Genomic DNA, 115343 nt, shown 5'->3' on the forward strand with positions numbered 1-115343 from the left:
GAAATTGCCATAGGCACGCGGGTGGGTGTCGCTCTGCAGGAAGATGCCTTCCGCCGCGGGCGCCTCGGCGTCGGAGCCGAAGCTCATGTAGGGCAGGGCGGTCTGACGGCGCACGTTTTCCTCGGACATCAGGAAAAAGGCCGCGCTGATCCCGCTGCCGTCTTCCAGCAGCAGGTCGATCACCGCATCCTCGACGCTGACGCCGCGCATCTGCGCCACTTCGGCCAGGGTCTTGCCGGTCAGGCCTTTCATGTCGGGGTTCGAAAAGCCGACCAGCAAGACGTTTTCGCCGCCGCCGGCAAGGCGCAGCAGGTTCTCCCACCCGGTATCGGATCGGCGCATCTCGGCCACGATGCGGGCGCGGGTCGCCGGATCGCGCAGCCGCGCAAGCAGCGCGTCATAGCCGCCGTCCTGCGCCCAGGGCGGCGTCACCGCGGCCAGGAAGGTGCCGCCCGCGGTATAGAGATACATGTCGGTGGTGATCTCCAGCCCCTCGGCCCGCGCGGCCTCGATCTGGGCGATCACTTCGGGCAGGCGGTCCCAGTTGTCCTTGCCCGCCAGCTTGAGGTGGTAGATCTCGGCCGGAACGTCGGCCTCGCGCGCGATGGTGACCAGCTCGTCGATGGCGGCGGCGATATTGTCGCCTTCCGATCGCATGTGGCTGATATACATCCCGCCGCATTGCCCGGCTTCCTGCAACAACGCGACCAGTTCGGGCGTCTCGGCGTAGTTTGCGGGCGCATAGATCAGCGAGGATCCGACCCCCAGCGCGCCTTCCTCCATCGCGGTGCGGACCAGCGCGCGCATGCGGGAAAGCTGCCGGGGCGTGGGATCGACATCGGCCTCGCCAAGCTCGTGCATGCGCACCGTGGTGGCGCCGACGAAGCTGGCGATGTTGGGCGACACGCCCTTGTCTTCCAGGAACTGCAGATATTCGCCCAGCGTGGTCCAGGTGATCGGATACTTGATGTCGCCCTGACGCGCGGTCGCCTCGTCCTTCATCGCCTGGGTATAGGGGCCCATCGACCAGCCTTCGCCAAAGACTTCCAGCGTGATCCCCTGTTTCAGGTCGGACATGCCGCGTCCGTCGACGATCAGCGATTCGTTCGCCCAGCTCAGCATGTTGATTAAGCCGGGGGAGACCGCCATGCCGCTGGCGTCGATCTCGGTCCTGCCGCGGCCTTCGACCGTGCCGACATCGGCGATGCGGTCGCCGTCGATGGCGACATCGCCGACGAAGGGCGCGCCGCCCGATCCGTCATAGACCGTGCCGCCGCGAATGACCGTGTCGTGCATGGCCGCCTGCGGGACCGACGCGCAGCCCGCAAGCAGCGCGGCGGTGGCGGTCGCTAGGGCGGTGAAACGTCCGGCTGCTCGCGTCATGGTGCCTCTCCCTGTTGGGCGCTGTCGCTAGCGACCGGCGTGAACAGCAGGTCGCGGTAGTCCCAGCTGGAATCGGCGACGGGCGAAACCGCCTTCATCGTGATCCGGTCCACCGCGCCTTCGGCGTCGAGCTGGAAGGTGACATAGGCAGGCTCGAACCCTTCCTCGTCATAGCGGGTGACGAAAGTGTCGTATTGCCAGTGCTCCAGCGTGGCGGTGACGCCCTGCCAGTGCGGGTAATCGACTTTCAGCGCGCCATCCTGCTCGGTGATGGCGATCGTGCCGAACCATGGGTCCTTGTAGCGTCCCGCATAGGCGGACAGCGGGCGCGAGGGGCCGACATCGGCGGGCCTGCTTTCTGGCGCGGCAAGCGCCCGAGCAGCATCGCTGAAATAATCGTCGATGAACTTGCCGAATTCGGCGGGCCAGTCGTTGCCCTCGATCCCCAGGTAATGGTCGATCAGCTCGAATTGCAGGCCGGTCAGCAGGCCCGCTTCCTCGCTGTTGGTGGCAAGGAAGATGCCGACATCCTGTTCGGGCAGCAGGATCAGCCGGGTGATCGATCCATAGACGCCGCCGCCATGCATGATCACGCGCGATCCCTGGTAATCGCGCACGTTCCAGCCCAGCGCATAGGTGTTGAACAGCGGCTCGGTTCGGTCGAGCGGGGCGGGGAAGCCGGGTTCGGGCATCAGCACGACGGGGGACCACATCTCGCGCGCCTGCTCCTCGCTGAACAGGCGGGCGTCCGCGGTGCCGGTGTCGGGAAGATCGCCAAGCGCAAGCTGCGCCTCGATCCAGCGGGCCATGTCGTTGGCGCTGGCGGCGATCCCGCCCGCGGGCGCGGCGACCTGCGATACGATCAATCTGTCGTCCAGCCGTTCCATCGTTCCCATGCCGCGGATCGGGCCGTCGATGCGCGCGTGCGGGTCAGCGATCAGCCTTTCGTCGCCGCGATCGTCGTTGCGGGTGGTGGCGCGGGCCATGCCGGCGGGGCGCAGGATGCGCTCGGTGGTGAACGCCTCCCAATCCTGCCCGCTGACCTTTTCGATCAGGCGGCCCGCGACCATGTAGAGGATGTTGTCATAGGCATAGCTGCCGCGAAAATCGTTCTCCAGCGGGATATGGCCCAGCCGTTCGACCACGTCGGCGCGGGTCAGGTCGCTGCGCGGCACGAACAGCAGGTCTCCCGCGCCCAGCCCCAGGCCGCTGCGATGGACCAGAAGGTCGCGCACCGTCATCTCGCGCGTGATCCAGGCGTCGGCCATGCGGAATTCGGGCATGTGGTCGATGACGGGATCGTCCCAGCCGATCTTCCCGTCGTCGACCAGTATGGCCAGCCCCGCGGCGGTGAAGGCCTTGGTCACCGAACCGATGGCGAAATTGGTGTCGGCGGTGACCGGCACGGGGTCCTCCAGGTCGGTGACGCCGAACCCGCGTGCGAAAGTGACTTCCCCGTCCTCCACGATGGCGACCGATGCGCCGGGCGCGCCGAAACTGTCGAGCAGCGCGTTCACCCGCGCCTCCAGATCGGCGGGCGGCGCGGCGGCGGCGGGCGCGGCGCACAGGCACAGGACAAGCGAGACGGGTGCCAGCAGGCGCGGCAATGTGCGGATCATGACGGTAAAGCCTCCGGAGCGCGTTTGACGATGCGATAGGTGCCGATGACCAGCAGCGGCAGGACAAAGAGAAACAGCATGACATACCCGAACAGGCCGTAGCCCTGCGCGATCAGGTCGATCAGGCCAAGCCGCGCGGCCAGCACGCCCGATCCGATGACGACCAGCGCGCCGATGCCGATGCGGGCCAGCGGCGGCAGTTCGTGCCCGCGCCGCCGGGCGGCGGTGGCGGCGCGTTCTTCCAGCGCGTTCACCATGCCGACGCCGGTTTCCAGCAGCGCGATGAAGATCATCCCCTGGAACAGGAACGCAAACCAATCCGCGCCCATCCGGTCCAGCAGGAAGTCGGATGGCAGGGCCGCATCGCCGATGGCGGGATAGAACGCGGTCATCGACAGGAACATGACCAGCGCGGGCAGCATGGCGAGCGGCCCGGCCAGCAGCCCCGCCACCACCGCGTCGCGCCGCGATGTCTGGTGCCGCAGGAAGGGCAGGATCAGCACCGCGCCAATGACGTTATAGCTGGCATAGGTGACGCCGCCCCCGATCCAGCCGGTGCCGACGGGCGCATCGTTCCAGTTGCCGCCGATGGCGCCCCCGAACGCGATCAGCGCCAGCACCAGGAACAGCCCATAGACCGCATAGATGGCAAGCGAGGAGAAGCGAAACATCCGCTCTGCCGCCGCGGTGCCCATGCCGGCGACCGCGATGGTCAGCGCCAGCAGCAGCGCGGTGCCCGCCCATGTCGGCCAGGCAAGCAGTGCCGCGCCGATCTCTCCCGCGGCGGCGGCCATCACCGCGATCACCAGCACCATGAACAGCACATAGGCGATCTCGAACAGGATCCAGCCGGGGCCCAGCAGGTGCTGGAAGAACATGCGGTAGTCGCCCGCCTGCACCTGCCGCGCGAAGACGAATGTCAGCGCGCAGACCACGCTCCAGATACACATGGCGAGCAGCATGCCGAGGAAACCGCCCATCGGCCCGCTGCCCAGGAAGAACTCGGCAATCTCGCGCCCGGTGGCATAGCCGCCGCCGATCACCACCGCCTTGAAGGCGAAACCCGGCAGGACGAGGCGCCGGAACCAGTCGTCTGGAAGCCCCGCGCTCACGATCCCAGGCAGCTGTCGAGCAGGCGGGCGAGCGGTGGTCCGCCGATCATCGGATCGGCCACCGGCAGGCCCAGCCGCGCCGCCTCGCGCTCCATCAGCGCATGCGCCTCGGCGCGGTCCATCCCGGCGGTGTTGAAGGCCGCGCCGCCGCAGCGGATCGCGGGATTGGTGCGCCTGCCCAGCATCGTGGTCAGCTCGATCACCTCCTCGATCGAAGGCAGCGCATAGGTTTCGTGGCCGAGAATATGCGTGCGCCCCGGCTGGTGGCAGACCACGAACACGTCGGGCTGGCTGCCGTGCAGCAGCGCAAGCGACACGCCCGCATAGGCGGGGTGGAACAGCGATCCCTGCCCCTCGATCACGTCCCAGTGATCGGCAGCGGCATCGGGAGACAGCGCCTCTGCCGCGCCCGCCGCGAAATCGACGACCACGCTGTCGAGCGCGATGCCCCCGCCCGAAATCATGATCCCGGTCTGGCCCGAGGCGCGGAAATCGGCATCGATCCCGCGATCCGCCATCGCCCGCTGCAGCGCGAGCGCGGTGTATTTCTTGCCCAGCGCGCAATCGGTGCCGACGGTCAGCAGACGCTTGCCAGCGCGCTTGCGGCCCGTGCCCACCTGCAGGCCCGCGGGCGGCGTGCGGATGTCGACCAGCCGCGCGCCCGAACGCTGCGCCGCGGCGCGCAGTTCGGGAATGTCGGCCAGCCGCGCATGCATCCCGCTGACGATGTCGAGCCCCGCGTCCAGCGCCTCTGCCAGCGAAGGGATCCACGCGGGCGCGATCTTGCCGCCCGAATTGGCGATGCCGATCACCAGCGAGCGCGCGCCCCTTGCCGCCGCCTCGCCCATCGTCAGCCGTTCCAGCCCCGCGCTGACGCTGGCCTGCGGCAGGGCGAATTCGCCGACGCACCGATCGCCCGCCCAGTCGCGCAGGCCGAAGGCGGTCTTGGCATAGCCAGGTTCGGTACAATCGCCCAGGAACAGCAGATAGGGCGGCGCGAAGCCGTGCCCGGCCGCTGCCGGTTCATCGGCGGACATCGCCCGCTCTCCCGCCTCCGCGATCAAAAGCCTGCCGCCAGCGAGAGCCCGATGGTGCGCGGACGGATCGGCGAGGCGGAGACCAGCGTACCCGGACGGGTGCCGAATTCGCCCACGTTGGACAGCCCCAGCGAATTGGTCAGGTTGCGCGCATAGGCGGTGACGCTGAACGCGCCGAAATCGACCCCGGCGCGCAGATCCACCTTTTCATAGCCGTCGAGGTCCAGCCGGCGGCCGAAGGTCGCGCGATAGGCCGGGTCGAACGCGGCGGACTGGTCGCTGATCAGCTGCACATCGCCGCCGACGAAGGCCAGCGCATCCCCGCCCAGCGCCCATTCGTAGTCGAGGCTGAGCGTGGTGCTGAGCTTGGGCGTATAGGGCAGTTCGTCCCCGTCGAGGCCGCCGGTGACCGGGGGCGTATCGTCGGTCAGCTTGGCATCGTTGTACGCGCCGTTGATCGCCAGCTGCAGGCCCGCGGTGGGGCGCAGCGTGGCGCTGACTTCCGCGCCATAGACGCGCGCGCCGCCGCCATTGTCGTTCGCACCGACCGGCCCGATGGCGCTGTCGAACGCGCCGAAAATCAAGATGTCGTTCCAGTCGAGGTAATAGACCGCCCCGTCGAAGGCGAAGCTGCGGTCCGCCGTCTCGCCCCGCAGGCCGATTTCATAGCTGATCAGCGTATCGGCGTCGTACTGCACGGGGAAATCCGGACCCGCGCCGGGCGGGATGACATTGGGGCCGCCCGGACGATACCCCTTGGCCACTCGCGCATAGACCGAGCTGAGATCGCCGAGTTCGTAGCGGGTCGATGCCGACCAGGTGAACACGTTCTCGCTCGATTCGCCGTCGGTGATGTTGGGCGAGGGGAGGCCCTGCAGCGGCTGGAACGCGCCCTGTTCGATCTGGACGACGTTCTGCTCGTTATGGCTGTAGCGGATGCCGCCGCCGACTTCCCAGCGCGGTGTGATGTGCAGCTCCGCATTGGCGAAACCGGCGATCTCCTCGTAATCGGAATTGAGGTCGAGCGTCAGCAGGTCGGCAAAGCCCAGCAGCGTGGGATCGAACAGCTCGCCGGTGTCCTGCACGAAGGGGATCAGCTCCTGGTGCAGTTCGACCTTCTCGTCGGTGTAATAGCCGCCGACCTGCCATTCGAACACTTCGGAATCCTGCGAGGAGAGGCGCACTTCCTGCGTGAATTTCTCCTGCTCGAGCGGCGCGGCAAGGATCGCGCCGATGGTGTCGGTGCGCCCGCCCAACGCCTGGTAGACGAAGGTGACGGTGGGGCCAAAGCCGATGGTGTTGTCGGTCGTCTGGTCCTGCTCCAGCGTGCCATAGCTGGTGACCGAGGTCAGCGTCGCGAAGCCCAGGTCGAAGTCCAGCGTGCCGTTGTAGAGCCGGTAGTCGACATCATTGTCGTCGGGAAAGAACTCCACGCGGCTCAGGCCGCTCAGCGCCTCGCCGGTGAAGGGATCGGTGGTGATGGGCTGCTTGGTGACGGGATCGGCTTCGTACGAGCTTGGCGATCCGGCGCGAATGTTCTGCGCGATCGCGGTCAGCCGCAGCGACAGCGCGTCGCTGGGCTGGAACAGCGCGGAGATACGGCCGCCATAGATGTCCGCCTCGTCCGCTTCCTTTTCGAAATCGCGGCCGATGATGTCGACGAAACCGGCCTGCCGGCGATAGAAGCCGCTGGCGCGAATGGCGATAGTGTCGCCCACCGGCACGTTGACCAGCGCATTGCCCGACCAGCCGGTGCCGCCGCCATCGACGAATTCGACGCCCGCCTGCGCGCGCATTTCATATTCGCCCAGCGCGGGCCGGTTGGTGACGAAGCGGATCACCCCGCCCAGCGAGTTGGATCCATAGAGCGTACCCTGCGGCCCGCGCAGCACTTCCACCCGCTGAAGGTCGAAGGTGTCGAAATCGCCCGCCAGCACCGCGGCATTGCCCAGGCTGGAACTGGACCCGAAGGGGGTGTCGTCGACATAGATCGCGACAGTGGAGCCGACCGATCCGGTGTTGATGCCGCGCAGGATCACGCGCGTCTCGCCCGGATTGCTCTGCGTGATGCTAAGGCTGGGGACCAGCTCGGCATAGTCGGAGAAGCTGCGGGCCTGCTGGCGCTCCAGCGTATCCTCGCCCACCACGCTGATCGACTGGGGGATCTCGGCCAGAAGCTCGGTCCGCTTCTGCGCGGTGACGACGATGTCGGCGGGGTTCTGCACGCGTTCGACCCGGACGGGTTCGTTCTGCGCCGCCCCGTCCTGCGCCGCCGTTTCAGCGGCGTCGGCTGCGGCGGCGACGGCCGGCATCGCCAGCGCCATGACGGCCGCGCCCGCATGCATTCCGGCACGCCGCATCGCCCGGTTCATCACCTGCCCCGATGTCGTGATCTGCACCATGTCCCTAAGTCCCCTATGCCCGCGCGTCGGCCGTTTTCGCCCGGCGCGCGATATTGATCCCAGAACCAGCATATTTCCAATCAGGACATTATTGTCCTGCTATGAGAATTGTCAAACCCTGATCGCCTCGCTGTCATTCGTGGCCGCAGCGACCGCCGCTTCCTGTTCGTCCAGCGCCGCGCGGGCGGCGAAGACCGCGCGCGCAGGCGTGTCGAGCGCGCGCAGGAACAGCGCCGCCGCCGCCGCGATCACAGCCAGCAGCGCGAAATAGGCGGGCACGGGCAGCACGCTCCACAAGCTGCCGACCAGCCCGCCCGCAAGGCTGCCGGTGAAGGTGGCGAAGAACCAGCTCGCCACCGTGCTCGCGCCCAGCCGCTGCGGGGCAAGCCGTGCGAAAATGCCTAGTCCGTTGGGCAGGATATAGAGCTCGCCCGTAGTCAGAACGACGAAGAAGGCGGCCAGCCACAGCCAGCTGGCGCGCGCACCGTCCTGCCAGCCCGCGACCACCGCCAGCAGGACATAGGCCCCGGCCACCACCAGCGCGCCGATCGCCATCTTGTGCAGCGGCGAATGTTCCGTGCCTGCCGCCGCCTGCCGCCGCCAGCGCGCCAGCAGGAAGGGGGTCATTAGGATCACCAGCAGCGGGTTCAATGACTGGAACCACGTCATCGGTATCTCGAACGATCCCGCGGCGCGGTCCACCCCGCTGTTGGCCCACAGCGCGACCGTATTGCCCACCTGCTCATAGGCGCTGCGGAACACGGTGACCGCCAGCAGCAGCCCGCCCAGCAGCATCAGTGTCGGGCGGTCGAAGCCGTCCCGGAAGCTGGCCTTGCCGCCTGCCAGGGTGACCGGTGTTCGGTCCTCCACCGGCAGATATTTGCCGCCCCAGACATAGATCGCGAGGCCCGCCGCCATGCCGATGCCCGCCGCGCCGAAGCCATAATGCCAGCCATAGAACTCGCCCAGGGTCCCGCAGATCAGCGGCGCGAGGAAGCCGCCGATGTTCACGCCGACGTAATAGATATTATAGGCCCACGGCCGGCGCGGGTCGTTCGCGCCGTACAGATCGTTGATCTGGCTGGGCAGGCTGGGAAGGAAGAACCCGTTGCCCAGCGCAATGGTGCCAAGCGCGATGTAGAACAATGGCTCGAATGTCATCATGAAATGGCCCAGCGCCATGATCGACCCGCCCAGGATCACCGCGCGGCGCTTGCCCAGCCAGCGGTCGGCGATGATGCCGCCGAAGATCGGCGTGAAATAGGCGAATGCGGTATAGGTGCCGTAGATGACCGAGGACATGCCCTGCTCGATCAGCAGTTCCAGCGTCATGTAATAGACGAGCAGCGCGCGCATGCCGTAGTAGGAGAACGTCTCCCACATGTTTGTCAGGATCAGGATCGTCAGCCCGCGCGGCTGGCCGAACCAGTTCTGTCCGGACGCGGGGGCGGCGGCGCTCATGCCGGGTCGGGCCCGCCCCAGACGTCGCCGCCTGCCCAGATCGTGCCGTGACTATAGGTGACCGACGGCTCGCGGTCCTGCGCGAGGAAGGTCGGCCCGTCGAGGTCGACGAAATCGCACAGCTGCGCCAGCACGAAGGCGGGGGCCATCGCAAGGCTGGTGCCGACCATGTTGCCGACCATCACCTGCAGGCCCGCCTCGCGGCTGGCATTCGCGATCTTCAGCGCCTCGGTCAGGCCGCCGCATTTGTCGAGCTTGATGTTGTTGACGGTAAAGCGCCCGGCCAGGCCCGGCACGTCGGCGCTGGTCAGCGCGCTTTCGTCCGCCGCGACCGGCATCGGGCTGGCGAAACCGTCCAGATCCGCCTCTCGCCCTCGCGCCAGGGGCTGTTCCAGCAGCAAGACGCGGCAGGCATCGAGCGCGGCGGCCAGATCGCCCAGCTCGCCAAGCGTGAAGCCCTGGTTGGCGTCGACCCCCAGCCACACATCGGGCCGCGCGGCGCGGATGGCCTGCACGCGCGCAATGTCGAGGTCGAGTTCGCCGGTCAGCTTGACCTTGATCGCGCGCGCATCGGCATAGGCGCTGGCGCCTGCCGCCATCTTTTCGGGACTGTCGGCACCCAGCGTGAAGGTCGTGACCACCGGCCTGGGTTCGGGCACGCCGGCCAGCTGCCAGACGGGCATGCCTTTCTGCTTAGCCTCAAGATCCCACAGCGCGCAATCGACCGCGTTGCGGCCCCCGCCCGCGGGCATCAGCGCCTGCAGCGCCGTGCGGTCGATACCGGCCTCGATCCGGCTGCGCGCGGCCTCTATGTCGGCCATCATGGTTTCGGCGTCGTCGTGCAGATAATAGACGCCGCCGCCTTCGCCGCGCCCGCGATGCGTGCCGTCCGACAGGGTGACGACCACCACCTCGGTCTCCTCGAACACATGGCCCGAGATGCGGAAGGGCGCGGCAAGGCGCAATGTCTCGCGCCTTGCGTCCAGTGTCAGCGCCATCAGTAGTTCGTCCCGATGCCGAACAGGTGGAAGGCCGCGGCCAGCCACACCATCACGATGCCTGCCAGCAGCAGCAGCACGCTCCAGACCTTGGCGGTCCAGCGGCGGCCCCCGGTCCAGACCTGCCACAGATACCAGGCGAATACCGCCAGCCCGCCGATGAAGATCACCAGAGTCAGCACCTGAAGCACGATGGTGATGGCATCGAACGCCCCGCCCAGATTGGTAAGGTCGTCGAACATCAGCGTGATGAGGACACCCCAGCCGACCAGCACCAGCACCATCAGCAGCGCGGCAAGGCGCGACAGGCGGTAGCCGAGCCGCCGGCGGCCTTCCAGTGGCAGCGGCGCGCCGTAATGGCGGCGCACCAGTGCGCGCACCGGCCACAGCAGCGCGGTCAGCAGCAGCACGACCAGCGCCGCATAGATCAGCGGCATCAGCAGCGCGGCATTCTTGTACCAGGGCGCGCGTTCGAACACGGTGAAGGCGGACATGATCGACAGGCTGAATCGCGTGACCTCGCCGTCCTCGACCCGCGCGGCAAGGCGGGTGTGGCTGTTGAGGTCCTGCCACACGAAGGGCTCGACCTCGACCCATTTGGCGGGGCGGCCGGTCAGGCCCATGCCGGGCGGCAGGATCAGCTCGCCGTCGGGGCCGACCGAGACGCTGGCCTGCCCGATCAGCTGGGTGATGTTGAGAAAGGTCGAATCCGCCCGGCGCGAAGCGATCCAGTTGCCCGCCAGCATCTGCGCGTGTCGTGCCGATTCCTCGGGCGGGACGCGGCTGGTGATCGGATCGCCGGGGAAGTACCGGTCGGCGAATTCGGTGAACAGGTTGATGCGCACGCCGTTCACCGCGCCTTCCTCGCCCCCGCTGTTGAACGAGGCGTAGAGGCCAACGTCCTGATCCATGAACAGATGGAGCGAGGTGTGGAAACCGCCCAGGTCGCCGAGATGCGCGATCACGCGCTCGCCGTTGATGTTGGTCTCGAAGAAACCCATCATCATGCGGTCCAGCGGCGGCAGCAGCGTGGTGGCGGTGGTGTGCATGTAGCGCGCGGTCTCGGGCTTCAGGATGCGATTGCCGTCAAGTTCGCCATTGTTCAGATGCGCGATCATGAAGCGCGCCATGTCCTCGCCGGTGGAGGACAGCGAACCGGCGGGCGCGGGGCCGACGATCTCGAAGGGCACGACCTCGCCCGACATCTTGTCATAGCCGGTCGCCATGTTCGGCTGCAGCCTTGCGGGCAGCGGCTGGCGGAAGCTGGAATCGTCCATGCCCAGCGGCTGGAAGATATGCCGCTCGACATAGTCGTCGAACGGCTCGCCCGACACGCGCTCGACGATATAGCCGGCCAGCGAGGTGCCATAGTTCGAATAGGCGGGCGTGGTGCCGGGGGCGAAGATGCGCTGCGGCACCCAGCGCTTCAGCAGCTCGTCATAGGGGGGGATGGCGTCGGGATCATCGCCGATCAGGTCCTTGACCTGCTCCTCGAACCCGGCGGTATGCGTCATCAGCTGGCGCATGGTCACCGGCTGCCCCTCGTAATCGGGGATGGTGAAATCGAGGTACTGGTTGATGTCGGCGTCGAGGTCGATCCTGCCCTGTTCGACTTGCTGCATCACCGCGGTCCAGGTGATCAGCTTGGACACCGAACCGGGACGGAACAGGGTCTTTTCGGGGTCGACCGGCGTGCGGCTCTCGACATCGGCATAGCCATAGCCGCGCTGGGTCAGAATCTCGCCGTCCTTGACAACCACCACCACGGCGCCGGCGATGTCGCCGTCGCCGATTGCATAGGGCAGATAACCGTCGAGCCAGGCGTCGAGATCGCTCTTGGTCAGCGCCTCGCCGCGATTGCCCGAATTGTCGGCAGGGGGCTGCGCCGCGGCTTCGCGCGGTTCGGGCGCGGCCTGCTGGGCGGTCAGCATCGTGCCTGTCGATGCCAGCAGCATGCAGATGGCGAACAGCATTGCGGCGGGTAATCTGGTTATGCGCATGGGACCCCCATTTCGACCCTTGTTGCCTCGGCCAGTTTTCGCGGCTAACCTTGAACGGATAGCTTTTGACCTAACCGGGACATAATGATCCTAATCAGAGAATTGTCAAATGGGGAAATCTGAACCCATATCCGCCGCACCGCAGCATCCCACGCTGGGCAGCCTGCTAAAGGGGCTGCGCGGGCGAAACGGCTGGACGCTCAAGGAGATGAGCGCCGAGACCGGCATCCCCGTCTCGACCCTGTCCAAGGTCGAGCATGACCGGCTGACGCTGACCTATGACAAGCTGATGCAATTGAGCCAGCGGCTGGGCATCCGCCTGTCCGAACTGTTCGCCGAACCGGAGGAGCGCGAGGAAGAGCGCAGCTTCACCGGACGGCGCAGCATCGGCAAGCCCGAGCGCGCGGTGCGGGTGACGACGCCCAATTACGATTATCACTACATGTGCCCCGAACTGCGGCAGAAGATGATGATCCCGATCGTCACCACGATCCGCGCCAGGACGGCGGAGGAATTCGGCAAGCTGGTACGCCATCCGGGCGAGGAATATATCCACGTGCTGGAAGGCAGCATCGTCGTGCTCACCGAATTCTACGACCCGGTGACGCTGCACAAGGGCGAGGGGATCTATATCGATTCCGACATGGGCCACGCCTATGTCGTCGCCGACGGCTGCGACGAGGCGCAGGTGCTGGGCGTCTGTTCCAGCCGCGAGCAGGATTTCGCGGATTCGCTGATGACCATCTACGGGCCGAAACGGGGCTGATTTCGGGTTGGGTTAGGCGGGGGCGGGGACGCTCCCGGTTTCGCTGACAGAGACGACGCCGATGCAGCCGCGCATCTTCTCGGCCGCGATGCGCGCCGACTGGGGCGACAGGCCGCGTAGCACCATCTCCACCCGCATTTCCGTGCCCCGCGTCGTGACCTTCAGGTCGGGCGCGGCAAGGTCGTGCTGCGCCAGCAGACCGATCAGGCGGCATAGCAGGCCCGCGCTGGACTGCGCGGTCAGGGTCAGGCGGACGGGCGGGGTCATGCCGCCGCACGCTTTCGCTCGCGCCCGGCGCGGGCGATGCGCTGGCGGGCCAGTCGATCGGCGGCCCGGTGAGGGGGCAGCGCATTGGCATCGGCAAGGTCCAGCACGGCGGCCAGGCGGCGGGGCGTGTCCTCCACCCGGCGCGCTGCTTCGGCGGCGGTCCAGCCCAGATGCTCTGCCGCGACATTGATGATGCCGCCTGCGTTCACGACATAGTCCGGCGCATAGAGCACGCCGCGCCGCGCCAGCAGATCGCCGTCATCGGGCGCGGCAAGGACATTGTTCGCCGCTCCGCAGACCAGTTTTGCGCGCAGCAGCGGCACGCTGCGACTGTCCAACACGCCGCCCAGCGCGCAAGGCGCGAAGATGTCAGCCTCTGCCGCGACGATGTCGCCGGGCTGGACGATGCGTGCACCGAACTCGCGAGCAGCCGCCTCGGCGCGGTCCGCATCGACGTCGGCCACGACCAGTTTCGCGCCCGCTTCGTGCAGATCGCGGCACAGATGCGCGCCGACATGGCCCAGCCCCTGCACCGCGACCGTCAGCCCGGCCAGATCGCTGCCCAGCCGCCGCGCGGCGAGCTGCATCGCCAGGAACACGCCCCGCGCGGTCCATGGCGAGGGATCGCCGCCGGGTTTTCCCTCCGCCGCGTCCAGCCCCGCGACATGGCGCGTCTCGCCCCGCACGATGGTCATGTCCGCGACCGATGTGCCGACGTCCTCCGCGGTCAGATAATCGCCGCCCAGCGCTTCGACGGCGCGGCCGAAGGCGCGCATCAGCGCGTCCCGGTTGAACGGGCCGGCGGGCATGGCGATCACCGACTTGCCGCCGCCGAGCGGCAGTTCCGCCAGCGCGTTCTTGTAGGCCATCCCCTCGGCCAGCCGCACCGCGTCTGCCATCATCGCCGCGTCGCTGTCATAGCGCCAGAACCGGCACCCGCCCGCCGCTGGGCCCAGGCGCGTCGAATGCAGCACGATCACGCCGCGCAGCCCGCTGGCGGGATCGGCGATGGGGATCACCGTCTCGGGCGGATGGGCGGGGGATGGATCGTTCATTTTTGCGTCTCCTGTCTGATGGGGCATGATCGCCCATGCGGCGGGGAAAGTCCGACCTCATTTGCGGCGAAGGGCGGATATACGGGTGGATTTCACCGACCCTGCGGTGATAAGCGAAATGGATGACCGACATGCTCGATCCCTTCGAACGAAAGATCCTGGCCGAATTGCAGCGCGATGCCAGTCTGACCACGGCAGAGCTGGCCAAGCGCGTGGGCCTGTCCGCCTCGCCCTGCTGGCGGCGGGTGGAGCGGCTGGAGAAGGAGGGCATCATCGCCCGCCGCGTGGCATTGGTCGACCGGCGCAAGATCGGCCTCAACACCCAGGTCTTTGCCCAGGTGAAGCTGAGCGCGCACGGCCACGCGCATCTGGACGAGTTCACCCGCGCCATCGCCGAGCTGCCCGAAGTGCTGGAAGCCTATGTGCTGATCGGCGTGTTCGATTTCATGCTGCGTATCGTGACCAGGGACATCGACGCCTATGAACGGCTGTTCTTCGACAGGCTATCGAAGATCCCCGGCGTGCAGGAAATCAACTCGACCGTGGCGCTGTCCGAGATCAAGTCGACCACCGCGCTGCCGGTTTAATGCACTGAGGGGGCGGGCTAGATCAGTCCGCGCCCGTCGAGCCGCACGACCGGGATCATGTCGCCATCACGCGCGGGCGGTATCGTCAGTTCCAGCGCATCCCCGCTGCGCCGGAACCGCACGTCGCGCCCGTCGTTCAGCCGCGCGCGTTCGATCCGCGCCGATGGTAGCTGCCCCTCGCCCAGAGCGGTAATGCGGACCGGGCTATCGGGCCATTCCAGCACCGCGACATGCAGCGCGCCGTCCTTCACCGTAAAGCGCACGTCCTGCGGCGTGAAGAAGGTGTCGCCCTCGGTATGCATGCCCGCCTGCACCTGCGTCGGGCCGTCGCCATAGATGCGCCACGGGCGCGAACCGTGGATCGACGCCTCTCCGTTCAGCGCCATCCATGCGGTGATGCCGTCGAGGATCTTCTCCTCCTCGGCATCGATGGTGCCGTCGCCGCGCATCGGGATGGACAGCAGCAGGTTGCCGTTCTTGGCCACCACGTCGCACAGGCGCTGGATCACCTGTTTCGCCGGAACATAGCTTTTGTTCAGGAACCGGCTGCGGTTGTAGTGCCAGTCGCCGATGCAGGTGCAGGTCTGCCAGGGCTGGTCGCGCAGCCGGTCGCTCCAGCCGCGCTCGACATCCTCGACCAGGGCCTCGCGCTGGAAGGCGGAGAGGACCTTGGCGGTCAGCACCACGTCGATGTCGCCCCCGCGTTCCAGCGCGCGCGAGTAGTAATGCGCCAGCGCCTCGACCCCGACGGGTCCGAAGGGCAGGCCGTAATCGTCCATGTAGATGATGTCGGGCCGGTATCTGTCGACGATCTCGTTCGAGCGCAGCAGCCATTTGGCTACGAAGGCAAGATTGCCGGGCGGTGCGAATTCCATCCAGCGGCCGCTATGCGTGTCGTGCCATGCGTTCATCGCCTCTATCGAGGTGATACCCGGCGGCGGGGCCATGGTCGCACCGGTGTAGAGTTCCTGCGGATCCAGCCCCTCCCACCAGGTGCCGCGCCCGTCTTCCTTGCGGAGCCGCCACGCATCGTAGCGAACGCCCGCCAGCGGCCCTTCGGGATCATAGCCATAGGCGGTCTGCCACCAGTGCCACGCATGGCTGATATGGTTGCTGACGCCAAAGCGCAGCCCTTCGCCCCGCACGATCCTTTCCCAGGTGCCGACGATGTCGCGTTTCGGCCCGACGCGCAGCGTGTTCCATGCATGATGCGAGCTGTCGAAGCAGTCGAGATTGTCGTGATGCGCGCCAAGGCTCATGAAATATCTGGCGCCCGCGGCCTTGTAGCGGCGGACCAGATATTCCGGGTCCCACGCCTCGGCCTTCCAGCGGTTCTCGATCTCCATGAAGCCGGTTTCGGACGGGTGCCCATAGGTCTTCACATGATGTTCGTACATCGGATGGCCCTGAAGATACATCAGCCGTCCGTACCAGTCGCCCTGTTCGGGCACGCATTGCGCGGACCAGTGCGCCCAGATGCCGAACTTGGCGTCGCGGAACCAGTCGGGCACGCGATAGGCCCCGGCCAGCGCCGACCAGTTGGAGGGGATCGCGCCGGCGCGGGCGACGCCGGGCAGGGTCGCGGCGGGAATGGCGGCCATTCCGGCCAGCGCCGAGCGGCGGGAGATCGGGAAGCCGCGCATCACGCCGCCTCTGCCGCGCAATGGGCGGCGATGAACTGGTCATGCGTGGGCATGGCTTCCACTCCGTTCTGCACCAGCTGCCGCATTCGGGTCAGTTGCGGCGCGATCTCTCCCTTCGGCATGGCGGCGGCGACCGGATCGGCGTTGCGCGGGCGCAGGCCCTGTCCCAGCATCACGGTCACCCAGCTGGTTTCGGTGAACAGCTCGTCCGGCTTGATGAAGACGCGTCCGTGGCTGGCGAACAGGTCCATGCGCCGGCGCAGGCTGCCGGGCACCTCCATCGTGCGCATGTCGTTCCAGAAGTCGGAATCGTCCCGGCGCGTCTGGTGGTAGTGCAGGATGATGAAGTCGCGCACCTTTTCGAACTCGTCCGCCATGGTGCGGTTGTATTCGTCGATGTCGGCCTGCGCGAAGCCGCGGTCGGGGAACAGCGACATCAACGTGACGACACCCTGCTGGATCAGATGGATGCTGGTCGATTCCAGCGGCTCCAGAAAGCCGGAGGCGAGGCCCAGCGCCACCACGTTGCGGTCCCACATCTTCTGCCGCCTGCCGGTGGTGAAGCGCAGCGGCCGGGGATCGCCCGATGCCGGGCTGTCCAGCCCGTCCAGCAATTGCGCCGCCGCCTCGTCGTCCGAGAGATGCGCGCTGCAATAGACGTGGCCGTTGCCGGTGCGGTGCTGCAGCGGGATGCGCCAGCGCCAGCCAGCCTTGCCCGCGGTCGAGCGGGTATAGGGCGTGCGCGGCGTGACCGCTTGCGACGGAACGGCCAGCGCGCGGTCCATCGGCAGCCAGCGTGACCAGTCGTCATATGCCGTGCCCAGCGCCTCGCCGATCAGCAGGCCGCGAAAGCCGGTGCAGTCGATGAAGAGATCGCCCTCGATCCGCCGATCCTGATCCAGCGCCAGCGCGGCGACATGGCCGCGATCGTCCAGTTCGACATGTTCGATGCGGCCCTGCACATGGCGCACGCCGCGCGCCGCCGCCTGTTCGCGCAGAAATTCGGCATAGAGCGCCGCGTCGAAATGGAGGGCGTAGCTGAGGCGCGAGTGAATATGCTTGGGATCGGCCGAGGGGCGGGTGAAGCGCCCCTCGCGCGCGGCCGCCACCGTCATCGAATAATCGCCCAGCGGGGCATCGCCATGCAGCAGCCAGTGCTGGTGGAAAGAGACGCCGCGCAGGTTGGCGCCATAATGGCCGAACGGGTGGATATATCGTTCGCCCAGACCGCCCCAGTCGCGAAACTCGATCCCCAGCTTGAAGGTCGCGCCGGTGCGGCGGACCAGCTCATCCTCGTCCAGGCCGAGCAGGCGGTTGAGCGTCAGGATGGGGGGAATCGTCGCTTCGCCCACGCCGACCGTGCCGATCGAGGGCGATTCGACCAGCGTGATCGAAAGGTCCTGTGCGCCAAATGTCTTCGACATCACCGCCGCCGCCATCCAGCCCGCGGTGCCCCCGCCCGCGATCACCACCCGGCGGATCCCTTGCGATTCCATGCTCAGCCTCTCCTGTCTTTCGCGTGTCGATACACGGATGAAACACGCTTGTCTTGTGCATATATGAAAGCTATGATCACCTGTGCATAATACGATCAATCGGACCGTTGGCAGTCAGGCCAGGGAAACGGTTCCGGAGAGGAGACTGTAATGAGGGGTACCGAGGGGGCGCTGTGCGGCGCGTCGAAGCTGGCCATCGTGCTGGCGGCCATGACGATGCCGGGCTTGGCCATTGCGCAGACGCAGCAGCCCGAAGCGGGGGACGATGCGGATTCGCCCGAAGAGGTCGCGAACCAGGATCTGATCGTCGTCACCGGGCTGCGCCAGTCGCTCGAGACCTCGCAGGAGATCAAGCGCAATTCCGACCAGTTCGTCGATTCGATCACCGCGCAGGACATCGGCCGTCTGCCTGACGTGAACGTGGCGGAAGCGCTGCAGCGCGTATCGGGCGTGCAAATCACCCGCAACCGGGGCGAAGGCAACGCCATCGCCGTGCGCGGCCTCACGCAGGTCCGGACCGAGTTGAACGGCCGCGACATTTTTCAGGCCAGCGGCGGACGCGGCCTGTCGTGGGACGAGGTCGGTTCCGAATTGCTGGCGGGCGTCGACGTCTACAAGAACCCCGCAGCCAACATGATCGAGGGCGGGCTTGCGGGCACCGTCAACCTGCGCACCCGCATGCCGTTCGATTCGCGCGACGAGATCATCGCCGCCACCGGCGCGGTCACCTATTACGACCTGATCGGCGAAAGCGGGCAGCAGGCATCGGGTCTCTACAGCAATCGCTGGGACACGGGCATCGGCGAGATCGGCTTTCTTGCCAATATCGGCTATCAGACCACCAGCTTCCGCGAGGACAACGTGGTGGTGGAGCCGTTCTACCAGCACGGCCCGGCGGCGCCCGGCGTCCAGGGGCCTGTTCCCGGCTATGAGGACCAGACCGTGCTGCTGCCGCATGGCGGCGGGTTCTCGGTGGCCTATGGCGACCGCGAGCGCATCAGCGGGCTTGTCGCGCTGCAGTGGCGTCCGACCGACACCATCGAGTTCTATGGCCAGTATTTCCAGGCCGACTACGAATTCAACGAAGCGGGCGTGTCGTTCTTCTCGTACGGCTCCGACGTCGGCCCTTCGCCCGACCGCGAATTCACGGTGGACGAGGACGGGATCGTCCGCACCGGCTATCTCGATAATCCGAACTCGGATTCGGCGACGCTGGGCACCAATCGCGATACCAGCACGTCCGAGATTTCGGGCGGGATGATCTGGGATCTGGCCCCGAACCTCAAGCTGCAGATCGATTACCAGCACATCGATTCGACGGTCGAGGCAAGGACGCTGAACCTGACGGCCAGCGCGATCAATCCGCGCACCGGGCTTGCCGGCATCGGCCAGGACTACGACTTCTTCTTCGACATCAACGGCGACGTGCCGGTCTTCCAGTCGACGACGCCCGGCTATTACGCCGATCTGTCGAATTATGCCGTGACCGCGATCCTGCCCTATGCCGAGGAAAACGACGCCAATGCCGATGCATTGCGCGCGGACCTGACGTGGGATTTCGATGAGGGCGGCTTCCTCGACGAGCTGCAGGTCGGCACCCGCTATACCGACAAGAGCGCGATCAACCGCAACACGACCTATGGCACATGGACCGGCGTGGGTTCCTGCGCCAACTGGTCGTCGCCGGAAAATTGCTATCGCCTGTCGGACTTCCCGCAATATGCCGAGCGCAACCGGTACCAGTCGGACCTGCTGCGCGGCGATGCGGCCGACACGGTGTTCGGGCCGGTGTGGCAATTCTCGGACGCGCTGTCGGCCAATCCGCAAGCCGCCTTCGATGCGTTCGAGGAGATCAGCGGGACCAGGTTCTCGTTCCGCCCCTATGATTCGCCCGACGCCTTTCTGGGCACCATCGACGAGAAGACCTACGCGGCCTATGCGCGGCTGGGCTTTGGGGGAGAGCTGGCGGCGCTGCCGTTCGACGGCAACGTCGGGCTGCGCTTCGTGCGGACCGAAACCGGGGCGCAGGGGCGGCGCGTGCTGACCTTCCGCGATCCGACCGATCCGACCACTTCGCTTACCCTGGACGAGGATTTCGGCGGCGGCCAGGACTACGACAAGTGGCTGCCCAGCGCGAACATGCGCGTCTATCTTACCGACGAGCTGATCCTGCGGGCGGCATTCTCGAAGAACTTCTCGCGCCCATCGTTCGACCAGCTGAATCCGCAGTTCAACCTGGGCGTCAGCTATGCCGACGGCAATTCGTCGATCCCGCAGCTGGTCGATCCCAACCAGCCCTATGATCCCGACACCAATCCCTATGTCGGCACGGGCACCGCGCGCGGCGATCCGAACCTGCTGCCAGAGGATTCGACCAGCTACGACCTCGCGCTCGAATGGTATTTCGATTCCTCGGGCTATGTCTATCTCACCGGCTTCAACAAGGACATCAAGAACCTGCTGGTGCTGCGTCCCTCGGCCCCGTTCCGCGAGGACGTGCCGGACGTGGGCGTGGTGCAGTTCAATGCCGAGCGGTGGATCAACGAGGCCAGCGGCTATGTGCGCGGCTTCGAGGTGGGCGGACAGGCGTTCGCCAGCTTCCTGCCGGCCCCTTTCGACGGGCTGGGCCTGCAGGCGAACTACACGTTTGCGGACAGCGACGCGGGCCAGACCGCTGCGGGCGACATCAACAGCGTCACGCAGATCTCGGTTCCGCTGAACAATCTGTCGAAGCACAGCTACAACCTTGTCGGCCTGTTCGACAAGGGACCGGTGGAAATCCGCGTCGCCTATAACTGGCGGGGCGAATATCTGCAGGGCACGGCGAACACCGGCACGCAGAACCTGCCGATCTTCGGCGACAGCTTCGGCATCCTGGATGCGTCCTTCACCCTCGACGTGACCGAGCGGTTCGCGATCACCGTGGATGCGCAGAACATCCTCGATACCGCGATCACGACCCATCAGGTCTTCGACGAGAGACCGCGCGACTACAAGATCAACGACCGGCGCTTCTCGATCAGGACGCGCGTTCTTTTCTAAAGGCTCTCCCCTGGCCGGGCCGCCCCTTGGGGCTGGCCCGGTCTTCTTTTTCGGCATAGTCAATGGAACGGCGCGCGTCTGCCGATCGGCTGACTGCGCGGTCGCCGCGTTGACAGGAGGGGAACTTGGGCCAGGACCAGACCGAGGACGAACAGGAGCGGCGCTACAAGGCGCCGGCGCTGGAGAAGGGGCTCGACATCCTCGAACTGCTGTCGAATACCGCCGAACCGTTGAGCCTGAGCGCCATCGTGGCGCGGCTGGGCCGCAGCCATGGCGAATTGTTCCGCATGGTTCAGGTGCTGCAATTCCGCGGCTATCTTCAACTGGACGAGGCGAACGAGGGCTATCGCCTGACCGACCGGCTGTTTTCGCTGGGCATGCAGCAACCGCGCACGCGGAACCTGGTCGAGACCGCGCTGCCGGTGATGCGCCGGCTGTCGCAGGAAGTCGGCCAGTCCTGCCACCTTGCATTGCATTCGCAGGGTGAGATCGTGGTCGTGGCGCGCATGGAATCGAGCGAGCAACTGGGCTTCACCGTGCGGGTCGGTTATCGCAAGCCGCTCCACCGGGCGGCGTCGGGCGCAGTGCTCTATGCCTTCCAGCCTGACGAGATACGCAGGAACTGGGATGTGCAGATGGACCCGGAGCTGACCGGCGATGAGCGGCGGGCCTTTCTGGACAGGGTCGCGAGCGTGCGCGAGCGCGGAATGGAAATCGTTGCCAGCAGCTATGTCGATGGGGTCACCGACCTGTCCGCGCCGCTGCTGCGGGGCGGTGTCGCGGCAGGGGCGCTGACAATGCCGTTCCTCAACAAGCGGGATCCGGCGGTCACGCAGGAAGACGCGGCGGTGAAAGTGGTCGAGGCGGCAGAGGAAATCTCGCACCAGCTGGTCGAGAACGACAGCAAGTCCTGAACCTCCGCGCGCTAGACGCCATAGATGCGGCGCGCGTTCGCACCCAGAACGGCGCTGCGTTCCGCTTGGGAAAGGCCTGACAGCGCATCGCGCGTCAGGGTCAGCCATCCAGCGTAATCGCCAGCCAGCGTCAGCACCGGCCAGTCGCTGCCCCAAAGCAGCCGGTGCGGGCCCCAGATGCCGATCAGCCGCCGGATCGTATCGTGCACCGCCGTGTCGCGGCCCTGTGCCGGCGCTTCGGTCAGCAGGCCGGAAAGCTTGCAGCTTACGTTCTGGTAACGGCTGAGGGCCAGCAGCGCCTGTTCCCAGCCGCGCATCGCATCGGGCTGGCCGATCGGCGGCTTGCCGCCATGGTCGAGCACGATGGCAAGACCGGGATGGCGCTCGGCAAGGCGGGCGATGGCCCCCAGACCTTCGGAGCGGACCAGCGCATCGAAGACCAGCCCCTCGGCCGCCAGCGCCTACAGTCCGGCATGGCGCGCGGGGGCGAGGATCCAGTCGGTATCGGCAATATCCTGCAGCATCGGACGAATACCGATAAGCCCGCGCGGCCGCCGTTGCCGCAGGCGTCCCGCCACGTCGGGCGCATCCAGGTCCAGCCAGCCGACGACCCCCAGCACGCCGGGGTCTTGTTCTGCCAGGTCCAGCAGCCAGTCGGTCTCGGCCATGGTGGGTGCGGCCTGCACCAGAATGGTCGCTTGGACGCCGGCGTCCGCCATCAGGGGGCGCAGGTCGTCCGGCGTCCAGCGGCGGTGCAGCGGGGATGTCCGCGCCAGCCAGCCGTAATCGCCGCGCGCGGGGTCCCAGTAATGGTGATGCGCGTCGACGATCATGCCGGAAGCGGGGCGTCTGCCGATACCAAGCCGTTATCCGCAAGATCGTGCCAGAGCGCGCTGGGGATCGCGACGTCCAGAAAGCCGATATTGGCCCGCACTTCGTCCGCGCTGCGCGCGCCGGGGACGGTGGTGGCAACCTGCGGATGGGCAAGGATGAATTGCAGCGCCGCCGCGGGGAGCGGCACGCCGTGATGGGTGCAGATCGCGTCCAGCCGCTTTGCCTTGTCGCGAATGGCCGCGGGCGGCGGGGCGTAATCGAAGCGCGGCGTACCCGCAAGCAGCCCCGAATTGAACGGACCGCCCACGATTATCGGAACCGACCGCGCCGCGGCTGCCGGAAACAGTCGTTCCAGCGCCTCCTGGTCCAGCAGGCTGTAGCGCCCCGCCAACAGGATCGCGTCGGGCCGGGCATGGTTCAGGATTTCAAGGCAGACCGCGATCTCGTTCACCCCAAGGCCCCATCCGGCGATGATGCCCTGCCGTTTCAGCATCGCCAGCGCGTCCAGCCCGCCGCCTTCGGTCAGTTCCGCCATTCGCCGCGCTGCCTCCGCGCCTTGGGTCGATGATCCGATGTCGTGGATCAGCAACAGGTCGATGCGGCCAAGGCCCAGCCGCTGCAGGCTGTCCTCGTGCGAGCGCAGGATGCCTTCTCGGGTATAATCGAAGCGCGGCTCGAAGGGCAGGGTCGTGACGAAACCGTGGCGTTCCACCATGCCAGGGGCCGACGAGAGAGGGTCGAGCAGGCGCCCCACCTTGGTCGAGATCACCGTCTCGCGCATTCGCAGCGCATCGCCGACACGGCGTTCGGCAAGGCCCATGCCGTAGAAGGGCGCGACATCGACGAAGTTCACGCCGCCCTCCAGCGCGGCCGCGACGGTCAGCCGCGCATCCTCGTCTTCCACGGGCGCATAGAGATTGCCGAGCGCGGCCCCGCCCAGCCCCAGTTCCGAAACCTCAAGCCCGGTATCGCCAAGCGCCCGCCTTGCGATCAAGATGGCTCCCCCCGCCAGTCGAAGATGCAATCCATCGGAACCCATTTCTGGCCATCCGCGGCATGGGGCAGGGGACGCTGAAAACGGGACATCTCCTCTTCCCATTGCAGCGTTCGCGGCGGCGGGGCGACCGGGCGGGGGTAGTCGTCGGAGACTTCGGCGATCATCACCAGCCTGTCGCCGGTGCGCCAGATCTGCATGTCGTGAAAGCCCTGTGCCTTCAGATGCGCGAGCACTTCGGTCCAGACGTTGCCGGGCGCATGACGCCGTTCATATTCCGCGATCAACCGCGGATCATCCTTCAGGTCGAGCGCGAAGCAGGCGCGTGGCATCGTTCCTCCCCTGCCGGACTGCCCGGCCAGCGTTCCGCAGCGCCCCATGCCCAATTCGCCTGGCAACAGCAAGCTCGGCCCCCAGGCAAGGGATTGCTTGTGTCGCGGATCGTTTGCACATATGAAAACGCTTCGCGCCAGCAAATAAGAATGACGGAACGGCTTCCCGCGTCGATGACAAGAATATTACGCCTGGAAGTAATGGATGTCCGGTTTCCGACTTCGGACACGCTCGACGGATCCGACGCGATGAATGCCGACCCCGACTATTCGGCGGCCTATTGCATCCTGCACACTGCCAACCCCGGCCTGATGGGCCACGGGCTGACTTTCACCATCGGTCGCGGCAACGATCTGTGCTGCGCGGCGATCCGCGCCCTGGCCCCGCTGGTGGAAGGTCTGGATCTGGACTGGATCGAGGAGGATGGCGGCCGGTTCTGGCGGCATGTGACCGGCGACAGCCAGCTGCGCTGGCTGGGTCCGGACAAGGGCGTGATGCATCTGGCGACGGCGGCGGTGGTGAATGCCGTGTGGGATTGCCTGGCGCGGCGTGCGGGCAAGCCGCTGTGGCGCTATGTCGCCGACATGAGCCCGGCGCAGATCGTGCGCGCGATCGATTTTCGCTACATGACCGACGCGATCACGCCCGACGGTGCGCTGGACCTGCTGACCGCCCGCGCACAGGGCAAGGCGGATCGGATCGCGCATGTCATGGCGCATGGCTATCCCTGCTATACCACTTCGGCTGGCTGGCTGGGCTATGACGATGCCAAGCTGCAGGCGCTCTGCCGCGAGGCGGTGGCGCAGGGTTTCGACCATATCAAGCTGAAGGTCGGCCGATCGCTGGAAAGCGACATCCGCCGGCTGGCTCTGGCGCGCGAAACGGTGGGGCCGGACGTGAAGCTGCTGATCGACGCGAACCAGATGTGGGAAGTCGGGCAGGCGATCGATTGGCTGAAACAGCTTGCCTTTGCAGACCCGTGGCTGATCGAGGAGCCGACCTCGCCCGACGATATCGAGGGGCACCGCGCGATCCGCCGCGCCGTCGCGCCCATCGGCGTCGCAACAGGCGAGATGTGCCAGAACCGCATCATGTTCAAGCAGTTCCTTGCCCGCCAGGCGCTGGACGTGGTGCAGCTCGACGCCTGCCGCCTGGGCGGCGTGAACGAGGTGCTGGCCGTCCTGCTGCTGGCGGCGCTGCATGACGTGGCAGTCTGTCCGCACGCGGGCGGGGTAGGGCTGTGCGAACAGGTGCAGCACCTCTCGATCATCGATTATCTGTGCTTTTCGGGCACGATGGAGGGGCGCGTGGCCGAGTTCGTCGACCATCTGCACGAACATTTCGTCGATCCCTGCAGGGTCGGGAACGGTGTCTATAGCGCGCCCCTGAACCCCGGCTATTCGGTCGAGATGCACCGCTCCTCGCTGGAGCGCTATTCCTTTCCGTGGAAGACCGGATCGCCATAGAGGATCCCGCGCCCGTTGGTGCCGACATACAGCCTGCCAAAGACCTTCGGATCACCCTCGATCACGCGATATTCATGACCCCACCGATGCGCGTCGTCGTCGATCCGCAGCCAGCCGCGATCGCCGTCGGCCTGCCGGAACAACCCGCGCTGGCCCTGGAATTCGCCCGCCACGAACAGGGTCGGTTCCTGCGATCCGGAAGCGGGTCTTCCCAGCGCGAACAGTTCGGCGCGGATGGCAGCGCCGATACGCGTCCAGCTGTCGCCCGCGTCGGTGCTGCGATAAAGGCGCTCACCCAGCTTGAGCCAGAGCGCGCCGCGCGCGCCGTGCCATGCGATCAGCGGATAGGGCGTTTCGCGGCTGCGCGGACGCGCGGCTGACAGATCGGCGGGCAGGCCGCGCGCGGTGGTGGGCGCGAAGCTGCGGCCGTGATCTTCGGACCGCAGGAACAGCCCGCGTTCGAAATCGAGTGCGTAGAACAGTCGCGGATCCTGCTTGTCCGCCACGGGCCGCCCGCGTTCGGGCAATCCCGCGATCGCCTGCCAGCTTTCGCCCCGGTCGCGGGAAAGGAGCGGGACCGGGGTACTGACCGCAAAGGTCCGACCGTCCGCCCCCGCCACGACATGCGCCTGTCCGTCGCGGTCCTGCTCCTCATGCGCCGGCAGCTTCGCCCGAAGCGGATTCCAGATCCGCCCCCCGTCTTCGGACCATGCCAGCGCTGCCGTGGGAACCTGGTCGCCGTGCCGGTTGCCCGACCGTACCAGCACATCCGGATGCAGCCCCGCATAGTCCAGATTGTTCGTATTGGTGAGATGCGGGTTCAGATGCATGCGCGGGGGCGACACCTGCAGGTCATCGTGCACGAAACCCGCGATATCGCCAAAGCCGGATACCAGCGGCGCCCCGCCGGGCGGGGAAAGCAGCGAGATGATCGCGGTCTGTTCGATCCCCGCCACCCAAGGCCGCCACCGGATATCGCCCTTCGCATCCAGTTCGTCGGTCCGATAGACGGTCGCACCGGTCGTATAGGCGGCCCTGCTGCCGTCGAAGGGATCGATCGCCAGCCCCGCCAGCCAGTGGCCCAGCTCGGCATGATCCTCGTCCTGCATCAGGAAGGGAGAGATGCCGACGTCGCGGGTGGAACGCGGGCCCAGATCCTCCCAGCTGTCGCCGCCGTCGCGCGTGTGCCAGATGGTATCGCCGGGACGCCAGCGGTCGATCGTGGTGACAAGCACGCGCCCCGGACGCGAGCGGTCAGCCGCGACGCCCATGTAGCCGCCCGCCGGCGCATCGGCGCGCTTGTCCGGCGTGATGTCGCTCCATCCGCCATCGGGGCGCAGCCGCCAGACCGCGCCGCGGGTGATGCCGCTTGGTCCAGCCTTGTCCGAACAGGTGACGTATAGCGTGCCTTGCCCGTCGATGGCGGCCTTGACCGGGATCAGGTCGGCGGGCGGCCCGCCTGCCAGGGCCGTCCAGCTCTCGCCGCCGTCGGCGGACATCGCGATGCGCGGCGCGCCGGTATCGGCAATGCCCGCGAATACGCGGCGCGATCCCGGCGCCGGATCGAAGATCACGAAGCTGATGCCGATGGCGACATCCTCGCCCCGCCGATCCGCCTGGCCGACACCGGACCATGGAAAGGCTTGGCAGCGTTGCCAGCTGGCGCCGTAATCGATGCTGCGCTGCAGCCCTTCCTCACGCGATCCGAACAGGAGATGGCCGCGCCGCTGCGGATCGACCGCCAGCCTTTCGCCTACGCTGCGGCCATAGGCGTTGCCCCCCATGCGGAAGGAGACGGGAAAGATTTCCCAGCTATCGCCCCTGTCCCGCGACCGCATCATGGCGGCCGGGCGGCCCAGATAGGTGCCCGCCGCCATGTAGAGGATGTCGGCAGCGACCGGATCGGGGGCAATGCTCTCGATCCCGAAAAGATTGCGCTGCGCCAGCTGGTCCTGCAAGGGAACCCACGTACCCGCATCCGCCTGCCAGCGGTAGGCACCGCCCATGTCGGTACGCAGATAGGCAAGCCCCGCCGCTGCCGTGCTGAACACGATGCCCGGCGCAAATCCGCCCGCGCCGACCACCGCATTGCGCCAGCGATAGGGCACGGAGCGAACGGGCGCGGCAACGGCCTGCCGGGCGAGACCGCCGATAGCTGCGGCGACGAGGGGTGATGTCAGGACGGTTCGGCGTCTGGGCAAGGCGATCTCTCCCGCGATGTGGTTTGCACCTGTGAAAATCATATTCACTGGAAAAAAGGCGCTTGCGCAATGCCCTTGTTGGCGGCACTGTTCGGCCAGAGCCGGAAACGGTCAACGAAGAGGGGACGATGAAGGCGATTTTCTTGTGTGGCGCGCTGGCCGGATCCATTGCCCTGACGCCGCTGGCGGCCTTCGCGCAGCAACCTCTTCCCCGGATCGAGAGTGCGAATGGCAAGCACCTGCTGATGGTGGATGGCGAGCCGTTCCTGATGCTGGGCGCGCAGGCCAATAATTCCAGCAACTACCCCGCCGTGCTGCCGCAGGTGTGGCCGATGATGGAACGGCTGCACGCCAATACGCTGGAAATCCCCATCGCCTGGGAACAGTTCGAGCCCGAGGAAGGGCGTTTCGACTATAGCTATCTCGAGGCGCTGGTCGAAGGCGCGCGCGAACGGAACAAGCGGCTGGTGCTGCTGTGGTTCGCGACGTGGAAGAACACCGGGCCGTCCTATGCGCCCCTGTGGGTGAAGACCGATATCGAACGCTTCCCGCGCATGCGCACGGCAGAAGGCAACGCGCATTATGCCCTGTCGCCGCACGCGCGCTCCACGCTTGAGGCGGACAAGCGCGCCTTTGTCGAATTGATGCGCTGGCTGCGCGACAATGACCCCCAGCGCACCGTCATCATGGTGCAGCCAGAGAACGAAGTCGGCGTCTATGGCCAGAAACGCGATCATTCGGCCGAAGCGGAAAAGCTGTTCGCAGGCCCGATTCCCGCCGGACTGGCGCGCCATACCGGCAAGTCGGGAAGCTGGCGCGAGGCGTTCGGACCGCTGGCCGACAGCGCGTTCAATTCCTGGTACACCGCGCGCTATATCGACGAGATTGCCGCCGCGGGGCAGGAGGTGCTTGACCTGCCGATGTATGCCAATGCGGCTTTGAGCGATCCGTTTTCGCCACCGGGCGAGGGCGGGGGCGCAAGCGGCGGGCCGGACATGCCGGTCATCGACATCTGGAAGGCGGCGGCCCCCCATATCGATTTCGTCGCTCCCGACATCTACATGCGCGACCAGCAGCAGGTGGCGGAGGTCATGCGCCTCTATGCCCGGCCCGACAATGCGCTGATGATTCCGGAAATCGGCAATGCTGCGGATTATGCGCGCTTCTGGTGGACCGCGCTGGGGCATGGCGCGATCGGCTTTGCGCCCTTCGGCATGGACGATACCGGCTATTCCAACTATCCGCTGGGCGCCAAGGAACTGGACGAGGACACGGTGGAGGCTTTCGCCGCCAAATATCGCCTGTTCGCGCCGATGGCGGGGGCCTGGGCGCGCGTTGCCGCGCGCAGCCCGACATGGGGCGCGGCCAAGCCATCCGACGGTTCCAGCCAGAGCCAGCGGATGGGCCGCTGGACCGCGCATGTCGAATATGGCGAATGGCAGTTCGGCGACCGCGATTCCCCGTGGCTCAAATCCGATCCGCACCCGACCGAGGGGCAGCCAGTGGGCGGCGCCGTGTTTGTCCAGACAGGGCCGGACGAATTTCTTGTCGCCGGTTCGAATGCCCGCGTCCATCTGGGCCTTGCCGAAGCCGCACCTGGCCAGAGCAGCGCGATGCTGCGGGTCGAGGAAGGCACACTCGCCGAGGACGGCAGCTTTGTCATGCGCCGCGTTTGGAACGGCGACCAGACCGATCACGGATTAAATTTCACCAGCCAGCCGGTGCTCCTGAAGGTCACCATGGGCAGCTATCAGTAAAAAGGCACGGCCAATGAAGACCCGTATTTCCGCGCTTGCCGCGCTTGCATTGTCGGCCAGCGCCCTTCCCGCCATCGCCGCGGAGGTGGAGCGGCTGGACCATGGCGTGATCGTCACGCCCGACAGCGGCCCTGCCGAGCAGCTGCGCGTGCTGGTCTATGGCGATGGCCGCTTCCGCGTCAGCGCGGTGCCGGACGAGGGCTTCGACCTGCCCGAGAGCCTGATGGTGACCGAACAGCCAGACGGCGATTTCACCCTGACCGAAAGCGGCGGGATGGTCACCATCGCGACCCCCACCGCCACCGCCGAAGTGCGGCTGGCCGATGGGCATGTGCGGTTCCTTGACTCTGCCGGCACGGTGCTGCTGGACGAGGCGGGGCGCGGCGCGTTCCGGCCCGTCACCATCGAGGGCGAGGATTTCGTCGCCATCAGCCAGCAGTTCAACCGCGGCACGGACGAGGGCATCTATGGCCTTGGCCAGCACCAGAACGGGCAGATGAACTATAATGGCGAGGACGTCGAACTCGCCCAGCACAACATGGACATCGCGGTGCCCTTCCTCGTCTCGACGCGGGGATACGGGCTGCTGTGGGACAACGAATCCATTACCCGCTTCGGCGATCCGCGTGCGCCGCAGCTTGTCGGCGCCGGATCGAAGGACGCAGGCCTGACCGTCACCACCGATGGCAAGCCCGGCTGGCAGGCGGAATATTACCTCGGCGACGATCTGGCGGTGCGGCAGGTCGAGCCCGCGATCAACTACCAGTTCATTCGCGACCAGGCGAAATGGCCCGAGGCGGCGAAGGCGGGTACCATCGCCACGCCCGAAAGCGGGCAGAATACCGCAGGTATCTCGGCGCAGAAGCAGAAGGTGGTCTGGACTGGCACCGTCCGGCCCGACGTGACCGGCACGCACAAGTTCCGGCTCTATTCGTCGAGCTATGTCAAGGTCTTCGCCAATGGCGAGGAGGTGCTGGATCGCTGGCGGCAGAACTGGAACCCCTGGTTCCACAATTTCGAACTGCCGATGACGGCGGGCCAGCCGGTCGAGCTGAAGATCGAGTGGGAACCGAACCAGGGCTATATCGCGCTATACGGCAGTGATCCCTTGCCCGAGGCGGATCGCCATTCGGTCTGGCTCTCGTCCGAAGTGGGCAAGGGCATCGATTATTACTTCGTCGCGGGCGTTGGCAGCATCGATGGGGCCATCGCGGGCTATCGCGCGCTGACCGGCAAGGCGGTCATGCTGCCCAAATGGGCCTATGGCTTCTGGCAGAGCCGCCAGCGCTACGACACGCAGGACCAGCTGCTGGACGTGCTGCGCACCTATCGCGAGCGGCGGATCCCGATCGACAATATCGTGCTCGACTGGCGTTACTGGGAAGATCCCAAGTGGGGCAGCCACGAATTCGACGCCTCGCGCTTTGCCGACCCCGACCGCATGGTGGACGAGGTGCACGCGCTGGACGGCAACATCATGATCTCGGTCTGGCCCAAGTTCTATCCCGACACGGAATACGGGAAGCAGCTGGACGAGCAGGGCTTCCTCTATCGCCGGCCGCTTGAGGCTGGGCAGAAGGACTGGGTCGGGCCGGGCTATGCCAACACGTTCTACAACCCCTATACCAAGGACGCGCGCGACCTGTATTTCAAGCAGATCGACGAGTCCCTGGTGTCGAAGGGTTTCGACGCATGGTGGCTGGATGCGGTGGAGCCGGACTGGCATTCCAACCTTTCGATCGAGGAGCGCAAGTACCAGATGGGCCCGACCGCGCGCGGCCCGGGCGCGGCAGTGTTCAATTCCTATCCGCTGATCCACGCGCTGGGCTTTGCCGAGAACCTGCGCGAGGCGCAGCCGGACAAGCGGCCTTTCATCCTCACCCGATCCGGCTTCGGCGGAATCCAGCGGGCGAGTTCGGCATTGTGGTCGGGCGATGTCGCGGCGCGCTGGGACGATCTGCGCGACCAGATCTCGGCGGGCGTGAACCTGTCGATGTCGGGCATTCCCAACTGGACGCATGACATCGGCGGCTTCTCGGTCGAGGATCGCTATACGCAGCAGGACCCGGCGCACCAGGACGAATGGCGCGAGCTGAACCTGCGCTGGTTCCAGTTCGGCCAGTGGACGCCGCTGTTCCGCAGCCACGGCGAATTCCCGTTCCGCGAGGTCTATGAACTCGCGCAGGACGACCGGCCGATGTACGACGCGATGATCGGCGCGCTCGAGGAGCGTTACCGGCTGATGCCCTACATCTACTCGGTCGCGGCGGACACATATTGGCGCGACGGGTCGATCATGCGCGGGCTGGCGATGGATTTTGCCGGTGACCGCCGCGTTTGGGACATCGACGACCAGTATCTGTTCGGCAAGGCGTTCCTGGTCGCTCCTGTCACCGAGTTCGAGGCGCGCGAGCGCGAGGTCTATCTGCCTGCGGGCGCCGACTGGTACGACTGGCGCAGCGGCGCATTTCATCGCGGCGGGCAGGCGATCACCGCCGCCGCCGCGCGGGAGAGCATACCGGTATTCGTGCGCGCAGGCTCCATCGTGCCGACCGGCCCTGCGATCCAGCACACCGGCGAACAGCCCGGCGGTCCCGTCGTCCTGCATGTCTTCACCGGCGCCGACGGCGCATTCAACTGGCACGAGGACGAGGGCACGACCCGCAGTTACGAGCAGGGCAAGCGGTCGGAAATCCCGCTGCAATGGGACGAGGCGAGCGGCACGCTGACCATCGGCGCGCGGCAGGGCGAATTCGATGGCATGGCCGCGAAACGCGCGGTATCGGTCCGCTTCCATGGACCGGGCCGGGCTGTCACGCCCGATTTCGGCGAGAACGACGAATACAGCCTTGTCTATGACGGATCGCCGCTGACAGTGCGGCGCAAGTGACGGCTGCGAAAAGGGATGCGGGGGTAATGGCACGACGGAAATTGACGGGCGCACGCAAGTTCGCGTTGCTGGCGGCGGCGATGACGCTGGCCGCGTGGCAGCCCGCGCAGGCGCAGGAAGCCGAACCGGCGAACTGGCCGCAGATCGCCAGCCCGGACGCGCTGACCGATGCCGAGACCGAGGCGATGATTACCCGCCTGATCGCGCGCATGAGCCTTGAAGAAAAGATCGGACAGATGATCCAGGCCGACATCGCCTCGATCGTGCCCGAGGATCTGCGCCGCTATCCGCTGGGTTCGGTGCTGGCTGGCGGCAGTTCGGCGCCGCTGGGCAAGCCCGACCGTTCGCCCGGCAGGGACTGGGCCGACACCGCGATGGCGTTCGAGCGGGTGGCGATGGAGCAGCGGCAAGGCCATGTCGCGATCCCGCTGCTGTTCGGCGTGGACGCGGTGCACGGCAACAACAATATCGTGGGCGCGACGCTGTTTCCGCATAACATCGGGCTGGGCGCGGCGCGCGACCCGGACCTGATCCGCCGCATCGGCCTTGCCACCGCGCGCGAGGCGGCGGCCGCGGGCGTCAACTGGACCTTCGCGCCCACCGTCGCGGTACCGCAGGACGACCGCTGGGGCCGCACCTATGAAGGCTATTCCGAGGATCCGGCCATCGTGCGCGCCTATGCGGGCGAGATGACGCGCGGCCTTCAGGGCGAGCCCGGCGAGGGCACGATCCAGGACGGCTATATCGCGGGCAGCGCCAAGCATTTCCTGGGCGACGGCGGAACCACCGGCGGCATCGACCAAGGCGACAATGCCGCGACCGAGCAGGAGCTGGTCGACATTCACGCCGCGGGCTATCCCCCCGCGATCGAGGCGGGGATCATGTCGATCATGGCCTCGTTCAATTCGTGGCGTGGCCGCAAGATGCACGGTAATGAATCGCTGCTGACCGATGTGCTGAAGGAGCGGATGGGCTTCGACGGTTTCGTCGTCGGCGACTGGAACGGCCATGCGCAGATCGAAGGCTGCACCGCCACCGATTGCCCCCAGACCTTTATCGCCGGGCTGGATATGGCGATGGCGCCGGACAGCTGGAAGGGGCTTTTCGACACCAACCTGGCCCATGCGCGCGCAGGCACGATCCCGATGGAGCGGGTGGACGACGCGGTCCGCCGCATCCTGCGCGTCAAGGCCGGGCTGGGCCTGTTCGACGCGGCCCGCCCGTGGACCAATCGCGATGGGGTAATCGGTTCGGCCGAGCACCGCGCGATTGCCCGCGAGGCGGTGCGCAAGTCGCTGGTGCTGCTGAAGAACGATGGCGTGCTGCCGCTGAAAGCCGATGCGAACCTGCTGGTCGCAGGGCCTGCGGCGGACGATATCGGTCTGCAATCGGGCGGCTGGACGCTGAGCTGGCAGGGCGATGGCAACACCAATGCCGATTTCCCCAATGGACAGTCGATCTTCTCGGGCATCCAGGAAGCTGTCAGCGCCGCGGGCGGCAGCGCCACGCTGAGCACCGACGGCAGCTTCACCCGGCGCCCCGACGCGGCCATCGTGGTATTCGGCGAGGAACCCTATGCCGAGATGCGCGGCGACGTTCGCACGCTGGAATTCCAGGCGGGCGACAAGCAGGCGCTGGCACTGCTGCAGACGCTGAAGGCGCAGGGAATTCCCACCGTCTCGGTCTTCCTGTCGGGCCGCCCGCTGTGGGTGAACCCCGAGCTTAACCGGTCCGACGCGTTTGTCGCGGCCTGGCTGCCGGGATCGGAAGGCGGCGGCATCGCCGATGTGCTGATCGCCGATGCGGAGGGCGCGCCGCGCCATGATTTCACCGGCCGCCTGTCGTTCAGCTGGCCGAAAACCGCGGGCCAGTTCACGCTGAACGCCGGGGACGCGGATTACGACCCGCTGTTCCCGCTGGGCTACGGCCTGTCCTATGCCAGCCCCGGCAGCGTGCCGCAGCTCGCCGAGGTTGCAGGCGTGGATGCCAGCCTTGCCAATACCAGCCTGTTCTTCGCGCGGGGCCGCGTGCCCGCGCCCTTCGCATGGGAGGAAGGCAGCGCCGCCGCGCGCAGCCCGGTTGACGGGCCGCAGACCCAGGAAGGCGCGGTGCGGCTGAGCTGGCCCGCAGGAACCGAAGCGACCGCGCGGATCGCCGGGCCGGACCTCGACCTGACGCGCGAGACCAATGCCAAGGTGCTGCTGCAGATCGAATATCGCGTCGCGCAGCCCGCCAGCGGTCCGGTCACCATGTCGCTGGGATCGGGTACCATCGATGCGAGCGCCCTGTTCGGTGCCGCCGGCGAATGGCGCACCGTGCGGGTGCCGCTGGAATGCTTCGCCGCCGCCGGGACCGATGTCGCCAGTGTCTCCAGCCCCTTTGCGCTGACCGCCAGCGGTCCGCTGATTGTCGACATTGCCGATTTGCGGCTCGCCACCGACCCTGAGGGCGCGTTCTGCCCGTTGGAGCCGTGATCATGACCCGTTCGATCATTCTTTCGCTGCTGGCCGCCACCACGCTTGCCGGTCCCGCTATTGCCCAGCCGGCCCCCGCCCAGCCAGTCATCGCCCAGCCAACCATCGCCCAATCCGGCGCCGCCGTGCAGGAAGCGCCGCACCAGCTCTCGCCGGAGAAGCTGGAGCGGATAACCGCTCTGCTGCAGGATTATGCGCGGCAGGGCCGCATCGCCGGGGCCGTGGGTCAAGATCCGGCAGGACGGGCGCGACGTCTATTCGCAGGCCGTCGGCTGGCGTGACCGCGAAGCGCGCGCCCCCATGCGCGAGGACACGATCTTCCGCATCGCATCGCAGAGCAAGGCGCTGACCAGCGTCGCTGTGATGATGCTGATGGAAGAGGGCAGGCTGCTGCTGAACGATCCGGTCGGCAAGTTCCTGCCCGAATGGCAGCAGACCAGTGTCGCGGTCCCCCGCGATGGCGGCGGCTATGACATCGTACCCGCCGACCGGGCGATCACGATCCGCGACCTGCTGACGCATACGGCGGGCATATCCTATGGCTATGGCCCGGCCGCCGATGCCTGGCGCGAGGCGGGGATCACCGACTGGTATTTCGCCGACCGTGACGAGCCGGTGTCCGCCGTGGTCGCCCGCATGGCGGCGCTGCCGATGGACCGCCAGCCGGGCGAGGCCTTCGTCTATGGCTATAACACCGACATCCTTGGCGTGGTGGTCGAAAAGATCAGCGGGCAGACGCTGGACGCGTTCCTGCGCGAACGGCTGATCGATCCGCTGGGGATGACCGACACCTCGTTCTATCTGCCGGACGACAAGGCGGACCGGCTGGCGGTTGTCTATGCGGATGAGGACGAGGGCATCAGCCGCGCTCCCGATGCGGGCGATGCGAGTGGGCGGCCCTATGGACAGGGGCACTATCTGAACGGCCCGCGCGCGGCCTTTTCGGGCGGGGCGGGGCTGCTGTCCACGGCGGCCGATTACAGCCGTTTCCTGGAAATGATGCGCCGCGGGGGCGAGCTTGACGGAAAGCGCTATCTAGGCCCCAAGACGGTGGAGCTGATGACGGTCAACCATCTTGCCGATGCGGTCGACTATACGCCGGGCATGGGCTTTGGCCTGGGCTTCGCGATCCGCGAGGACCTGGGCCTGGCTGGCGAGCCGGGATCGGAAGGCGAATTTGCCTGGGGCGGCGCCTACCACAGCACCTATTGGGTCGACCCGAAGGAGCGGATGACCGTGTCATACATGGTCCAGCTGATCCCCTCGGGCGACAATGACCTGCAGGGCAAGCTGCGCACACTGATCTATCAGGCGATGGAATAGGCGCGCAGCCTGCGGACCCTTCAGGCGTCGTGGGGCTCGGCCATGCGGCGATGCATCTGGGCCAGCACGGTATCGGGGATGATCCCCGCGAACGTGTCCTGCACCTTGTTCATGAAGCCGGCGACCGTGTGGTCGTCACCGGTCAGGATCGCCTTGTATCCTGCGCGCGCGACCATCGCCGGATCGTCCTTGTCGCTTTCGCCGACATTGGTGTTCTCCATGCCGGCGCGCTCGAAGAAATCGGTGTCGGTCGGGCCGGGCATCAGGCAGCTGATTACCACATCGGTCTCCTTCAGCTCGTTACGCAGGCCGAAGCAGAAATAGTCGATGTAGCTCTTGGTGCTGTTGTAGACGAGCTGGAACGCCCCCGGGATATGCCCCGCGACCGATCCGGTGACCAGGATGCGCCCCTTGTTCGCGGCACGCATCTTGCGCCCCACGTTATGCAGCAGCCATGTGGTGCCCGTCACATTGGTGTGGATGACATGCGCGATGTCGCTCCATTCCTGGTCCAGAAACGCGTCGCCAAGACCGTGGCCGGCATTGGCCATCAGCACGTCGGGCGTGCGGTCGCCGATGGCGGCGACCAGCGCCTGCAGTCCCTCGCGCCCCGCAAGGTCGGCCTCGACCGTCTTGACCGACGATGCGCCGCCTTCCCTGGCCGCCGCTTCGGCCGCCGCAAGATCGCGGTCGGCCGCCAGGATCAGTTCGCAGCCGTCGCGTGCCGCAAGCTTGACCAGTTCCAGGCCGATGCCTGCGGACGCTCCGGTGATGACGCACAAGCCCGATAGTTTGTCGATATGCTTGCTCATGTTCCGCTCTCCATTCCGGGCTTGAGGACGACTTTCGTCCACTCGTTCTGCTGTTCCTTGAAGTTCTTGTAGCCTTCCGACGCTTGTTCCAGCGGCAGGCGGTGACTGATCAGGAAGGTGGTATCGAGCGTCCCGTCCTCAATCTTGGCCAGCAGGTCCTTGGTGTATTTCTGGACGTGGGTCTGGCCGCCGCGCAGCTGCAGACCCTTTTCCATCATCGCGCCCAGCGGCCATTTGTCGGTCATCCCGCCATAGACGCCGGGGATAGACACCTTGCCGCCGAAGCGCACCGCCATGATCGCCTGCTTCAGCGCGCTGGCGCGGTCGGCGCCGATGCCGACTTTCTGCTTCACGATGTCGATCATGTTGTCGACCGCGAAGCCGTGCGATTCCATGCCGACCGCGTCGATCACGGCGTCGACCCCGATGCCGCCCGACATTTCCATCAACGCCTCGCGCACGTCGGTTTCGCGGAAGTCGATGATCTCGGCCCCCAGCTTCTTGGCCAGGGCAAGGCGGTTGGGATAATGATCGATGGCGATCACCTTCGATGCGCCCATCACGATGGCCGACTGGATCGCGAACAGGCCCACCGGACCGCAACCCCAGACCGCGACCGTGTCGTCGGGCTGGATGTCGGCGTTTTCCGCGCCCATCCAGCCGGTCGGCAGGATGTCGGACAGGAACAATACCTTGTCGTCGTCAAGATGGTCCGGCACCACGATCGGGCCGAAATCGGAATAGGGCACGCGGACATATTCCGCCTGCCCGCCCGAATAGCCGCCGGTCAGGTGGGAATAGCCGAACAGGCCCGCCATCGGCTGGCCATAGAGCGTGGCCGACATGTCCTGCTTTTCGGCGGGGTTGGAATTGTCGCAGGCGGAATATTGCTGTTGCTTGCAGTGAAAGCAGCCGCCGCAGCTGATGGTGAAGGGCACCACAACCCGCTGGCCTTTCTTCAGCGTGCTCTTGGCGCCGGTCTCGACCACTTCGCCCATGAATTCATGGCCGAGCACGTCGCCCGGCTTCACCGCTGGGATCACGCCGTCGTACAAATGCAGGTCCGACCCACAGATCGCGGTGCTGGTGACCTTGATGATCGCGTCGCGCGGATTGACGATCTCGGGATCGCTGACCGTGTCGACGCGGACGTCTTTCGCTCCATGCCAGGTAAGGGCGCGCATCATTCGTTCTCCTGCTTGGCGCGGCGGGTTTCCGCGCGCGTGCGGGCCGATGTCGAGATCTCGCCGGTCTCCATCAGCATCTTCAATCGCTTGAGGTCATGGCGGGCCTGGATATTGGGCTCGCGCAGGTACAGCTTGGCGATGGCCTGACCTACCGCGCCTGCGGGCGGGCTATAGGCCATCGTCAGGCTGACCCGCGTGCCGCGGTCGCCCGGCGCATCGGTGAAGCGCACTTCGCCATGCGTCTCGATGTCCGAACCGTCGACCGATCGCCAGGCGATATGCTCGTCCTGCTTCTCGCTGGCGATCTCGGTCTTGACGTCGACCGTGCGGCCGGCGGGGGCCCTGATGGTCCACACCAAAGTGCCGTCACCGGCCTTCGTCACCGAATCCAGGTTTTCCATGAAAGCGGAAAGGTTCGAAAAGTCGCGCCAATAGGCGAACAGCTCTGATCGCGGTTTGCGGATCGTGACCGTCCGGCCCACCTGGGCGAGATCGCCCTTGGGCTTCCTGCGGGCATAATCGGGCGCGTCGTCGTCGCCCCTGCGCTTGTGACGGTGCGAAAGATAGCTGCCGAACGCGATCGCGCCCACTGTTACAGCCAGTCCGGCTACGCCGCCGGCTAGTTCGTTTCTCCGATTCACTGGGTTTCTCCGTTGCCTCGACTATCGAAGCGAACGGAGCACCATAGTGTTCCGATTTAATCCGCTAATCCCCGCCCCAATGCGATAAACTGCATGTTAGCTCCGTTCGATCCGCACGGGGATGCCCTTGCTGGCGGGGGTGTGCGACAATTTGTCGTGATACCACAGCGGGACCAGCGGATTCAGTTCGGGGAAATAGCCCGCCACCGTGCCGGTAGGCAGGTCATAGGGCACCACTTTAAGCCCGGCCACGCGGCGCTGCGCCTCGGCCCGGCCGTCGGGCGCATCGCCCGCGTCGGTGACCAGCGCCACGAGGTCGCCTTCGGCCAAGGCTTGGGCGCGCATGTCCTCGGGCTTCATCAGCACGATCATCCGGCTGCCCGACAGGCCGCGCAGGCGGTCGTCATGGCCATAGATGGTGGTGTTGAACTGGTCGTTCGATCGCAGCGTGACAAGGTGGAAGCGCCCTTCGGCATCGCCGATGCCGCAGGCGTTCAGCGTGGTGGGGTCGGTGAACTCGGCCTTGCCGCTGTCGGTTTTCCACTGGCGTTCGCGCGCCGCATTGCCGCGATAGAAGCCGCCCGGCTTGTTCATGCGGGCGTTCATGTCGTGGAACTCGTCCGGATAGGTCGCGGCGATGCAGTCGCGGATGCGGGAATAATCGTCCTGCCAGTCGTCCCATGTCAGCTTCGGGTGATTGTCCTGCAGCGTTGCCCTCGCAAGGCCGCATACGATGGCGGTCTCGCTCTTCAGATGGGGGCTGGCGGGGGTGCGCGACGATCGGCTGCCATAGATGTGGCTGAAGCTGTCCTCCATGCTTACCCACTGGCTGCCGCCGGCCTGGATGTCCTCCTCCGCGCGGACCAGGCAGGGCAGGATCCAGCTGGACTTGCCCGGCATGCAGTGCGTGGTGTTGAGCTTGGTCGCGACATGCACGGTCAGCTCCATCTCGCGCCATGCCTCATGCACCCGCTCGTGATCGGGCACCGCCTTCGCCAGATTGCCGCCCAGCCCGATATAGCCCTTGTTCGATCCGTCCAGCAGCGCTTCCAGGAAGGTAACGGTGGTGTGTCCGTCTTCCTCCGGCGTTTCCAGGTCGAACAATTCGCGATATTTGTCGACCGGTGCCAGCTTGGTCTTTTCGGTGATGCCCACGGTGCGCTGGCCCTGCACGTTGGAATGGCCGCGAATGGGCGAGCAGCCCGCGCCCTTGCGACCGATATTGCCGCGCAGCAGCAGCAGATTGACCAGCATGCCGATCGATTGCGATCCGTGGACATGCTGGGTCAGTCCCATGCCATAGATGCCCATCACATTACCCGCATTGGCATACAGGTCGCCCGCCGCTTCCATCTCGGCGCGGGTCAGGCCGCTGGCGCGTTCGATCTCGTCCCAATCGGTGGCGTGGACCTTGGCGATGAAGGCGTCGAAGCCGGCGGTGTGCTCGGCGATGAAGTCGCGGTCCAGCACGCCGGGGCCGCCATGCTCGCGCGCCTCGCCGTCCAGGTCGATGATGCGCTTGCACACGCCCATCAGCGCGGCAATGTCGCCGCCGGGGCGGACCTGGCAATACATGTGGTCGATCTTGGTCGGCTTGCCGATGGTCATCTGCACCGGGTTCTGCGGATTTACGAATTCGCGCAGGCCCTTTTCCTTCAGCGGGTTGAAAACGATGATCTTGCAGCCCCGCTGAACCGCCTTTTGCAAGGTGTGCAGGATGCGCGGGGAATTGGTCCCGGGGTTCTGGCCCATGTAGAAGATGACGTCGACATGGTCGAAATCGTCCATCTGGCAGGTGCCGACCGGCGATCCGATGACCTTCTTCAGACCGACCGAGGTCGTTTCGTGGCACATGTTGGAACTGTCGGGCAGGTTGTTGTGCCCATAGGCGCGGGCGAAGATCGCATAGAGATAGGACGGCTCGAGAGCGGCCTTGCCGCTGGCATAGAAGGTGACTGCCTTGGGATCGAGCTCGCGAAGTTTCGCGCCGATCTCGTCGAAGGCGGTGCGCCATGCCACGCGTTCATAGCGGTCGGTCGCGGGGTTGTATCGCATCGGCTCGGTCAGCCGGCCCAGCTTCTCCAGCCGGTAGTCGCCCATTTCGCGCAGCTGGGTGACGGTATGGCGGCCGATCGTCTCGGGCGTGCAGCGATCGGTGGTCAGGTCCCACAAGGTCGCCTTGGCCCCGTTCTCGCAGAATTCGAAGGCGTGCGGATCTTCGGGCTTGGTCCATGCGCAGGACGAGCACATGTAGCCGCCGGGCTTATTCTGGTCCTTCAGCGTCAGCAGCGCGCCGGGCGCGGCCTTCGCGCTCAGCTCGATCTTGGACATGCCCCTGACGGAACCCCAGCCGCCGGTCGCATAATCGTACTGCTTCGGCTGCGGGAGATCATCGGCCATGGGGAGGTATCCTTTTTCGTGCATGTGCAATGGCCCTAACGCCGGTGCCCCGGCGCAGGTCCCGCAGGATCGCTGCCGTGCAGCACATCATGCGGATCGTTCATCACCAGCGCTCCGTCGCCGCGCGCCAGCGAGACGAGGGTCAGCCCCGCCTCGCCAGCGCGGCGGACGGCAAGGTCGCTGGCGGCGGATATGGTGACAAGCGCGGGAATACCGGCGCGCACGGTCTTCTCCACCAGCTCGTAGGAACAGCGCGCGGACAGCAGGACGAAACCGCCATCCGGCTGTGCCCCCTCGCGCATCATCCGGCCGACCAGCTTGTCGAGCGCATTGTGGCGGCCCACGTCCTCGCGCGCGAACAGGATGCGCCCCGCCGGATCGCAGAAGGCGGCGGCATGCATCGCGCCGGTCGCGCGGCCAATCGGCTGGTGGGTGCGAAATTCCGCCAGCGCGGCGGCGATGGCCCGAATGCCGAAGCGTGGCCGAGCAGTCAGCGGGGGGAGGGGGCGCAGCACCTCCTCTATGCTGTCCAGCCCGCACAAGCCGCAGCTACCCTCGACCAGTCGCAGCCGCAGACGTTCGCGCAGCGGATCGGCGCGCTCTTCGGGAAGGGTGATGCGGATGATCGTGCCCCTGTCGACCGGCGCGATCTGGATGGAGCCGATCTCGCCGGCGTTTTGCGCCAGCCCTTCGGACAGGGTGAAGCCGACCGCGAAATCCCCAAGGTCCGATGGCGTGCCCAGCATCACCGCATAGCCAAGACCGTTGTATTCGAAAGCGATCGGCTGCTCTTGCGCCAGTTCCGCCGGGGCCGCGCGCTGCGGCCCGCCGGTAAAGGCGATGCGGCGCACGGGCGTCTGGTCGGCGGTGCAAGTCATGCCCGCCATGCCTAGCAGCGCAGTGGGCAGCAGCCTAGCCTTCCGCGATCCGGCCGGACATTCCGCGGACCCGGAACGCGACGATGGCCAGCAGCACGCCGCGGAAGATGAAGGCCAGCCCGACGAACCATGCCAGCGCCAGGATCTGCGATCCGATCGGCATCAGGAACGCCAGATAGATGCCCAGCAGCAGGTCGATCGCGCCCAGTGCCAGCAGCATCGCGCGATGGTCGTGGGTCTTGAAACCGTGATAGAGTTCGAACAATCCGTTCACGATGAAGAAGATGCCCGCCGCCCATACCAGGCTTGTGGCGCTGAGCACCGGCATCGCGATGAACACGAACGCACCGATCAGCGCGAACAGGCCGAACAGGAAATCGACCAGCTTGCTCTGCCAGCCGAAATCGCGGAACCCCGCGACGAAGGACGCGATGCCGACGATCAGCAGCAGGATGCCGAACAGCACGCCGATGGCGAAATTGGTGGGTATGGGATTGAACATCGCGACCGCCCCGATGGCGATCAGAAGCAGCCCATGCGCCAGGATCCAGCCCCACGACCTTCGCATCACGCGCGGTGCGCCGCCCGGAAGGGCGCGGTCCATCAGCGTGTCGTCCGTGGACGCCTGGCGGGGTTCGTTCATGGCGCATGTCTCCGATCACTAGAGCGGGTCCCTGTACCCCAAGCGCCCGGCGGAGCGGTCGGTTCCGAATGGCTGCACCGGCGGCGCGTCGGTAGTGCCGCCTGGGGAGTTCTTGCTGGCGGCGATGCGGCCCACTAAGGGTCGGGGCAGCCATGACCATGTCCCCCCGCATCGCCCGATCCCGTCAAGCGCCTTGCGGCGGCGTTTGCAACGCGGGGATGCAGTGATGAGGGCGGCGGCGTCCTGGGTGCTGCGGCATTTCGCGCTGTTCCTGCTGCTCGCGGCGGCGATTGCGCTGTTCCAGTCGGGCATGCTGTCGGGTTCGTGCAGGGATTGCACGGTCGGCGACTGGGCCAGCGCGTCGGAAGTGCGCGAACAGATCGAGAGGGCGGCACGAGAGGGGCGCGCGGAACTGGACGCCAATCTGGCGGAGTTCGAGGACTGGGGCGAGGAAAGACGCCGCGAGGAGATCGCGCGGCGGCGCGAAAGGCTGGCCGAATTGCGCGCCGCGCTGGCCGATGGCGGCGGGCTGTTCGACCGCTATCGCCCCGGCAAGATCGTCGAGCGCTATCGCATGCGGCTGGAACAGGCGGTGCTGGAGCGCGAGATCGCGGTGCTGGAAGCGCGGATCGACCTGGGCACGCTGGAGCAGGCGGGTGCGATCATGGTGCCGACCCCGCAAGCCATCGCCGCCGCGCGGCGGCGATGCGCGCAGGCCAACCGTGCGGTGCGCGAATTCAACGCGCAGGCCCGGGCGGAAAAGTGGATCCGCAACCGCATCGCCGACGAGGCGGAGCGCCTGACCCAAAACGCCCGCACCCGCTGCGAAAGGGCCGGCGAACTGGCCCGGCAACGCGAAGCCGGCCGGCAGCAGGCCAGCGAACGCGCCGCCCGGCTGCGCGAGGCGCGCGAGCGGGTCGATGCGGAAGCCACCTCCGCGCGGCAGGCGCTGGCGCGGGTCGACACGCCCGAGGCGCGCAACATGCTGGCCGATATCGCCGTCAAGGCCGCGCTGGCGCTGCTGGCGATCATCGCGCTGCCCTATCTGATCCGGTGTTTCCTCTATTTCGTGCTGGCCCCGCTGGCGCAGAGGCGCGGCGCGATCCGCATCCCGCTGCTGGCAGGCACGGCCAGCCGCATCGCGCTGCCCGGCCCGTCCAGCGTTTCGCTGTCCGTCCGGCTGGAGGAAGGCGAGGAACTGCTGGTGCGGCAGGGCTATCTGCAGACATCCTCCGCCGGCGGCGACAAGGCGACGCGCTGGCTGCTGGACCCGCGGCATTTCCTATCCAGCATCGCCTCGGGCCTTGTATTCCTGACGCGCATGCGCGGGGCGGGGGAAGCGACCACGATCTCGGCCACGCGCGACGGGTTTGCCGAGCTGACCGAGATCGCGCTGCCCCCGGGCGGGGCCTGCATCCTGCATCCGCGCGCTCTGGTGGCGGTGGTGCAGCCGCAGGGCCGCCCGATCCCGATCCGCAGTCACTGGCGGCTGTTCTCGCTTAACGCGTGGCTGACGCTGCAATTGCGCTTCTTCTCGTTCCACGGGCCGGGGCGGCTGATCGTGAAGGGCGGGCGCGGCGTGCGGGTCGAGCGTGCCGAACAGGGCCGCATCTTCGCGCAGGACCAGCTGGTCGGCTTCAGCGCGGACCTTGCCTATTCGGTGACGCGGACCGAGACCTTCGCCCCCTATTTCTTCGGGCAAGAACCGCTGCTGAAGGACAAGGTCGAGGCGGGCCGCGGGATCCTGGTGATCGAGGAAGCGCCGCTGTCGATGCGGTCGGGAAAGGTGCGCGGCGGGCTGGAAGGGATGATCGACGCGGGGCTGAAGGCGTTCGGGCTATAGGCGCCCGGCGGTCATTCTGGCGATCGGTACGATGAACATTTCCGTTCCCGGCCAGCGGCCGGACCGGGTCGACGGCCGGGTTGCCGCGCGCGGTTATGGCAAATCAGCGAATATGTGCGCGAACTGATCCGCCAGAACCGCGAGCGGGAGCGTTGCGCGCGCTGCCGCTGGCTGGTCTTCTACATGACCCATGACGACCGCATCGACATGTGGTGCGCGCGTCATCGGTAGCGCAATGGAACCGCTGGGTCGCAAGGCGCTGTGAGACTGTGAATGGCGACCTATTGGCACCACCAGACCGTCATTTGTCCGACATGGTAGAGTGATGCACCGACCATCCGATAGAATGGATCAGTCTGCGCAAAAGGGGCTTGGCACGATTTCGTCCATGATATAGTCGGAGTAATGAAACCGGCACCAAGACGGGGGTGGGACAGGAACATGAGCCAGCAAGCATGCCAGGCGTGCGCCGCAAGCGATTTTGCCAGAAGCCCCGCCAATGCCGCCCCGCCTGCCAAGCGCTTCATGCCCGGCCCACGCTTCGATCGCTGATCGAGGCCCGGCGTGCCCCCTTAACGGAGAACAGACTTGCCCCATCATCCCTCCGCCCTTCTTCTTGCCGGTTGCGCGCTGGCGCTTGCCGGTTGCACGGGCCCGCAAGGCACGACCATGGCCGCGACTGCGCAGGCGGAGGCAGCAACCGGCTGCAACCCGTTGTTCCGCAACCGCTTTACTGCCGATCCGGCGCCGCTGGCGGTGGGCGACCGGCTGTATCTCTATGCCGGACATGACGAGGGCGACGAGGGGTTCCGCATCGACGAATGGGTCGCCTATTCCACCACCGACATGAAGGAATGGACCGACCACGGCGCCTTCATGAAGCCCACCGAATTCGCCTGGGCCGGGGGCGAGGCATGGGCCGCCGAAATGGTGGAGAAGGACGGCAAGTTCTATTTCTATGTCACCGTCGAACATGACGACACCCATCCCGGCAAGGCGATCGGCGTGGCGGTGGGGGACAGCCCGACCGGACCGTTCACCGATGCGCGCGGATCGGCGCTTGTGCTCGACAACAAGGATACTTGGCGCGCGTGGAGCGACATCGATCCCACCGTCATCGTCGACGACGAGGGCACGGCGTGGATGATGTGGGGGAATTCAAACCTTTACCTAGCCAGGCTCAAGCCGAACATGATCGAGCTAGACGGCGAGCCGCGCGAGTTGCAGCTGACGAATTACCTGGAAGGTCCGTGGCTGCACAAGCGCGGCGACCTCTATTACCTCACCTACGCCTCGATCAAGGAGCCCGAGCAGACGGCGGAGCGCATTTCCTATGCCACCGCTCCGTCGGTCGAGGGTCCGTGGACCTATCGCGGGGAGTTGACCGGCTCGGCGGAGAACAGCTTCACGATCCATGCGGGGATCGAGGAATTCAAGGGCAACTGGTACTTCTTCTATCACAACGGCGTGCAGGCTATCGGGGGACGGGAAGGTTCGGAATATCGCCGCTCGGTCGCGGTGGAGCCCCTGCATTACGACGCGGCCGGGCTGATCAAGCCGATCGTCCAGACCAGGCAGGGGGCCGGTAGCGCGCCCTGCCGATAAGGGACGTTCCGGCGCGACCGAATCCTCGATCCGCCTTTCGGGGAGCTTTGCGCGCATTGGCGCATTGGTTCCCGTGAATCCGTTCACAGCAACAGGAGCCATCCATGGATCAGAATATCGAGAACCGCATCCGCGAACGCGCATACGAGATCTGGGAGGAAGAAGGCCGCCCCGAAGGGCGCGAGGCGCAGCACTGGCAGCAGGCCGCCGGCGACATCGCCGATGCCCAGAGCGAAAACCGCGCCGCTTCGGCGAAGTCCGCTTCGAAGACTGGCGCCAAGGCAGACGGCACCGCCCGCAAGAAAGCCTCCGGCGACAAGCCCGCAACCGCCAAGGCCGCATCCACTAAGAACGCATCGGGCAGCGACAAGCCCGGGAAGACTGCGACCGGCATCCGCAAGCCGCGCGCGAAAAAGACGCCTTCGTCCTGACCGGGTAGGACAAATCGCCCCGGCCCGGCGCGTGAAGTCGGAACGATGGCGCGGCGGCGGCATTAGGAAATGGAGTCCCCAATTCTGGCCGGAGCCTGACCTTGCCCCATCCCCTTTGCCTTCTTTCGACCGAACCCCAGCACTTCAGCGGGGCTCGATCTGAAGGAAGTAGCGAATTGCTGGCGCAGGCGAGCGCAAGCGGTGCATCGGCCCTGGTGTGGCGCAGCGATGCCGGGCTGCTGGACAGCGGCTCGCCGGTGCCTGCCGAGGTGGTGGAGCAGTGCCGCGCCCATGGCCTGCGCGTAGTGCTGCGGGCGAATTTGCGCCGCCTGCCGGTCGATCACCCGCTGGTTCGCGCGCATCCCGAAAAGTTCCACGTCCGCCGCTCTTTGCAAGAGCGCGGCACGGTCGATCCCCGCCAGCCGCTGACCCCCAGCGGAGAGGCCATGGCCCGGTTGGGCGACGGCGCGAGCGAGGAAGTCGTGCAGGCGCTGTGCGACCGCTTGTCTTCGCTGGCCAAGGCGGGTGTCGACGGGTTGTGGATCGAGGAAGCCGAGCGCATCGCGCCAGCCCTGCTGAAGCGCCTGATCGCCGCCGCCAAGGGCAAGGGCGATTTCCTAGTGGTCACGGGACCGGCTGGCGGCGGAGAGGCTGCCGCCGATTACCTTATCTGCAATGCCGCCCAGCGCGTGAACGACCCCGCCGCCCTTGCCGCCGAGGTCGAGGATATGCGTCAGTCAGGCCCCGTGCTGTGCGATGCCAGCGGGCTGTCGCGCAGCGATCCAAGGCTTGCGGATGGCCTTCCGCTCATGGCGGCGCTGGGCTGCGGGATCGTGGCTCCGCTGGATTTGCTGGCCACCCCGCGGGGGGCCGAGGCGCTCGAGGATGCGGTCCGAAATGCCGAAATGGCAGCGGATTACGGCGGCGAGTTGCGCGGCCTGTCCTCGTCCTCCGCCCCGGTGGCGGTGATGGCGCGCTCTGCGGGGGCTGATCTGCGGTTTTCCGACAAGACGCTGATCGTCGTCTCGAACCAGAGCGCCGACATGCAGCCCCTGCCGTCGGGTAAGGCGCTGTCCGCTTCTGCCGCGGGGTTCGGCGCGTGGAATGCCGGGCCCGAACTGCAGCCGGGCGAAGTCAGGCTGATGGAACAGCGCCGCGCCTCGCCCGCCTTGTCGCTGCAGCAATCCGCGGGGCAGCCATCGCGCGATGCGGCGCGTCTGGTGGTGGAGCATGTCGAGCCGTCGGTCGATGGCGGCCGGTTCCCGGTAAAGCGCGTGGTCGGCGACGTGGTGCAAGCCTCGGCGGTGATCTTCGCCGACGGGCACGAACAGCTTGCCGCCGAACTGCGCTGGCGCGCCATCGACGAGGATGCGTGGTTCGCCGCCCGCATGACCCAGGGCGAGAACGACCGCTGGGAAGGCGAATTCGCGCTGGCCCGCATGGGGCGGCACGAATTCGTGGTGCAGGCATGGCTAGACCGCTTTGGCGGTTTTCAGCGCGATTTCGGCAAGAAGGTCGATGCCGGCGTCGACCAGCCGGTCGACCGTGCCGAGGGCATGGAAATGGTCCGCAAGGCCGCCGCGCGCAGCAAGGGCGATTTGGGCAAGCAGCTGAAGAACCAGCTTGCCGCGATGGAGTCAGCCGATGCCGATGCGGCGACCGAATGGTTGCGGTCGGACGGGCTGCGCCGCCTGATGGACGAGGCCGACGACCGGTCCCACGCGCTGACCTCTGCCCCGCAGCCGGTGGATGCCGAGCGGGTCGAGGCGGGCTTTTCCAGCTGGTACGAGATCTTCCCCCGCTCGATGACTCCGAATCCTGAGCGCCACGGCACTTTCGCCGATGTGGTCGATCATCTGCCGCGCATCCGGGCGATGGGTTTCGACACGCTGTATTTCCCGCCAATTCATCCCATCGGCACCGCCAACCGCAAGGGCCCCAACAACACTCTGACGCCCGAAGAGGGCGATCCCGGCAGCCCCTATGCCATCGGCAGCCCCGAGGGCGGGCACGATGCGATCCATCCCGAACTGGGCACGTTCGAGGATTTCGACCGGCTGGTGAAGGCCGCGGCCGATCATGGCCTCGAAATCGCGCTCGACTTCGCGATCCAGGCATCGCCCGACCATCCTTGGCTGAAGGAGCATCCCGGCTGGTTCGCATGGCTGCCCGACGGCAGCATGAAATATGCAGAGAACCCGCCCAAGAAATACCAGGACATCGTCAATGTCGATTTCTATGGCCCCGACGCCGTGCCGGGCCTGTGGGAAGCGCTGCGCGACGTGATCCTGCTGTGGGTCGAGCATGGGGTGAAGACCTTCCGCGTCGACAATCCGCACACCAAGCCGCTGCCGTTCTGGGAATGGATGATCGGCGACGTTCGCGCCCGGCACCCGGAGGTAATCTTCCTGTCGGAAGCGTTCACCCGTCCCACGATGATGTATCAGCTGGCCAAGGTGGGTTTCAGCCAGAGCTATACCTATTTCACCTGGCGCGACCGCAAGCAGGAGCTGATCGACTATATCACCGAGCTTACGAGCGAGGCGCCCAAAGATTTCTACCGCCCCCATTTCTTCGTCAATACGCCCGACATCAATCCGTTCTTCCTGCAGACCGGCGGCCGCCCGGCGCACCGCATCCGCGCGGTGCTGGCGGCGACCTTGTCGGGCCTGTGGGGCGTCTATTCGGGGTTCGAGCTGTGCGACGCGACCCCGCTAGGCGCTGGCAAGGAGGAATATCTCGACAGCGAGAAATACGAGATCCGGGTCCGCGACTGGAACGCGCCGGGCAATATCATCGATGACGTGACCCGACTCAACCGCCTGCGCCGCGCCAATCCGGCGCTGCAGACGCATTTGAACACCCGCTTCTATGTCGCGCATGACGACAATGTGATCTGGTACGGCAAGCCCGCACCATCGGCGGACGGAACCCTGCGCGAAATGATCATGGTCATGGTCAACATGGACCCGCACGGCGCCCACGCCTGCGACTATGAAGTTCCGCTGTGGGAATTCGGCCTGCACGACCAGGCCGCCATCGATGTCGAGGATCTGGTCCACGGGCACCGGTTCCAGTGGCACGGCAAGATCCAGCACATCCACCTTGCGCCCGATGAACCGTACCGGATCTGGCGACTGACGCGTGGAGGAGAGGGCGCATGAACGAACTGGCTCACCCGGACCAGAACCCGGCCGACCAGGACACGACCGAAGCGGTGATCACCACGGCGGAGGACCCGCTGTGGTACAAGGACGCGGTCATCTATCAGCTGCATGTGAAATCGTTCTTCGATTCCAACAATGACGGGATCGGCGATTTCGCCGGGTTGATGGCCAAGCTCGACTATATCGCCGACCTTGGCGTCACCGCGATCTGGCTGCTGCCCTTCTATCCCTCGCCCCGGCGGGACGATGGATACGACATTGCCGAATACCGCGACGTAAGCTCCGATTACGGCACGATGGAGGAAGTGCGCGCGTTCATCGATGCGGCGCACGAACGCGGGCTGCGCGTGATTACCGAGCTGGTCATCAACCACACCAGCGACCAGCACTCCTGGTTCCAGGCTGCGCGCAAGGCACCGCCTGGCAGCCCGGAGCGCGATTTCTACGTCTGGTCCGACGACGACAAGCTGTATTCGGGAACCCGGATCATCTTCCTCGATACCGAAAAGTCGAACTGGACCTGGGACGAGGAAGCAGGCGCCTATTTCTGGCACCGGTTCTATTCGCACCAGCCCGACCTGAACTTCGACAATCCCGAAGTGCTGAAGGAAGTGCTGTCGGTGATGCATTTCTGGCTGGATGCCGGGATCGACGGACTGCGGCTGGATGCGATCCCCTATCTGATCGAGCGCGACGGCACCTCGAACGAGAACCTGCCCGAGACGCATGTGATCCTGAAGAAGATCCGCGAGAACCTGGACCAGCATTACGAAGGCAAGATGCTGCTGGCCGAGGCGAACATGTGGCCCGAGGATACGCAGCAATATTTCGGCCATAACGAGGAGCGGACCGAGGAATGCCACATGGCGTTCCACTTCCCGCTGATGCCGCGCATGTACATGGCGGTGGCGCAGGAAGACCGCTTTCCGATCACCGACATCATGCGCCAGACGCCCGAAATTCCGCCTGACGCGCAATGGGCGATCTTCCTGCGCAACCATGACGAGCTGACGCTGGAAATGGTCACGGATTCCGAGCGCGACTATCTGTGGAACACCTATGCCGCCGACCGGCGCGCGCGCATCAACCTGGGCATCCGCCGCCGCCTCGCCCCGCTGATGGAGCGGGACCGCAGGCGTATCGAGCTGATGAACGCGCTGCTGCTGACCATGCCGGGCACGCCGGTCCTGTATTACGGGGACGAGCTGGGGATGGGCGACAACATCCATCTGGGCGACCGCGACGGGGTGCGCACGCCGATGCAATGGTCGCCCGACCGCAATGGCGGTTTCAGCCGCGCCGACCCGCCGCAGCTGGCGCTGCCGCCGATCCAGGACCCGCTCTATGGGTACGAGGCGATCAATGTCGAGGCGCAGGAGCGCGACCGCCATTCGCTGCTGAACTGGATCAAGCGCATGCTGGCGGTGCGCGGCGAGCATCGCGCGTTCGGGCGCGGCACGCAGACTTTCCTGCGCCCCGCCAATCGCAGCATACTGGCCTATCTGCGCCAGCATTCTGACGGCGAAGCGGCAGAGACGATCCTGTGCGTTGCCAACCTCAGCCGCACGGCGCAGGCGGTGGAGCTGGACCTGCACGAATTCGAAGGGGCGATCCCGGTCGAGCTGTCGGGCGGGGCGGCGTTCCCCAAGGTCGGGCATCTGCCCTATCTGCTGACGCTGCCGCCATACGGCTTTTTGTGGTTCGACCTGCGCGCCGATGCCGAGGCGCCCGAATGGTCGAGCAGCGCTCCGGGAGCGGAGGTCGAGCGGCATACGTTCGTGCTTCGGCCGCATCTGGGCGATATCGCCAAGGGCGGCAATCGCCCGGTGCTGGAGCAGGACGTGCTGCCCGATTACGTCCGCCAGCGCCGCTGGTTCGGCGCCAAGGACGAGTTGATCGAGACGATCGAGATCGCCCGCGTCACCGAAATGCCCAAGGCGAACGACCTGCTGCTGGCCGAAATCCGCGTGAAGACCTCGGGCAGCGAGGCGCTTTATACGCTGCCGCTGGGCATTGCGTGGGAGGGTGAGCAGCATGGACCGTTCGCGTCCAACCTCGCCATCGCGCGCGTCCGGCGCGAGCGTTACGTCGGCCTTCTGACCGACGGCTTCGCGCTGCGCGAATTCGCCTGGTCGGTCAGCCGCGCGATGCTGGATAATGCCCGCGTGCCGACTGAAGGCGGCGAACTGGTGTTCGAGGCGCTGGAGCCCGACATGCTGGTCCCCAATGGCGATCCCGAATGGATCGCGGCGGAACAATCCAACAGCACGATGATCCTGGGCCAGCAGGTTGTGCTGAAACTGCTGCGCAAGCTGGCCAGCGGCGTGCATCCCGATGCCGAGATGGTGCGCTATCTAGCCAAGGGCGGGTTCGAGGCCGTGCCCCCGATCCTGGGCACGGTGAAACGCGTAGACGATGATGGCGAGACGCTGCTGATGATGGCGCAGGCCTTCGTCTATAACCAGGGCGATGGCTGGCAGTGGACTTTGGGTGCGCTGGAACGGCTGGCGACCGACACCGACTGGAGCTTCGACAATTACGCCAATTTCGCCGAAAACCTCGGCCGGCGTCTGCGCGAGATGCACGAGATCCTGGCCCGTCCCAGCGACGACCCCGCCTTCGCGCCCGATCCGATGGACCAGGCCGCGACGCGCGAGTTGTCCAGCCGCGTCATGGCGGAATTCGACAAGGCGCTGGGGCGTCTTGGCGATGCCGATCTGGGGGGCGAGGCGGCGCAGGATGCAGCGTTCCTGAAGGAGCGTCGGGACGACCTGGCAGACCGCATCGCGGCGCTTGCCGCGCAGGCGGAAGGGCGAGAGCGCACCCGCATCCACGGCGATCTTCACCTGGGACAGGTGCTGGTCACCGGTCACGACGTGATGATCATCGACTTCGAGGGCGAGCCCGCCCGCCCGCTGGCCGAGCGGCGCGCCAAGGGCCTGCCCGCGCGCGATGTCGCGGGGATCATGCGCAGCTTCGACTATGCCGCCGCCGTGGCGGAACGCAATCGCCCCGCCGGTGCCGACACCTGGGAAACCCGCGCCGAGGAGGGCACCGCCCAGCTTCGCGCCGCCGCGATCGAGGCGTTCCTGAAGGGGTACAGCGACGGCGGCGAACCCGATCCGCTGCTGCCGATCTTCCTGATCGAGAAGGCGGCCTACGAAATATCCTATGAGGCGGCGAACCGGCCCGACTGGCTCGACGTGCCTCTCGCAGGGCTGGCGCATGTGGCGCGCGGCCTGCTTTCCGGAGACGATACATGAGTGCTCACGACCATCTGTTCGGCGCAGCCGCCGCCATGCTGGAAGGGCGGCTCGACGATCCCTTCGCGCTGCTCGGCCCGCACAAGGGCGACGGCGCGACCCTGATCCGCAGCTTCCAGCCGGGGGCGGAGCGGGTCACACTGCTGTCGCGCGCGGGCAAGGAACTCGCGCCGATGGAGGAAGTCGCGCACGGATTGTTCTCGGCCGAGATCAAGTCGGACGAACCCTATGTGCTGCGGGTCGAATGGCCCGGCGGCGCGGTGCAGGAGACCGAGGATCCCTATGCCTATGGGGTGCTGCTGTCCGATTTCGACCTGCACCTGTTTTCCGAAGGCCGCCATTTCGAAATGGCCAGCGTGTTCGGCGCGCAGCCTGCCGAGATCGACGGGGTAGCGGGCACGATCTTCTCGGTCTGGGCGCCCAATGCGCGGCGCGTGTCGGTGGTGGGTGAGTTCAACAGCTGGGACGGCAGGCGGCATCCGATGCGGCTGCGCCATTCGGCCGGCATGTGGGAATTGTTCGTGCCGCGCATCGGTCCGGGCGCGGTCTACAAGTTCGAGGTTGCGGGCGCGGACGGCGCGATCGTGCAAAAGGCCGACCCGCTGGCCCGCCAGACCGAACGCCCGCCGGGCACCGCCTCCATCGTCGCGCCCCGGCCCGAATTCAGCTGGAACGATTCCGAATGGATGGAAGAGCGAGGCAAGCGCCACGCCCCCGACGCGCCGATCAGCGTGTACGAGGTGCATGCCGGATCGTGGATGAAACCAGAAGGCGGCGGCGACGTCGCGCTGGGCTGGCGCGCCTTGGCCGACAAGCTGATCCCCTATGTCGCGGAAATGGGCTTCACCCATGTCGAACTGCTGCCGATCATGGAGCATCCCTTCGGCGGATCGTGGGGCTATCAGCCGCTGTCGCAATTTGCCCCATCGGCCCGTTTCGGCACGCCCGAAGGCTTTGCGATCTTCGTCGACAAGTGCCACCGCGCCGGGATCGGCGTCATCCTCGACTGGGTGCCCGCGCATTTCCCGACCGACGCGCACGGTCTTGCCCAATTCGACGGCACGCATCTTTACGAACATTCCGACCCGCGCGAGGGGTTCCACCAGGACTGGAACACGCTGATCTACAATCTTGGCCGTAACGAGGTGTCGGGTTTCCTGCTCGCCTCGGCCATGTGGTGGCTTGAAACATTCCATGTCGATGGCCTGCGCGTCGATGCGGTCGCCTCGATGCTTTACCGCGATTACAGCCGCAAGGCGGGCGAATGGGTACCCAACGTCCACGGCGGGCGAGAGAACCTGGAGAGCGTGGGCTTCCTCAAGCACCTCAATTCCATCGTCGGCGAACGCTGCCCCGGCGCCATGACCATTGCCGAGGAATCGACCGCCTGGCCGGGCGTCTCCGCGCCGGTGTCGCAGGGCGGGCTGGGCTTCGACTACAAGTGGAACATGGGCTGGATGCACGACACGCTGCAATATTTCGAACGTGATCCGATGTACCGCAAATGGCACCACGGCGAGCTGACCTTCCCGATGGTCTATGCTTATTCCGAAAAATACGTCCTGCCGATCAGCCATGACGAGGTGGTGCACGGCAAGGGCAGCCTGCTGGACAAGATGCCGGGCGACCGGTGGCGCAAGTTCGCCAATCTGCGCGCCTATCTGGCGTTCATGTGGATGCATCCGGGCAAGAAGCTGCTGTTCATGGGCTGCGAACTGGGCATGGATACCGAGTGGAACCATGACCAGTCGATCCCCTGGGACCTGCTGGAAAAGCATGAACATGCCGCGGTGCAGGTGCTGCTGCGCGACCTCAACGCCCTGTATGTGACCGAGGGCGCCTTGCACCAGCGCGACAGCGATCCGGCGGGCTTCCAGTGGCTGGTCGGCGACGATGCCGAGAACAGCGTCTTTGCCTTCATGCGGCGCGGCGTGGACGGATCGCCCATCGTGGCGATCTTCAACCTGACGCCGCAGGCCATCGGCGACTATCGCCTAGGCCTGCCGCTGGGCGGTCGATGGCACGAAGCGCTCAATTCCGATGCCGAGCAGTTCGGCGGCAGCAATGCCGGCAATGGCGGCAGCGTCCGCGCCGACGGCGAGCCATGTCACGGCCAGCAACATTCCGCATTCCTAACCCTGCCGCCGCTTGGCGCGCTGATCCTCCGACATGAAGGGGTCCACGCTTGATCCAGTTGCCCGACCGGCTGAAGGCCGGATCGCCCTATCCGCTGGGGGCCACGTTCGATGGCCTTGGCGTCAATTTCGCCGTGTTCTCGGCCAATGCCGACAAGATCGAACTGTGCATCTTCGACCCGACGGGGCGCAAGCAGATCGGCTGCCTGGAACTGCCCGAATGGACCGACGAGGTCTGGCACGGCTATCTGCCCGAGGCGAAGCCGGGGCTGGTCTATGGCTTTCGCGCGCATGGGCGGTACGAGCCGGAGAACGGCCACCGCTTCAACCCCAACAAGCTGCTGCTGGACCCCTATGCAAGGCGCATGACGGGGCAGCTGCGCTGGACCGATGCGCTGCATGGCTACAACGTGCGGTCAAAGCGCAAGGACCTGAGCTTCGACCGGCGCGACAGTGCCTCGGCCATGCCGAAATCGGTGGTGGGGCAAAGCGCCTTCGACTGGACCGGCGACGTGCGCCCGCGCGTGCCGTGGCACGATACGGTCATCTACGAAGCGCATGTGAAGGGCCTGACCCGCCTGATGGAGGCTGTCCCGCACGAGGAGCGCGGCACCTATGCCGCGCTGGGCCATCCGCGCCTGATCGAGCATCTGCAGCGCATCGGCGTGACCACGCTGGAACTGCTGCCGATCCATTCCTTCGTGCAGGACCGGCGGCTGCAGGAAATGGGCCTCGTCAACTATTGGGGCTATAACACGCTGACCTTCTTCGCGCCCGAACGCCGCTACATGAGCGGCGAGCAGGGCGGCGACGAATTGCGCTTCGCCATCCGCCGCCTGCACGCCGCGGGGATCGAGGTGATCCTGGACGTCGTCTATAACCATACCGCCGAGGGCAGCGAGCTTGGCCCGACGTTCAATTTCCGCGGGCTGGACAATGCCACCTATTACCGGCTGGTCGAGGATAACGCCCGCTATTGCGTCAACGATACCGGGACCGGCAACACGCTGGATCTCAGCCATCCGCGCGTGTTGCAGATGGTGGCGGATTCGCTGCGTTACTGGGCCGAAAGCTTTCACGTCGACGGCTTCCGCTTTGACCTGGGCGTGACGCTGGGGCGCGACGGCAACAATGGCTTCGATCCGCGCAGCGGCTTTTTCGACGTGCTGCGGCAGGACCCGGTGCTGGGCCAGCTCAAGCTGATTTCCGAGCCGTGGGACATCGGGCCGGGAGGATACCAGCTGGGCAACCACCCGCCCGGATTCGCAGAGTGGAACGACAAGTTCCGCGATGCGACCCGCAGCTTCTGGCGCGGCGATCAGGGAATGCGGCCCGAATTCGCAAGCCGCATCTCGGGCTCTGCCGATCTATTCGACCTGCGTGCACGGCGTCCGTGGGCCAGCGTCAATTTCGTGACCGCGCACGACGGCTTCACGCTGAACGACACGGTCAGCTACGAGCATCGCCATAACGAGGCGAATGGCGAGGACAATCGCGACGGCCATTCGGACAATAATTCGAACAACTGGGGCGTCGAGGGGCCGACCGACGATCCCGGCATCCGCGGATTGCGCGAGAAGCTGAAGCGGTCGATGCTGGCGACATTGTTCTTCTCCTCGGGCACGCCGATGCTGCTGGCGGGGGACGAGATCGGGCGCACCCAGCACGGCAACAACAACGCCTATTGCCAGGACAACGAGCTGAGCTGGATCGACTGGTCGCCGCTGAACACGGCGGAGGGCCATTCGCTGAGCGATTTCGTCCGCCGCCTGACCGCGGCGCGGCGTTACTATCCCCTGCTGCGCGCCCGCCGCTTTTTGCACGGCGAGGTGCAGGTGGCCGAGAACATCCCCGACATCGACTGGTTCGACGAACGCGGCGTGCACCTTAGCGAGGAGGACTGGAACAATGGCGACGGCCGCGCCCTGGTGATGCGCCGCGCGCGCCGCCGCAAGGATGGCCAGCTGGAAGTCGTCACCATGCTGATGAACGCCGCCGAGGTGCCGCTTACCTTCAAGCTGCCCCCGCCGCCGGGGCTGGAGCGGCGCGTCATCATCGACAGCGCCGATCCCAATGCCGCCGAATACGAGGTGGAGCACGAGGTCGTGGTGCAGGACCGGGCGGTCATGCTGATCGTCGGCACCGGAGATGTCGATTGACGCCCGCGCTGATGAACGAGCCGAGCCCGGCATGGGGCCCGCAAATCCTGGACGAAGGGCGCGTCTGCTTTCGCCTGTGGGCCCCCGACCGCGACGAAGTCGCGCTGGAATTCCGGGACGGCCCCTCGCATGCCATGCGCAGCGGCGAAAACGGCTGGTTCGAGCTTGAGACCAAGGCCGAACCCGGCGCGCGCTATCGCTTCCGGCTGGACGAGGATCTGGCGGTGGCCGATCCCGCCTCGCGGGCGCAGGACGGCGGCGTGCATGCATGGAGCGTGCTGACCCGGCTAACGCCTCTCGCCAGGCGCGATGCCGATTGGAAGGGCCGCCCGTGGGAAGAAGCGGTGGTCATGGAAGTCCACGCCGGCGTGCTGGACGGCTTCGCGGGCGTGGCCGAACGCCTGCCGCAGTGGGCCGAGATGGGCATCACCGCGATCGAGCTGATGCCGATCGGCGCCTTCGGAGGCACGCGCGGCTGGGGCTATGACGGGGTGCTGCCCTATGCGGTAGCCGAGGCCTATGGCTCGCCCGAGGATCTGGTAGCGCTGATCGACCGCGCGCACGATCTGGGGCTGATGGTCATGCTCGACGTGGTGTACAACCATTTCGGGCCGGACGGCAATTACCTAGGCAGCTATGCGTCGCTGTTCTTCGACAGGGAGGCGGATACGCCTTGGGGCGGGGCGGTGGCGGTTTCGCTGTCGCCGGTGCGGCGGTTCTTCATCGACAATGCGCTGATGTGGCTGCGCGACTACGGTTTCGACGGGCTGCGCTTCGACGCGGTGCATGCGATCGGCGACAGCGCCTTCCTCGACGGCATGGCGCGCAAGCTGCGCTCGGCCTTGCCCGACCGGCAGATCCATCTGGTGCTCGAGAACGAGGAGAATGACGCGGCGCGGCTGGTGCCCGGCCTGTACGATGCGCAGTGGAACGACGACTTCCACAACACGCTGCATGTGATGCTGACCGGAGAGACCGAGGGCTATTACGAGGGCTTTGCCGACAATCCGACCAGGCGGCTGGCCCGCTGCCTGGCCGAGGGTTTCGTCTATCAGGGTGAGACTCCGCCCGGCGATGGCGCCCATCCGCGCGGCACGCCCAGCGCGCATCTGCCCGCGACGCGCTTCGTGTCGTTCCTGCAGAACCACGACCAAGTCGGCAATCGCGCGATGGGCGAGAGATTGATCCATTTGACCAGCGAAGCGAAATTGCGCGCGGCGACCGCGCTGCTGCTGCTGGCCCCCCAGATCCCGTTGCTGTTCATGGGCGAGGAGGAGGGCAGCCGATCGCCGTTCCTGTTCTTCACCGATTTCCATGACGACCTGGCCGATGCCGTTCGGAACGGCCGCCGCCGCGAATTCGCCCGCTTCACCGCCTTCGCCGATGCCGAGGCGCGCGAGAGGATCCCCGATCCCAACGCGCGGGCCACTTTCGACACCTCTCGCCCAGAACCGGGCGCGGATGCCGATGAATGGCGCGCATTCTATGCCGAACTGCTGGCGCTGCGGCACCAGCGGATCGTGCCGCGCCTGCTGGGCACCACAGGCCTTGGCGCCGATGTGCTGGGTGCCGATGTGCCAGGTGGGGGCGCGGTCAGCGCCCGCTGGCGCATGGGCGACGGCGCGCAGCTGACGATGGCGATCAATATCGGCGACGAGAAGGTGCGCTTCCCCGATGTCGGCCAGCCGTTTCATGCCTTGGGCGAGCCGGGCGATCCCGCCAGCTTCGCAGCCTGGCTGACATGACCGGGGCGCTGCATCGTCTGGCCCGCAAGGCAGGGCTGCAGATCGACTGGGAGGACGCCACCGGCGAAGCGCAGCGCGTGTCGGACGACAGCCTGCGGCAAGTGCTGGCGGCGCTGGGCTATCCGGCCGAGACGGAAGCGCAGATCGGCACCAGCCTGGACCGCTGCGAACAGGATGCGGCGGACTGCCGCTTCGTATCCGCCGATGCGGGGCAGGCGATTACCCTGCCCGAAAGCTGGGCCGATGCGGGTGCGGCGCGGATCGTTCTGGAAAACGGCGAGACGCTGAGCGCGCGGATCGTGGGCACGGCGCTGCCCGCGCTTCGGCAGACCGGCTATCACCGGCTGATCGCGGGTGATCGCCAGATCACGCTGGCCATCGCGCCGCCGCGCTGCCTGGGCCCGGGAGATGTGGGCACGCGTGCGCGTCCGTGGGGCACATCGGTGCAGCTTCCCTCGCTGCGCGACGAAAGGCAGGGCGGCTTCGGCGATTTCGGCAGCCTGCTGCCCGCGGTCGAAGGCTTCGCGCAGGCCGGGGCCGATGCGCTGGCGATCAGCCCGGTGCACGCGCTGTTCCCCGCCGATCCTTCGCGCTTCAGCCCCTATGCGCCGTCGAGCAGGCTGTTCCTCAACATCATGTTCGGCGATCCATCGCTGGTGGGGGGGCAGGTGACGCCGGTGCCGCAAGGCGATCTGATCGACTGGGAAGCCGCGATCCCGCGCCGCCTGGCCGAACTGCGCCGCGCGTTCGATGGGTGCAGCGACGAGATCCGCGCCAAGGTCGCCGCATGGCGCGCCGACCGGGGCGAGGAACTGGAGCGCCACGCTATCTTCGACGCTTTGTTCGCGCATCATTTCCCCGATGGCGCGCGGGGCTGGCAGGACTGGCCGCAGGAATACCATGATCCCTCGTCGGACGCGGTCGCCCTCTTTGCTGCCCGGCACCGCGAGGATGTCGACTTCTACGCCTTTGCCCAGTGGCTGGCCGCCGCCAGCCTCGACGCCGCGCAGGATGCGGCGCGGCGGGGCGGCATGTCGATCGGGCTGATCGCCGACCTGGCGGTCGGGATGGACGGCGGCGGCAGCCATGCGTGGTCCCGGCGCGAGGATATGCTGGAGGGGCTCTCCATCGGTGCGCCGCCCGATCCGCTGGGGCCGCAGGGGCAGGACTGGGGGCTGACCGGCTTTTCCCCCCGTGCGCTGAAACGCACTGGCTTTGCCGGCTTCATCGCCACGCTGCGCGCCGCGCTGGACCATGCGGGCGGCGTGCGGATCGATCATGTGCTGGGGCTGGGCCGCCTGTGGGTGGTGCCGCATGGCGAAAGCTCGGCGAACGGCGTTTATCTTACCCTTCCGCTTTCGGACATGCTGCGCATCCTGGCCATCGAATCGCACCGCGCAGGCGCCATCGTCATCGGCGAGGATCTGGGCACCGTGCCCGAGGGGCTGCGCCCGCAGCTTTCGGCGCGCAACGTGCTGGGCATGCGGGTCATGTGGTTCGAGCGCGGGAAGGACGGGTCCTATGTCCCGCCCGCCCAGTGGCCCGATCAGGCGGCGGCGATGACCGGCACGCATGACATCTTCACGGTCGCGGGCTGGTGGACCGGGCGCGACATCGACTGGAGCCGCAGGCTGGGCCGCCACGACCCCGACCGCAGCGAGGCGCAGGACCGCGCCGCGCGTGACGAGGACCGCACGGAACTGTGGTCGGCCCTGTCGAAATCGGGCGCGGCCACCGGTCCGCAGCCCGCCGCCGACGAACCGCAGCGCGTCGTCGATGCCGCCGCCAGCCATGTCGCGCAGGCGGCCTGCAAGCTGGCGATCGTGCCGCTTGAGGATGTCGTGGGCGTGACCGAGCAGCCCAACCTTCCCGGCACTATCGACGAACACCCCAATTGGCGCAGGCGCATGCCTGCCGACAGCACATCCCTGCTGCAGCGGCCCGACATCGCCGCGCGCATCCAGGCCATCGACAGGATACGCAGATGATCCCGCGCGCCACCTATCGCTTTCAGTTCAACCGCGACTTCCCGTTTCACCGGGCCGAGGCGCTGGTGCCTTATCTGGACCGGCTGGGCATCAGCCATGTCTATGCCTCGCCCATCACCACCGCGCGGCAGGGATCGACCCATGGCTATGACGTGGTCGACCCGACGACCGTGAACCCCGAGCTTGGGGGCGAGGATGCGCTGCGCAGCCTGGTCGAGGCGCTGCGGGCGCGGGGCATGGGGCTGATCATCGATATCGTGCCCAACCACATGGGCGTCGCGGGCGGCGGCAATGCGTGGTGGAACGACGTGCTGGCACGCGGGCAGGGCAGCGAATACGCCCGCTTCTTCGACATCGACTGGAGCGAGCGGCTGCTGCTGCCGATCCTGGGCGCTCCGCTGGAGGAGGTGCTGGCGGATGGGCAGATCGTGATCGACCGCAGCGGATTCCAGCCAGAGCTGTGCATCTATGGCGAACACCGGGTTCCGCTGGCGCCCGAAACCCGCAGCGATCTTCCCGCGGCGGGCGACACGGCGGGCCTGGCCGCGCTGCTGGAAAAACAGCATTACCGGCTATGCTGGTGGCGGCTTGCCGATGACGAGCTGAACTGGCGGCGCTTCTTCACCATCAGCGATCTGGCGGGGCTTCGGGTCGAGGATCCGCAGGTGTTCGAGGCTGCCCATGCGCTCTATTTCCGGCTGTGGCGCGAGGGGCTGATCGACGGGGTGCGGATCGATCATGTCGACGGGCTGGTCGATCCCGCAGCCTATTGCAAGAAGCTGCGCCGCCGGTTCGAGGAAGAGGAGCGCGATACCGCCGCTCCGCCGGGCCCGGCGTGGATCGTGGTCGAGAAGATCCTGGGCCCCGGCGAGGCGATGCCGGAAGGCTGGGGCATCGACGGCACCAGCGGCTATGATTTCATGGAGGATGCCTCTGCGGTGCTGCACGATCCCGCGGGGGAGGAGCCGCTGGCGGCGCTGTGGACCCAATTCTCGGGCCGGACCGCGGCGTTTCACGAAGAGGAATTGCAGGCGCGGCAGGACATGCTGGCATGGGCGTTCGCCAGCCAGTTCGACCGCTGCATCGATGCGTTCGCCGCGCTGGCGGAATCCTCTCCGCCCACCGCCGCGTTCAGCCGTTCGATGCTGCGGCGCGCGCTGGAACGGCTGCTTTGGGTGTTTCCGGTCTATCGCACCTATGGCACCGGCAGCGATGCGCCCCCCACCGACGAGCGGACGCGGGATCTGGTGCGCGAACGGGTGGAACCGCTGATCCCGCCGGGCGAGACGCATGTGGTCGACGCGGTTCTGGACTGGCTGGCGGGCAGCGGCGGCGGCGATGCGGCTCTTGCGGCCGAAGCGGTGGCCCGCTTCCAGCAATTGTCCGCCCCGATCGCGGCAAAGGCGGTCGAGGACACGGCGTTCTACCGCCACGGGCTGCTGCTTTCGCGCACCGACGTGGGCTTCGACCCGGCGCATTTCGCGATGGATGCGGGTGATTTCCACACGACCTGTGCTGCCCGCGCGGCGCAGTTCCCGCATGCGATGCTGACGACCGCGACCCACGACCACAAGCGCGGCGAAGATACGCGCGCGCGGCTTGCGGTGTTGAGCGCGATCCCCGAAATCTGGCAGCAGCGCGTGCGGCAATGGGATGCGCTTGCGGCATCGGACTTTGGCGATGTGCACCCCGCCGACCGCTATATATTGTGGCAATCGCTGTTCGGCGCGTGGCCGGACGATCTTGCGCCAGACGACGTGGCAGGGCTCGCCCGTTTTGCCGGGCGCATGGCCGGATGGCAGGAAAAGGCGCTGCGCGAAGCCAAGCTGCGATCGAGCTGGACCGAGCCAGACGGCGACTACGAAGCGCGCTGCAAGGCCCTGATCGATAAGGCCCTTTCACCCGGCGGAGGGCTGGCGCGCGGGCTTTATGGCTTCGTGCGCGAGACAGCGGCTGCCAGCCTGTCGAACTCGCTGGTGCAGACGGCGCTGCGGCTGACGGTGCCGGGGGTGCCGGACACCTATCAAGGCACCGAACTGCCCGATTACAGTCTGGTCGATCCCGATAATCGCATCCCGGTTGACTATGATTTGAGGCAGCGGATGCTGGACGATCCGGCTTCGCATCCCAAGCTGAACCTGATCGCGCAGCTGCTGGCTGCCCGGCGGGACGCACCCGCGCTGTTTGCGGGCCATTCCTATCGTATGGTCAAGGTCGAGGGAGCAAGAGCGGATCGCGTCCTGGCGTTCGAACGCCAGGAAGAAGGCCAGCTCCTATCCTGCGCCTTCGCGCTGCGCTGCGGCGATGCGATGGTGGGTGCGGAAAGGCCGGTGCCGGGCGCGGATTACTGGGCCGACACGCGCATCGCCTTTACGGGTGGCACAATGGCGGCGAGCGATTGCTTCGCCCGCCTGCCGGTGCATGTCGCGCTGGATGGGGAAGCGCTGCTCGGCGGCTGACGCTGCCCCATTCAGGCGGCCGGTGGGTCAGCGCGCGCCGGGTCCGCTGCGACCGTCATCGGCTGAGGCCGGGCGCAGTTCCATCGGCTCGAAGCGCCAGACCGCGCCCTTGCTCTCGCCGCTGGCATTGGTCAGCAGATAGACCGCGCCGTCCGGTCCCTGCTCCACCTCGCGGATGCGGGTGTTAAGCGGGATGAACTGCGTCCCCGCGATCGCGCCGTCTTCCATGTCGACACGCTCGACCCCGCCGGCGGAGAGCGAGCCGAACAATATGTCGCCCTGCCACTGCGGGAACATCTCGCCGGTATAGACGATCATGCCCGACGGGGATCGCACCGGGCTCCACACATGAGCGGCGTCGGCGTATTCGGGATATTCGGTGGGGTCGGGAATCTCGACCCCGTCATAGTTGATGCCCCAGCTGACCACCGGCCAGCCGTAATTCGCGCCGGGGCGAATTTCGTTCAGCTCGTCGCCGCCCAGCGGGCCCATCTCGGCCACCCACAGCGCGCCGGTTTGGGGATGGATGACGGCAGCCTCGATGTTGCGGTGGCCATAGGACCAGATCGCGTCATTCGCCTCGGGCTGGTTCACGAAGGGATTGTCTGCCGGGATAGAACCGTCATCGTTCAGCCGCACGGTCACGCCCAGCGTGTTCGACAGGTCCTGCGCGGGGCCGAACTTGAACCGTTCGCCCAGCGCCAGGAACAGCTTGCCGTCGGGGCCAAAGGCGATGCGATTGCCGTAATGATTGGGACCCTCGACCTTGGGTTCCTGCCGCCAGATCACCTCGAACCCTTCCAGCCGGTCGCCGGTCAGCATCCCGCGTCCCAGCGCCGTTCCCGCGGTTCCGTTCGGACCGGGTTCGGCGAAAGAGAGATAGACCATGCGGTTGCTGGCGAAATCGGGGTGGAGCGCCACGTCCATCAGCCCGCCCTGCCCCTTGGTGTCGACACTCGGCACGCCGGACAGTGGAGCGGAGACGGTGCCATCGGGCGATACGATCACAAGATCGCCGGGGAGTTCGGTCACCAGCATGCGCCCGTCGGGCAGGAAACTCATGCCCCAAGGCGTGTCGAGACCCTTCGCGACTTCGACAACCGAGATATAGGTGTCGTCGGTGGCGATGGATTCGACCTGGTTGGGCTGGTCGGGCGCCTGCGCGCCGGCCGACGTGGCAGCGGCCGCGATCAGGATAGCGGGCAGGGCGGCAAGATGGCGGGCGCGGATTTCACGCAGCGAGGCTCTGGTCATGAGGTTCGGTATCCCTGTTGTGAAGCGTGGACGTTCGGGAGCGAGGGCGGCGATCGGCGATCCGGTCGCGCATCATGAATCTGAACCCCACACGCCGTTCACCGTTCCCCCCGGCGTTTTCAGGCGGTCGGGCGGCCATGCCCGCGGGCGGAACCTTCGCTGTTTTGACCCATTACCTAGGGACAGCCCCCATTGCGTCCCTTGGCCGAAACGAGCCTGTCATGATCGAAACAATCCGCCGCAACTTATTGTCCAAGCCCATTTTTCAATGGGCCAAGGGCAGCCTGCCCTCGCTTTCCGCCACCGAACGCGAAGCGATGGAAGCGGGCGATACCTGGTGGGATGCCGACCTGTTCAGCGGATCGCCCGACTGGGAGAAGATGCGCGACATGGCCCCCGCCTCGCTGACCGAGGAGGAGCAGGCCTTCATCGACGGACCGGTCGCACAGCTGTGCGACATGCTGGACGACTGGCAGATTTCGTCCGTGAACATGGATTTGTCGCCGCAGGTGTGGGAATTCCTTAAGAAAAACAAGTTCTTCGGGATGATCATTCCCAAGGAATATGGCGGCCTTGGCTTCAGCGCCTTTGCCCATAGCGAGGTGAACAAGCGCATTTCCAGCCGTTCGGTGACCGCAGCGGTGACGGTGATGGTCCCCAATTCGCTCGGCCCCGGCGAATTGCTGATGCAGTTCGGGCTGGACGAGCAGAAGGACCATTACCTGCCGCGCCTTGCCGACGGGCGCGAGATTCCCTGCTTCGCGCTAACCAGCAACGAGGCCGGATCGGATGCCTCGGCGATGATCGACCGGGGCGTTGTGTGCAAGCGGACCGTGGACGGCAAGGAAGTGCTCGGCATCTCGATCACTTTTGCCAAGCGTTATATCACGCTGGCGCCCGTCGCGACCGTGCTGGGGCTGGCGTTCAAGCTGTTCGATCCGGACCATCTGCTGTCCGATGTCGAGGACCCCGGCATCACCGTCGCGCTGGTCCCCACCGATACGCCCGGCGTCGAGCATGGGCGGCGGCATATCCCGTCGATGCAGGCGTTCCAGAACGGGCCAGTGACCGGCAAGGACGTGTTCGTGCCGATCGACGCGATCATCGGCGGGCGCGAGCAGATCGGGCAGGGCTGGAAGATGCTGATGGCAGCGCTGGCGGCGGGGCGGGGCATCTCGCTGCCCTCTCTGGCGACGGCGGCGGCATGTCTGGCCGCGCGGACGGCGGGCGGCTATTCGCGCATCCGCGAGCAGTTCGGCATCCCCATCGGCAAGTTCGAGGGGATCAAGGAGCGACTGGGCCGCATCGCGGGCATCGCGTACGAGCTTGAGGCCGCGCGCCGCTTTACCTGCGCGGGGCTGGACCAGGGACATCACCCATCCATCGTGTCGGCCATCATGAAGGCGCATGCCACCTATCGCATGCGGCAGGCGGTCGACGACACCATGGACATCCATGCCGGCAAGACGATCATCGACGGGCCGAAGAACTATTTCGGCAATGTCTATCGCTCGGTCCCCGTGGGCATCACGGTCGAGGGCGCGAATATCGTGACCCGCAGCCTGATCATCTTTGGCCAGGGCGCCATGCGCGACCATCCCTATCTGCTGAAGGAAGTCGTCGCGCTGGAACGGGGCGGCAAGGACGGGCTGGAAGCCTTCGACGAGGTGGTCTGGAAGCATGCCGGGCATATCATCAGGAACCTGGCCAGCAGCTTCGGCAATGGCTGGACCGCGGGCAAGCTTGCCGATGGCGGCGGCGCGGGCAAGGTGAAGGGCTATTACAAGCAGCTTTCCCGCTATGCCGCGGCGCTGGCGACCTGCGCCGAAGTGGCGCTGATCTCGCTGGGCGGCACGCTGAAGCGCAAGGAAGCGATCTCGGCCCGCTATGGCGACATATTGTCCGAACTCTATCTGTTGAGTGCGGTTCTGAAGCGCTGGGAGGACGACGGCTGTCTCGACGAGGATCTGCCGCTGGTCGAATGGTGCTGCGAAACCGGCTTCCAGCGGATCGAGGACCGCTTCGACGCGATCTTCGTCAATTTTCCGGTGCCGGTGCTCGACAAGGTGATGCGCGCGGTCGCCATGCCGTTCCGCAGCCATCCGCGCGGCCCCAGCGACGAGGTGATTTTCGCATGCGCCGACGCGATCCTGTCCAGCGGCGCGCAGCGCGACCGCATCGCTTGCGGCGTACATGTCGGGCCGGGGCCGGTCGCCGACCTGGAACGTGCGCTCGACTTGGTCGAGCGGACGCAGAGGCTGCGCGACAAACGCAAGGAACATGGCGCGGAAGCGCTGAACGACGCCGAACGCGAAGCATTGGAAGAAGCGGAAGAAGCCGTCGCCATCGTGGTCGCCACCGATGATTTCGACCCTAAGGACCTTCGCGGTCTGGTCGTCCCGGAAGAGGAGCAGGAGCCATCACCAGAGCAGCCCGATCTGAAGCTCGTCCAGTCTATGTGATCGACGGGCTTCGCACGCCCTTCATCAAGGCGCGCGGCAAGCCCGGACCTTTCAGCCCTGCCGACCTTGCCGTGCAATGCGGCAGGCCGCTGCTGATGCGCCAGAAATTCCCGCGCAATGCGTTCGACGAGGTGATCCTTGGCTGCGCGAACCAGATCGCGGGCGAGATGAATGTCGCGCGCGTCGCGGCGCTGCGCATGGGATGCGGCGATGCGATGCCCGCCTATACGGTGCATCGCAATTGCGGGTCGGGCATGCAGTCGCTGGATGAGGCGTTTCGCAATATCGCGCATGGCGACATGAACCTGGTGCTCGCCGGCGGGACCGAGGCGTTGAGCCGTGCCCCGCTGATCCTGTCGGACGAGGCGACCGAATGGCTCGCCGCGTTCCAGGGCGCGAAGAGCGCTGCCGACCGGGCCAAGGCGCTGACCGATTTCAAGCCGTCCTTCCTCTCGCCCGAGATCGGGCTGAAACAGGGGCTGACCGATCCCGTCTCCGGCCTTGCGATGGGACAGACGACCGAGGTGCTGGCCCACCGCTTCGGCATCAGCCGCTGGCAGGCCGACGAATATGCGATGGAAAGCCACCGCCGTCTTGCGCAGGCGCAGGAGGAAGGCTGGCTGGACGACGAGGTCGAGCCGATGTTCGCGCCTGACGGCACCGTCTACGACCATGACGACGGCGTGCGGCCTGACAGCAACATGGAACAGCTTGGCGGGCTGAAGCCGGTGTTCGAGCAATACGGCGATGTCACCCCCGGCAATTCGAGCCAGGTGACCGATGGCGCGTGCTGGATGATCCTCGCCTCGGGAAAGGCGGTGGAGGAACACGGTTTGACACCGATCGCGCGCATCCTGGACAGCGAATGGGCCGCATTGGCGCCCGACATCATGGGGCTTGGGCCGGTCCTGTCCTCGACCCCGCTGATGCAGCGGGCCGAGCTGTCGCTTGGCGACATAGACCTGTGGGAATTGAACGAGGCTTTCGCCGCGCAGGTCCTTTCCTGTCTTGCCGCCTGGGAAGACGGGGATTTCTGCCGCGAGGTGCTGGGCCTCGATACCGCGCTGGGGCGGGTCGAGCGGGACAAGCTGAACATCGACGGCGGGGCAGTCAGCCTGGGCCATCCGGTCGGCACCAGCGGCACGCGCATCGTGCTGCATCTGGTCAATGCCTTGCGCCGCACCGGCGGCAAGCGCGGCATCGCCACCGAATGCATCGGCGGCGGGCAGGGCGGAGCGATGCTGGTGGAGGTGCTCTGATGGGTGACAAGACTATGACGAGCGCGAAGGATTATCTCTCGCCCAAGCCGCTGACCGGTACCGAGGGCACGCGCGGTACGCACTGGCTGACGCATGAGGAAGGCCAGCGCATCTGGCTGATCCTCGACAAGCAGGACGCCTCGACCAACACGCTGGACGAAGCGGTGCTGCGCGAGCTGGACGGCCTGCTGGACGAGGTGGAGAAGGGCGACTGGAAGGCGGTGGTCTTCCGCTCTGCCAAGCGTTCGGGCTTTGCGGCCGGCGCCGACCTCAAGCAGTTCCAGGGTATCGAGACCGAGAGCGAGATCCGCGCCCGGATCGACGAGGCCAATGCGGTGATCGACCGGATCGCCGCACTGAAGCCCACGACCATCGCGGCGGTGCATGGCGCCTGCGTGGGAGGCGGGCTGGAACTGGCGCTGGCGTGCGATTTCATCGTGGCGCGGGAAGATGCGTCGCTGGGTTTTCCGGAAGTGCTGGTCGGGCTGCATCCGGGGCTGGGCGGCACGGCGCGGTTTACCCACCGGATCAGCCCGCTGGAAGCGATGAAGCTGATGCTGACCGGCAGGACGGTCGATGCACGCAAGGCGAAGAAGCTGGGCTTCGTCGACGCGGTGGTCGCCGAACGCAATATCGCCAATGCGGTCGACACGGCGGTGGACGGCAGGCTGGAGAGGCGCGGCGGCGGCGCGGCGGTCACGGCGATGAATTTCTATCCGGCGCGCAGGGCGATGGCCGCGCAGATGCGCAAGCAGACCGAGGACAAGGCCCCCAGCGAGCATTACGACGCCCCCTATGCGCTGATCGAATTGTGGGAGAAGCACGGCGGTTCGCTGCACGACATGCTGGAGGCGGAACATGCGTCCTTCGCCAGGCTGCTGCCGACCGAGACGACGCAGAACCTGATCCGCGTGTTCTTCCTGCGCCAGCGGCCTCAGCAGAACGGCAAGGGCGATTCCGGCATCACCCGCGTGCATGTCGTCGGCGCGGGCACGATGGGGGCGGAAATTGGCGCGTGGTGCGCCCTGAAGGGCATCGACGTGACGATCCAGGACCCCAGCCGCGAGGCTTTGGGCAAGGCGGTGGCGAAGGCGTTCAAGTTGTTCGACCGCAAGCTGCACGGTGCCGAACTGCTGCGCGCGAAGGACCGCTTCACCCCCGATCTTCACGGCGAGGGCGCGCGACATGCCGGCCTTATAATCGAGGCTGCGCCGGAGAAGCCCGAGCTGAAGGCCACCATCTATGCCCGGATCGAGGAGAAGGCGAAGCCGGACGCGGTGATCGCGACCAATACCTCCAGCCTGAACCTCAATGATTTGGCGAAACATCTGAAGAAGCCCGAACGCTTCGTCGGCATCCATTTCTTCAACCCGGTGTCGAAACTGGACCTGGTCGAAGTCGTCCGCCACGACGGCAGTGCATCGCAAGCGTTCGAGACCGCGCAGCAATTCGTCGGCGACATCGGCAAGCTGCCGCTGCCGGTCACGGCCTCGCCCGGCTTCCTCGTCAACCGGGCGCTGATGCCTTATCTGGGCGAAGCGCTGCTGATGATCGACGAAGGCATCCAGTGCGAGCGCATCGACGAGACCGCCGAGGAATTCGGCATGCCGATGGGGCCGGTGGAGCTGGCCGACCAGGTTGGTCTGGACATCTGCCTTGCGGTCGCGGATTCGCTGGCGCGCGACCTCGACCGGCCGATGCCCGAAGTGCCCGCCTGGCTGCGCGACAAGGTCGAGCGCGGGGAGCTGGGCAAGAAGTCCGGCAAGGGCCTGTACGAATACGATTCCGATGGCGAGCCTCAGAAGGACCGGGTCGACGGTCCGGTCACGCCGCAACTGGGCGAGCGGCTGATCCTGCCGATGCTGGATGCGGTCGCCTTTGCCATCGACGAGGGCGTGGTCGAGGATGCGGACAGCGCCGATGCGGCGATGATCTTCGGCACCGGCTTCGCGCCGTTCCTTGGCGGGCCGATGCATTATGCGAAATCGCGCGGCTTCGGGAACATCGCCAATACGCTCGACCGGCTGGAGAGCGAGCATGGGCCGCGCTTCAGGCCCAGCGCGTGGTGGCGCAAGGCCAGGGACTGATGCGCCGCTTCGCCGATGCCGACGCGCTGGCCGGGTGGATCATCGAGGCACTCGGCCCCGAGATCGTGACCGGACTGCCGCTGGGCATCGGCAAGGCGAACCATGTGGCCAATGCGCTGTTCGCGCGGGCAAAGGCCGATCCGGCGCTGCGACTGGAGATCCTGACGGCGCTGACGCTGGAACGCCCGCGTGCTTCCTCAGACCTGGAGGCGCGGATGCTGGAGCCATTCGTCGAGCGCGTGTTCGGCGGATATGTCGAACTGGCCTATGCCGAGGCGCTGCGCGGCGGCGGCCTGCCCGCCAATGTCCATGTGTCGGAATTCTTCGTCAATTCGGGCAAGTGGCTGTCGAACGCCGCGGTCCAGCAGCATTACACCAGCGTCAATTACACATCGGTCGCGCCCGACATCATATTGAAGCGTCCGATCAACCTGCTCGCCCAGCTGATCGCGGTGGACGAAAGCGGGCCTCGGCCGCGCTACAGCCTGTCGTCCAACCCAGACATCACGCTGGACGTGCTGCCCGAACTGACGGCGCGGCGCGAGGCGGGGGAGAAATTCCTGTTCGTGGGGCAGGTGAACCGCGACTTGCCGTTCATGCCGGGCAGCGCGGAACTGTACGCCGATGATTTCGACGCGATCCTCGACGATCCATCGGCCGAGTTCCCGGTGTTCACCGTGCCGCGCAATCCCGTAGGCACCGCCGATTATGTCGCGGGGCTGCATGCCGCCAGCCTGGTCCGCGACGGCGGCACGCTGCAGATCGGCATAGGATCGCTGGGTGATGCAGTGACATACGCGCTGATCCTGCGGCACCGGCACAATTCGCTGTTCCGCGAATTGCTGGCGCAGGTCACCGACGAGCAACGCGAGACGGCTCCGTTCGAGGAGGGGCTCTATGCGTCGAGCGAGATGTTCGTCGACGGTTTCCTGGACCTGTATGACGCAGGGATATTGAAGCGCCGTTCGGCCAGCGGCCATGTGCTGCACAGCGCGTTCTTTGCCGGGTCGCGCGACTTTCTGGACCGGCTGAAAGCGATGCCCGAGGAACGGCGGCGCGATTTCGACATGACCCCGGTATCGTTCACCAATGCGCTTTACGGAGACGAGGACGCCAAGCGGGCCGACCGGCCGCATGCGCGTTTCCTCAACAACGCGATGAAGATCGACGTGCTGGGCGCGGCGCAATCGGACACGCTGAGCGATGGCCGGGTGGTCAGCGGGGTCGGCGGGCAGCATGATTTCGTCGAACAGGCGCTGGCGCTGCGCGGCGCGAATTCGGTGATGCTGATCCATTCGCATCGCATCAAGGACGGCAAGGCCGAGCCTAACATCGTCTGGCAACTGGACCGCACGACCATCCCGCGCCACATGCGCGACGTGGTGGTGACCGAATATGGCGTAGCCTGGCTGAAGGGCGCAAGCGATGCCGAATGCATCGAGCGCATGGCCGCCATCGCGGATTACCGCTTTGCCGGCGGACTGGCCGCAAGGGCGCGCAAGGCGGGCAAGCTGGGCAAGGGGGCCGAACCGCATACCGGCGGCAACCGGCCCGAACGATTGCGCGACCTGCTGGCGAAACCGCGCGCGGAGGGGTTCTTTCCCGACTTCCCCTTCGGCAGCGATTTCACCCATGCGGAGCGCACCGCCCTGCGCGCGCTGGCGTTTCTGAAGGAGTGCGGCCGTTCGAAAACCGCGCTGGCACGCACCTTCGCCGCGGGGCTTTTCGCGGAACCGGATGCGGATCAACGCGCCGCGCTCGACCGGTTGGAGATCGGCGGCGGGGTGAAGGACCGATTGTACCGCGCGCTGCTGCTGGGTGCGTGGCGGCGGGCGGCGGGGTGATATCGCGCGGGAACCGATGCGGGCCTGTCCTGTTGAGGACATTGGTGGGCAGGCAGTGCTGACGCGCTGTAACGTCAGTTCAGGGCTTCGCTTATCGCAATCCAACCGCATCTCTTCGGTCCAATCGCATGCCTCGCCCTGGCGGGGTGCATGGCCGGTCCCGATTTCGAGCGACCCGATCCCGCCGTGCCGCGTGACTATGTCTCGGGCCGAACGCCGGCCGCGACCCAGGCGGCGGACGGGCTGGCGGGGGATGCGCAATATTTCCTTCCCGGAGCAGACCTGCCGCGTGGCTGGTGGCACTGGTTCGGTTCGCCCGAACTGGTCCTGCTGATCGAGCGGGCCTTTGCGGGTAGCCCCGACCTCGCAGCCTCGCGCGCGCGGCTGCGTGGGGCGGAGGCGCAATTGCGGGCACAGCGCGGGCTGCTGGTGCCGCAGCTGGGGGCCAGCGGATCGGCATCCTATGGCAGCGGCGGCGGAGGCGGGCAGGGCGCGGGCCAAGGTGGCGGCGGACAAGCAGGCGGTCAGGGTGGCGGGCAAGCAGGCGGTCAGGGCTTCGGGGCCGAGGCGTTCACCGTCTATACCGCCGGAGCGAGCGTGTCCTATGACCTCGACCTGGCGGGCGGAAACAGGCGGCGCGTGGAAGCCGCCGCCGCCGAATACCGCAGGCAGGCGCAGGAATTGCAGGCCGCCTATCTGGCGCTGATCGGCAATATCGTCAGCGCAGCGCTGGAATCCGCGTCGCTGCGCGCGCAGATCGAGGCGCGCGAGCAATTGATCGCGGGCCAGAACGAAAGCATCGAACTGGCGCGCATCCGCGTCGAGCAAGGCGCGGACGCCCGCGCCGACCTGGTGACGCAGCTGGCCGATGTGGCGGCCCTGCGCGCGACCATTCCGCCCTTGCGCTCGCAGCTGGCGGCATCGGACAACCGGCTGGCCCTGCTGATCGGATCGCCCCCTGCCGAAGCGGAGATCCCGCGCGTCGAGCTGGCCGATCTGCGCCTGCCCGAGGCCGTGCCGATCAGCCTGCCGTCGCGGCTGGTTCGCACCCGGCCCGACATACTGGCTGCCGAGGCGCTGCTGGCGCGCCGCAGCGCCGAGATCGGGGTTGAGGCGGCGGACCTGTATCCCAACCTGACGCTGGATGCCGGGTTCGGGCTGTTCGGCGGCGCGGGCGGGCTGGCGCTGGCAGCGCCCGATGCGGTGTTCAACCTGGGCGCGGGGCTGTTCGCGCCGCTGTTCGACGGCGGGCGGCGCGAGGCGGAGGTCGACGTGGCGGTGGCAGCCTATCAGGAAGCGCTGGCGCTGTACCGCGGGCAGGTGCTGGGTGCGTTCGTCGAGGTGGCGGACGGGATCCGCGCGCTTGAGAACGACGCCGCGGCACTGGCGGACCAGCGAACGGCGCTCGAAGCGGCGCGCGAAAGCCTGGAACTGGCACGCTTTCGCCGCGCCGAGGGGGCGATCAGCCAGATCGATGTCCTGACCATCCAGCGGCGGTACGAAGAAGCGCGCTTTGCCTATATCGATGCCATCGCCAGCCGCTTCCAGGACACGGCGGCGCTGTTCGCGGCGCTGGGGTCGGGACCGCTTGGCGATGCCGAGCTGGCGGGCATCTCGGCGCGCGAATATCTCGATTACACCCATGCCGAGCTTGAGGCCGGGCGCATACCGGAGGAGGGGCTGTGAGCGAACGAATGATCGACGGACGCCCCGGCCTGCCCGCGCCAGAGGAACACCCCGCCCTGCCGCCGCCCGAGGGAATGGAGCCCGGCGCCGGCAATGACGACAAGGCGCCGGAGGAAGGCGAGCAGGATTTCTGGCACCGCCGCCGCTTCTGGCTGGCGGTGGGCATACTGGTCCTGTTGACGCTGCTGGTGGCGTTCTGCGGCGGCGGCGGCGACGATGATCAGCAGCAGGGCGGCCCCCCGGTCGCCGCCGTGTCCGCGGCTGAGGCGGAAGCACGGGTCTGGAGCGGCGAGCTGACCGCGGTCGGCACGGTCGAGGCGATCCAGGGCGTCGAGGTGACGACGGAGGTGGCGGGCATCGTGTCGGACATCGGATTTCGCAACGGCACCAGCACCCGCGCCGGGCGCACGCTGGTGCGGCTGGACAACACCACCGAGCAGGCGGAGCAGGCCGCCCTGGTCGCGCAGCGCGGTGCCGCGCGGCTTGCCTATGAACGCGCGCAAAGGCTGATCGAACGCGGGGCTACATCGGAAGCCGAGCTGGAAGCCGCGCGCGCCGAATGGCAGAACCTGGCCGCGCAGGTCCGCCAGGTCGGCACGGTGATCGAGAAGAAGCGCATCGACGCGCCGTTTTCGGGCATGCTGGGCATCAGGCAGGTGAGCCTGGGCGAATTCGTCTCGCCCGGAACGCCGATCGTGTCGCTGCAGCAGCTGACGCCGATCTATGTCAATTTCGAGCTTCCCGAACGCGCGCTGCGCCAGATCGACGAGGGGCTGCCGATCTCGGTCCGCAGCGCGGCATTCGACGACCGGATCTTCACCGGGCGCATCACCGCCATCGATCCCGACATCGACGAGCGGACCCGGTCGGTCCAGGTGCAGGCGACGCTGCCCAATGCGGATCGCGCGCTGCGGCCCGGCATGTTCGCCGACGTCACCATCGACCTTGCCGGTTCGCGCGAGGTGGTGGCGGTGCCCACCACCGCGCTGACCCGCAATGCCTATGGCGACCTGATCTATGTCATCGACCGGCTGAGCGAGGAGGAAATGGCACGGCGCCGCCAGCAGCGCCACCAGTCGCAGGATGACGGCGGCTTCCTGTCCGGCCTGTTCGGCAGCGGCGATGATCGGCAGGACGGCGGTTCCGAGCCCCGGAACGGCGAAGGCGGCAGGGACCGCCCGCAGCTGGTCGCGCGCGCGGTGTTCGTCGAAGTGGGCGAGACGCGCGGGCTCTATACCGAGATCACCGAGGGGATCGAGCCGGGGATGCGCGTGGTCACCGCCGGCCAGCTGAAATTGGAGGACGGCGCGCCGGTCCGCATCGTCGAGCGCGACGCGCTGAAGGGCGCACAGCGGGTGCCGCGCCGGCCATGATGCGCTTCCTCACCCGCTTCGTCGAACGGCCCGTGCTGGCCAGCGTGGTCAGCCTGGTCATATTGCTGCTGGGGCTGCAGTCGATCACCTCGCTCACCACGCGGCAGTTTCCCGAGATCACGTCGGCCACGATCAACATCAACACGCCCTATATCGGCGCGGATGCGGAACTGGTGCGCGGCTTCATCACCACCCCGCTGGAACAGGCGATATCCGAGGCGGAGGGGATCGACTACCTGCAATCGACCAGTACGCAGGGCCAGTCGAGCATCCAGGCCTATCTTGAGCTGAACTACGACCCGAACGACGCGGTCGCGCAGATCCTGACCAAGATCAACCAGGTGTCGAACCAGCTTCCGCCCGAGGCGGAGAACTCGATCGTCTATGTGACGAGCGAGGCCGAGACCGATGCGATGTATATCGCATTCCAGTCGGAAAACCTGACCCCGGCGGAAATGACCGATTTCCTCAATCGCGCGATCCGCCCGCGGATCGAGACGATCGACGGCATCCAGCAGGCGCGCATCCAGGGCGCGCAGACGCTGGCCCTGCGCGTATGGCTGGATCCGAGGCGAATGGCCGCATTGGGCGTCGCGCCGTCCGACGTGCAGCAGGCATTGGCCAGCAGCAACTATCTTGCCGCCATCGGGCAGACCCGGGGATCGACCTTTTCCCTGCCGCTGAACGCCGGGACCAGCATCGACGATGTCGATGTGTTCCAGCGGCTGATCGTGCGGCAGAACGGCAACGCGTTGGTCCGGCTTGAGGACATCGCCGAAGTTGCGCTGGGGTCCGAGGGCTATGGCAGTTCCACCTTCATCAACGGCCGACCCGCCGTGTTCATGGAGGTCGAGGTCGCGCCCGAGGCGAACCTGCTGTCCACCATCGAGCAGGTGAACGAGCTGTTCCCGAGGCTGCAGGAGGACCTGCCCGCCGGGACCAGCGGCACCATCGTCTATGACGCGACCGTCGCCATCGATTCCAGCATCGACGAGGTGGTGAGCGCGCTGTGGCAGGCGCTGGCCATCGTGACCGTGGTGATCCTGCTGTTCCTGGGGTCGTGGCGCTCGGCCCTGGTGCCCGTCATCGCCATGCCGCTGTCGATCGTGGGCGCGTTCTTCATCATGAACATGCTGGGTTATTCGATCAACCTGCTGACCCTGCTGGCGCTGATCCTGGCCATCGGGACCGTGGTCGACGACGGGGTGGTCATCGTCGAGAACGCGATGCGCCATATCGAGGAGGGTGAGGACCCCGACCTTGCCGCCAAGAACACGGTGAAGGAGCTGGCGTCGTCGATCGTGGCGATGAACGTGGTGGTGCTGGCGGTGTTCCTGCCGGTCGGGCTGATCGGCGGGCTGACGGGCAGCCTGTTCACGGAGTTCGCCTATACCATCGCGGGCGCCACGCTGATGAGCGGTATCGTCGGGCTGACCCTGTCGCCGATGATGTGCGCCAAGGTGCTGAAGCCGCACAGCGGCGACAAGAAGGGCATCGCGCGCTGGGTCGACCGGGGATTTCGCCGGACCAGCACGATCTATGCACGGCTGCTGGGCAAGGCGCTGGATGCGCGCTGGGTGGTGCTCGCAGTGGGGGGGGGGATCCTGGTCAGCTGCTGGTTCCTCTACAGCTCGGCGCAGCGCGAGCTGGCCCCGCCCGAGGACGACGGTTTCCTCATCGTCTCGGCCGAGGCGGATCCCAATATCTCCATCGACCAGCTGGAGCGCTGGACGGCGCAGCTGGTCGACATCGTCGCGGGCTTCGATTCGGTGGATCTGGCCTTTGCCAACAACGCGGGCGAGGGCGGCGGCAGCGCGTTCGCGGGTGCGGTAATGAAGGACTGGGGCGAGCGCGAGCATACGCAGCAGGAGCTGCAGCCCGAGCTGAACGCCGCGGTGCAGGAGGTCGCCGGGCTGCAGGTGTCGGTAATCTCGCCGTCCACCCTGCCGGGCGGCGGGGGCGGGCCGCCGGTGCAGTTCGTCATCGCCTCGATCGACGAGCCGCGCGCGATCCTGGAGCAGTCGGAGCGCATCGTGCAAGCCGCGAACGCCAGCGGGCTGTTCCAGTTCATCGACAGCGACCTCACCTTCGACCGGCTGCAGGGCGAGCTTGAGATCGACCGCGAGAAGGCGAGCGCGCTGGGCGTCGACATCGCCCGGCTGGGGCAGGACCTCTCGACCATGCTGTCCGAGGGTTATGTCAACTATTTCAGCCTGAACGAGCGCAGCTACCGCGTGATCCCGCAGGTGGAGCGCGAGTTCCGCCTGCATCCCGAGCAGCTTGAGAACTATTACGTCCGCGCCAATCCGGACGGGCCGCCGGGGCAGGGGGTGAGCGAGGCGGGCGGAACTCTGGTGCCGCTTAGCGCCTTTGCCACGATCACGACCGATGTGCGGCCCAGTGCGCTCAGCCGGTTCAACCAGCTGAATGCCGCGATCCTGTCGGGCGTCCCGGCCGAGGGCGTTTCCATCGGCGAGGCGATCGAGTTCCTGCAGGGCGAGGCGGAAAGCCTGCCGCAGGGCTACTCCGTCGATTACGCGGGCCAGTCGCGCCAGTTTGTCGAGGAGGGATCGAATATCGCGCTGGCATTCGGGCTGGCGGTGATCCTGGTGTTCCTGACCCTGGCCGCCCAGTACGAAAGCTTTCGCGATCCGGCGGTCATGCTGGTCAGCGTGCCGATGAGCCTGGCCGGCGCCTTGGTATTCTTCGCGCTGGGCGTGGTGAGCGCCAATATCTATACCCAGATCGGCTTGCTGGCGCTGACCGGGTCGATCATTCGCCACGGTATCCTGCTGGTCGAATTCGCCAACCAGATCCAGCGTGACGAGGGCGCGGACCGGCGGCAGGCGATGGAGAAGGCGGCGGCGCTGCGGCTGCGTTCGATCCTGATGACGACCATCGCCACGCTGATCGGGCTGGTCCCGCTGCTGATCGCGTCGAGCGGACCGGGCGCGAACAGCCGCTTCGCCATCAGCTTCGTGCTGGGCGTGAGCATGGCGATCGGGACGCTGTTCACCCTGTTCGTTGTCCCCGCGCTCTATACGCTGGTCGCCAGCAAGCGATCGGAAAGCGCCGAGGGCAGCAAGGAAGGCGCCGGTCAGGGAAGTGGTGAAATGGCCGGAGCAGCCGCATAAACAGGCCTGATCGCCCGCAATTACCCCGTCGGGCCTCGCCCCGTCGCGGGCAGGGGGCGCCTTGGGCGATATGGCGGCACTGCTTGCCGTGCGGCTCGTTGCAAACATATACCCACAGGAGAATGCCATGAACACGAAGATGCTTTTCGGCAGCCTGCTTGGCGCTGCCATGTTTGTAACGCCTGCGATGGCGCAGGTCGTGCCTCAGGAAGAACCGATGCCGGGCTCGCTGCCCAATACCGCGGATCCGCGCGACACCATGCCGACGTCGCCATTGCCGCCGTACGAGGACCGGGCGAATCTCGACAATCCCACCGATCCGGCGATGAACCCGATGGACCACACGATGGGTCCGCCGACGACGCCGATGCCGCACAATGACGCGATGCCCGATCGCCCCGCCGTTCCCCCGGCTGGCGAGACCGTGCCGCAGACGGTGGCCCCCACGATCGACACCGATGGCGACGGCATCATGGATGCCTGGGACCGCGACAGGGACATGCGTCCCGACGCATGGGACACGACCGGCGACGGCATGGCCGATACGATGGACGACAATTACGACGGCGAGCCGGACATGTCGCCGATGTGATGAAGCGCCCTTTCCCCGCGGGTCTGCGCGGCCATCATGGCGCTGCAGGCCCCGCCAAGGGCGAATGCCCAAGGGCGGAAATCTTGAACGACCGCCATGCTTGCCGCATGGCGGTCGTTGCATGTTTCGAACCCAGTTCCGACCCAAGGTAAGCCCCGCCCCATGACAATGTCCCTTCCCGCCCGCCTGCCGCGTATCGCCGCCGGTTCGACATTGGCGCTAGCAGCCGTGATGGCGGTGCCAGCGGCTGCCCAGCCGCGCGTGCTGGTCGAATCGATCGCGCCGGGCGCGGATGCCTCGTCGGTCGCGGTCGAGGTCGCGGTGATCAATGCCGCCGATGGCCCGGGTGCCGCCTTGCCGGCGGAGGTTCCCGCGCAAGTCGACGCCACGCTGATCGCTGCCGAGCGGCAGTACCGCGTGATACTGACGTGCAGTCCCGATGGCGCGGCTCGGATCGAACCTGGTCAATTCGCTACGGCAAGCTGCAGCTTTGCGCTTCCCGGCGCGGTTCCAGCGGGGGCCGACATGCAGCTTTCGCTCGGCGGCGCGGCGCCGGCCTATGCGTTCTCGCTTCCCGCCGTGCGAGGCGAGGACGGGGAGGGCAGCAGGCTTGCGCTGGGGCTGCCGCTGGCGGATAGCGCGGTACCATCGGCCCAGCCCGAGAGCGGAAACGCTTTCCTGGGCAATCTGTCGGTCTATCAGCCGATCTATGCCGCCTATGGCCCCGGCACCAACAGCGATGCGCGGTTGCAGATCAGCTTCAAATACCAGCTGTTCGGCGATGCGGGCGCTGTCGGCGGCGATGCGCCGATCGTGAACGGCGTGCATTTTGGCTATACCCAGCGGCTGTTCTGGGACCTGGGCGCGGATTCCTCGCCCTTTCGCAACATCGATTTCATGCCCGAGCTGTTCTACCTGCAACCCGCGGTCGAGGTCAGCAATGGGCTGGCGCTGGGCGGACAGCTGGGGGTGCGGCACGAATCCAACGGGCGCGACGGCGCGCAGTCGCGCAGCGCCAATACCGTCTATCTGCAGCCTGTCGGCACGTTCGATGTGGGGGACTACACCGTCTCGGTCGGGCCGCGCCTGTTCTTCTATGTCGGAGACCTCGAGGATAATCCCGATATCCGGCGCTATCGCGGATCGACCGGGCTGTTCCTGGAAGTGGGGCAAGACGACGGGCTTCGCCTGACGACGCAGAGCCGGTTCAACTTCTCCAGCGGCAAGGGCGCGGTCGAGGGGGAATTGTCCTATCCTCTCGACCGGATCGTCGACACCGACCTCAACCTCTATGTCTTCGGCCAAGGATTCGTGGGCTATGGCGAGAACCTGCTGGATTATGACCGCCACACTACGCGCCTGCGGATCGGCTTTGCCATCGTGCGCTGATCGCACTTCGCTGTTATGTTCAAGGCGGCCTTAGAATATTGGGCCAAGCCCCTGTTTCATGTCCACTTTCCGCAAGACTCCAACAAGTCCTTCCGAATCGGGAACTGCCCGCGCCGGGCGTCGTAGGTTCAACACATGACACATATCGAACAACCGGGTGGTTGTGCCCCCGAAAGGGCGGAGCCGGCAGGAGATACGTAAACACGGAAAGGATACAGACATGACACTCAAGGCATTGATGACAGCGGGAATTGGCGCTGCCGCACTCTTGGCCGGACCTGCCATGGCGCAGGCCCCGAACTCCCAGGACTGGGCACAGCGACAGGCGCAGAACGAAACCGTCAGCGCCCAGCGCATGATGAGCGGCGATGTGACCAACGGCTTCAACATGCTTGGCAATGTCAGCGACATCGTGCTGAACGCGCGGGGCACCGCCGTCGAATATGTCCTTTACGAAGTGCCGTTCCCCTATGACGTCTATACCGCCGAGGACGGCTTCGTGCGGTGGGACAATATCGAGGTCGAGCGCGGCGTGGGCTCGGGCCTGGACCTTCGCATCGATGGCGAGGCTTCCGCCTATGCCAAGGAACAGCTGCAACTGACCCGCGCCGAAGCCGGTGACCGCCTGGTCAGCCGGATCGTGGGCAGCGACCTTACCTTCTCCGACGGACAGATGCGCGAGATCGACGATATCCAGTTCGATCCCGAAAGCGGCATGATCACCAATTTCGTGGTCGAGATGGACGAGGACAGCCTGTTCGACGAGGATACGCGCCTTGTCCCGGCGGCGATGGTGATGCTCGACCCGCAGGGCGTATGGACGGTGCGGCAGCCGGTGACGTACAACTGGACCGTCTGGGCGATGTGACGGCGCGGCCAGCGGCCTGCACCGTGCCTTGGCAGCACGGGCGGCGGGCCGCGGGTGGACCGGAAACAATAAATTACAGTTTACCGCATTAATCCGGCTTTTGGCGCAGGCGATCACTCCGTATGTACCGCGCCTGCGAAAAGGTGCGATCTGCAAGGAGCTGCTGTGGCGGGACAAAGACTGGGTTTACGTGACGCCGCGCAGTGGATAGCGGAAATCATCGGGCCCGATTACGCCTATATCCGCATCGGAATCGTCTATACCGTCGCCATTACCCTGCTGTCGCTTGCGACGCCGATTTCCGTCCAGGTCCTGATCAACAGCGTCGCGCGCACGACCCTGCCCGCGCCGCTGTGGACCCTGTCGCTCGTGCTGCTGTTCCTGCTGCTGGTGGTGGCGGGGCTCAGCGCGCTGCGCCTGTATGTCATGGCCATGTTCGAGCGGCGGATCTTCGCGCGCGTGGTGGCCGAGATCACGGTGCGCGCTGTGCACGCGCAGAATCCCTATTTCTCGGACGCGAACAGCGGGCATCTGTTCAACCGCTATTTCGACATGCCGGTGCTGCAGAAATCGATCCCCAGCCTGGTGATCGGGGCCTTTACCATCATCCTGCAGGCGATCGTGGGGCTGGCGGTGACCAGCTTCTACCACCCGTTCTTCCTGGCCTTCAACATGGTGCTGGTGACGCTGGTGTTGCTGATCTGGCTGCTGTGGCGGCGCGGCGCGGTAACGGGCGCGGTGGGGCTTTCGCATGCCAAGCACAATGCCGCGCACTGGCTGGAAAGCGTCGGCGGGTCGAACGGCTTCTACAAGTCCAGCCGCTATGTCGGGTTCGCGATGGACCGGACGGAGCGCGTGACCGCCGCCTATATCGACGCGCACAAAAGCTATTTCCATTTCAGCTTCTCGCAGGCGGTCGCCTATTTCCTGCTGTACGCGCTGGCGAGCGCGGGGCTGCTGGCGCTTGGCGGGAACCTGATCATCCAGGGGCAGCTGTCGATCGGCCAGCTGGTCGCGGCAGAGCTGATCCTGTCAGGCGTATTCTACGGCATCTCGCAGCTGGGCTGGTATCTCGACACCTTCTACGACATGGCCGCCAGTTCCGAGGAGCTGTCGCTGCTGTTCTCGATCCCGCAGGAAAGCAATCGCGCTTCGGGCGAGGAGCCGTCGGACGGGTCCGTCCGCATGCGCGAGGTGGTGCATGGCGTGGCGCATCTGTCCTTCGCGATGGCCGGCGGCGAGCAGGTCGTCGCGGTGGTGGAGCCAGGGCTGGAGCGCGTGCTGGCGGGCCTGCTGAAGCGGCACATATTGCCCGACCGGGGCCAGGTGCTGATCGGCAAGGGCGATCTGGGTACGTTCGACATGTACCTGCTGCGCTCTGCCGTGACGGTGCTGAACCGGCCGACCATCGTCGAGGTGACGATCCGCGAATATCTGACGCTCGCGGTGGACGAGGGGGACAGCAAGGCGATGATGATGGCGCTCGACACCGTGGGGCTGGGCCGCCGGGTCGCCACCCTGCCCGAAGGGTTCGACACGCTGCTGTCCTCGTCCGGTGCGCCGCTGACCATTGCCGAGGTGATGCAGCTGAAGCTTGCCAATGCGATCCTCAGCAGGCCCAAGGTGCTGCTGATGTCCGAACTGTTCGACATGATGCCGGTCGAACGGCTGAAGGCGGCACTCGCCCGGCTGCGGGAAAGCGACACGACCGTGCTGCTGTCCACCCGCCGGCCCGAGGCGATCGCGCTCGACGCCTATATGTGGCTGGGCAACCGCGAGCAGTGCCGCTTCGCCAGCCACGGCGACCTTCGGCAATATGTGGCCGAGCGGGAGCATCAGGATGCCTGAGCGTCCCGAGAACCGGCAGCATTTCAAGACGCTCGCCTCGCTCAGCCCGCCGCGCATCGCGGTGGTGATGGCCTGGCTGATCGGGCTGGGCTTCGTGCTTGTGGTTGCGCTGCTGTTCGTGCCCTGGGTGCAGACCGCACAGGGCATGGGCAAGGTCGTCTCGCTGGATCCCGACGATCGGCCCCGGCAGGTGACATCGGTGATCGAGGGGCGGGTCGAACGCTTTTTCGTCAGCGATGGCGACCAGGTGCAAGCGGGCGATCCCATCGCGCGCGTGGTCGATGTAGATCCCGGCCTGCTCTCGCGCCTGAGCGCCGAGCGCGCGCAGCTTGAGGCGGAGATCGCCGCGATGCAGCAGGCGCGGCAGGTCGCGGCGATCGATGTCGGGCGCACGCGCCAGCTGCTGGAAGAAGGGCTGGCATCGCGCCGCGAATACGAGCAGTCGCAGATCCGCATCGCCGAGGCCGACGCCACTATCGCGGAGGCGCGCGCCGCCATCAACCGGATCGAGACCGAGATCAATCGCCGTTCCGAACAGGTGGTGCTCGCCCCGCGCGAAGGGCGGGTGCAGCAGGTCAACGGCGAGCTTGGCGGGCAGCTGATCGATGCCGGCACCGTGCTGGCGGTGATCGCGCCGGAACAGGTCCAGCGCGCGGTCGAGCTGTATGTCGACGCGCGCGACGTGCCTATCATCGAACGCGGCAGCCCCGTCAGGCTTGAGTTCGAGGGCTTTCCCGCGATCCAGTTCAGCGGTTGGCCCAACCTGGTCTATGGCGTCTATGACGGACAGGTGCGCACGATCGATCCGGTCGCTGGTCCCAATGGCCAGTTCCGGGTCATCGTGGAACCCCTGCCCGGTGCCGAACGTCCGTGGCCGGGCGAACGCTATGTCCGGCAGGGCAGCAATGTCGTGGGCTGGATCCGCGGCAACACCGTCACCGTCGGGTTCGAGATCTGGCGCCAGCTGAACGACTTCCCCTTGCAATACGACCGCACGGCGAGCGAGACGTCCGAGCCGGGCAGCGGGTGGGGTTCGTCCTCTTGATCGGGATCGCGAAGGGATTGATGGCCGGGTTCGTCGCCGCCGCTGCCTGCGCGGTGCCGGCGATGGCGCAGGATGCGGCCGCCCCCATCGCCGCGCCAGACGTCGCTGCGCCAATACCGCAGGCCGACGTGCCAACAGACGCGCAGCAGGCCGGGCCGCTGACCATCGACGAGCTGCTGCGCCGGTCGGCCCGCACCGCGCCCCAGATCATCGAGGCGCTGGCCCGCATCCGGCAGGCGCAGGGCACCGCCCTGCGGGCCGAGGGCGCGTTCGACACCGTCTTCGATGTCGAGGGGCGCAGCCGGGTCACCGGCTATTACGGCGGCACGGTGGTCGACGGGGAGGTCAACCAGCCTTTCACGACCAATGGTGGCTATGCCTATGGCGGCTACCGCATCAGCCGGGGCGATTTCCCGATCTACGAGGACAAGGCCTTTACCAACGAGCTGGGCGAGCTGAAGATCGGCGCGCTCTATTCGCTGCTGCGCGACCGGCTGATCGACGAGCGGCGGGCGCAGCGCTCGATCGCGGCGCGCGGCATCGACATCGCCCGGTTCGAGGCGGAGGCCGCCGCCATCGGCGTGCAGAGCCGCGCGATCGAGGCCTATCAGGACTGGGTCGCGGCGGGGCTGCGGCTGCGCGCCTATCGCGAGCTGCTGGGGCTGGCGCAGGACCGCACCGGGGGGATCGACCGGCAGGTCGCGCTGGGCGCGCAGCCGCGCATATTGCGGACCGAGAACGAGCAGAACCTGGTCCGCCGCCGCGCGCGGGTGATCGAATCGGAGCAGGCGTTCCAGGCCGCGGCGGTGCGGCTGTCTTTGTTCTATCGCGACCTGGACGGCAATCCGATCACGCCGGGCGCCGACCGCCTGCCGCAGGATGCCGAGGCGCTGGCGCTGCTGTCGGTCGACCCTGCTTTTCGCCTGACCCAGCGGCCCGAACTGCAGAGCCTGCTGGCGCAGATCGACCAGTCCGTGCTGAGCCTTGCGCTCGCGGAGAATGCGATGAAGCCGCGTTTCGACCTGCTGGGCGAAGTGGCCAAGGACATCGGCGACCGGGGGCTGGGCGGGCCGAGCCGCTCCCCGCTCGAGACCATCGTGGGTTTCCGCTTTTCGGTGCCGCTACAGAACCGCGCAGCGCGCGGGCGCGTGCTGGAGCAGGAGGCGAAGCTGGACGAGCTGGCGATCCAGCAGCAATTCCTGCGCGACCGGATCGAGAACGAGGTCGAGACGATGCGCATCGCGCTGGAAGGCGCGCAGCAGCTGGTCGAGACCGCGCAGCAGGAATACGAGCTTGCGTTGGAGCTGGCGCAGGCGGAGCGGCGGCGCTTCCAGCTGGGGTCGAGCAATTTCTTCCTGGTCAACCAGCGCGAGGAAACCGCGACCGACGCGCAGATCCAGCTGATCGCCGCCAAGGCCCGCATCGCCGCCGCCCAGGCCGACCTTGCCGCCGCCACCGTCGACCTCGACGCGCTGGGACTGGCCGAATAGCGCAAGATCCGCGTGTCTTTCGGCACGTTTCGCGTTTTGCCGGGTTGGCTTTGTTCAGGCAGGCCAAAGGTCGCCACCGATCCGACAGAAAGGCGAATGACGTGCCCCAATCCCTGAACCGACTGCCATGACCCGACTCGACGACCACGCCGCCATCGTCACGGGCGCCAGTTCGGGCATCGGCCTGGCCATTGCCGAGGCGATGGCCGACGCTGGCGCGGCGGTGGCGATCAACTACCACTCCCACCCCGAACCGGCCGAGACGCTGGTCGGCACCATTCGCGAGCGGGGAGGGCGCGCCATCGCGGTCAAGGCCGACGTGTCGAAGGAAAAGGACGTCATCCGCCTGTTCGACGAGGCCTGCTCCGAATTCGGGCGGGTCGACATCCTCGTCGCAAACGCGGGCATCCAGAAGGACGCCGCGATCGCCGACATGTCGCTGGCCGACTGGAACACCGTTATAGAGCTTAACCTGACCGGCGAGTTCCTGTGCGCGCGCGAGGCGGTGCGACGCTTTCGCCGCCAGCCTGCCGAGGGGCGCCCCGCGCGCAGTGCCGGTGCCATCGTCGCCATGAGCTCGGTTCACGAGATCATCCCCTGGGCCGGGCACGTCAACTATGCCTCGGCTAAGGGCGGGATCCGCATGCTGACCCGTTCGCTGGCGCAGGAAGTCGCGGGCGAGGGGATCCGCGTGAACGCCATCGCGCCGGGCGCGATCCAGACGCCGATCAACAAGGAAGCCTGGGACAGCGAGGAATCGCTGGAAAAGCTGCTGCAGCTGATCCCCTATGCCCGGATCGGCCAGCCGGAGGATATCGCACGCGCCGCCGTGTGGCTCGCTTCGGACGAGGCGGATTACATTACTGGCACGACGCTGTTCGTGGACGGCGGCATGGCGCTTTATCCGGGGTTCAGGGACAACGGCTAGGCCGCCGCGATTGCTTTTCCGCCCGCGCCCGATACCCTGCCCCTTCCCGCCATCAGGGCAGGGAGCCCGAGGAGCCGATGCAGACACCCACCGACGAGAAGAGCCGGCACGAGCGTGCGCGCCTGCTTGTCGCCATCGCCGTGTTCTCGGTGCTGTTGTGGCAGACGCATATCGGGGCGTTCGCGCTGTATCCCTTCACCATCCTGGCGACCTGGTTTCACGAGATGGGGCACGGGCTGGCCGCCCTTGCCTCTGGCGCAAGGTTCGAGCGGCTGATCATCTATTCGAACGGATCGGGCGTGGCGCAGCTTCTGCTGCCTGCCGACCGCTTCCGGGTGACCGATGCGATCATCTCGGCCTTTGGGCCGCTGGGCCCGGCGATCGCGGGCGCGGGACTGATCGTCTCGTCGCGAAGCCAGCGGGCGACGCGGATCGCGCTGGCCGTGCTGGGCGCGGTGCTGCTGGTCAGCACGCTGGTCTGGGTCCGGTCGCTGACCGGCTGGCTGGTGCTGCCGCCGCTAGGCATCGCCATTCTCGCCATCGCGTGGAAAGGATCGGCGGCGGTGCGCCATTTCGCGATCCAGTTCCTGGGCGTGCAGGCGGGGATCAGCGTATGGCGGCAATTCGACTATCTGTTCAGCCGCGGCGGCGTGGGGCCGGGCCAGCTATCCGATACCGCCGCCATCGCGCAGGTGCTGTTCCTGCCCTTCTGGGTGTGGGGCGCGATCATCAGCGCGCTGACGGCCGGACTGCTTTGGTGGAGCTTTCGCCTGGCGTTCCGCCGCTGACGCAGCTGCAAACAGGGGGGGCGATGCGTCCGCTAAAGCTTCGTCGCCACCAGCCTTAGCGTCGCGCCCTTGTCGTCGGGCCGCGTTTCGAACACCCATTCGGGCGCGGCGACCGGGTTGGTGACGTCGATCTTCGTCAGCTTGGTGAGCCGCCTTTTCGCAAAGCGCAGGTTCTCCTTTATGAAATATTTGAATCCCGTATCCGCAATCTCGCCCGAGGTGCCGGTCTCCTTCACCTGAAGCACGTCGGACAGGTTCTTTTCGAACATCAGCGCGATCGAATCGCGGGTGAAGAAGGTGATGTGCGGATCGTGCGACTTCTGCCCGTTGACGCTGAGCCAGGGCTTGTTCGGCACCTCGATCAGCAGGATGCCGCCCGGCGCGATATAGCCGGCCAGCCGCCGCAGTTCGGCCACCGGGTCGATCAGATGTTCCAGCACATGGCACATCAGCAGCACGTCGACCTTGCGGTCCAGCTGATCCAGCGGGACATATTCCACACTATCGCTGCCGCTGATCGCGTTTTTGTCGGCATCGTCGCACAGCAGCCTGGCATCGGGCCACAGCCTGCGCGCGGCTTCCAGATTGGCGAGATGCCCTGCGCCGAATTCATAGAACTCGCGCGGGGCACGATCGAGATATTTGTCGGCGAGCCGGGCGAGGCCGAGACCGCGCTTCACCTTTTTCTCGAACCCGCCGGCAGAGGTCGCCGAATGCCCGTCGCCGCGATAGGAGCCGCCGTAATATTCGATGATCTTCTGCAGGTTCAGCCGTTCGTGATCGACCTGCGTCGTGTGGCAGTTGCGGCATTCGAACAGCCGCAGCGCGGGGGCATATTTCTGCCATGCGTCGCCGTGGACATATTTGTACTTGCCGCGGTCGATGAAATCATCCGACTGGCACGCAACGCATTTCATAGATCGATCCCAAATCCGACAGGCTTGCAGGCGGCATGCACGCGGGGGAGCGGTTTTTCAACGATATGGCGTCGTGTATCACCCGTGGCGTATCAGCCATGACGGGGCCGTCAGCCCGGCTCGCGCCCGGAAATCTCGCTGGGCGTGCGGCCGGTCATCCGACGATAAAAGCGCGAGAAATAGGATGGGTCGTCAAAGCCCAGCTCCTCCGCCACATGGGCGCAGCCGGCATTGGTGAAGCGCAATAGCCGCGTCGCTTCCGCGGCAAGGCGCTGGTTGACGAATTCGATCGGACTGACGTCCAGCGCCGCGCGCACCCGGCGCGTCAGCGTGCGTTCGGTGCAGCCCAATGCCGCGGCATAGAATTCCAGCCTGCGCTGCGTGCGGCAATGCGCCTCGACCAGCGACTGGAAGCGCGTGACCAGACGGTCGCCGTGGTCGCGTTCCGGCCCGGCGCCATCCTCGGCCAGGATGCGCAGCAACGCTTCGGCCAGCGTGCGGCGCAGCATCTCGCGCGCGGGTGCCGCACCGGCGGCGAGCAGGATCTGCTGGCCCACCGCGCGGACGCGGGCCGCAATGTCGGGCGATAGCGACGCGATCCGCGGCGTGTGCACCATGTCGGCCAGCGCCTGGTCCCCCGACAGCGCCTGTACCAGCGTGTTCGACAGCGTCAGCACCAGCCCGTCGACATCGGGGCTGAAGCGGAATGCGTGCACCGCCCCGCTGGGCGCGACCAGCGCGAAGGGGGCGGCCGGCTGCGTCGCGTGAAAGTCCAGCGCGATCCGCGCCTGTCCGTCAAACACCAGCAGTAGCTGGCACAGCGCGGGATGGCGATGCGGCGGAATTTCCCAGTCATAGCGGATACTGCGCGCGGCAATCGTCTCGCAATGCACCAGTTCCTCGTGCCCGTGGCCGGGTTCTTCGCCCAGCAGGGCATAGCGCGGGACCGGAGCGGGCGGGTTCTTCATGTCGGGAAAGTACCAGACATTTTCCGGCCTGTCCCTTCGAAACATGGGGCCGGGTGGCACAATAAGGGCAAGAGGAATTGTCCGAAGGGTAACAGCCATGAAGAAACAGGTTTGCATCATCGGCGGGGGCCCTGCGGGCCTGCTGCTGGGCCATCTGCTGACGCAGGAGGGCGTGGATTGCGTCGTGCTGGAACGGCGGACGGGCGATTACGTGCTGGGCCGCATCCGCGCCGGGGTGCTGGAACAGGTCACCGTCGATCTGATGAAGCGCCTTGGCCTCGACGAGCGGATGAAGGCCGAGGGGCTGCCGCACGACGGCTTCAACCTGGCTGATGGCGAGCGGCTGATCCGCATCGACATCAAGGAGCTGACCGGCAAGGAAGTCATGGTCTATGGCCAGACCGAGCTGACCCGCGACCTGATGGAAGCCAGCGCCGGGCGCGGGCTCGAGGTGATCTATGGCGCGGAGGATGTCGAGCTGCACGACATCGACGGCGCGAACCCGCATGTCACCTTTACCAAAGACGGATCGCCCCGGCGCGTCAATTGCCGCTTCATCGCGGGCTGCGATGGTTTCCACGGCCCCAGCCGGCAGGCGATCCCCGCCAGCGTGGGTAAGGATTTCGAGCGCGTCTATCCGTTCGGTTGGCTGGGCATCCTGGCCGACGTGCCGCCCTGCAACCACGAGCTGATCTATGCGAACCACGAACGCGGCTTCGCGCTGGCGTCGATGCGGTCGAACACGCGCAGCCGCTATTACATCGACGTGCCGCTGACCGAGAAGATCGAGGACTGGTCCGACGAGCGCATCTGGGACGAGCTGGCCATCCGCCTCGGCCCCGAGGCTGCGGCCCATATCACCCGCGGGCCCAGCATCGAGAAGAGCATCGCGCCGCTGCGGTCCTATGTCTATGCGCCGATGCGCCACGGATCGCTGCTGTTGTGCGGGGACAGCGCGCATATCGTGCCGCCGACGGGCGCCAAGGGGCTGAACCTGGCGGCCAGCGACGTCTATTACGCGGCAGAGGCGCTGAGCGCCTTCTTCGGCAAGAACGATGCCGATGGAATCGCTGCCTATTCGGACAAGGCGCTGGCCCGGGTGTGGAAATCGGAACGCTTCAGCTGGTCGCTGACCCGGCTGATGCACCGCTTCCCCGAGGACGGCGATTTCGAACGCGCGATGCAGGTGGCGGAACTGGACTATATCGCTTCGAGCCGCGCGGCGCAGACGTCGATCGCGGAAAACTATGTCGGCCTGCCTGTCTGATCGGCCTGGCTGGATAAAAAAGGGGGGACGCGCGGCACATCGCCGCGCGTCCCCTTTCAGTTCAGGGCATCAGTTCTTCGAGCGCCAGCCTTCGGCATAGCTGTCGCGGGCGACTTCCGAATAGGGAACCGGCGCGACCACGGCCTTGATCTCGGTCTGGACGTGCGGTTCGACGGTGGGCTTGCTGGTGCCGCCATCGGGTTCGCCCCACAGCAGCGATACCTCGGTGCCGGGCTCGGCCACGCTTTCGTCCAGAATGGCCAGCGCCAGGAAGCGGCCAGCGTTGACGGTATAGCCGATCCAGGTCGAGATGCCGACGTTCCTGCCGTCCTTCAGCACCGCGTCATAGGGGTGCATCGCATAGACCGCGCTGGGGAATTCCAGGAACTTGGCCTTGTCGCCGGTCTGCAGCATCGAGCTCATGACCCGGACGATGTCCTGGTTGTCGAGCGCGAGCGTGACCTTCCGGCGCTTGGGCTGCTTGTCCATTTTCTCAAGCGCTTCGCGGCCGATGAAATCGTGGTCGAACTTGACCATGTGGCCATAGCCCAGATCCCACGGGGTGAGGTAGTAATCCTCGATATTGTCGGTCACGAACGACCCGCCCAGCGAACACATGCCGGGATAGGACTTGCCCTTCATCCATTCGCGGAATTCGCGGGTGCCTTCGCCGGTATAGACCGCCGGCAGGGGCGAGGGGATCCAGCCCGATTCCAGCGTGTTCGACGAATAGGTGCGGCCGCCGACCAGCGTCAGCCCGTCGTCCTTGCCCGCCTTCAACAGCGCGGAGTGGACCGTGTCGTAATCCTTCCACGGGCCGAACAGCTCGTAACCCGGCTGGCCGGCCATGCCGTGACGCAATGCGCGCACTTCGGCGCCGTCGATCATGATCGGCGCCATGCGGAAGAACTTGAGGTCGGGCGGGGTCTGGCCCATCGCCTTTTCCAGGATCTTCATGGCGTTGGGGCCCTGGAGCTGGAAGCGGTAGTTGCGGCGATAGCCCTTCTCGGCCTCGGGACGGGCGGCGGTGCGCTCGTCACGTTCGACCTGAACATCCCACTTGCCGGTCGCGGCATGGAATTCCACCCATTCGATCGACGGCGCGCGGCCGACAAGCTCGAACTTGTTCTCTTCCAGATAGAACAGGATCACGTCGCCGATCACATAGCCTTCGGGCGTGACGGGCGCGAACTGCTTGGCCTGGTTGGGCTTGAAGTTCCTGAAGCTGTTGGGCGCCAGATAGGACAGCATCTCGAACGCGTCGGGGCCGGTCACCAGCAGGTCGACCATGTGATACGACTGGTTGAAGAGCACGGCGGTCTCGGCCCAGGCGCGCTGTTCGTCGCGCCAGTTGGAAAATTCGCCCGGAACGCCGGGATAGACGTTGGGCCCGACCTGCTGGTTGCGCAGGAAGGTGACGGTATCGCCGGCATCGGCCAGCTTCTGTTCAAGCGATTGGTCAGTCATTGGAACCTCTCCTAAGGCAATCGGAAACGGAAATTCAGGTGTTCGTCGCGGCCAGCCACTCGCGCAGCACGGCGTTGAATTCTTGCGGCCTTTCGGCCGGAAGCATGTGGCCCGCTTCAGCGACGTCGCGCCGCATGCAGCCGGGAATGGCGTCGGCGATGGCATCGTGCTGGGCGGGCGGGGACCATGCATCTTCCTCTCCCGTGACGGAAAGCGCAGGGCAGGCGATGGCCGCCAGCACATCGTCCAGCGCGGGACGGCTTAGCAGGGCTTCGACCTGGGCTTCATAAACGCCGATCCCCGCATCGATGCACATGGACCGCAGGCTGCCGTAAAGCGCGGCGTCGGCCCGGGCCCTGCTGCCCAGCATCGGCGGCAGCCAGCGGTCGACAAGCGCGTCCATGCCGCGCTCTCGCCCCAGGTCGCGCAGGGCATGGCGTCTTTCGCGCTCACCCTCCTTCACCGGATGGACGCCGGTGTCGGCCAGCACGATGCCGGCGACGCGTTCGGGCGCGATCCGCATGATCTCCAGTGCCACGCGCGCGCCCATCGAATGGCCGACCAGCACCGCGCGTAGGGGCAGACGCGCCAGCGCATAATCGGCCATGCCGGTCATGCTGCTTGCCCCGCCATAGAAGCCGTCCACCACCTGCGCCCCCGCGCCAAGCTGCGCGCCGAACATGCGCGAATCGCACATGAGGCCCGGCAGGATCGCGACGGGAGCAGTCGAGGAAAACTTCGTATCCATGAATATTTCAACTATCCGAACAAACTTCGATGCGCTAGAGGAAAATTCGTCAAAGCCGGAGAATGGCCCGCAGCAGCCGGGGCAACGCAGCCGGCGGTCATGGAGAGAGCGAATGTCCAAACCGCAGATCCATCCCAACTGGGACCGCCCGGCCCGGGTCATGACCGACGGGTTCTCGATCGAGATCACCGCCAAGGACGTGGATTCGCTGCGCGAGGCGGCGCCCGGCATCCCCGAGGATCACCCGGTCGCAATCACGTTCCTTCCCGGCGAGGATTTCGCCGCCCGCATCGCCGCGACCAGGGCGGTGCGCGAGCTTGGGTTCGAGCCGATGCCGCATTTCTCGGCCCGCCGGATCGCCTCCGCGCAGGAGTTCGAGGATTATCTGCAGGCCGTCGTCGACCAGGCGGATGTGAAGCGCTGCTTCGTGATCGCGGGCGACCCGACCGAGGCCGAGGGCCCCTTCGACGACAGCTCGGCCCTGATCGGCAGCGGCGCGTTCGAGCGCGCGGGCATCACCGCCATCGGCATCGGGGGCCACCCGGAAGGCCATCCCTACATGACCGAGCAGCAATGCTGGCAGGTGCTGCACGATAAATGCGCGATGATAGAGGCGCGGGGGATGGCGCCGCTGATCGTCACGCAATTCGCCTTCGACGCGGACCGTGTGCTGGACTGGGTGCTGGAACTGCGCCGCCGCGGAATTCACGATCCGGTGCGCCTGGGCGTGCCCGGTCCTGCCGGGATCAAGACGCTGATGCGCTTTGCCGCGCGCTGCGGGGTGGGCGCATCGGCCACGGTGCTGTCGAAATACGGTATCTCCATCGGCAAGCTGATCGGCACGGCGGGGCCGGACCGGCTAGTCGACGCGATTGCAAAGGGGCTGACGCCGGAGCATGGGCCGGTGCGCCTGCACTTCTATCCCTTCGGGGGCGTGCCCAAAACCGTGGCCTGGATCAACGAATACGCCCGCACCCATTGATTGCGGCGCGGCGACAAGCGAACAAGACGGGAGAATGATGGCGTGAACCTGTGTATCCTCACCCTGCAATGCAACGATCGCAAGGGGCTGGTGGCGGATGTCGCCGGATTGCTGGCGGCGCAGGGCTGCAACATCGTCGACGCGCAGCAGTACAACGACCGCGACAACGACCGCTTCTTCATGCGGGTCGAGTTCGAGGCCGCGGACGAGGATGCGGTGCGCGATGCCTTCGCGGCGCAGCCCCTGGCCGAACAGGCCGAATGGGAACTGCGCCGCAAGGACAGGCCGCGCCGGGTCCTCCTGATGGTCAGCAGGTTCGACCATTGCCTGGGCGACCTGCTCTATCGCAATCGCATCGGGGAGCTGGACATGGATGTGGTGGGCATCGTGTCCAACCACCCGAAGAGCGTGCTCAACATCACGATGATCGGCGATGTGCCCTATCACCACCTGCCGATCACCAAAGACACCAAGCCGCAGCAGGAAGCGCAGATCAAGCGCATCGTCGAGGAATCGGGTGCCGAACTGGTGGTGCTGGCGCGCTACATGCAGATCCTTTCGGATGATCTGGCGGCTTTCCTGTCGGGGCGCTGCATCAACATCCACCATTCCTTCCTGCCCGGCTTCAAGGGGGCCAAGCCCTATCACCAGGCGCATCGGCGCGGGGTGAAGATGATCGGCGCAACCGCGCATTACGTCACCGCCGACCTCGACGAAGGGCCGATCATCCACCAGGACGTCGAGGCGATCAGCCATGCCGACACGCCCGAGGACCTGGTCCGCAAGGGCCGCGACATCGAACGCCGCGTGCTGGCGACGGCGGTGCGCCACCATCTTGACGGGCGTGTGTTCCTGAACGGCTGGCGCACGGTGGTGTTCAAGGCTTGAGACGGATGATGGCGGCCGCACCAGTTCCGGACAAGGCGAGGCTGATCGACGGCAAGGCCATCGCCGCCGAACTGCTGGAGAAGACCAGCCGCGAGGTCGAGCGGATCGTCGCCGATCATGGCAAGGCTCCGGCCCTGGCGGTCGTGCTGATCGGCAGCGATCCCGCCAGCGAGGTCTATGTCGGGCGCAAGATCGCGCAGTGCCGCAAGGCGGGCATCACCTCGATCGAGCACCGCCTGCCCGAGGACACCGACGAGGCCGCGCTGCTGTCGCTGATCGACGGGATGAACGCCGATCCGGCCATCGACGGCATATTGATCCAGCTGCCCCTGCCGAAGGGCATCGATGCCGCGCTGGTGCTCGACCGGATCAGCCCGCACAAGGATGTCGACGGGTTCCACCCGGTCAATGTCGGTCGGCTGTCGTCCGGAACCGGCGGGCTGGTGCCATGCACGCCGCTGGGCATCATGATGCTGCTGGACACGGTGATCGACGATTATCGCGGTCTGGACGTGGTGGTCATCGGCAAGTCGAACATCGTCGGCAAGCCCGTGTCGATGCTGCTGCTGGAGCGGGAAGCGACCGTTACCGTCACCCATGTCGAGACCCGCAACCTGCCCGACATCGCGCGGCAGGCCGATGTGATCGTCGCGGCGGCGGGCGTTCCGCATCTGGTGCGCGGCTATTGGGTGAAGCCGGGCGCGGTGGTGATCGACGTCGGCATCACCCGCGTGACCGAACCCGATGGCACCACCCGGCTGCTGGGTGATTGCGCGACGCACGAGTTGGCTCATGCCGCCGCGGTGACGCCCGTGCCGGGCGGGGTGGGGCCGATGACGATCGCCTGCCTGCTGTCGAACACCGTGCGCGCCGCAAGGATGGCCCGCGATGCTTGATCCCGCCAGCCGCGATCCCGCCGCCGCCTGCCGGACCAGCGTGCGGGTCAGGGACCTGCCGCTGCTGGCCGACATCGGCATCAACCCGGACGAGATCGGCCGCCGCCAGCCCTTGGTCATTACCGTGGAGCTGGAACTGGACCAGCGCCCGATCGGCGGCATCGGCGACACGGTCGACTATCGCCGCATCGCCGCCGCCGCCGAGGATCTGGCCGCGGTACATATCCCGCTTATCGAGACCTTCGCGCAGGAACTGGCCCGGCAATGCCTGGCGATGAGCGGCGTGCACCGGGCCCGCGTCGCCATCGACAAGCCGTTCGCGATCACGCGCGGCATGGCGGGGGTAGAGATCGTCATGACGAATTCGCAAGAGGACGGACGATGACGCACATCAGGACGACCCATGTCGGGTCCATGCCGCGCGGCGAGGAACTGACTCCCCTGCTGCTCGCCCGCGATGCCGGGAAAAGCTATGACGCCGAGGCGTTCGACCGCGTCGTCGCGAAGGCCGTGGAGGATGTCGTCGCCCTGCAGAAGGAATGCGGCATCGACGTGGTCAGCGACGGCGAACTGGGCAAGGTCGGCTATTCGACCTACATGATCGAGCGTCTGTCGGGTTTCGGCGGGCACACCGACCGCAGGCCCGCCGCCGATCTTGCCGAAGTGCCCGGGCTGGCGAAGAAGCTGTCGGCGATCATGGGCAGCCAGGAATTCGTCCGCGCATCCTGCATCGGCCCGGTCGAGCTGGTGACGCTGCAGCCGCTGCACGACGACATCCGCCGCTTCCGCGCGGCGCTGGACAGACATGGCGCGGGGACGCAGGCGTTTCTGAATGCCGCATCGCCGGGGCTGATCACCGCGTTCCAGGTCAACCGCCATTACCCGGATCACGAGAGCTATCTGGCCGCGCTGGTCGATGCCATGCGCGAGGAATACGAAACGATCGTCGAGGCGGGCTTCCTGCTGCAGCTCGATTGCCCGGACCTCGCGATGAGCAGGCATACCGGCTATCAGGACTTGGACGAAGCGGCGTTCCTGAAAGTGGCCGAAGCCAATGTCGAGGCGCTGAACGCCGCGACCGCGAACATACCGCCCGAAAAGATGCGCATGCACGTCTGCTGGGGCAATTACGAGGGTCCGCACGATCACGACATCGCGCTGAAGAAAATCGTCGGCACCGTGCTGAAGGCGCGGCCCGCGACCATCCTGTTCGAAGGCGCCAACCCGCGGCACGAGCATGAATGGACCGTCTGGCGCGATATTAGCATTCCCGGCGACAAGGTGCTTGCCCCCGGCGTGATCGATACCTGTTCGAACTATGTCGAGCATCCCGAACTGATCGCCCAGCGGATCGAGCGCTTCGCCGGGATCGTCGGGGCGGACCGGGTGATCGCCAGCACCGATTGCGGCTTCGGCACCTTTGCCGGTTATGGCAAGATCGACCCGCTGGTGACGCGCAAGAAGCTGATGGCGCTGCGCGAGGGCGCCGATCTGGCCGGAGCGCGCCTATGACCCCCGCCGAACGCATAATGATCGAACATGAATGTGCCCGGCTGATCGCGCTCTACGCGAACCTCAACGACGAGGCGCGGTGGGAAGAAATCGCCGCTCTCTATGCCGAGGACGGATCGATGACGCGGCCGACCAGCCCGGACGAGCCGATCGTCGGCCGCGCCGCGATCCTGGCCGCGTTCAAGGCGCGGCCCGCGCGCAAGACCCGGCATCTGTGCAGCAATGTCGTGATCGACGTCCTGTCGCCCACCGAGGCGACCGGCGTCAGCGCGATGGCGCTGTTCACGCCCGACGGTCCGCCCAGGCTGGGGTCGTTCCACGACCGTTTCGTGTTGAAGGACGGACGCTGGCTCTTTGCGCGGCGGCGGGGCTCGCTTAGCTTCTGACGCCATGACCCTTTCCTCGCCCAATCCCGTGAAGTCCGCGCTGCGCACGCTCGACGTGATCGAGTTCGTGGTCGCGTTCGGGCAGGGCGCGGCGGCAAAGGACATTGCCGCGGGGCTGGGCATTCCGGTGTCCAGCCTGTCCTATCTGCTCGCCACCTTGTGCGAGCGCGGCTATCTGCAGCGCGACGGGCGCCGCTATCTGCCGGGGCCCAGCCTTGAGCGGCTGCGCACGCCCAATGCCAGCCTGCCGCTGGAAGAGCGGGTCGCGCCTATCGTGCGCGCGATCACGGCGGAAATCGACGAGACGACCTCGTTCATGGTGCTGGACGGGTGGGAAGCGCGCATCGTCGCCACGGCGGCCAGCGCGCAGGCATTGCGCTATGCGATCGACCCGGGCGAGCGCAAGCCGCTCCACGTACTGGCGGGCGGCAAGGCGATCCTGGCCGCGTTGCCCGGCGATCGACTGGACAGCTACCTGGCCGAGACCGAGGGCCGCCGCGTGCAGGCGACGCCCAGGACCATCACCGGGGCGGACGCCCTGCGCGAGGATATCGCGATGGTGCAGCAGCGGGGCTTCTCGCTCGCGCTGGAGGAAAGCACGCCCGGCATTTGCAGCATCGGGCGCGGCGTGCGCCTGTCCGACGGCCGGATCGGCGCGTTCGGCATCGCGGTCCCGACGATCCGCTATGGCGATGCGCTGCAAGCCCGCGCCCATTCCGCGCTGGTCAGGGCATGCGAAGCGCTGGAGGGCTGACCAGCGCCGCAGCGTCAACTTTCCTCGGGCCAGTAGAGCCGCATCGGATTGGTGACCAGCATCTTGCGCCGCAGTTCCTCGGTCGGCGCGATGCGGGGGATCATGTCGACGATATGGCCGTCGTCGGCAATCTCGTCCTGCATGTTGGGATGCGGCCAGTCGGTGCCCCAGATGACGCGGTCGGGGTAATCGGCCACAAGCGGCGCGACCGCGGCGGCGAAATTGTCCCACGGATCGCCCATGCCGCCTTCCTTGCGGGCATCCAGCCGTTCGGGGCAGGTGGCCTTGAACCAGATGTCGTCCCGGCTGTCCAGCAGCGCGCGGAACGCCTTCATGTCCGGTCCGTCCGGTCCCTGGGTCACGTCGGGGCGCCCCATGTGGTCGATCACGACCGGCACCGGAATGGCGTCGATGAAGGGGCGCATTTCCTCCAATATGTCGGCCTCGAAATAGATCACGACGTGCCACCCTTCGGGCAGGCGCGCGGCGACTTCCAGGAACTTGTCCTTGGGCGCATTGTCGACCAGCCGCTTCAGGAAATTGAAGCGGATGCCGCGAATGCCGCCCGCATGCAGCGCGGCCAGCTCGTCCGCCGAGATCGCGGGATCGACCACCGCCACGCCGCGCGCTTTTCCGCCGGACCTGGCGATGGCATCCAGCGTCGCGGCATTGTCGGTGCCGTGGCAGCTGGCCTGCACGATGACATTGCGCGAGAAACCCAGATGATCGCGCAGCGCGAACAGCATGTCGGGGCCCGCGTCCTGCGGCAGATATTTGGCCTTCGCGCTGAAGGGGAACTCGGCCATCGGGCCGAACACGTGGCAATGCGCGTCGACCGCGCCGGGCGGAGGGGTGTAGCTCGGCTTCGACGGGGCCGGGTGCCACGAAACGATACGATCAGACATAGACGGTCCCATCCATCAGCTTGCGCGCGGTGCGCAGAAGCGCGCTTGAAACGACATCGCCTGCCTCGTCGACCTCCAGGACGCAGCTCATCTCTCCGCTGGGATGTTCGATGGCGAGGGTTTTGCGCGGTCCTTCGGGAATGACGGCGACATCGGCGGCGGGCGAACCCTTGACCAGGCAGGCGGTCGCCGCCGTCACCGCGCCCAGCACGCCGATAGAGGCATGGGCACGGTGCGGGATGAACACGCGGGTGGTCACCGCGCCGCCATTACGGGGCGGGGCGACCAGCGTCATCTTGGGCACGCTCTTTTCGGTGACATCGCCCAGGTTCATCAGCGGACCGGCGGCCAGTCGGATCGCCTCGATCTTCTGGCGGATGGGGGTAAAGGCGTCGCTTTCCAGCTCCTCGCGGCTTTCATAGCCGGTGGCGCCGACATCCTCCGCCTTGAACACGATGCAGGGCATGCCATTGTCGATCAGCGTGCAGGCCACGCCTTCGACCTGGTCGACCGGATTGCCGGTGGGCAGCAGCGCGCCGCAGGACGATCCCGCCGTGTCGCGGAATTCCAGCGGGATGGGCGCATGGCTGCCGGGGACGCCATCGATGCGCGCATCGCCGGCATAGTTGACGGCGCCGCCGGGCGTTTCCACCGTGGCGACCGCGACCTGTCCGGTGTTTTCCATGTAAATCGACACGCGCGTTTCGTCGCCGGTCGGGGCGACCAGCCCGCGTTCGACCGCGAAGGGGCCGATGCCCGCCAGGATGTTGCCGCAGTTCTGCGCGTCGGACACGATGGCCTGGTCGACGAAGACCTGCAGGAACAGGTAATCGACGTCGATCCCCTCGCGCCGTGATCTGGATACGACCGCGACCTTGCTGGTCAGCGGATCGGCGCCGCCCATTCCGTCGATTTGGCGCGGGTCGGGCGACCCCATCACGCGCAGCAGGAACGCGTTGCGCGCCCCGGCGTCGGCGGGCAGGTCGTCCTTCAGGAAATAGGCCCCTTTCGACGTGCCCCCGCGCACCCACATGACGGGCGCAGACCCGCCGGTTCCCGCAAGCGGGGCGGGATCAGACATATTTCAGCCCTTCCTTCTCAAGCCGCTCGCGCATCTTGTACATGTCGAGCCCCAGCACGCCTGAGGCCAGTTTCTCCCGCTTTTCCGCCTCGTTCGCTTCGCGGGCGCGGGCGGCTTCCAGCACTTCGGCCGCCTTTTCGCGGGGCACGCAGACCACGCCGTCGTCATCGGCCACGATCACGTCGCCCGCGTTCACCGCCGCACCGGCGCAGACCACCGGCACATTGACGCTGCCCAGCGTGTTCTTGACCGTGCCCTGCGCAAAGACCGCCTTGGACCAGACGGGGAAGTTCATCTCGGTCAGATCCTTCACGTCGCGCACGCCCGCATCGATCACCAGCCCGCGGCAGCCGCGCGCCTGCGCGCTGGTGGCAAGCAGGTCGCCGAAATAGCCGTCCTCGCAAGGGGAGGTGGGGGCGAGCAGCAATATGTCGCTGTCCTGCAATTGTTCGATGGCGACATGCACCATCCAGTTGTCGCCCGGCGCTGCGCTGATCGTCACCGCGCTGCCCGCGATGCGCGCGCCGGGATAGATCGGCCGCATGTAGCTGGCGAGAAGGCCCGTGCGGCCCTGCGCCTCGTGCACCGTGGCGACGCCGCATTCGGCCAGCCCGTCGATGATGTCGCGCGCCGCGCGTTCGATGTTCTGGACCACAACTCCGGCCATTACCTGCTCCTTCTTGGGCATTTGAGTGCACTTTGATGCGCCACCTAAGCCCCGCCGCGCGCCAAAGAGAACGCGGAAGTGCTGGCGAAGCCATTAGTTTTCGCTAAAGCTCGCACGATGGACCTGTGGAGCCTGAACCTGCGGCACCTGTATGCCATGGCCAAGATCGTCGAGCTTGGCACGATCGCTGCGGCGGCGGGCAAGGTGAACCTGACCCAGCCCGCGATCACCCAGGCGATCGCCCGGCTTGAGGGGCAGCTGGGCGCCGCTCTGTTCGACCGCAAGCCGCAGGGGATGGCTCCGACCGAACCCGCGCTGCTGCTGGCCCCGCGGGTGGAGGCGGCGATGCGGCAGATCGGCAGTTCGCACGTGACGATGGCGCGGATGCGCGCACTGCTCGCGCTGGCTGATGCGGGCAGCTATACCGGCGCGGCGGAGGTTACCGGGCTTTCCATGCCCTCGCTGCACCGGGCGGTGGCGGACTTCTCGCTCGCCGCGCGGCGCAGGCTGGTCGAGCGGCGGGGCAGGACGCTGGTCTTTACCGAGGCGGGGCTGCGCACCGTGCGCGCGTTCCGGCTGGCCCGCGCCGAGCTGATGGCCGGATTGTCCGAGGTCGAGGCGCTGAAGGGCCGCGAGACGCGCGTCATCACCATCGGCGCGATGCCGCTGTCCCGCGCGCGCGTGCTGCCTGCCGCGGTCGTGCGCTTCGCCCGCTCGCACCCCCGCATCCGCGTGGCCATCGTCGAGGGATCGCGCAGCGAGCTGATCGAGCCGCTGCGCGACGGGCTGATCGATTTCACATTGGGCGCGCTGCGCGATCCGCTTCTGGAGCCCGACCTTGTGCAGGAACCTTTGTTCGAGGACCGGCCGCAGGTCTTCGCCCGCACCGGCCATCCGCTGGAAGGCACCGCGCCGGACCTGGCCGCGCTGGCAGAATATGAATTCCTGCTGCCGCCGCCCGGCACTCCGCTGCGCGACGTGTGGGACGAGCAATATCGCCAGGCTGGCCTGCCGCCGCCGCGTGTCACGCTGGAGACCGGATCGGTGATGATGATCCGCCAGATCCTGATCGAGACCGACCGGCTGACCGTGCTGTCGCCCGACCAGCTGATGGCGGAGATCGCGGCGGGGATGATCGCGCCGATCGCCACGCCCGATGCCGGGCCGGTGCGCACCATCGGCATCACCACGCGCGCCGACTGGCACATGACCAGCGCGCAGCAGGCGTTCCTGAGCAGCCTGCGCGAACTGGCGGAATAGGCATCACCAGGCGCGATAAGGATTAGCCTGACCTTATCGCCTTGTCAGGCTTTCCATTGGCGAGGCATTGTCCCGCTGGCCATGCTCTGCCCCGTGACTGATCCAGCGAATCCATCGATCGGCCTTATCGGCTATGGCGAGGCGGGGCACACATTCGCCAGCTCCGCCGGCTGGGAGGGCAGGGCGGCTGCGTTCGACATCGATGCCGCGCGCCGGGCGGTGATGGAATCCGATGGGGTCGTGCCCTGCGCCGATGCCGCCGCCGCGTTGGAATCCGCCGGACTGGTGCTTTCGCTGGTCACTGCCGATGCGGCGCTGAAAGCGGCGCGGGACGCCGCGCCTGTCCTGCGGCAAGGCGCGCTGTTCTGCGACATGAATTCGGTCGCGCCCGGCACCAAGCGCGCCGCCGCCGAGGCGGTGCATGGCGCTGGCGGGCGCTATGTCGACGTGGCGGTGCTGGCCCCGGTCAATCCCGCGCGGCTGCGCGTGCCCTTACTGCTGGCGGGTCCCGCCGCCGATGAGGCCGCCGCTGCGCTGGCCGCCGCCGGTTTCGCCAATCTGCGCGTCGTGGGTGAGCAGGTAGGCCGTGCCTCTGCGATCAAGATGATCCGCTCGGTCATGGTCAAGGGGGTCGAGGCGCTGACGGCCGAGATGATGATCGCCGCCGAAGCGGCAGGCGTCACCGACGAGGTGCTCGCCTCGCTCGACGCGAGCGACAGGTCGGACCCGTGGGCCGCCCGCGCGGCCTATAATGTCGAGCGCATGACCACGCATGGGCTGCGCCGCGCCGCCGAAATGGAAGAAGTCGCGCGCACCCTGGCAGAGCTTGGCGTCGAGCCGGCGATGACCAGCGGGACGATCGACCGCCAGCGCCAGATGGCCGGCCGCGCCGCGGACTGGCGGGATTTGAGGAAGGGAGAGGCCGAGTGAGCCTGATCATCGATTGCCATGGCCATTACACCGTGCTGCCCAAGGGCCACGACCAGTGGCGCGAGGAGCAGAAGGCGGCGTTCAGGGAAGGCCGCGAACCGCCCCCCTATCCCGAGATTTCGGACGACGAGATCCGCCAGACGATCGAGGACAACCAGCTTCGCCTGATCCAGGAGCGCGGGGCGGATTTGACCATATTCTCTCCGCGCGCGTCGGCGATGGCGCATCACATCGGCGACCAGAAAGTCTCCGCCGAATGGGCGCGGCACTGCAACAATCTGATCCACCGCGTCACGAAGCTGTTTCCCGAGACCTTCGTCGGCGTGTGCATGCTGCCGCAGAGCCCCAAGGCGGATCTGGCCGCCAGCGTCACCGAACTGCGCCGCTGCGTCGAGGATCTGGGCTTCATCGGCTGCAACCTGAACCCCGATCCGGGCGGCGGGCATTTCGAGCATCCGGCGCTGACCGACGAGTACTGGTTCCCGCTGTACGAGGCGATGGAGGAGCTGGACGTGCCCGCCATGATCCACGTGTCGGGCAGCTGCAATCCGGCGATGCATGCGACCGGCGGCTTCTATCTTGCCGCCGATACGGTCGCCTTCATGCAGCTGATGGAGGGCGACCTGTTCAGCCGCTTTCCGAAGCTGCGCTTCATCATCCCGCATGGCGGCGGGGCGGTGCCCTATCACTGGGGGCGCTACCGCGGGCTTGCCGACATGCTGAAGAAGCCCAGCCTGGACGAGTACATCATGAACAACGTGTTCTTCGACACCTGCGTCTATCACCAGCCGGGCATCGATCTGCTGGCCGACGTGATCGACAACAAGAACATCCTGTTCGGCAGCGAGATGGTGGGCGCGGTGCGCGGCATCGATCCGCAGACCGGCCATTATTTCGACGACACCAAGCGTTACGTCGACGCGCTGGACATTCCGGATGCCGAACGCGCCGCCATTTTCGAAGGCAATGCGCGTAAGGTCTTCCCGCGCCTCGACGCCATATTGAAGGAGCGCGGATTGTGAGAGACATTCACCAGTACCTGGCCGAGTTCGACGACATACCCGGCACCCGCGTCTATACCGCCGCCCGCGCGCGGCAGGGCTATCAGCTGAACCAGTTCGCGATGAGCCTGATGAAGGACGAGAATCGCCAGCGCTTTCGTGCGGACGAGAAGGCCTATCTCGACGAATGGGCGATCACCGACGAGCAGAAGCAAGCGGTGCTGGACCGCGACTATAACAAGCTGCTGGATCTGGGCGGCAATATCTATTTCCTCGCCAAGGTGTTCTCGACCGACGGGCTGTCCTTTGTGCAGGCCGTGTCGACCATGACCGGCATGAGCGTCGAGGATTACCAGGCGATGATGAACGCCGGCGGCCGATCGCCCGCCGGCCAGCGATCGATAAGGGACAAGAACTGATGGCACGCATTACCCACGGTATCGGCTGCAGCCATATCCCCGTGCTGGGCTTCGCGTTCGACCAGGGCAAGGAAGGCGAGGATTACTTCAAGCCTGCCTTCGACGGGTTCGAATGGACCCGCGACTTCTTGAAGCAGGAAAAGCCCGACGTGATCGTGCTGGTCTATAACGACCATGCATCCGCCTTCGACATGAAGTTCATCCCGACCTTCGCGATCGGCTGCGGCGAAACCTATCAGCCCGCCGACGAAGGCTTTGGCGCGCGCCCGGTGCCGCCGGTGCCGGGGCATGCGGATCTGGCCTGGCATATCGCGCAGTCGCTGATCCTGGACGAATTCGACATGACCATCATCAACGAGATGGAAGTCGACCACGGGCTGACCGTGCCGCTGTCGATGATGTACGGCCATGTCGACGAATGGCCGGTCAAGGTCATTCCGCTGGCGGTCAATGTCGTCACCTATCCGCCGCCGTCGGGCAATCGCTGCTGGGCGCTGGGCGAGGCGATCGCCCGCGCGGTGGAGAGCTTCCCCGAGGATCTGAACGTCCAGGTCTGGGGCACCGGCGGCCTCAGCCACCAGCTGCAGGGCCCGCGTGCCGGGCTGATCAACCGAGAATGGGACAATGGCTTCCTGAACCGGCTGATCGGCGACACGCAGGAACTGCGCCATGTTCCCCACATCGAATATCTGCGCGAAACCGGCAGCGAGGGGATCGAGATGGTGATGTGGCTGATCATGCGCGGGGCTTTGGGCAAGAGCACCAGGGCGCTGCACCGCCATTATCACGTCCCCGTCAGCAACACCGCGCTGGGCCACATCGTGCTTGAGCCGGTGGATGGCAGCGTGCCGCCCAGCCCGACGCTGGAGGGAAACAATGAGGCGGCCCAGGCGCTGATAGGCTGAACGCCGTTCGCACGAGACATCAATTTCAGGAGGATATCCCATGAAAATCGCACTGGCCGGTGCCGGCGCCTTTGGCGAAAAGCACCTCGACGGGCTGAAGAACATCGAAGGGGTGGAAATCGCCTCGGTCATATCGCGCCGCGCGGAACAGGCGGCGGATGTGGCGAAGAAATACGGCGCGCCCCATTCGGGCACCGAGCTTTCCGAAGCGCTGGCGCTGCCCGATGTCGACGCGGTGATCCTGTGCACCCCCACGCAGATGCATGCCGAACAGGCAATCGCCTGCATGGATGCGGGCAAGCACGTACAGGTCGAAATCCCGCTGGCCGACAGCTGGGAGGACGCGCAGGCGGTAGAGGCGAAGGCGAAGGAGACTGGCCTGGTCTGCATGGTCGGCCACACCCGCCGCTTCAATCCGTCGCACCAGTGGGTCAAGAACCGCATCGACGCGGGCGAATTCAATATCCAGGCGATGGATATCGAGACGTTCTTCTTCCGCCGCAAGAACATGAACGCCAAGGGCGAGCCGCGCAGCTGGACCGACCATCTGCTGTGGCATCATTCGGCGCATTCGATCGACATCTTCCAGTACATGACCGGCGCCAAGGTCGTTGCCGCCAATGCGCTGCAGGGGCCGAAGAACACCGATCTTGGCATCGCGATGGACATGTCGATCCAGATGAAGACCGACAAGGGTCAGATCCTGACGCTGGCGCTGTCGTTCAACAATGACGGGCCGCTGGGCACCTTCTTCCGCTATATCGGCGACACCGGCACCTATATCGCGCGCTATGACGATCTGGTCACGGGGCGCGAGGAGCCGATCGACGTGTCGAAGGTCGATGTCTCGATGAACGGCATCGAGTTGCAGGACCGCGAATTCGTCGCCGCCATAACCGAGGGGCGGCAGCCCAACAGCTCGGTCTCGGACGTGCTGGATTGCTACCGCGTGATCGGGGAACTGGCGCAGAGCCTGGAAGCGCAGGACGGGTGGTCCTGATGCGGCGGACGCTGGCCGGACGCAATGTGAATGCCATCGGGCTGGGCTGCATGAACGTGGCGTGGGGCTATGGCAATGCGCCCGCGCGCGAGGATGCGGTGCGCCTGTTCCGGCAGGCGCTGGACCTTGGATACGATCATTTCGACACCGCCAACATCTATGGCAAGGGCGTGTCCGAGGAAATCCTGGGCGAGGCGATCATGGACCGGCGGGACGAGTTCCTGCTGGCGACCAAGACCGGGATCATCGTCGACGGCCCGCGCCGCGGCATCGATTGCAGCCCCGAGGCGATGATGCAATCGATCGAGGACAGCCTGAAGCGGTTGAAGACCGATCACATCGATCTGTTCTACATGCACCGCTTCGATCCCAAGGTGCCGGTCGCGGACAGCGTGGGCGCGCTGGCCGATGCCATCAAGGCGGGCAAGATCGGTGCCTATGGCGTGTCCGAATGGAGCAGCGCGCATATCCGCGAGGCGCATGGCGTGCATCCGATGGCGGCTGTGCAGACGGAATATTCGCCCTGGACCCGCAATGTCGAACTGGGCGTGCTGGATACGACGCGCGAGCTTGGCATTTCGCTGGTCGCGTTCTCGCCCACCGCGCGCGGCGCGCTGGCAGGTGCGCTGGACGATCCGCTGGTGCTGGAAGACAGTGATTTGCGCGCCGGCCACCCGCGCTTCAGCAAGGAGAACTGGCCGCGCAACATCAGGCTAATCCGCGAGTTCAACGCGCTCGCGGCAGAGGCCGGGGTGACGCCCGCGCAATTGTCGCTGGCCTGGGTGCTGTCGCGCGGCGATCATCTGCACGCGATCCCCGGCACCACCAGCGAAGCGCACATGGCCGAGAATTTTGCCGCCGCGAGCATGTCTGTCCCCGGCGATGTGCTGGAGGGGGTTGGGCAGATCGTGAACCACCAGACCGTATCGGGCCACCGCTATCCCGAGGTGATGCGCGGGACGATCGACACCGAGGATTTCTGACCCCGGCGCCGTATCTTCCCGCCTTTCGCCCTAGTCGTAGATCGGGCGCAGCTCGTTATCGAGGTAATAGCGGGTCAGCGCCATCGACGCGAGCAGGTCGGGCGAGCCGTCGTATTCGATCGACATCCAGCCCTTGAACTCGTGCTTCTTCAATAGCTTGTAGAGGCCCTTGAGGTCGAGCGTGCCCATGCCCGGTTCCCAGAACCAGCGTTTCCCGTCGTCGGTGATTTCGGGATCCTTGGAATAGCGTACGCTATCGGGCTGGTTTGCCGAGGCCGTGTCCTTGAGGTGGAACGTGCTGATCCGGTCGTGGTATTCGTCGTAGAACTTCAGCACATCCTCACCCAGGATCGCGACCTGGGCGGTGTCGATGCAGTAATGAACGAGGGCCGGATCGGTCGATTCGATCAGCTCGCGGTGGTTGGGCAGGTTGATCGCGCAGAAGAACTCGTTGTGCAGGCCGATCTTCACGCCGTGATCGGTGGCATAGCGGCCGATCTCGTTCATGACCCTGGCGCAGTTCTGCACTTCCTCGCGGCTGAGCGGGCCGACGCCGTGATAGTTCTGCGTGGGGCAGGTGTTGAGATAGGTGCCGCCGAAGCGCACCAGCGTGTCGACCGCCTCGCGCCCGGCCTTGACCGCCTCGTCGAAATGGTCGGCCTGGTGCGATGCGTGGGCACCGTGGAACATGCCGATCACGCTGACGCCGCGTTCCCTGGCGAAGTCGGTGAAACCCTCGGGCGAGCCGAACAGGGGGATGATGTCGGCCAGGTCCCAGGGCGCGATCTCGATCCCAGCGAAGCCCAGCGAGGACTGGTATTTCAGGATGCTGTCCCAGTCGGAATAATAGGCAGAATTGGTCTTGTCTTCGTAATAGAAGTCCCTGAAATTGGGGATTTCCTTGTACGGAATCGCCTTCCAGTGCGACATGTTGGCATAGCGTATATTGGGCATTGCGGATTCTCCGTCCGTCTTAGTTCTGCAGTCGGTCGAGCAGCGCGCGGGTGCGCAGCAGGGCGCGGAATGGATCGCGCGTCTGGCGGGCGCTGCAGACCACCGGACCCTGATAGCCGAGGCTGTCGAGCAGGGCCGCGACCTGCGTCAGATCGACCGATCCCGTTCCCGGATCGCGATAGACCTGGGTGGCGTGCGTGCTGGGAAATTCGGGATTGGGCGTCTTCCAGATGTCCTGCGTGTCGACCAGTTCGGTATCGGTCAGATGGACCGATCCGATCTGATCGACATGCTTTTCCAGGAACTCGGCCGGGGAAATGCCCGCCACGAACAGGCTGGCGGTATCGAGGTCGAGTTTCACCGATGCAGGCAGCGCGTCCAGCAGCGGCATGATACGCGTCCCGCCGAACAGGCTCCAATATTCGTTACGCAGGGTGAGCGTCACGCCCAGTTCCTGCGCCTTTTCCGCAAGCCCGGTCAGCAGTTCCACCGTCTTGTCGGTGAATTCCTGCATCCGGCTTTCCAGATCGGGATGATACTGCAGGATGCGCCCGTAATAGGCCGAGGGGCTGATCGCGAAATAATCGGCGCCCATGTCCGCCGCATGCGACAGGCCTTCACCCGCGAAATGGCCGGCTGCGCCAAAGAAGAAGCCAAGATTGTCGTTGCGCATGAACAGGTTGGGGTCGAAACTTACGCCCACCACTCGTTCGATTCCGCTTTCGCGCAGCAGCTTGCGATAGCCTTCTGCCGAATCGTATTTGGTGTTCACGCAATAGCGGTTGAACGGCACGCCGCTTCGTCCGCCGAACTGCCAGATCGGTTCATAGGGGATCTCGATCGCCGAAAAGCCGGATGCGGCGATCAGCGTGTAGAGTTCCTCCCAGAAATAGCGGCTTTCGTAGCGGTTCCGGTTGGGTTCCTGGTAATGGCGATTGATCAGGTCGAGACTTATGGCGACCGCGTCGGTTTTCATGGTTCTGTTCAGGCTCCTCGGGCGGATGCGTCCGTTCGGCGGACCATTCCTGTCGTCCTGCCGCCCGGATGGGATAGGGCCTTGTCGGGCCGGCACCGCATATCGGGCGTGCGGCAGCGACCATCGGGTCGATGCGCTCAGACACGAACCGACGTTCTAGAACGCCCAATCTGATCGTCAAGGCAATTGTGCCCGGTGCCGGACCGAAAAGGGCCGGCGGTGCAGGATCAGTCCGAATGTTTCAGATACGCATAGGCCATCTCGGCCAGTTCGGGACGCAGCTTGACCCAGACGTCCGGATCCTCCGACTCGCGCGTGGCGCCCAGGGCGAGCTGGCGCGCAACCGCGGCATAGATCAGGTAGAGCGTCATCTCGGCCTTCAGCCTGGCGTTTTCGGACCGGATCTCGTCGCGGTACGTCATCATCACCTCGGTCGTCTGCGCCAGAGCCCGGTAAGCGGTTTCCTTGCCGGGAGCGGACACCAGGGGATCGATCGACGCGCGCTGCATGATCACCCGCAGCATGCCCGCGTGCTCGCCCATGAAGGCGGTATATTCATTGATATATATCGCCAGGAACTGCTTGAGATTGCTGCACTTGTCGGCGACCGAGCGGACCATTGCGGCCTCTTCCTCGACCACCGACTGAAGCTCTTGCGCGATGACGGCATACAGCAGGCGCTCCTTGCTCTCGAACCGCAGATAGATCGATCCGATCGAGACATTGCCCCGCTCGCTCACGTCCTGAAGCGTGAATTCCTCGCTACCGCGTTCGAGCATCAGCTCACGCGTGGCGACCAGCATCCTTTCGAAAGAGGCGAGGCTGCGGCCCTGGCGGGGGCGGCGGCTGACGGCGGCCTGCGAAAGTTTTTCGAGGCCGGGCGTGGGGCTGGTTGACTGGGTTGACATCCGTCGCAAAAGCATCAAGAGAATAAGAACGTCAATTCTAATTTGTGTCGATCCAGCGATTTCAATTCTGGAATGGGAAGGGATTATCAGATGCGTTTTTCGGTTTTTCTCAACGCACGAGCCATGCGGCCTGAGGATGATCGCAAGCTTATCAAGGACCTCGAGACTCATGCGCTGAAGGCGCGCGATGCTGGGTTCGAAGCGATCTTCATGCCCGATCACCACTTCAACGGGTACATGCCGATCGCCAGCGACAGCTTCATCTTCGCCGGATACCTGGCCGCGAAAATGCCCGAGATGTACTTCGGCTTCTCGGTCGTGTCGGTTCCGCTGCACCACCCGGTGCGCTTCGTGGAGCGGATCAACATCCTGGACCAGCTGACCGACGGCAAGCTGCTGGTCGGTGTCGGCAGCGGCACCACGCCCGAGGAAATGATCGGCTTCGGCGTCAACTATGCCGAATCGAAGGACGTGTCCGAGCGCAATCTCGACCTTGCCGAGCAGCTGTGGGCCAAGACCATGGACGATCCGGCGATCGAGATCGCCAACGGCCCGCACCAGGGCCGCGTGTTGCAGCGCATCGCGCCGGTCGCCTATACCAAGGGCCATGCACCGCTGATGTCGGTCGCCATGAAGGAAGCCAGCACCCGCCGCGCGGGCGAGAATGGCTGGCCCGCGTTCATCCCGGCCTTCACCCCGCCGAAGATCGGCGGCACCGAACCGTTCAAGCATGTCGAGAAATATTTCACTGCTTACAAGGATGTGCTGACGTCGTCGGGTCACGACCAGTCGACGATCGACCGCGCGCTGGGGTGGTCGACCCACACCTATCAGTGCGTCCATGTCGCCGAGACCGACGAGCAGGCGCGCGAGGAGCTGGAAGTGATCCTGCGCTCCTATCAGGACGCGATCGAGCGCGAGGCCGAGTTCAATGCCCGGGCCGAAAGCGACGACGCCAACAAGAAGACCGATCGCACGCCCGACGCGCTGAGCGAGGACTGGATCGGCACCTGGTGCCTCTATGGCTCACCCGAGACGGTGATCGAGCATCTGAAGCCCTATCAGGAGCTGGGCATCGGCAACATCCTGTGCGGCACGACCACCGGCCCGCTGACGGACGAGCGCCTGCGCCTCGGCAACCAGACGCTAGACCTGATTTCCCGCAAGGTCATGCCGGGGCTGGAGGGATGAGCCGCCAGCCCCGCATCGTCGGCATCGGCGGTACCCAGCGGCCCAATTCGTCGACCGAGCTGCTGGCGCGCGCGGTGCTCGACATCTGCGCCAGCCACGGCGCCGATGTCCGCCTGTTCGGCGGCGAGCAGCTGGCCGCGCTGCCGCATTACGATCCCTATTCGTCCGACCGCACCGGCGGCGAGCGGGACTTCGTGGAAGCGGTGCGGCAGGCCGACGGCATCGTCATCGCCTCGCCCAGCTATCACGGCGGGGTGTCGGGCCTGATCAAGAACGCCATCGACCTGCTGGAAGACCTGCGCGCGGATGAGCGGCCCTATTTCGACGGCCGCCCGGTCGGTCTGCTGGTGTCGGCGGCGGGTTGGCAGGCGGGCGGCGTCACCCTCGCTGCGCTGCGCGGCATCGTGCACGCGATGCGGGGCTGGCCGACTCCGATGGGCATCGCGATCAACTCGATCGAGCAGAAGCCGTTCGCCGAAGACGGCTCGCTCAAGGACAGCCAGGTGGCCGGGCAACTCGACGCGATGGCACGTCAGCTTGCGGTGGGCTGCGTCGGCCTCAGCAATCGCCATTGACAAGGGCTGCCAGTCCTAACTAAAATCAAAATTCTAGTTCACTGCCCGGATGGAAAGACCGGCGGTAAAGGGAGAGGTTTCATGAGAGTACCCCATTACAGGCATTTCCTGTTCGCGAGCTGCGCCTTGGGCGTGGTGGCGACTCCTGCGTTCGCGCAGGACCCCGGCCCGGCCCCAACCGATGACGGCGTGATCATCGTCACGGCGCAGAACCGGTCCGAAAACGTGCAGGACGTTCCGATCGCGATCGACGTCATCGGCGACGAGGCGATCGAGGATGCAGGTATCACCGACTTCCAGGATTTGAGCCGCGTCGCGCCGGTCCTCAACATCACCCAGGACGGCAACTATACCCGGGTCGCCGTGCGCGGCGTGGGCACCAATTCGAACGACGAGGGGCAGGACCAGTCGGTCGCGGTCAATATCGACGGCGAATACATCAACCGCCCCAACGTGCTGAACCTGGCGCTGTTCGACATCGACCGGATTGAGGTGCTGCGCGGGCCGCAGGGCACGCTTTATGGCCGCAACGCGACCGGCGGCGCGATCAACTTCATCACGCGCAAAGCCGGCACCGAGTTCGGCGCCGACATCAATGCGACCTATGGAAATTACGACCATCGGAAGCTGGAAGCGGGCGTCGACATTCCGTTCGGTCCGATCGGCGGCCTCCGCCTGGCGGGCGTGTACAACAAGCGCGACGGCTATTTCTTCCACCCCAATCGCGAAGCGGCGGGTAGCGACAAAGTTCGCAGCGGCACTGCCGACAATCTGGGTGCCCGCGCCACCATCAGCCTGACGCCCACCGATGCGCTGACCATCGATTTGTCAGGCGAATATGTCCATAACGAGAATATCGTCGGTGCCTTCGCGTCTTACAATTTCAACGCGCCGGGGCAGGGGCCTGGTCCCGACTGCTCGCAGAACGGCTTCGTCGACGCTGCTCCGCTGATTCCTGGTGGGCAGTGCATCCCGCTCAACACCAATGTCGCGGACGCTTTCCCCGATCGTTCGTCCTATGACGGGCCGGTGCCGCAGATCCCGCTCAATCCCAACGAGCAGGACAGCTACGCGGTGCGCGGCAAGGTCCAGTACGACCTCGGCGGTGCAACGCTGACCTACCTCGGCGGCTATCGCCGCACGGATCAGGACACCGACCTCGCCCTGCCGCGCTACACGTTTTATGAATTCGACAACACGGTCGAGACGCAGAGCCACGAGCTTCGCCTGAACGGCACGGCCGGTGCGCTCACCTATCAGGGCGGCTTCTTCTATTATCGTGAGCAGCTGAGCAATCTGCGCGGCCTGTACAGCCCTTTCATCGGCCCCAACGGCAGCTTCCTCAACACTTTCGCGCGCGATACCGATTCCAAAAGTTACGCCGGTTTCGGACAGGTGGAATTCGCGGTAACCGACACGGTCACCCTGGTCGGCGGCCTGCGCTATACGATCGATCGCCGCGACGGCGTGTTCGGGAATTACGGCTTCCGTTTCAACACGGCTCCCGTCGCTCCCGAAGGGCCGCCGAATTCGATCGTGGAGCTGGAGCAGGACAACGAGCAGCTGACCTGGCTGGCGGGCGTCAACTATCAGCCCAACATGGACACGCTGATCTATGGCAAGGTGTCGACCGGCTACAAGTCGGGCGGTTTCGACAGCGTCGGTCCATATGATCCCGAAACGAACACGGCCTATGAAGGCGGCGTGAAGCTGAACCTGGGTCCGCGCGGCGAGCATGTGCTGAACGCTGCCGGGTTCTATTACGACTACACGGATCTGCAGACCGCGGTCCTGCTCGATCCGGGTATCGGCCAGCAGGTGTTCAACGCCGGTGCCGCCACCATCTGGGGTGTCGAGGTCGAGGGCAATTTTAAGCTCAGCCCGCTCGACACGTTCAGCGCCTCGTTCAACTATCTGAACGCGGAATATGACGAGCTGTTCGCGTCCTATGCGATCTTCGACACCGAGAACCCGAACAACAACGGGCTTCCCGACCTGGATCCCGGCCCGGCGCTGGTGCAGCCGAACCTGGCAGGCAACACGCTTCCGCAATCGCCCAAGTTCACCATCACGCTGGGCTATGACCACGTGTTCGAACTGGGCAATGCGGGTACGATCACGGCCAGCGCCTATTCGCGGTTCAAGAGCGAATATTTCACGACCATCTTCAACTATCGGTCGGGCGAGCAGGAAGCCTTCACCCAGACCGACCTGAGCCTGAAGTATCAGCCGCTCAGCGAGGTGTGGAGCATCCAGGCGTTCGTCCGCAACCTCGAGGATGAGCAGCCGCTGGCGTATGCGAACTTCGTGTCGGCCGGTCCGGACGACAACTTCGACTTCGCGTTCCAGGCGCCGCGTACCTATGGCGTGCGCGTGGGCGTGGAATTCTGATCGGAAAGGCTGCCCGTTCCCTGGGGCGGGCAGCCACCGACATGGATTATCGCAGTGCACGTACCGGCCAATCGCGTCCAAGCGACATGACCGCCCGATCGTCCGATGCCGTGCGGCCATTTTCGGGCGTGTCGCGGCGGTGGCACCGACAGGCTGCACCACGTGCAAGCGCGCGGCAATGCTGTGCGGAACGGCCGGCACCGGGCCGAGGAGCATCGCTTTCTCGCCGCCCCGCTCCCGCGCGGGTTGTTTCCGCACGGGCAATTCCCGGACGCCACTCGGCTTGCCGCAAGCGTGGGGCAGGGGGCTTCGACCGGTGTCCGGTGCTCTGGCGTTTCGATCGGTCGAACCGGCAGGCGGTCAGGCCAGGCCGGTACGAATATTCGTCGATCGCGGGCCATTATTTCCTGTTCGGCATCGTCGCCTGCCCGGTGCAGCGGGCGAAGCTGAAGGACCGGGATGCCGCTCGCCTTGACGAGACGCGCGCGCTTCGGACCCGCTGGAGAGACGCCATGCCGCCCTATCGCGACGACAGTTTCACGCGTGGTTTCCACGGCGACGAGCTTGCCTACCATTTTGGAGTTCAGTGATAATGACCGCACTTTCAGCCTGCATCGAATGGCAGTTTACCGAGGCTGGCGCCGGCCTGCCCGAACGCATTCGCGCCGCGAAGGAAGCGGGCCTCGACCGCGTCGAGTTCCACCTCTGGCGCGACAAGGACATGCCGGGCGTCGCCAGGGCGCTTGAGGAGAACGACGTCTCGCTGACCGGCTTCTGCGTCGATCCGCGCCGCTCGATCGTCGATCCGGCCGAGCATGAGGAAATGCTGCAGGCCGTGCGCGACACGCTGGCCGAGGCGCGCAAGGTCGGCTCGCCCCCGCTGATCGTCGCTTCGGGCTTCCGGGTCGAGGGGATGTCCGAGGAAGAGCATTTCGACAATGCCGTATCGGTGCTG

87 protein-coding genes and 1 pseudogene (2 of these 88 running past the window's edge) are annotated in these 115343 nt (G+C 66.2%); 55 read left to right on the forward strand and 33 right to left on the reverse strand.

Annotated elements, in window-relative coordinates; translation table 11 throughout:
- From A9D14_RS16800 to A9D14_RS16835, 8 genes are all read right to left on the reverse strand, one after another.
- On the reverse strand, positions 1-1383 hold the 5' portion of the coding sequence (locus A9D14_RS16800; RefSeq protein WP_066850468.1) for an N-acyl-D-amino-acid deacylase family protein. It extends 336 nt beyond the left edge of the window; only the first 1383 of its 1719 coding nucleotides appear in the window; its start codon is at positions 1381-1383; its stop codon lies off the left edge, out of view.
- The gene (locus A9D14_RS16805; protein WP_066850469.1) at positions 1380-3002 is read right to left on the reverse strand and encodes a serine hydrolase; all 1623 of its coding nucleotides are present in this window, start codon (positions 3000-3002) and stop codon (positions 1380-1382) included. The genes A9D14_RS16800 and A9D14_RS16805 overlap by 4 nt, the downstream gene beginning before the upstream one ends.
- A complete protein-coding gene (locus A9D14_RS16810) occupies positions 2999-4114 on the reverse strand; it encodes a YkvI family membrane protein (protein ID WP_232469008.1) in 1116 nt (371 codons plus the stop codon). The genes A9D14_RS16805 and A9D14_RS16810 overlap by 4 nt, the downstream gene beginning before the upstream one ends.
- Positions 4111-5151 (reverse strand): DUF1611 domain-containing protein, encoded by a 1041-nt coding sequence (locus A9D14_RS16815; RefSeq protein WP_066850471.1) that lies wholly within the window; start codon positions 5149-5151, stop codon positions 4111-4113. The genes A9D14_RS16810 and A9D14_RS16815 overlap by 4 nt, the downstream gene beginning before the upstream one ends.
- 23 nt (positions 5152-5174) lie before the next feature.
- Entirely contained in the window at positions 5175-7553 is a 2379-nt protein-coding gene (locus A9D14_RS16820; RefSeq protein ID WP_232469010.1) for a TonB-dependent receptor, read from the reverse strand.
- Between the two features lie 111 nt (positions 7554-7664).
- Complete coding sequence (locus tag A9D14_RS16825; protein ID WP_066850480.1) at positions 7665-9014, reverse strand: peptide MFS transporter; 1350 nt, start codon at positions 9012-9014, stop codon at positions 7665-7667.
- Positions 9011-10012: a dipeptide epimerase gene (locus tag A9D14_RS16830; protein ID WP_066850482.1), complete on the reverse strand. Its 1002-nt coding sequence runs from the start codon at positions 10010-10012 to the stop codon at positions 9011-9013. Before A9D14_RS16830 ends, A9D14_RS16825 begins: the two co-directional genes overlap by 4 nt.
- Positions 10012-12012, reverse strand: a complete 2001-nt coding sequence (locus A9D14_RS16835; protein ID WP_083988138.1) for a serine hydrolase — start codon at positions 12010-12012, stop codon at positions 10012-10014. The genes A9D14_RS16830 and A9D14_RS16835 overlap by 1 nt, the downstream gene beginning before the upstream one ends.
- A 109-nt stretch (positions 12013-12121) precedes the next feature.
- On the opposite strand from A9D14_RS16835, the gene A9D14_RS16840 reads away from it, so the two are divergent.
- Entirely contained in the window at positions 12122-12778 is a 657-nt protein-coding gene (locus A9D14_RS16840; protein ID WP_066850484.1) for a helix-turn-helix domain-containing protein, read from the forward strand.
- Between the two features lie 12 nt (positions 12779-12790).
- Here the strand turns inward: A9D14_RS16840 and A9D14_RS16845 are convergent, their stop codons facing one another.
- Both A9D14_RS16845 and A9D14_RS16850 read right to left on the reverse strand, forming a co-directional pair.
- Positions 12791-13045 carry a hypothetical protein gene (locus tag A9D14_RS16845; protein ID WP_066850486.1) on the reverse strand — a complete coding sequence of 85 codons (255 nt, stop codon included), beginning with the start codon at positions 13043-13045 and terminating at the stop codon, positions 12791-12793.
- Complete coding sequence (locus A9D14_RS16850; RefSeq protein WP_066850488.1) at positions 13042-14100, reverse strand: Glu/Leu/Phe/Val family dehydrogenase; 1059 nt, start codon at positions 14098-14100, stop codon at positions 13042-13044. The genes A9D14_RS16845 and A9D14_RS16850 overlap by 4 nt, the downstream gene beginning before the upstream one ends.
- Before the next feature lie 122 nt (positions 14101-14222).
- Between A9D14_RS16850 and A9D14_RS16855 the strand changes: the two genes are divergently transcribed.
- The gene (locus A9D14_RS16855) at positions 14223-14687 is read left to right on the forward strand and encodes an Lrp/AsnC family transcriptional regulator (RefSeq protein WP_066850490.1); all 465 of its coding nucleotides are present in this window, start codon (positions 14223-14225) and stop codon (positions 14685-14687) included.
- 17 nt (positions 14688-14704) lie between these two features.
- On the opposite strand, the gene A9D14_RS16860 is transcribed toward A9D14_RS16855, so the two are convergent.
- Together A9D14_RS16860 and A9D14_RS16865 are read right to left on the reverse strand one after the other, a co-directional pair.
- On the reverse strand, positions 14705-16330 hold the full coding sequence (locus tag A9D14_RS16860) for an alpha-L-fucosidase (protein ID WP_066850492.1): 1626 nt from the start codon (positions 16328-16330) through the stop codon (positions 14705-14707).
- Entirely contained in the window at positions 16330-17826 is a 1497-nt protein-coding gene (locus tag A9D14_RS16865) for a tryptophan halogenase family protein (protein ID WP_066850494.1), read from the reverse strand. The genes A9D14_RS16860 and A9D14_RS16865 overlap by 1 nt, the downstream gene beginning before the upstream one ends.
- A gap of 150 nt (positions 17827-17976) precedes the next feature.
- Here A9D14_RS16865 and A9D14_RS16870 point away from each other — a divergent pair, with 150 nt between their 5' ends.
- Together A9D14_RS16870 and A9D14_RS16875 are read left to right on the forward strand one after the other, a co-directional pair.
- Positions 17977-20868 carry a TonB-dependent receptor gene (locus A9D14_RS16870; RefSeq protein ID WP_066850496.1) on the forward strand — a complete coding sequence of 964 codons (2892 nt, stop codon included), beginning with the start codon at positions 17977-17979 and terminating at the stop codon, positions 20866-20868.
- A 125-nt stretch (positions 20869-20993) separates the two neighbouring features.
- Complete coding sequence (locus A9D14_RS16875) at positions 20994-21782, forward strand: IclR family transcriptional regulator (protein ID WP_066850498.1); 789 nt, start codon at positions 20994-20996, stop codon at positions 21780-21782.
- A gap of 11 nt (positions 21783-21793) precedes the next feature.
- Here the strand turns inward: A9D14_RS16875 and A9D14_RS16880 are convergent.
- The 3 genes and pseudogenes from A9D14_RS16880 to A9D14_RS16890 all read right to left on the reverse strand — a co-directional run bounded on the left by A9D14_RS16880 (position 21794) and on the right by A9D14_RS16890 (position 23942).
- A pseudogene (locus A9D14_RS16880) lies at positions 21794-22615 on the reverse strand (amidohydrolase family protein).
- Positions 22612-23610, reverse strand: coding sequence for an aldo/keto reductase (locus A9D14_RS16885; protein WP_232469012.1), 999 nt, complete (start codon positions 23608-23610; stop codon positions 22612-22614). Before A9D14_RS16885 ends, A9D14_RS16880 begins: the two are co-directional and overlap by 4 nt.
- Positions 23607-23942 carry an L-rhamnose mutarotase gene (locus A9D14_RS16890; protein WP_066850717.1) on the reverse strand — a complete coding sequence of 112 codons (336 nt, stop codon included), beginning with the start codon at positions 23940-23942 and terminating at the stop codon, positions 23607-23609. The genes A9D14_RS16885 and A9D14_RS16890 overlap by 4 nt, the downstream gene beginning before the upstream one ends.
- A gap of 174 nt (positions 23943-24116) precedes the next feature.
- Here A9D14_RS16890 and A9D14_RS16895 point away from each other — a divergent pair, with 174 nt between their 5' ends.
- Entirely contained in the window at positions 24117-25409 is a 1293-nt protein-coding gene (locus A9D14_RS16895; RefSeq protein ID WP_066850718.1) for an enolase C-terminal domain-like protein, read from the forward strand.
- Here A9D14_RS16895 and A9D14_RS16900 read toward each other — a convergent pair.
- Positions 25376-27610 (reverse strand): WD40/YVTN/BNR-like repeat-containing protein, encoded by a 2235-nt coding sequence (locus A9D14_RS16900; protein WP_232469014.1) that lies wholly within the window; start codon positions 27608-27610, stop codon positions 25376-25378. The genes A9D14_RS16895 and A9D14_RS16900 overlap by 34 nt on opposite strands.
- A gap of 128 nt (positions 27611-27738) precedes the next feature.
- Between A9D14_RS16900 and A9D14_RS16905 the strand changes: the two genes are divergently transcribed.
- Genes A9D14_RS16905 through A9D14_RS16920 form a run of 5 tightly spaced genes read left to right on the forward strand, consistent with a single transcriptional unit; the run spans position 27739 to position 36054 of the window.
- On the forward strand, positions 27739-29367 hold the full coding sequence (locus tag A9D14_RS16905) for a DUF5597 domain-containing protein (RefSeq protein ID WP_066850502.1): 1629 nt from the start codon (positions 27739-27741) through the stop codon (positions 29365-29367).
- Between the two features lie 13 nt (positions 29368-29380).
- Complete coding sequence (locus A9D14_RS16910; protein WP_066850506.1) at positions 29381-32257, forward strand: glycoside hydrolase family 31 protein; 2877 nt, start codon at positions 29381-29383, stop codon at positions 32255-32257.
- Between the two features lie 26 nt (positions 32258-32283).
- On the forward strand, positions 32284-34731 hold the full coding sequence (locus A9D14_RS16915; RefSeq protein WP_066850508.1) for a glycoside hydrolase family 3 protein: 2448 nt from the start codon (positions 32284-32286) through the stop codon (positions 34729-34731).
- Between the two features lie 2 nt (positions 34732-34733).
- Entirely contained in the window at positions 34734-35012 is a 279-nt protein-coding gene (locus A9D14_RS20210; RefSeq protein ID WP_232469017.1) for a hypothetical protein, read from the forward strand.
- Positions 34924-36054, forward strand: a complete 1131-nt coding sequence (locus A9D14_RS16920; protein WP_066850510.1) for a serine hydrolase domain-containing protein — start codon at positions 34924-34926, stop codon at positions 36052-36054. Before A9D14_RS20210 ends, A9D14_RS16920 begins: the two co-directional genes overlap by 89 nt.
- Before the next feature lie 20 nt (positions 36055-36074).
- Here A9D14_RS16920 and A9D14_RS16925 read toward each other — a convergent pair whose 3' ends face one another.
- From A9D14_RS16925 to A9D14_RS16950, 6 genes are all read right to left on the reverse strand, one after another.
- The gene (locus A9D14_RS16925; RefSeq protein ID WP_066850512.1) at positions 36075-36866 is read right to left on the reverse strand and encodes an SDR family NAD(P)-dependent oxidoreductase; all 792 of its coding nucleotides are present in this window, start codon (positions 36864-36866) and stop codon (positions 36075-36077) included.
- A complete protein-coding gene (locus A9D14_RS16930) occupies positions 36863-38050 on the reverse strand; it encodes a zinc-dependent alcohol dehydrogenase (protein WP_066850720.1) in 1188 nt (395 codons plus the stop codon). The genes A9D14_RS16925 and A9D14_RS16930 overlap by 4 nt, the downstream gene beginning before the upstream one ends.
- A complete protein-coding gene (locus tag A9D14_RS16935) occupies positions 38050-38694 on the reverse strand; it encodes an SRPBCC family protein (RefSeq protein WP_066850514.1) in 645 nt (214 codons plus the stop codon). Before A9D14_RS16935 ends, A9D14_RS16930 begins: the two co-directional genes overlap by 1 nt.
- Before the next feature lie 96 nt (positions 38695-38790).
- Entirely contained in the window at positions 38791-41094 is a 2304-nt protein-coding gene (locus A9D14_RS16940) for an FdhF/YdeP family oxidoreductase (RefSeq protein ID WP_066850516.1), read from the reverse strand.
- A 35-nt stretch (positions 41095-41129) separates the two neighbouring features.
- Entirely contained in the window at positions 41130-41972 is an 843-nt protein-coding gene (gene fdhD, locus A9D14_RS16945; RefSeq protein WP_087910608.1) for a formate dehydrogenase accessory sulfurtransferase FdhD, read from the reverse strand.
- A gap of 34 nt (positions 41973-42006) precedes the next feature.
- Positions 42007-42615, reverse strand: a complete 609-nt coding sequence (locus A9D14_RS16950) for an HdeD family acid-resistance protein (RefSeq protein ID WP_066850520.1) — start codon at positions 42613-42615, stop codon at positions 42007-42009.
- 226 nt (positions 42616-42841) lie between these two features.
- Here A9D14_RS16950 and A9D14_RS16955 point away from each other — a divergent pair, with 226 nt between their 5' ends.
- The 10 genes from A9D14_RS16955 (at position 42842) to treY (ending at position 63410) form a co-directional block, all read left to right on the forward strand.
- A complete protein-coding gene (locus A9D14_RS16955; protein ID WP_066850522.1) occupies positions 42842-44458 on the forward strand; it encodes a hypothetical protein in 1617 nt (538 codons plus the stop codon).
- A 669-nt stretch (positions 44459-45127) separates the two neighbouring features.
- Complete coding sequence (locus A9D14_RS16960) at positions 45128-46063, forward strand: family 43 glycosylhydrolase (RefSeq protein WP_066850525.1); 936 nt, start codon at positions 45128-45130, stop codon at positions 46061-46063.
- A 104-nt stretch (positions 46064-46167) separates the two neighbouring features.
- Positions 46168-46494 carry a DUF2934 domain-containing protein gene (locus A9D14_RS16965; RefSeq protein ID WP_066850527.1) on the forward strand — a complete coding sequence of 109 codons (327 nt, stop codon included), beginning with the start codon at positions 46168-46170 and terminating at the stop codon, positions 46492-46494.
- A gap of 176 nt (positions 46495-46670) precedes the next feature.
- Positions 46671-49658, forward strand: a complete 2988-nt coding sequence (locus tag A9D14_RS16970; protein ID WP_232469019.1) for an alpha-1,4-glucan--maltose-1-phosphate maltosyltransferase — start codon at positions 46671-46673, stop codon at positions 49656-49658.
- Complete coding sequence (gene treS, locus A9D14_RS16975; protein ID WP_083988139.1) at positions 49655-52924, forward strand: maltose alpha-D-glucosyltransferase; 3270 nt, start codon at positions 49655-49657, stop codon at positions 52922-52924. The genes A9D14_RS16970 and treS overlap by 4 nt, the downstream gene beginning before the upstream one ends.
- Positions 52921-55113 (forward strand): 1,4-alpha-glucan branching protein GlgB, encoded by a 2193-nt coding sequence (glgB, locus tag A9D14_RS16980; protein ID WP_066850529.1) that lies wholly within the window; start codon positions 52921-52923, stop codon positions 55111-55113. The genes treS and glgB overlap by 4 nt, the downstream gene beginning before the upstream one ends.
- Positions 55110-57218 carry a glycogen debranching protein GlgX gene (gene glgX / locus A9D14_RS16985; RefSeq protein ID WP_066850531.1) on the forward strand — a complete coding sequence of 703 codons (2109 nt, stop codon included), beginning with the start codon at positions 55110-55112 and terminating at the stop codon, positions 57216-57218. The genes glgB and glgX overlap by 4 nt, the downstream gene beginning before the upstream one ends.
- Positions 57219-57229: 11 nt before the next feature.
- Positions 57230-58963 (forward strand): malto-oligosyltrehalose trehalohydrolase, encoded by a 1734-nt coding sequence (gene treZ, locus A9D14_RS16990; RefSeq protein WP_066850533.1) that lies wholly within the window; start codon positions 57230-57232, stop codon positions 58961-58963.
- Positions 58960-60951, forward strand: coding sequence for a 4-alpha-glucanotransferase (malQ, locus tag A9D14_RS16995; protein ID WP_066850535.1), 1992 nt, complete (start codon positions 58960-58962; stop codon positions 60949-60951). Before treZ ends, malQ begins: the two co-directional genes overlap by 4 nt.
- Positions 60948-63410, forward strand: a complete 2463-nt coding sequence (gene treY, locus A9D14_RS17000) for a malto-oligosyltrehalose synthase (RefSeq protein ID WP_066850537.1) — start codon at positions 60948-60950, stop codon at positions 63408-63410. Before malQ ends, treY begins: the two co-directional genes overlap by 4 nt.
- A 27-nt stretch (positions 63411-63437) precedes the next feature.
- On the opposite strand, the gene A9D14_RS17005 is transcribed toward treY, so the two are convergent.
- Entirely contained in the window at positions 63438-64664 is a 1227-nt protein-coding gene (locus A9D14_RS17005; RefSeq protein WP_066850539.1) for a PQQ-dependent sugar dehydrogenase, read from the reverse strand.
- 221 nt (positions 64665-64885) lie between these two features.
- Between A9D14_RS17005 and A9D14_RS17010 the strand changes: the two genes are divergently transcribed.
- From A9D14_RS17010 to A9D14_RS17080, 15 genes are all read left to right on the forward strand, one after another.
- A complete protein-coding gene (locus A9D14_RS17010; RefSeq protein ID WP_066850541.1) occupies positions 64886-67126 on the forward strand; it encodes an acyl-CoA dehydrogenase in 2241 nt (746 codons plus the stop codon).
- On the forward strand, positions 67123-68385 hold the full coding sequence (locus A9D14_RS17015) for an acetyl-CoA C-acetyltransferase (protein WP_415877359.1): 1263 nt from the start codon (positions 67123-67125) through the stop codon (positions 68383-68385). Before A9D14_RS17010 ends, A9D14_RS17015 begins: the two co-directional genes overlap by 4 nt.
- Entirely contained in the window at positions 68385-70472 is a 2088-nt protein-coding gene (locus tag A9D14_RS17020) for a 3-hydroxyacyl-CoA dehydrogenase NAD-binding domain-containing protein (RefSeq protein WP_066850545.1), read from the forward strand. The genes A9D14_RS17015 and A9D14_RS17020 overlap by 1 nt, the downstream gene beginning before the upstream one ends.
- The gene (locus A9D14_RS17025) at positions 70472-72316 is read left to right on the forward strand and encodes an acetyl-CoA hydrolase/transferase C-terminal domain-containing protein (protein WP_083988175.1); all 1845 of its coding nucleotides are present in this window, start codon (positions 70472-70474) and stop codon (positions 72314-72316) included. The genes A9D14_RS17020 and A9D14_RS17025 overlap by 1 nt, the downstream gene beginning before the upstream one ends.
- 150 nt (positions 72317-72466) lie before the next feature.
- Positions 72467-74002 (forward strand): efflux transporter outer membrane subunit, encoded by a 1536-nt coding sequence (locus A9D14_RS17030; RefSeq protein WP_066850547.1) that lies wholly within the window; start codon positions 72467-72469, stop codon positions 74000-74002.
- Positions 73999-75375 carry an efflux RND transporter periplasmic adaptor subunit gene (locus tag A9D14_RS17035; RefSeq protein ID WP_066850549.1) on the forward strand — a complete coding sequence of 459 codons (1377 nt, stop codon included), beginning with the start codon at positions 73999-74001 and terminating at the stop codon, positions 75373-75375. Before A9D14_RS17030 ends, A9D14_RS17035 begins: the two co-directional genes overlap by 4 nt.
- Complete coding sequence (locus tag A9D14_RS17040) at positions 75372-78509, forward strand: efflux RND transporter permease subunit (RefSeq protein WP_332459788.1); 3138 nt, start codon at positions 75372-75374, stop codon at positions 78507-78509. Before A9D14_RS17035 ends, A9D14_RS17040 begins: the two co-directional genes overlap by 4 nt.
- A 127-nt stretch (positions 78510-78636) precedes the next feature.
- Positions 78637-79101, forward strand: a complete 465-nt coding sequence (locus A9D14_RS17045; protein ID WP_157668292.1) for a hypothetical protein — start codon at positions 78637-78639, stop codon at positions 79099-79101.
- 162 nt (positions 79102-79263) lie between these two features.
- Positions 79264-80490: a phospholipase A gene (locus tag A9D14_RS17050; protein WP_232469021.1), complete on the forward strand. Its 1227-nt coding sequence runs from the start codon at positions 79264-79266 to the stop codon at positions 80488-80490.
- Between the two features lie 220 nt (positions 80491-80710).
- Entirely contained in the window at positions 80711-81358 is a 648-nt protein-coding gene (locus A9D14_RS17055; RefSeq protein WP_157668293.1) for a hypothetical protein, read from the forward strand.
- A gap of 165 nt (positions 81359-81523) precedes the next feature.
- Positions 81524-83206, forward strand: coding sequence for an ABC transporter transmembrane domain-containing protein (locus A9D14_RS17060; RefSeq protein ID WP_066850558.1), 1683 nt, complete (start codon positions 81524-81526; stop codon positions 83204-83206).
- Positions 83199-84251 carry an efflux RND transporter periplasmic adaptor subunit gene (locus A9D14_RS17065; protein ID WP_066850559.1) on the forward strand — a complete coding sequence of 351 codons (1053 nt, stop codon included), beginning with the start codon at positions 83199-83201 and terminating at the stop codon, positions 84249-84251. The genes A9D14_RS17060 and A9D14_RS17065 overlap by 8 nt, the downstream gene beginning before the upstream one ends.
- Before the next feature lie 20 nt (positions 84252-84271).
- The gene (locus A9D14_RS17070) at positions 84272-85741 is read left to right on the forward strand and encodes a TolC family protein (RefSeq protein WP_232469023.1); all 1470 of its coding nucleotides are present in this window, start codon (positions 84272-84274) and stop codon (positions 85739-85741) included.
- A gap of 127 nt (positions 85742-85868) precedes the next feature.
- Positions 85869-86669: an SDR family oxidoreductase gene (locus A9D14_RS17075; protein WP_066850560.1), complete on the forward strand. Its 801-nt coding sequence runs from the start codon at positions 85869-85871 to the stop codon at positions 86667-86669.
- 77 nt (positions 86670-86746) lie between these two features.
- Positions 86747-87457, forward strand: a complete 711-nt coding sequence (locus A9D14_RS17080) for a M50 family metallopeptidase (protein WP_066850561.1) — start codon at positions 86747-86749, stop codon at positions 87455-87457.
- Positions 87458-87489: 32 nt separating this feature from the next.
- Here A9D14_RS17080 and A9D14_RS17085 read toward each other — a convergent pair whose 3' ends face one another.
- A complete protein-coding gene (locus tag A9D14_RS17085) occupies positions 87490-88374 on the reverse strand; it encodes a class I SAM-dependent methyltransferase (protein ID WP_066850562.1) in 885 nt (294 codons plus the stop codon).
- A gap of 110 nt (positions 88375-88484) precedes the next feature.
- The gene (locus A9D14_RS17090) at positions 88485-89342 is read right to left on the reverse strand and encodes a helix-turn-helix domain-containing protein (RefSeq protein ID WP_066850563.1); all 858 of its coding nucleotides are present in this window, start codon (positions 89340-89342) and stop codon (positions 88485-88487) included.
- Positions 89343-89439: 97 nt separating this feature from the next.
- Here A9D14_RS17090 and pobA point away from each other — a divergent pair, with 97 nt between their 5' ends.
- The gene (gene pobA / locus A9D14_RS17095; protein WP_066850564.1) at positions 89440-90609 is read left to right on the forward strand and encodes a 4-hydroxybenzoate 3-monooxygenase; all 1170 of its coding nucleotides are present in this window, start codon (positions 89440-89442) and stop codon (positions 90607-90609) included.
- Between the two features lie 69 nt (positions 90610-90678).
- On the opposite strand, the gene desA is transcribed toward pobA, so the two are convergent.
- Both desA and A9D14_RS17105 read right to left on the reverse strand, forming a co-directional pair.
- The gene (gene desA / locus A9D14_RS17100) at positions 90679-92076 is read right to left on the reverse strand and encodes a syringate O-demethylase (protein WP_066850565.1); all 1398 of its coding nucleotides are present in this window, start codon (positions 92074-92076) and stop codon (positions 90679-90681) included.
- Between the two features lie 34 nt (positions 92077-92110).
- Complete coding sequence (locus A9D14_RS17105; protein ID WP_066850566.1) at positions 92111-92824, reverse strand: alpha/beta fold hydrolase; 714 nt, start codon at positions 92822-92824, stop codon at positions 92111-92113.
- Positions 92825-92936: 112 nt separating this feature from the next.
- Between A9D14_RS17105 and A9D14_RS17110 the strand changes: the two genes are divergently transcribed.
- Genes A9D14_RS17110 through A9D14_RS17140 form a run of 7 tightly spaced genes read left to right on the forward strand, consistent with a single transcriptional unit; the run spans position 92937 to position 98242 of the window.
- The gene (locus A9D14_RS17110; RefSeq protein ID WP_066850567.1) at positions 92937-93806 is read left to right on the forward strand and encodes a methylenetetrahydrofolate reductase; all 870 of its coding nucleotides are present in this window, start codon (positions 92937-92939) and stop codon (positions 93804-93806) included.
- Positions 93807-93848: 42 nt separating this feature from the next.
- Positions 93849-94694: a formyltetrahydrofolate deformylase gene (purU, locus tag A9D14_RS17115; RefSeq protein ID WP_066850726.1), complete on the forward strand. Its 846-nt coding sequence runs from the start codon at positions 93849-93851 to the stop codon at positions 94692-94694.
- Between the two features lie 5 nt (positions 94695-94699).
- On the forward strand, positions 94700-95590 hold the full coding sequence (locus tag A9D14_RS17120; RefSeq protein ID WP_185886073.1) for a bifunctional 5,10-methylenetetrahydrofolate dehydrogenase/5,10-methenyltetrahydrofolate cyclohydrolase: 891 nt from the start codon (positions 94700-94702) through the stop codon (positions 95588-95590).
- Complete coding sequence (locus A9D14_RS17125; RefSeq protein WP_066850568.1) at positions 95583-95975, forward strand: dihydroneopterin aldolase; 393 nt, start codon at positions 95583-95585, stop codon at positions 95973-95975. Before A9D14_RS17120 ends, A9D14_RS17125 begins: the two co-directional genes overlap by 8 nt.
- Positions 95972-97102 carry a cobalamin-independent methionine synthase II family protein gene (locus A9D14_RS17130; RefSeq protein ID WP_066850569.1) on the forward strand — a complete coding sequence of 377 codons (1131 nt, stop codon included), beginning with the start codon at positions 95972-95974 and terminating at the stop codon, positions 97100-97102. The genes A9D14_RS17125 and A9D14_RS17130 overlap by 4 nt, the downstream gene beginning before the upstream one ends.
- A complete protein-coding gene (locus A9D14_RS17135) occupies positions 97099-97488 on the forward strand; it encodes a nuclear transport factor 2 family protein (protein ID WP_066850570.1) in 390 nt (129 codons plus the stop codon). Before A9D14_RS17130 ends, A9D14_RS17135 begins: the two co-directional genes overlap by 4 nt.
- A 4-nt stretch (positions 97489-97492) precedes the next feature.
- Positions 97493-98242 (forward strand): IclR family transcriptional regulator, encoded by a 750-nt coding sequence (locus A9D14_RS17140; protein WP_066850571.1) that lies wholly within the window; start codon positions 97493-97495, stop codon positions 98240-98242.
- Positions 98243-98256: 14 nt separating this feature from the next.
- Here A9D14_RS17140 and A9D14_RS17145 read toward each other — a convergent pair whose 3' ends face one another.
- The 3 genes from A9D14_RS17145 to ligK are packed head-to-tail and all read right to left on the reverse strand — an operon-like array spanning position 98257 to position 100895.
- Positions 98257-99147, reverse strand: a complete 891-nt coding sequence (locus A9D14_RS17145) for an amidohydrolase family protein (RefSeq protein WP_066850572.1) — start codon at positions 99145-99147, stop codon at positions 98257-98259.
- The gene (locus A9D14_RS17150) at positions 99140-100228 is read right to left on the reverse strand and encodes a 4-oxalomesaconate tautomerase (protein ID WP_066850573.1); all 1089 of its coding nucleotides are present in this window, start codon (positions 100226-100228) and stop codon (positions 99140-99142) included. The genes A9D14_RS17145 and A9D14_RS17150 overlap by 8 nt, the downstream gene beginning before the upstream one ends.
- Positions 100221-100895, reverse strand: a complete 675-nt coding sequence (ligK, locus tag A9D14_RS17155; RefSeq protein WP_066850728.1) for a 4-carboxy-4-hydroxy-2-oxoadipate aldolase/oxaloacetate decarboxylase — start codon at positions 100893-100895, stop codon at positions 100221-100223. The genes A9D14_RS17150 and ligK overlap by 8 nt, the downstream gene beginning before the upstream one ends.
- Positions 100896-101012: 117 nt before the next feature.
- Here ligK and A9D14_RS17160 point away from each other — a divergent pair, with 117 nt between their 5' ends.
- The 7 genes from A9D14_RS17160 (at position 101013) to A9D14_RS17190 (ending at position 107393) form a co-directional block, all read left to right on the forward strand.
- Positions 101013-102155 (forward strand): LysR family transcriptional regulator, encoded by a 1143-nt coding sequence (locus tag A9D14_RS17160; RefSeq protein WP_066850574.1) that lies wholly within the window; start codon positions 101013-101015, stop codon positions 102153-102155.
- Between the two features lie 93 nt (positions 102156-102248).
- A complete protein-coding gene (locus A9D14_RS17165) occupies positions 102249-103085 on the forward strand; it encodes a DUF1932 domain-containing protein (RefSeq protein ID WP_232469025.1) in 837 nt (278 codons plus the stop codon).
- Entirely contained in the window at positions 103082-104107 is a 1026-nt protein-coding gene (locus A9D14_RS17170; protein WP_066850576.1) for an amidohydrolase family protein, read from the forward strand. The genes A9D14_RS17165 and A9D14_RS17170 overlap by 4 nt, the downstream gene beginning before the upstream one ends.
- Complete coding sequence (gene ligA / locus A9D14_RS17175) at positions 104104-104505, forward strand: protocatechuate 4,5-dioxygenase subunit alpha (protein ID WP_083988141.1); 402 nt, start codon at positions 104104-104106, stop codon at positions 104503-104505. Before A9D14_RS17170 ends, ligA begins: the two co-directional genes overlap by 4 nt.
- Positions 104505-105410, forward strand: coding sequence for a class III extradiol dioxygenase subunit beta (locus A9D14_RS17180; protein WP_066850578.1), 906 nt, complete (start codon positions 104505-104507; stop codon positions 105408-105410). The genes ligA and A9D14_RS17180 overlap by 1 nt, the downstream gene beginning before the upstream one ends.
- A gap of 40 nt (positions 105411-105450) precedes the next feature.
- Positions 105451-106410 (forward strand): Gfo/Idh/MocA family oxidoreductase, encoded by a 960-nt coding sequence (locus A9D14_RS17185; protein ID WP_066850579.1) that lies wholly within the window; start codon positions 105451-105453, stop codon positions 106408-106410.
- Positions 106410-107393, forward strand: coding sequence for an aldo/keto reductase (locus A9D14_RS17190; protein WP_066850729.1), 984 nt, complete (start codon positions 106410-106412; stop codon positions 107391-107393). Before A9D14_RS17185 ends, A9D14_RS17190 begins: the two co-directional genes overlap by 1 nt.
- Positions 107394-107423: 30 nt before the next feature.
- On the opposite strand, the gene A9D14_RS17195 is transcribed toward A9D14_RS17190, so the two are convergent.
- The 3 genes from A9D14_RS17195 to A9D14_RS17205 all read right to left on the reverse strand — a co-directional run bounded on the left by A9D14_RS17195 (position 107424) and on the right by A9D14_RS17205 (position 110231).
- Positions 107424-108347, reverse strand: coding sequence for a sugar phosphate isomerase/epimerase family protein (locus A9D14_RS17195; RefSeq protein ID WP_066850580.1), 924 nt, complete (start codon positions 108345-108347; stop codon positions 107424-107426).
- A 19-nt stretch (positions 108348-108366) separates the two neighbouring features.
- Entirely contained in the window at positions 108367-109323 is a 957-nt protein-coding gene (locus A9D14_RS17200; protein ID WP_066850581.1) for a sugar phosphate isomerase/epimerase family protein, read from the reverse strand.
- A gap of 227 nt (positions 109324-109550) precedes the next feature.
- Positions 109551-110231 (reverse strand): TetR/AcrR family transcriptional regulator, encoded by a 681-nt coding sequence (locus A9D14_RS17205; protein WP_066850582.1) that lies wholly within the window; start codon positions 110229-110231, stop codon positions 109551-109553.
- 90 nt (positions 110232-110321) lie between these two features.
- Here A9D14_RS17205 and A9D14_RS17210 point away from each other — a divergent pair, with 90 nt between their 5' ends.
- The 5 genes from A9D14_RS17210 to A9D14_RS17230 all read left to right on the forward strand — a co-directional run.
- Entirely contained in the window at positions 110322-111422 is a 1101-nt protein-coding gene (locus tag A9D14_RS17210) for an LLM class flavin-dependent oxidoreductase (protein WP_066850730.1), read from the forward strand.
- The gene (locus tag A9D14_RS17215) at positions 111419-111997 is read left to right on the forward strand and encodes an NADPH-dependent FMN reductase (RefSeq protein WP_066850583.1); all 579 of its coding nucleotides are present in this window, start codon (positions 111419-111421) and stop codon (positions 111995-111997) included. Before A9D14_RS17210 ends, A9D14_RS17215 begins: the two co-directional genes overlap by 4 nt.
- An 81-nt stretch (positions 111998-112078) precedes the next feature.
- Positions 112079-114388 (forward strand): TonB-dependent receptor, encoded by a 2310-nt coding sequence (locus tag A9D14_RS17220; protein ID WP_066850584.1) that lies wholly within the window; start codon positions 112079-112081, stop codon positions 114386-114388.
- 323 nt (positions 114389-114711) lie between these two features.
- Entirely contained in the window at positions 114712-114978 is a 267-nt protein-coding gene (locus tag A9D14_RS17225) for a hypothetical protein (RefSeq protein ID WP_066850585.1), read from the forward strand.
- 2 nt (positions 114979-114980) lie between these two features.
- A protein-coding gene (locus tag A9D14_RS17230) for a TIM barrel protein (protein ID WP_066850586.1) crosses the window boundary here: on the forward strand, positions 114981-115343 show its start. It continues 405 nt past the right edge of the window; only the first 363 of its 768 coding nucleotides appear in the window; the start codon lies at positions 114981-114983; the stop codon falls past the right edge of the window.

Origin of the sequence: Croceicoccus marinus, from assembly GCF_001661675.2 — a bacterium.
Lineage (GTDB): Bacteria > Pseudomonadota > Alphaproteobacteria > Sphingomonadales > Sphingomonadaceae > Croceicoccus > Croceicoccus marinus.

Bases quoted from the DNA above. Each gene is read 5' to 3' on its own strand.
- A9D14_RS16925 (WP_066850512.1), bottom strand. From the start codon at position 36,866: ATGAGCAAGCATATCGACAAACTATCGGGCTTGTGCGTCATCACCGGA.
- A9D14_RS17110 (WP_066850567.1), top strand. From the start codon at position 92,937: ATGTCCAAACCGCAGATCCATCCCAACTGGGACCGCCCGGCCCGGGTC.
- A9D14_RS16835 (WP_083988138.1), bottom strand. From the start codon at position 12,012: ATGCGCATAACCAGATTACCCGCCGCAATGCTGTTCGCCATCTGCATG.
- A9D14_RS17130 (WP_066850569.1), top strand. From the start codon at position 95,972: ATGACGCACATCAGGACGACCCATGTCGGGTCCATGCCGCGCGGCGAG.
- treS (WP_083988139.1), top strand. From the start codon at position 49,655: ATGAACGAACTGGCTCACCCGGACCAGAACCCGGCCGACCAGGACACG.
- ligK (WP_066850728.1), bottom strand. From the start codon at position 100,895: ATGGCCGGAGTTGTGGTCCAGAACATCGAACGCGCGGCGCGCGACATC.
- A9D14_RS16895 (WP_066850718.1), top strand. From the start codon at position 24,117: ATGACAAGAATATTACGCCTGGAAGTAATGGATGTCCGGTTTCCGACT.
- A9D14_RS17160 (WP_066850574.1), top strand. From the start codon at position 101,013: ATGGACCTGTGGAGCCTGAACCTGCGGCACCTGTATGCCATGGCCAAG.
- A9D14_RS16905 (WP_066850502.1), top strand. From the start codon at position 27,739: ATGAAGGCGATTTTCTTGTGTGGCGCGCTGGCCGGATCCATTGCCCTG.
- A9D14_RS17020 (WP_066850545.1), top strand. From the start codon at position 68,385: ATGGGTGACAAGACTATGACGAGCGCGAAGGATTATCTCTCGCCCAAG.
- A9D14_RS17045 (WP_157668292.1), top strand. From the start codon at position 78,637: ATGAACACGAAGATGCTTTTCGGCAGCCTGCTTGGCGCTGCCATGTTT.
- A9D14_RS16915 (WP_066850508.1), top strand. From the start codon at position 32,284: ATGGCACGACGGAAATTGACGGGCGCACGCAAGTTCGCGTTGCTGGCG.
- A9D14_RS17075 (WP_066850560.1), top strand. From the start codon at position 85,869: ATGACCCGACTCGACGACCACGCCGCCATCGTCACGGGCGCCAGTTCG.
- A9D14_RS17050 (WP_232469021.1), top strand. From the start codon at position 79,264: ATGACAATGTCCCTTCCCGCCCGCCTGCCGCGTATCGCCGCCGGTTCG.
- malQ (WP_066850535.1), top strand. From the start codon at position 58,960: ATGACCGGGGCGCTGCATCGTCTGGCCCGCAAGGCAGGGCTGCAGATC.
- A9D14_RS16860 (WP_066850492.1), bottom strand. From the start codon at position 16,330: ATGCGCGGCTTCCCGATCTCCCGCCGCTCGGCGCTGGCCGGAATGGCC.
- A9D14_RS16955 (WP_066850522.1), top strand. From the start codon at position 42,842: ATGAGGGCGGCGGCGTCCTGGGTGCTGCGGCATTTCGCGCTGTTCCTG.
- A9D14_RS16940 (WP_066850516.1), bottom strand. From the start codon at position 41,094: ATGGCCGATGATCTCCCGCAGCCGAAGCAGTACGATTATGCGACCGGC.
- A9D14_RS17030 (WP_066850547.1), top strand. From the start codon at position 72,467: ATGGCCGGTCCCGATTTCGAGCGACCCGATCCCGCCGTGCCGCGTGAC.
- A9D14_RS17120 (WP_185886073.1), top strand. From the start codon at position 94,700: ATGATGGCGGCCGCACCAGTTCCGGACAAGGCGAGGCTGATCGACGGC.
- A9D14_RS17190 (WP_066850729.1), top strand. From the start codon at position 106,410: ATGCGGCGGACGCTGGCCGGACGCAATGTGAATGCCATCGGGCTGGGC.
- A9D14_RS16830 (WP_066850482.1), bottom strand. From the start codon at position 10,012: ATGGCGCTGACACTGGACGCAAGGCGCGAGACATTGCGCCTTGCCGCG.
- A9D14_RS17215 (WP_066850583.1), top strand. From the start codon at position 111,419: ATGAGCCGCCAGCCCCGCATCGTCGGCATCGGCGGTACCCAGCGGCCC.
- A9D14_RS20210 (WP_232469017.1), top strand. From the start codon at position 34,734: ATGACCCGTTCGATCATTCTTTCGCTGCTGGCCGCCACCACGCTTGCC.
- A9D14_RS17040 (WP_332459788.1), top strand. From the start codon at position 75,372: ATGATGCGCTTCCTCACCCGCTTCGTCGAACGGCCCGTGCTGGCCAGC.
- A9D14_RS16825 (WP_066850480.1), bottom strand. From the start codon at position 9,014: ATGAGCGCCGCCGCCCCCGCGTCCGGACAGAACTGGTTCGGCCAGCCG.
- A9D14_RS17205 (WP_066850582.1), bottom strand. From the start codon at position 110,231: ATGTCAACCCAGTCAACCAGCCCCACGCCCGGCCTCGAAAAACTTTCG.
- A9D14_RS16910 (WP_066850506.1), top strand. From the start codon at position 29,381: ATGAAGACCCGTATTTCCGCGCTTGCCGCGCTTGCATTGTCGGCCAGC.
- A9D14_RS16965 (WP_066850527.1), top strand. From the start codon at position 46,168: ATGGATCAGAATATCGAGAACCGCATCCGCGAACGCGCATACGAGATC.
- A9D14_RS17025 (WP_083988175.1), top strand. From the start codon at position 70,472: ATGCGCCGCTTCGCCGATGCCGACGCGCTGGCCGGGTGGATCATCGAG.
- A9D14_RS17195 (WP_066850580.1), bottom strand. From the start codon at position 108,347: ATGCCCAATATACGCTATGCCAACATGTCGCACTGGAAGGCGATTCCG.
- pobA (WP_066850564.1), top strand. From the start codon at position 89,440: ATGAAGAAACAGGTTTGCATCATCGGCGGGGGCCCTGCGGGCCTGCTG.
- A9D14_RS17200 (WP_066850581.1), bottom strand. From the start codon at position 109,323: ATGAAAACCGACGCGGTCGCCATAAGTCTCGACCTGATCAATCGCCAT.
- A9D14_RS16815 (WP_066850471.1), bottom strand. From the start codon at position 5,151: ATGTCCGCCGATGAACCGGCAGCGGCCGGGCACGGCTTCGCGCCGCCC.
- glgB (WP_066850529.1), top strand. From the start codon at position 52,921: ATGAGTGCTCACGACCATCTGTTCGGCGCAGCCGCCGCCATGCTGGAA.
- A9D14_RS16950 (WP_066850520.1), bottom strand. From the start codon at position 42,615: ATGAACGAACCCCGCCAGGCGTCCACGGACGACACGCTGATGGACCGC.
- A9D14_RS16850 (WP_066850488.1), bottom strand. From the start codon at position 14,100: ATGAACGATCCATCCCCCGCCCATCCGCCCGAGACGGTGATCCCCATC.
- A9D14_RS16820 (WP_232469010.1), bottom strand. From the start codon at position 7,553: ATGGTGCAGATCACGACATCGGGGCAGGTGATGAACCGGGCGATGCGG.
- A9D14_RS16840 (WP_066850484.1), top strand. From the start codon at position 12,122: ATGGGGAAATCTGAACCCATATCCGCCGCACCGCAGCATCCCACGCTG.
- A9D14_RS17010 (WP_066850541.1), top strand. From the start codon at position 64,886: ATGATCGAAACAATCCGCCGCAACTTATTGTCCAAGCCCATTTTTCAA.
- A9D14_RS17220 (WP_066850584.1), top strand. From the start codon at position 112,079: ATGAGAGTACCCCATTACAGGCATTTCCTGTTCGCGAGCTGCGCCTTG.
- A9D14_RS16855 (WP_066850490.1), top strand. From the start codon at position 14,223: ATGACCGACATGCTCGATCCCTTCGAACGAAAGATCCTGGCCGAATTG.
- A9D14_RS16870 (WP_066850496.1), top strand. From the start codon at position 17,977: ATGAGGGGTACCGAGGGGGCGCTGTGCGGCGCGTCGAAGCTGGCCATC.
- fdhD (WP_087910608.1), bottom strand. From the start codon at position 41,972: ATGACTTGCACCGCCGACCAGACGCCCGTGCGCCGCATCGCCTTTACC.
- A9D14_RS16890 (WP_066850717.1), bottom strand. From the start codon at position 23,942: ATGCCACGCGCCTGCTTCGCGCTCGACCTGAAGGATGATCCGCGGTTG.
- A9D14_RS16930 (WP_066850720.1), bottom strand. From the start codon at position 38,050: ATGCGCGCCCTTACCTGGCATGGAGCGAAAGACGTCCGCGTCGACACG.
- A9D14_RS17150 (WP_066850573.1), bottom strand. From the start codon at position 100,228: ATGTCTGATCCCGCCCCGCTTGCGGGAACCGGCGGGTCTGCGCCCGTC.
- A9D14_RS17185 (WP_066850579.1), top strand. From the start codon at position 105,451: ATGAAAATCGCACTGGCCGGTGCCGGCGCCTTTGGCGAAAAGCACCTC.
- A9D14_RS17105 (WP_066850566.1), bottom strand. From the start codon at position 92,824: ATGGATACGAAGTTTTCCTCGACTGCTCCCGTCGCGATCCTGCCGGGC.
- A9D14_RS17090 (WP_066850563.1), bottom strand. From the start codon at position 89,342: ATGAAGAACCCGCCCGCTCCGGTCCCGCGCTATGCCCTGCTGGGCGAA.
- A9D14_RS17005 (WP_066850539.1), bottom strand. From the start codon at position 64,664: ATGACCAGAGCCTCGCTGCGTGAAATCCGCGCCCGCCATCTTGCCGCC.
- A9D14_RS16960 (WP_066850525.1), top strand. From the start codon at position 45,128: ATGGCCGCGACTGCGCAGGCGGAGGCAGCAACCGGCTGCAACCCGTTG.
- A9D14_RS17180 (WP_066850578.1), top strand. From the start codon at position 104,505: ATGGCACGCATTACCCACGGTATCGGCTGCAGCCATATCCCCGTGCTG.
- A9D14_RS17070 (WP_232469023.1), top strand. From the start codon at position 84,272: ATGGCCGGGTTCGTCGCCGCCGCTGCCTGCGCGGTGCCGGCGATGGCG.
- A9D14_RS17210 (WP_066850730.1), top strand. From the start codon at position 110,322: ATGCGTTTTTCGGTTTTTCTCAACGCACGAGCCATGCGGCCTGAGGAT.
- A9D14_RS17080 (WP_066850561.1), top strand. From the start codon at position 86,747: ATGCAGACACCCACCGACGAGAAGAGCCGGCACGAGCGTGCGCGCCTG.
- A9D14_RS16845 (WP_066850486.1), bottom strand. From the start codon at position 13,045: ATGACCCCGCCCGTCCGCCTGACCCTGACCGCGCAGTCCAGCGCGGGC.
- A9D14_RS17145 (WP_066850572.1), bottom strand. From the start codon at position 99,147: ATGTCTGATCGTATCGTTTCGTGGCACCCGGCCCCGTCGAAGCCGAGC.
- A9D14_RS16920 (WP_066850510.1), top strand. From the start codon at position 34,924: ATGCGCGGCAGGGCCGCATCGCCGGGGCCGTGGGTCAAGATCCGGCAG.
- A9D14_RS17055 (WP_157668293.1), top strand. From the start codon at position 80,711: ATGACACTCAAGGCATTGATGACAGCGGGAATTGGCGCTGCCGCACTC.
- A9D14_RS17125 (WP_066850568.1), top strand. From the start codon at position 95,583: ATGCTTGATCCCGCCAGCCGCGATCCCGCCGCCGCCTGCCGGACCAGC.
- A9D14_RS16805 (WP_066850469.1), bottom strand. From the start codon at position 3,002: ATGATCCGCACATTGCCGCGCCTGCTGGCACCCGTCTCGCTTGTCCTG.
- A9D14_RS17135 (WP_066850570.1), top strand. From the start codon at position 97,099: ATGACCCCCGCCGAACGCATAATGATCGAACATGAATGTGCCCGGCTG.
- treY (WP_066850537.1), top strand. From the start codon at position 60,948: ATGATCCCGCGCGCCACCTATCGCTTTCAGTTCAACCGCGACTTCCCG.
- A9D14_RS17065 (WP_066850559.1), top strand. From the start codon at position 83,199: ATGCCTGAGCGTCCCGAGAACCGGCAGCATTTCAAGACGCTCGCCTCG.
- desA (WP_066850565.1), bottom strand. From the start codon at position 92,076: ATGACTGACCAATCGCTTGAACAGAAGCTGGCCGATGCCGGCGATACC.
- A9D14_RS17085 (WP_066850562.1), bottom strand. From the start codon at position 88,374: ATGAAATGCGTTGCGTGCCAGTCGGATGATTTCATCGACCGCGGCAAG.
- treZ (WP_066850533.1), top strand. From the start codon at position 57,230: ATGAACGAGCCGAGCCCGGCATGGGGCCCGCAAATCCTGGACGAAGGG.
- A9D14_RS16865 (WP_066850494.1), bottom strand. From the start codon at position 17,826: ATGGAATCGCAAGGGATCCGCCGGGTGGTGATCGCGGGCGGGGGCACC.
- A9D14_RS17140 (WP_066850571.1), top strand. From the start codon at position 97,493: ATGACCCTTTCCTCGCCCAATCCCGTGAAGTCCGCGCTGCGCACGCTC.